We start from the raw sequence: 115343 nt of genomic DNA on the forward strand, positions 1-115343 counted from the left end.
CCTGGGCGCTCGGCTCCGGCTATTACCGCAATCCGGAAGCGACGCTGGCGTCCATGCGCAACGGCTGGTTCCACACCGGCGACGCCTTCCGCATGGAGGCGGACGGCCGCTTCTTCTTCGTCGACCGCCTGAAGGACGTCATCCGCCGCCGTGGCGAGAACATCTCCTCCTTCGAACTGGAGGCGGAGATCTGCGCCCACCCGGCGGTGCGCGAGGCGGTGACGGTCGCCGTGCCCAGCGACGTCGGCGAGGATGAGGTGCTGGCGGTCGTCGCTCCGATCCCCGGCGCTGCGATCGACCCTGCCGAACTGGTCGGTTTCCTGGCCGCCAGGGTGGCGCACTACATGGTGCCGCGCTATGTCCGCATGGTGGAGGAACTGCCCAAGACGGCCAGCGGCAAGCTCCAGAAGCACATGTTGCGCGCCGACGGTCTGACGGAGGATTGCTGGGACCGCGAGGCCGCGGGCATCCGCCTCAAGCGCGAAAGGCTCGGCTGAGAGGCGGCCGAACGCATCGGGTTTCCAACGGTGGCAGAGGCCCCCTCTCCCGCAATGGGAAAGGGGCTTTCGCTCATCCCGGCGCGTTCAGTCCCTGCATGATCGAACCCACGATCTTGTCGGCGAGGATCTCGCGGTCGTCACGGGTCTCGGCCGGACGGGGGCGGTACCAGATCGACAGCCAGTTGATGGCGCCCAGCGCCACCTTGACCGCCACCGACACGTCGCTGGTGCGGATCGAGCCGTCCTCGACCCCCTCATAGGCGACCCGCTTGAACAGGCTTTCGAAGTCGTTGCGCACGGTCATCAGCTCGGCCAGCGTGCGGCGCTGCTCGGGCGTCGTGGCGCCGAAGCGGTGCATCTCGACCCCCTGCACGACCACCGCCTCCAGGGCGAGATTCTCCATCATCGACAGGGCGTGCTGGCGGAACATGGCGCTGAGGCGTTCGGCCGCCGGTTCCGGCCCCTTCATCACCGGGGTGACGGCCTCGAAGTTGCGCCGCATTCCCTCGCGGTGAACGTCGAAGAACAGCTCCGTCTTCGAGCGATAATAATGGTAGATGCGCCCCTTCGTAGCGCCGAGACGCCGCGCCACGTCATCGATGCTCGTCGCGTGATATCCCTGCTCCATGAAGCATTCGGCAGCGGCGGTTAGGATATCGATGTTCCCGGTCTTGTCGATGCGGGGTGACAGCTGGCTCTTTTCACTGCTCATCGTCCAGTTCCAACTCGATAATTTCGTCGGCGGTCAACCCGTTCCGCCCACATCGTCCCCTCGCGGCACCCCGGCAGCGGCCGGTTACGCGAAGCTAGGACCAATCCATCCCACAGGCAACATTTCTGCCTGGACAGAGCGGGCAGGCTCACATACTACTTGGTAGGTTTTTTGTGCGTGACGCAAGCAAACTTTGCGGCGAGCGCACCCAACCGAAGGCCAGACGGATATGGCCCACATGAACACGGCCCAAACGACCACGGGAACGCGCCCAATGAACGAACCCATTTCCGCCGGGGATCTGGAGCTGCGCACCGGCGGCGAGATCGGTGTGTCGCGCTGGTTTGTGATCGACCAGACGCGCATCGACGCCTTCGCCGACGTCATCGACGACCACCAGTTCATCCATGTCGATCCCGAACGAGCAAGCCGCGAAACCCCCTTCGGCGGCACCATCGCCCATGGCTTCCTGTCGCTGTCGCTGCTGACCGCGATGGGCCAGGGCGTGTTGCCGGCGATCGCCGGAGAGGCGATGGTCATCAATTACGGCTTCGACCGCGTCCGCTTCCTCACCCCGGTCAAGTCCGGCGCGAGGGTCCGCGCCCGCTTCGTGTTGGGCGAGGCGACCCGCCGGTCGGATCGGGAACTGGTCGCGCGCTATGCGGTGACGGTGGAGATCGAAGGCGGCGGAAAGCCGGCACTGGCGGCCGACTGGATCATCCTGACCCTCTTGAAAGAACAGGTGAACGCAGCATGAGCATTCAATCCAACGGAATCGGTCCCGACGGCATCCGCTTCGACGGGCGGGTCGCCATTGTCACCGGGGCGGGGAACGGGCTGGGGCGCGGCTACGCGCTAGAACTGGCGGCACGCGGCGCCAGGGTGGTGGTCAACGACCTGGGCGGCGGGCGCGACGGCCGCGGCGACTCCGACGCCGCCGAGACTGTGGTCGCGGAGATCCGCAGCCGGGGCGGCGAGGCCATCGCCGACGGCGCGAACGTCACCGACCCGGCGCAAGTCGCCGCCATGGTCGAGCGCACCCTCGGCCTATGGGGCCGCATCGACGTGCTGATCAACAACGCCGGCATCCTGCGCGACAAGAGCTTCGCCAAGATGGAGCTGGAGGATTTCCGCTCGGTCGTCGACGTGCATCTGATGGGGGCGGCCAACGTCACCCACGCGGTCTGGCCGATCATGCGGGCGCAGGGCTATGGTCGTGTCCTGATGACGACCTCGACCTCGGGCGTCTACGGCAATTTCGGCCAGTCGAACTACGGCGCGGCGAAGGCCGGGCTGGTCGGGCTGATGAACGTCCTGCATCTGGAGGGCATCCGCAACGGTATCCATGTCAATGCGGTCGCCCCGACGGCGGCGACCCGTATGACCTCCGACATCCTCGACGAGACGGCGCTGGCCCGGCTGAATCCGGATTTCGTCACTCCGGCGGCACTGTTCCTGGTGTCGGAGCAGGCGCCGAGCCGCACGGTGATTCTCGCCGGCGCCGGCACCTACGCCCGGCTCGCCATCGTCGAATCGGACGGCGTCTTCCTGCCCGAGGGCGAACGGACGCCGGAGGCCGTGGCTGCCCGCTTCGCCGGGATCGCCTCGCTCGACCGCCAGCACGAGATCGACGCCGGCCTGAGCCATGTCGACCGCATCCTGAAGCGCGCGGCGGACGCCGCCGGCTGAGCCAACCGGCCGAGACAAGGAGAAGACCGGTGAGAGAAGCCGTCATCGTATCCACCGCCCGCACGCCCATCGGCAAGGCCTACCGGGGCGCCTTCAACGACACCCAGGCGCAGGCGCTGGGCGGGCACGCCATCGCCCATGCCGTCGCCCGCGCCGGGATCGATCCCGCCGAGATCGACGACGTGGTGCTAGGCGCCGCGCTGCAGCAGGGCGCCACCCACATGAACATGGCCCGGCAATGCGCGCTGCGCGCCGGACTGCCCACCTCGGTGGCGGCGCAGTCGGTGGACCGGCAATGCGCCTCCGGCCTGATGGCCATCGCCATCGCCGCCAAGCAGATCGTCGTCGACGGCATGACCGTGGCGGTCGGCGGCGGGCTGGAATCGCTGTCGCTGGTGCAGACCGACCGCATGAACGTCGAGCGATGGCGCGATCCCTGGCTGGCCGAGCACCGCCCCGACGTCTACATGGCGATGATCGAGACGGCGGAGATCGTGGCGGCGCGTTACGGCGTGCCGCGCGAGGCTCAGGACGCCTATGCCGCCCGCTCCCAGGCCCGCACCGCCGAGGCGCAGGACGCCGGGCGCTTCGACGCGGAGATCGTGCCGATCACCACCACCATGACCGGTCTCGACAAGGCGACCGGCGAAACCACCCACCATAGGGTCACGCTGGACCGTGACGAGAGCAACCGGCCGGACACCACGCTGGCCGGGCTGTCGGCGCTGAAGCCGGTGTTCCGCGACGGCCAGCAAATCCGGGAAGGGCGCTTCGTCACCGCCGGCAACGCCTCGCAACTGTCGGACGGGGCGTCGGCCAGCGTGCTGATGGAGGCGGCGGAGGCCGAGCGCCGGGGCCTGCACCCGCTCGGACTCTACCGGGGCATCGCGGTCGCCGGCTGCGACCCGGACGAAATGGGGATCGGCCCAGTCTTCGCGGTGCCGAAGCTGTTGAAGCAGCACGGCCTGACCGTCGACGACATCGGGCTGTGGGAGCTGAACGAGGCCTTCGCCGCGCAGGTAATCCACTGCCGCGACCGGCTCGGCATTCCCGACGAGCGGCTGAACGTCAACGGCGGTGCCATTGCCGTCGGTCATCCCTATGGAATGTCGGGCGCCCGTCTGGTCGGCCATGCCTTGATCGAGGGCAGGCGCCGGGGCGTGCGCCATGTCGTCGTCACCATGTGCGTCGGTGGCGGCATGGGCGCCGCCGGCCTGTTCGAAGTCGCCTGAGCCCCCGAAAACGAACCAGAGACAGGGAGGAACCCTCATGGACCGCAAGCACGACACCCGCGCCTCCTACCCCCATTTCCAGATCGTCCCGACCCGGTGGATGGACAACGATGCCTATGGCCATGTCAACAACGTGGTTTACTACAGCTACTTCGACACGGTGGTGAACCAGTACCTGATCGAGAACGGTGCGCTCGACATCGAAACCAGCCCCGTGATCGGCTTGGTGGTGGACACCGGCTGCAGCTACTACGCGCCGGTCAGCTTCCCTGACCGGGTCGAAGCCGGGCTGCGCGTGGCGCGGCTGGGCACCAGCAGCGTCCGCTACGAGGTCGGGCTCTTCCGCAACGACGATCCCACCCCGGCGGCCTGCGGCCATTTCGTGCATGTCTACGTCGATCGCGAGACGCGCCGCCCGGCGGCGCTGCCGGAGAAGCTCCGCACGGTGCTCGGGCGGCTGGTCATGCCGGCCAAAACCGCCTGACCCCTTTCCGGTGAGGACCGAGACATGATGGACTTCGTGTTCGAAACCACGCCGAAGCTGGTGTGCGAGGTGGGGGCGGCGGCCCGGCTGGGTGAGATGGCCAAGGACCTGGGCATCCGCCGCGCGCTGATCGTCACCGACGCCGGTCTGGTGGCGGCCGGGCTGCTGGAGCCGGTCGAGGACGGCTTCAAGACCGCCGGCACGGCATGCGCCCTGTTCTGCGACGTGCTGGCCGACCCGCCGGAAGAGTCGGTGGCGCTGGCGGTCCAGGCGGCGCGCGCCGCTGGAGCCGACGGGGTGATCGGCTTCGGCGGCGGCAGCTCGCTCGACACCGCCAAACTGGTCGCCCTGCTGGCCGGCACGCCGCAGGAACTGCCGGATATCTACGGCATCGGCCTCGCCAAGGGGCCGCGCCTGCCTCTGATCCAGGTGCCGACCACCGCCGGCACGGGATCGGAGGTGACGCCGATCGCCATCGTCACCACGCCGACCAGCGAGAAGAAGGGGGTGGTGTCCAGCCTGCTCTACCCCGATCTGGCGGTGCTCGACGCCCGTCTGACGCTCGGGCTGCCGCCGCGGGTCACCGCGATGACCGGCATCGATGCGATGGTCCACGCCATCGAGGCCTACACCACCCGCTACAAGAAGAACCCGCTGTCCGACAGCCTCGCGCTGCGGGCGCTGGGCCTGCTGGGCGGCAACATCCGCGCCGTCATCGCCGACGGGCGCGACGTCGCCGCCCGCGCGGCGATGCTCCAGGGCTCGCTGCTTGCCGGCATCGCCTTCGCCAATGCGCCGGTCGGGGCGGTCCACGCCCTGGCCTACCCGCTGGGGGGCCATTTCCACGTACCGCACGGACTGAGCAACGCGTTGATGCTCGGACCGGTGCTCGAGTTCAACCGACCGGCGGCCGGGGAACTCTATGCCGAACTCGCTCCGGCGATCATGCCCGGCCGCTCCTTCGCCACGCCGGACGAGGCGGTGGCTGCCTTCATCGACGCCATGCGCGATCTCGTTGCTGCCATGCCGATGGAGCAGCGGCTGGAACAGCTTGGCGTGCGGCAGGATGATCTGCCGATGCTGGCGGCTGACGCCATGAAGGTGCAGAGGCTTTTGATCAACAATCGGCGCGATGTCCGCTACGACGACGCCTTGGATCTCTACAGACAAGCATGGTGAAGAGGCGGTTCCAATGGTTCCGTTGCAAAGTGAGGTGGTCCCCGTTTCCCGGACAGTCGGATAAGCTTGGTTCGCCCAGGAAGAAGGACGGACCCGATGACGGGGAAACGGAAGCGGTATTCGGCGGAGTTCAAGGCGAAGGTGGCGCTGGAGGCGATCCGGGGCGAGCTGACGGTGTCGCAGCTGGTGGCCAAGCACGGCGTACACCAGACGCTGGTCAACGCCTGGAAGAAGCAGGCGATGGAGGGGATGGCAGGTGTGTTCTCCGGCAAGGCGGAAGCCGCCGAAACCAGCCATCAGGGCGAGGTGGAAAAGCTCCACACGATGATCGGCCAGTTGGTGGTGGAGCGCGATTTTTTGCGCAAGGCCTCCGGTCGATGAGCGTCGGCCGGAGGCGGAAGCTGATCGAGCCGGAGCATCCGCAGCTGTCGATCACCCGACAGTGCGAGCTGGTTTCCATCAGCCGGTCCAGCTACTACGTCTGGAAGGAACCATAAAGTGCAATTGCGACCCTTTGATTTCATTGGGAAATTGACGAACTCTGGAACCATAAAACGCAAAGCTGGAACCATAAAAAGGTCTCTGGAGGCTGTTTTGGAACCATAAATTAGTTCAGTAAAAACTTGGAGACAACAACGGTGGACTGTATATTTTGTGAGTGTCTTTATACACTCAAAGCGCGAGCTTTGTCCCGAGCGTTGACGGCTGTAAAGGCAAAAAATCATTGATTAGCATGTCGGAATTTTGCCATTTCATTCCAGAATAAGTCCAGCGCAGGCAATGAGCTTGTCACCACCTCCGACGTAATGACCAATCGTAAGTTGAGTGACGCCAAACCGTCGTAAACTAGTATGGTCAAGTGGAGTATTTCAACTGTAGGCTCCCACATTTCTGATTGGTGCCCCGTGGTGCATGAATACAGTCGGTGGCGTAGGTCAAGGCTCCGTCTCCGTTCTGGTCACCCGCTATGCCGCACAAGGCCAATGCCGCTCGTCGCCATCACATTCCCCGGCCGAAGCACAAAGTGACGAATTGGGCCGAGTACGATGCCGCCCTGCGCCAGCGCGGCAGCCTCACGGTCTGGGTCAGCGAGGAGGCAATCGCGGGCTGGAAGGCGGCGCCCCGCACCTCGCCGGGCGGGCAGCCCAACTACTCGGATCTGGCGATTACGACTGCGCTCATACTGCGTGCGGCGTTTCGGCTGGCGCCGCGCCAGACCGAGGGACTGATCGGCTCCGTCCTCCACCTGCTCGGGCTTGATCTGCCAGTACCGGACCACTCCACTATTGCCCGCCGTGCCAGGACCGTGACACTGCCCTCGGCGCCGCGCGAGCGGCGGGCCCGTTCACCTGCTGATCAACAGCACGGGGCTGAAGCTGGGCGGGCCGGGCGAATGGCTGATCGAGAAACACGGCACCAAGAGGCGACGCTCCTGGCGCGCCCTGCACATCGGCCTGGACGTGGGCTGCGGCCGGGTCGTCGCCGCCACGCTGACCGACCGTGGCGGCGATGACGCTTCCCAGGTTGGCCCGTTGCTCGATCAGGTCACCGAGCCCGTGGCCTCGGTGACCGGGGACGGCGCGTATGACCGGACGGGTGTCTGCGCGTCGGTCCATGAGCGTCATCCCGAGGCCGCGGTCGTGACACCGCCGCGCCGTGACGCTGTGCTCAGCGACACCGCCGAGACCGCGCCTACCCAACGCGACCGCCACATCCAAACCATTGCCGAAACCGGGCGGATGGCTTAGCAGCGGACCAGCGGATACGACAAAAGGGCCGCCGTGGAGAGTTAAATGGCGCGCTGGAAAGGCGTCATCGGACAGGCACTGCGCTTCCACTCCGACGCGGCGCAGGCCACCGAGGTCGCCATCGCCGTCCAGGTCCTGAACCGCATGTTCGACCTCGGACGCCCAAATTCCGTCCGGGTCGCCTGATCAGCAACGGCGATGAGGCGACCACCTGCCCGTTTCGCCTCGCTGCAACACGCCAGCGCATTCTTCACCTCCAAAAGTGGAGGTGTCTCTCTCCGATAGCTCCAATGCGACGATCAAGCTGGCCCAAGCCCTGACGGAACTTCTGCAGGCTCCTTCCTCGCCTCGCTCAAGTTAATGTGACGATACCGGCTTAATGCTCGCAAGCTCTCTGCCGAACGATCATGCAAATCCAGAGGCAGACCATACTCCCTATAGCCCTTGGCTATGAACTGTCCCAAGAAACGATGGGACAGTCTCGGTATATTTCGAATAAGGAAAAAGGGTTGGAATCGAAAAACGAACTTTACAGAAAGGGCACCCTTAATGACGGATCACATTCCACAATACAGCTGGGAAACGATTCCGGAACGCGAACTTCGGTCCGGCGTCGTTCAAAAGGTGTTTCGGGGTGACGATGTGCTGATCGGACAAACCACGCTTCATCCAGGCATGACCACTGCGCCGCACAGCCATCCCTACGAGCAGATTTTTATGATCCTGAAGGGACGGGTCACGCTCCATGTGGGCGACCAGAGCTTTGACTGCCCGGCCGGCACGGTCGTCCGCATTCCGCCGAACGTGATCCACTGGGCAGATGGACCTCGTGAGGAGGATGGCCCGGCTCTGAACATGGATGTCTGGACGCCGCTCCGCCCTGATTACGCGGAACACACCACCTATCAGACCGACAGATTCAGCCGCTGACTCGGCGGCTGAAATGGTGGGCCGCGCAGCCGGCGTCTACACGCCGGCCGCATCCCGAAGAGGCACCAACGCATCATCGTCGTCGACAACATGGAGATGACGCGGCGGCCCCCAATCCGGGCCGGAATGATGCTAAAGGCGAAGGCGGAAGAGTGGGCGACGGGCTACCTGATGAGGGTGCTCATCGCCGAGCAGGCCAAGACATATTCGTGCCAGTAGTCGGGCAGCCAGCCGCAGCATGTCGTCATCGCGCGGTCGCTGTGCATGAGCCCGAAGGTGACGCGTTTGGACGAACCCACTTCGGCCCTCGACGCCCAAATGGCCAAGGAGGTGCTGGACGTCATGGTCGGCTTGGCCGAGGACGGCCCGACCACGCCGTGCGTGACGATTGGTGGGCATCGCCAATCCGGTCGCTGACCGCGTCAGCTTCACGGACCGCAGCGGATCGGGGAGCAGGACACGCCGGACGCGTTCTTCTCGAACCCGAAATCAGATCGCGCGCCTCGTCCTCAGCCAAGTCCTGGATCACCGGGGAAACCGTACCCCGAGCCGGAGCCCATTCGCCCCGGTTGCCCAATTCCCAACCCAATCAGTGTGCTGGCACATGAACAATCCGTCCCCCTTGTCCCACAGCCCCAATGACATTGACCATCTCGAGACCGCCGATTGGCTGAGCGCTCTGGAAAGCTTGGCGCGCGCGAGCGGTCCGGAGCGGACCCGGTTTCTGCTGTCGGCTCTCGACGTTCACGCCAAGCAACTTGGGATCGCTTGGGACAGCCTGCCCTACTCTCCTTACCGGAACACTATTCCGGTGGCTGCCCAGTCGCCCTATCCTGGCGATCTGGAGATCGAGGAACGGATCACCGCCATCATGCGCTGGAACGCTCTGGCGATGGTGGTGCGGGCAAACCGGGCCTATGGCGAGCTGGGCGGGCACATCGCCAGCTACGCCTCCGCCGCCGAGATATTTGAAGTCGGCTTCAATCACTTCTTCCGAGCACCGACCGACGAACAGGACGGCGACATCGTCTACTTCCAGCCTCATTCTGTACCCGGCGTCTATGCTCGCGCCTTTCTTGAGGGCCGTCTCAGCGAAGACCAGCTCAAGCGATACCGGCAGGAGATCGGGGCTCCCGGCCTGTGCTCCTACCCCCACCCTTGGTTGATGCCGGACTTCTGGCAAGTTCCCACCGGGTCGATGGGCATCGGTCCATTGAGCGCCGTCTACCAGGCGCGTTTCATGCGGTATCTACGCGACCGCGGTCTGCTGCCGACCGACGAGCGCCATGTGTGGGGCGTGTTTGGCGACGGCGAAATGGACGAACCGGAGTCCATCGCCGGCCTCACCCTCGCCGCCCGCGAGCAACTTGATAACCTCACCTTTGTGATCAACTGCAATCTTCAGCGGCTGGATGGACCGGTGCGTGGCAACGGGCAGATCATTCAGGAGCTCGAACGGCTCTTTCAGGGAGCCGGATGGAACGTCATCAAAGTGTTGTGGGGATCGGAATGGGACAGCCTGTTCGCCCGCGATACCAACCACTCCCTGTTGCGCCGCTTTGCCGCTACCGTTGACGGCAAATATCAAACCCTCGGAGCCAAGGACGGCGCCTACAACCTCGCACATTTCTTCGGCGAAGACCCGGAGGTTCAGCGGCTGGTCGCCCACATGTCGGATGCGGAGATTAATGTCCTCAAGCGTGGCGGGCATGATCTGCGCAAGCTTTATGCCTCTTTCGCCGCGGCCAAGGCGACCAAGGGGAAGCCGACGGTTATTCTCGCCAAGACCAAGAAGGGGTACGGAATGGGCGGGGCCGGCGAATCCCGCATGACCGCTCACCAAGCCAAGAAGCTGGATGTTGATGCGCTGTATGCATTCCGGGACCGGTTTGCCCTGCCGCTGACGAATGAGCAGGTCGAACGCCTCGATTTTTATCGTCCCGACGAGGCCAGCGCCGAGCTGACCTATCTACGCGCGCGGCGGGCAGCCCTCGGCGGCAGCCTGCCGGCGCGCCGGCGCACCGCCCCGGCCGTTCCGGTTCCCGCCCTGTCGTCCTACGCCGACTTTGCCTTGAACGCCGCCGGCAAGGAGATGTCCACCACCATGGCCGTGGTGCGCATGCTCGGCATGGTGCTGAAGGATCCGGCCCTCGGCCCGCGCATCGTCCCGATCGTTGCCGATGAGGCCCGCACCTTCGGCATGGCGAACCTGTTCCGGCAAATCGGCATTTACGCCCCGCAAGGCCAGCTTTACGAGCCCGAGGATGCGGGATCGATGCTGTTCTACAAGGAAACCAGAGACGGCCAGATGCTGGAGGAAGGCATCACCGAGGCAGGTGCCCTCGCCTCTTGGACCGCGGCAGCGACATCCTACAGCACGCATGGGATCGCCCTGCTGCCGGTCTACATCTACTACTCGATGTTCGGCTTCCAGCGTGTGGGAGATCTCATCTGGGCCGCTGCAGACCAGCGCTCCCGCGGCTTCCTCATCGGCGCGACGGCCGGACGGACGACGCTCGGTGGCGAAGGCCTCCAGCATCAAGACGGCTCCAGCCTGCTCACTGCGGCCACGGTTCCGAATTGCCGGGCCTGGGATCCCGCCTTCGCCTACGAAGTGGCCGTAATCCTGGATTACGGCATGCGGCGCATGCTGGAGGAGCAGCAGGACGAATTCCACTATTTGGCCGCAATGAACGAGAACTACGCCCAGCCTTCGATGCCGGCGGGAGCGGCGGAAGGGATCGTGAAGGGGCTCTATCAGTTCGACAAGCGAGTCGCCAGCGATCCCGTTGGTGAGGTGCGCTTGATCGGCTCAGGCGCGATCTTCCCCGAGGTGGTGGCTGCCGCCGGTATGCTGGCCGAGGACTGGGGGGTGACGAGCGCCTTGTGGTCGGCCACCAGCTTCTCCGAGTTGACACGTGAGGCACGCGACGTGGAGCGGAGGAACCGCCTCAATCCTTTGGAGAAGCCCCTCCGCAGCCATCTGTCCGACTGCCTTGCCGGCGATGTCCCCATCGTCGCCGCTTCGGATTACGTCCGCGCCTGGCCCCAGTTGATCGCGTCCTATCTGACGGCCCCCTTCACCGCCTTGGGGACCGACGGCTTCGGCCGCAGCGACACGCGCACGGCGCTGCGGATGTTCTTCGAGGTCGATCGCCTCAGCATCGTGGTCGCTGCGCTGTCCGCTCTGGCTGACCAGGGTAGGCTTCCGCGCACGGTGGTGGCCGAGGCAATTAGCCGTTACCGCCTCGATCCGCAGTCGCCCGCCCCTTGGACCGTCTGATCGGAGCACAGCATGTCCACGATCATTGACGTTTGCTTGCCCGATATCGGCGATTACAAGGATGTCCCGGTCATTGAGCTCCATGCCAAGGCGGGGGATCGCGTCACCGTCGACTCTCCGCTGATCACAATCGAATCCGATAAAGCCACGATGGAGGTTCCCTCTCCGGCGACCGGCACCGTTGATGAGGTGACGATTGAACTCGGGTCCAGGGTCACCCAAGGTGTACTGTTGATGAGGTTGCGGGTCGATGTTGCCGCTGCCTCCGGCTCCGCCGGGTCACCCCAGCCTCGCGTGGGCCGCCTGCCCGCCGGGTCGGCGGCCGGGGCCCCGAGTTTGGCGATCCGCGCATCGGAGCCGCCCGCCGACACCGCCTCGTCAACCGCCGCCCCGACGTTGACCGCGGGCCACGCGACGCCGTCGGTCCGCGCCATGGCGCGGGAACTGGGGGTCGACCTGTCCGCCGTTGCCCCGACAGGTCCCAAGGGCCGCATTCTGCGCGAGGATGTGGCTGCGCATGTCAAGCGGGCAATGGCGGCTCCGGCACCACAGGCCGGGCAGTCGGCTGGCCTGCCACCCTGGCCGGCCATTGACCATGCCCGGTTCGGCCCGGTTCGCCGTGAGCCTCTGTCACGCATCCAGAAGATGTCCGGAGCCAACCTGGCTCGCAACGCCCTTGTCATTCCCCACGTCACCAATTTCGACCGGGCCGATGTGACCGATGCCGAGGCATTCCGGCTCGACGTCAATGCGGAGGTCCGCGAACCGCCGCTCAAGTTGACCATGGTCGCCTTCCTGATCAAGGCCGCGGCGCTGGCGTTGCGCGCTTTCCCGCGCTTCAACACGGCCCTGGACGGTGATGAGCTGGTGCTGAAGGACTATGTGCATGTCGGCTTCGCCGTCGACACACCGCACGGCCTGATGGTTCCTGTGATCCGCGACTGCGACCGCAAGGGGCTAGTGGAGATCGCCGCCGAGATGCGCCACTTGGCTGACAAGGCTCGTGAGGGCAAGCTGGTCGGGAGCGACATGCAGGGAGGATGCTTCACCATCTCCTCCCTTGGCGGCATCGGCGGAGATGGCTTCACGCCGATCATCAACGCGCCCGAGGTGGCCATCCTGGGAGCCGGGCGTGCCTCGATGCAGGCGGTCTGGACCGGACAGGCCTTCCATCCCCGTCTGATCCTGCCGATCAGCCTGTCCTGGGATCACCGTGTCGTCGACGGCGTCGCCGCGGCGCGCTTCCTACGCCACATCGCGCAGACCCTGAGCGATCTGCGCCGCTTTGCCTTGTGAGGGCCTGCACGATGATCACGGAAATTCGCATCCCCGATATCGGCGACTTCGCCAACGTTCCGGTGATGGAGATCCTCGTCAAGCCCGGCGACGACGTCACGGTCGACCAAACGCTGCTGGTGCTGGAGTCCGACAAGGCGACGCTGGATGTCCCCTCCCCGGTGGCAGGACGCATCGACAGCGTGCTGGTCGGTCCGGGCGCACGCGTCTCCAAAGGCACCGCGATCGCCACCATCGCGCCCAGCCGGGAGCGCACCTCGACGGCGCCGCCGGCCGGCAGCTCTGGCGTGGCGAACGAGCAGGACGCAAGCCCGGCGGACCAATCCCCCAACCAGCCGCTCGTGGTGATCGGTGGCGGACCGGGCGGCTACTCCGCCGCGTTCCGGGCCGCCGATCTGGGGCTGGATGTCATGTTGATCGAGCGCGAGGCCAAGCTCGGCGGCGTCTGCCTGAATGTCGGATGCATCCCGTCCAAGGCGTTGCTCCACGTGGCCGCGGTGAAAACGGAAGCCGAACGGCTGTCGATCGCCGGCTTGAGGTTCGGGCCGGCCGAAATCGACCTCGAGCGTCTGCGCGCCTTCAAGGACGCGACGGTGAACCGGCTGACCGCCGGGCTGCAGCATATGGCACGACAGAGGGGCGTCAGCGTGATCACAGGCGAGGCGCGCTTCGTGGACGCGCATCGGCTGAGCATCACACTGGCGGACGGCCGCGAGCAGAGCGTCGGCTTTTCGCAGTGCATCGTCGCCGCCGGGTCCATGCCCGTCCATCTTCCGGTCCTCCCCACCGATCCGAGAATCGTCGACTCCACCGGAGCTCTGGAGTTGCCGTTTGTACCCGCGCGCCTGCTGGTGATCGGCGGCGGCATCATCGGCTTGGAAATGGCCACCGTCTATGCCGCACTCGGATCCAGGGTGGACATCGTGGAGCGGGCGGACTCCCTCTTGCCCGGCATTGATCGCGATCTGGTCGGGATTTGGCAGAAGGAGAACGTCCCACGGCTCGGCCGGATCTTCCTCGGCTGCTCGGTCGAAAGCGCAGAGGCGGGACCGGCCGGCATCTCCGTTCGCCTCTCCGGCCAGGATGCGCCTCGCACCTACGATCTCGTGCTCCAGGCGGCTGGCCGCCGGCCGAACGGTTTGACCCTGGGGCTCGAGAGAGCCGGCGTCGCGACCGATCCCCGCGGCTTCATCACCGTTGACCGCCGGATGCGCAGTTCCAGCCCCCAGATCTTCGCCATCGGCGATGTCGCCGGTGAGCCCATGCTGGCCCACAAGGCGGTGCATGAGGGCCATATCGCGGCGGAGGTGGCGGCCGGTCACCTGTCCGCGTTCGACGCCACGGTGATTCCAGGGGTTGCGTACACCGATCCCGAGATCGCCTGGGTTGGCGTCAGCGAGACACGGGCCCAGGAAAGCCTGCGGTCGGTGTCAGTGGCGAAATTCCCCTGGTCGGCTTCCGGACGAGCCGTTGCCAACGGCGCCGCCTTCGGAATGACCAAGCTGCTGTTCGACCGCGAAAGCGGGCGGGTGATCGGCGGTGCGATCGTTGGTCCCAATGCGGGAGATATGATCGGCGAGCTGTGTCTCGCCATCGAGATGGGGGCGGACGCCAGAGACATCGGCCATACAATCCACCCCCATCCGACATTGGGAGAAACCATCGGTCTGGCCGCCGAAGCCGCTGAGGGTCGTTGCACCGATCTGCCGCCGACGGCCAGAACTCGCTGAGGGTCACGGTCGGTCACGCTGGTCATTCGGACGGCAAACGGGCCCCAGCCGAAGCCAGCCGAAACGGCTGTCCTTCGGCATGGGTCGTTCGTGCGCAAATCGAGGTGGAGACGCCGTGTGCCGGGCGGCGCCCCGCCCGTCTCCTCAGCCGATCGGCCCGACCACCTCCTCCAGCATGGCCCAGGCCACTGGATCGAACCGGTTCTTCCATTCGCGGTAAAAGCCGGCCTGGATCAATGTGTTCTTGAATGGTTCGATGTCGACGTCGTTGATCTGCATGCCCTTCGCCGTGAGTTGCTCCCGCGCGTTCCCGTCGATCCGCCGGTTGTCGGCGCGCTGGCGCAGTGCCGCGTCGTTGAACTCCTCCGTCACGAGCGCCTGCAGATCCTGCGGCAGCCGATCGAAGGCACGCGGGTTGCCGAGCATCCATTGACCGTCCCAGAGATGCCGAGTGAGGGAGGCGTATTTCAGCACTTCATAGAGCTTGAACAGCTGGAACACCTGCAAAGGATTCTCGGTCCCGTCTACGATTCTGGTCTGCAGCGACGGGTAGACTTCGTTGAAGTTGAGCGTTACCGGCGCGCCGCCCAGACCCTTGAACAGGGAAATGAACAGGGCTCCCGGCGCGACCCGCACCTTCAGGCCGGCCATGTCGGCAACCGAATTCACCGGCCGCACGTTGTTGGCGACATTGCGGAAGCCCAGGTCCCACATCCGGTCCATCGCGCGCAGCCCCGCCTTGGCGACCGCTCCGCGGATGTGAGCACCCAGTCGGCCGTCCATGGCGGCCCAGACGTGATCGTAGTCGGGGAAGGCATAGCCGACCCCCGTGATGCCGGCCACGGGGACGAGGCCGGAGATGACGACCGAGGACTGAAGCGTGAACTCTAGGGCACCGGATCGCGTTTGGCTCAGCAAGTCCGTACCGCCCCCCAACTGGCTGCTGGGGAAGATCTGGACGTCGATACGGCCCGCGCTGCGGGCCGCGATCCGCCTGGCTGCCTCTGTCAACTGGATGTGGACCGGATTGTCCTCCAGAAATTCATGCCCGACCTTGAACCTGAACTCGGCGGCCCTGGCCGGCGTTGCGACGAGGGCTCCTATCGCGGCCGGGGCAGCCAACGTACCGGCCGTCAAGGCCCCGAATTTCCTGCGTGTGATGCGGATCATTGTCGTTCTCCTATCTGTCCGTTTCCTGGTTGATGGTGGCGTGCCGTCCGCCCCACATGCCGATCCCGTTCGGGCCGATCCCTGGGATTTCGGCGCTCCACGACGACGGCAATCAGGGGCAGGCCGGCGCGCCGCTTATGCCGGGCCGCGCAACCGGCTCATGGAAGAAGGCTGGTGGTGATGGCGGGGACGAAGGCGATCAGCATCAGCCCCGCCACCAGCGCGACCATGTAGCCGATGATCGGCCGCAGAGCGGCTCCGGTGTCGACTTTGCCGATCGCACAGGCGGTGTAGTAACCGACGCCGAAGGGCGGGACGAACAGCCCGATCCCCATCGCCAGCACCACGACGATCGAATAGTGGATGTCGTTGATCGCGAAGGACCGGGCAATCGGATAGGTGATCGGCGCCATCAGGACGATCGCCGGCAGGCCTTCCAGGACCGATCCGAGGATGACGAATATCAGGATCGAGACGAGCAGGAACCCGTAAGCGCCGCCCGGCGCATGATGCATCAGCATGGTGAGCTGGCGCGCGAACCCGGATTGGGTCAGCGACCATGCCATCGCGGAGGCCGCGCCCACGATCAGCAGGATGGCGCCGCTGAGACTGACCGTATTGACGATGCCCGTCACGATCGCCCGCCGGTCGACTGGACGGCCGAACGCAACACGGGCCAACAGCAGATAGACGATGGCGTAGAACACGCCCAGCGTCGACACTTCGGTCGCAGTCGCAGCCCCCTCGACCACGGCGGTGCGGATTACGAACGGAAGCAGGAGCGCGGGCACGGCGACCAGCAGGCAGCGCGCACTGTCACTCCAGCTGGCGCGGGCGCCGCTGCTTGCCGTGCCGGCCCGGCGGCTGCGCCACCAGACCACCGCCGCCAGGAACAGCCCCATGACCAGCGACGGCAGGATGCCGCCGGCGAACAGCCCGGCGATCGAGACGCCCGTGACCGAACCGATCGTGATCAGCACGATGCTGGGCGGAATCGTCTCGGTCTGTGCCCCTGTGGCGGCGAGCAACGCGACGAGATCCCCCGAATCAGCCCCGCGCCGCCTCATCTCCGGAAAAAGCGGCGGAGCCACGGCCGCCATGTCGGCCGCCTTCGCCCCGGAAATGCCGGAAACGAGATACATGGCCGCCATCAGGACGTAGTTGAGACCGCCCCGCCAATGCCCGACCAGTGTTGCCAGGAAATTGACCATCGCCTTTGCCATGCCGGTCACCTCGACCAAGCTGCCCAGCCAGATGAACAGCGGTACGGCCAGCAGCACGACATGCGACATGCCCTCGTTCAAACGACTGGTCACTACGGTCAGTGGGACCGTCGTCGTGCAGGCAAGGAACAGGAACGTGCTGATCAGGAAACAGAAGGCGATCGGGAGGCCCACGGCAATGCATGTCCCGGTCAGCGCGACGAAGAAGATCAGCAGCCGGTAATTGCCGAGCGCGATCAGTTCCGGCGAAAGCCAATGAAGCATCAGGGTCACCGCCACGCAGAACAGCGCGGCGAGCGTCAGGACGGCTACGTTCCGGAAACGAACACAGTGCAGCACGCCGAGGATCAGCATCGACCCCAGCCCGACCGGCAGCGCTGCCGCGCGCCACGCACCGGACAGCGCCAGCGTGGAGGTCGTTATGTCCCATTCGTCCAAGGCATACTCGCAGGCCGGGGGCAGCAAGAAAGCCAGCAGGGCCACGGTCGCCGCGAGCGAAAGGGCGTCCACGAATTCCTGCAGCCGGCCGCGCAACGCCATCGCGACTGCCGCCATCCGCATGTGCTCGGCCCGGTGGTAGGCGACGACGGCGCCCAGCATTGCTAGCCAGAGGAACAAGGTGGAGACGAGTTCGTCGACCCAGACGATGGGCGCATTGAACGCGAACCTGCTGACGGCGCCGGCCAACAGCAGGACCGCCACGGTTACAAGCAGAACGCCAGCGCTAACGGCCGAGGCAGCGACCAGGCCCCGTTCGACGAGGCGTATGGACGGGCCGAGCGTCGTCTGCGCCCGGCCCAAAAGGCCCGGATGGGCCGTGGTGGACGTCGCCGTCACGTCAGGACTCCTTGACTGTGTTGGGGTTGATCGGGCTGAGGATGACCGGGCAGAGGGCCGCCGAACCGGATCGGATCGGCGATCGGAGCGGCCGGACGGAGGCCCTGCGATGGATCGAGGTTCCATGGTGCCCGGATGCCCCGCGGGGCCCTTCCGTCACCATCCGCCGCCTCATGGCAGGGCCGCCCTGGCCTGCGAAACGGTGTTCGACACCGCCCCTCTGAGAAGCCCTTGGTCGGTGCCGAGCAGGAACATCCGGACGCCGTTTTCATGCAGCGATGGACAAAGTGCGGGAGAGTCCGCAAGCGCACCGAGCGGCTTCCCGAGCTGCGGGGCCGCGGAAAAAATCCTTTGCACGGCCGCTTCAACTTCCGGATGCCCGATGTCGCGATGTCCCAGGGCGATGGTGAGATCAAGCCGTCCGATGAACAGGGCGTCGACGCCATCGACTGCGGCTATCTCCCGAATGTTGTCGATGCCGGCCGCATCCTCGATCATCGCAATGACCGCAACTGAAGCGTCGGACTCCTCGGCATGCCGTGCGATCGGTCGGCGTCCATAATCGCCGGCCCGTGGTGAATTCGAGAAGCCCCGGCCGCCCACATATTTTGCTGCGGACACCGCGCGGGCCGCCTGCCCCGCGTTCTGCACGTGCGGGACCATCACGCCAGCCGCCCCCAGGTCGAGGGCTGTTAGGATCGAGGCCTCGTTTATTTCCGGGATGCGGACAAGTGCCGACAGGTCCGTGGCCAAGGCTGCCAGGATGCACAGGTCGAGGTCGCTGCGGCTGAACGGCGCATGCTCGGCATCAATCACGATGAAGTCCAGGCCGCTACGGCCCAGCACCTCCACAGTCTGATGCGACGCGGTCTTGGCGAAGATGCCGAAAACATCCTCACCTTGTGCAAGCCGCTTGCGAAATGATGTCGTCATTGGCCCTCCCCTGTTTTCCGTCAGGCGGACCAGAAAGCGAATCTGTCCCCCGCCGTCGTTTCGCGTATCGCAATGAGGTCTTGGTGTGTGATAGCCGTCGCCGACGCGCAGCCATACCGGTGGTCGCGCCAATGCCGACACCTATGTCAATGGCCGTGCGGATGCCTTACGGTGGACTCCCAGACGTAGGCGGACCACGGTCCGGGAAACTCGATTGCGCCAGCTCGGAGATTGCTCTTCATTCCCCGGCCGTCGGCGGCGTGTCCTGGGGGTGCGGTCGGAGGTCAGGACGAGGTTTCGGACAGCGCCGAATTGATGCGCGACATCGGCAGGCCGGCAGGGTCCGTGAAGAGGGCCTCAAAGATGCGGGCCTGCACATACCACCGGCCATCGCTTCCCTTGACATAGGAGTTGGCGCTGCTGGCGATCAGGATCGCTGGCTGGGACTGTTGGGGTGGGTGCCCGTCCGCGCCGATCAGACTCATCACGCAGCGTGCACTGGCTTCACGGTCGGATGCGTGAACCAACTCGAAATTCGTGATGCTGTGGATCGTGGTGCGCCTGCCGAGCGATCGCCTGCCGTCGTAAAACCCCTTGATCCGAGCTCGGCCTTCATACCGGCTGCCGGGTGTCCCGATATCGAAGACGCCGTCCTCGGTGTAGAATTCGTGGGCGGTTTCACCCCCGTTGGTATCGACGTCGAACCAATATCGGCATTCCATTGTCCAAAACCGATGCCACGACAAGACGGAAGAAATTTCGGGCTCCATCCCATTCACTCCAGGATAATTTGGTAGATCGGCTCCGAACCCAGCGCGCACACGGTAGGGCGCTGGATCGGGACAGCGAGGGTTACTACGATGATCGCCTCGGCGCCGCGCTGGGCTGACCAACGGACCCCGCGGTGCTTGCGGCCATTACTGTCGGCGGCAGATCAGGGCGAATCCATCGGCCGACGACCTTTGCACGTTCATTTGATGGCCAGCCAACATTCAGTCCACCCGTCCTTTTTTGTAATCAAAATGCCGGGGGGCGTCTTATCGTATTTTTTGAGCGGGCATAGCCTATGGCTATACCTTGGACCGGGTATTGGACGATCTGTGAACCGAGTCTCTTGCCGGGATGTGCAGGTTGATGCCACTTCGGTCCAAAAGGCTGGCAGATGGTCGTGGCGGCGGCGCGGGGTATAGAAGCAGCCCTGTCATATGATCCGGAAGGCGCGGTGCCGTCTCGCGAATTGGGCGCCGGCAATGCGATGCTGCGACGGCGAACTTGACGGCGTGGATAACGTCCGAGCCCACCTCTAAGTGCCTTCTGCAATCGAGCCAGCTTGGCATCGACCTGCCGCCGGTCCGGATGCTTCAACAGAACTCTACAGGCCCCGCGATCCGATCTCCGCGATGTAGGATCGCAGGCAATGTATGAATGCCTGGGCGCTTGGCCCGAGAGTGCGGCCGGCTATGGTGGTTATCCCGGCTGGACGAGATGGGCTGGTGAACTGCAGCGGTACAGCCCGCAGCGTGCCACGGAGCAGGTCGCCAACCATCAGCAGGCGTGGCACGACCGAAAGCCTGTCGGATTCATGAAGCATCTCCCGGATGAATTCGAAGGATCCTGAGCGGAGGGCCACCGCGGCGTCCAGGCCCAACAAGGAAAGCCACTGTTCCGTTTCCCGCCCGAGCCGCTGGGTGACGGAAGGGATGAGCAGGTCGCAAGCGTGCAGCTGTTCGAGATCGATCCTGCCACCGCGCAGCAACGGATGGTTGGGGCGGGCAAGGAAGGAGAATGGCTCGCTCCAGAGTGCCTCCCGCACGAACCGATCCTCAGCATCCGGTTCGTACAGCCGCCCGACGACCAATTCGATTTCCCCCGTGGCAAGCAGAGGCAGCAGGTCGTCGGTCAACCCCTGTTCAAGCCGCACCTTGACCCAGGGATGCTGGCGCGCAAGCCGGGATATTACTCCGGGCAGCACACCGGCGGCGGCGACTGGCAGCACACCCAACGAAAGCACGCAGCGTTCCGATGTCATCAGCCGGGTGAGCTCGACGTCAAGCTGTCGCAGTTCTGCAAGTATCCGCCGAGCTGTGCTGGCCACCGCGGTGCCGGCCTCGGAGGGGGTGACACCCCGGCTGTGACGTTCGAAGAGTTGGACCTGCAGGATCTCCTCGGCGACATGCAGGCTCTTGGTCAGCGACGGCTGACTGATGCCGACGGCCGCCGCCGCTCCCATCAGGCTCCTGTTGGTATCGATGGCTTCAACGGCCCGCAGAAGGTTCAACCGGAGGCGCTGGTCAAGATGTCGCGTTGCCATTTCCAGATCCTCCCATCGGCGCCTGTAAGTTGGCGAAGGCAGCAACAGGCTGTGTCCGCTCTTTCACGACTGGTCCGCTGGTCTCATGGTTGGTCGCCATCACCGGAACGATGCGCGTCTTGCCGATGCCGGTCGCGCGCGGTGACGGACGACTTCGAACCTCGAACCCACTACTTGGCCGCTCCCAGAAGTCCGGACGGACGGACGAACAGGAAGAGCATCAGGATCGACAGGGCGATGACGGTCTTCAAGCCGGCTCCGAAATAGAGGATGGCGATCGCCTGGATGACACCGAGCATCAACCCGCCGAGGAAGGCACCGAAAGGCCGGCCGAAGCCACCGATGATGGCGGCGATAAAGCCGGAAATCGCGAAGGGCACGCCGACGTCGTAGGCGGTGTATTGCGTCGGCGTCAGCATGATGCCGGCGACGGCGCCCAGCCCGGCGCTGAGCGCGAATGCCAGCGCCAGCATCGAATGGACCGGGATGCCCTGGAGCGCCGCCGCCTCGCGGTTAATGGCGCAGGCCCGCATCGCCTTGCCGATGCGCGTGGTCTTGAAGAACAGCGCCAGCAGCGCCACGATGGCGAGCGATCCGGCGACGATCCACAGCGACTGTATGTTGACTGCGATGCCGCGCAACATGACGGGCGGTAGATCGGTGAAGACCGGCAGCGTCTTGGGCCGGTCGTCGACCGCCAGATAGGTCAGGCGCTCGATGACGATCTGGGCGGCGAGCGTCGCAAGGATCATCACAAACATCGGGGCGTTGCGGTTCCATAAGGGGCGCACCACCACCCGCTCGACCGCCACGCCGAGCAGAGCCACGATCAGCACCGCCAGCAGGATAGCGAGGCCGTAGGGCAGCTCGCCGCGCACCAGCAGCACATGGGTGATCATGCCGCCCAGCATGACGAAGGCGCCCTGGGCGAAATTCACGATGCCGCTGGCGTTGTAGATCACGCAGAAGCCGATCCCGATCAGGCCGTAGACACAGCCGATGCCGAGACCGCTGACCAGGCTCTGGCCGATGAGCGTTGCGTCCATGGGTCTCCTCCCTTCGTCAGCCGAGATAGGCGGCGATGACGGCCGGATCCTGGCGGATGCGGTCGGGCGCGCCCTGGGCGATCTTCCTGCCGAAATCGACGACCACGACCTCGTCCGCCGTGTTCATCACCAGATGCATGTCGTGCTCGATCAGCAGCACGGCGGTGCCGTCGCCGGCGATCCGCCGGATCAGCGTGGCCAGCCGCGCGCTCTCGTCGGAGTTCAACCCCGCCGCCGGTTCGTCAAGCATCAGCAGCTTGGGCTCGGCGGCCAGCGCGCGGGCGGCCTCCAGCAGACGCGCCTGACCGTAGCTGAGCACTGCCGCCGGCTGGTCCGCCGTGGCCGCCAGCCCGACGAGATCGAGCAGCGCGCGGGCCCGTTCCTCGATCTCCGCCTCCATGCGACGGACCCAGCGCGGGCGCAGCAGCGCCGCCAACAGGCCGCCACGGGTGCGCAGGTGGCAGCCGACCTTCACATTCTCCACGGCGCTCAGCTCGGGAAACAACTTCACGAGCTGGAAGGTTCGGATCAGGCCGCGTGCCGCTTTGGCCTCGGGCGCCTCGTCGGTGACGTCGACGCCCTCGAACAGCACGCGGCCGGAACTCGGCGGCATGGCGCCGGATATTAGATTGAACAACGTGGTCTTGCCGGCGCCATTCGGCCCGATCACAGCCGTTACGCTACGGGGCATCACCTGAAAGCTGACGGCGTTAACCGCCACCAGACCGCCAAAGTTGCGGGTGACGTCCCGAACCTCCAAGCAGGGGGTCATGGCTTCCTCCGGGTGTCAATGCCAGCGAACAGGCTGGCCAGCCCGCGCGGCGCGAAGATCAGCAGCAGGATCAGCGCCGCGCCGTAGGCGAGATCCTGGTAATCGCGCAAAGCCCGGAAGGTTTCCGGCAGCACGCTGACCAGCAGGGCGCCGATGATCGGGCCGACAACCGTGCCGATACCGCCGACATACAGCATGGTGAAGGACAGGATGACCATGTGCAGGCTGAACACCTCGGGGCTGACATAGCCGACGACATGGACAAACAGCGAACCGGAGAAGGAGGCGAAGCCGGCCGCCAGCAGGAAGGACAGCAGCTTGTAGCGCGCGACCTCAATGCCCAACGCGCGCGCCGCGTCCTCGCTGCCGGCCAGCCCGGCGAATGCCCGGCCGAGGCGGGAGCGGCGGAGGCGCGCGACGGCAAAAGCGGTCACTAGCACGCAGACAGTCAGCATGGTCAACGTCGCGCGGTCGTTCGACAGTTCGTAGCCGGCGATGGCAATGGGCGGCACGCCGGAAATCCCGAGATAACCCAGCGTGACGCTTTCCCATTGCACCGCGATCTCGTGCGCGATCAGGCCGATCGCCAGCGTCGCCATTGACAGGTAATGCCCCTTCAGGCGCAGCGTCGGGAAGCCGACCACGAAGGCCGTCGCCACCGCCACCGCCAGCCCGGTAATCATCGCCGGCAGCCACGTCCACTCGTACTGGGTTGTCAGGATGGCCGAGCCGTAGCCGCCGATCGCCGCGAAGGCGCTCTGGCCGAAGGAGACCTGTGCGGTCAGCCCCATGAAGATGTTCAAGCCCGACACGAAGACGGCGTAGATCAGGGCAAAGCTGACGACGGTTGCCGGATAGCCGCCGACCGCCAGCGCGTAGCTGACGACGGCGGCGGCGGCGATCCAGGGCGCGGCCCGGGCGAGGCAGCGCCAGGGCGAAACCCGCGCTGGCACCGGCTCCGCCTTAGGCAAAGTAGTACTGGGCGAGCTGTTCATGCGATTGGACCTCGCGGGGGTCGATGACGGCGGCAAGCCGACCGAGCGTCAGCAGATAGGCGCGATGGGCCAGCTTCAGCGCCGAGGGGGCGCGCTGTTCCACCAGCACCACGGGGAGGCCGGAGCGGTTGAGGACGTGCAGCGTTTCCAAGATCTCCTCCGTCACACGTGGAGCGAGGCCGAGCGACGGTTCGTCGAGCAGCAGGATCTTGGGATCCGCCATCAGCGCCCGGCCAATGGCCAGCATCTGCTGCTCACCGCCGGACATCGATCCGGCAACCTGCCCCAGCCGCTCCTTCAGACGGGGAAACAGCTCGTAGACGCGGGCGAAGCGGCGCTCGCGCTCCTGGGCGTCGCCGCCGAGGCGGTAAGCGCCGAGCTCCAGATTTTCCAGCACCGTCATGGGGCCAAAGATGCCACGGCCCTCCGGCACCAGCACCACCCCGTGCGACGCTACCGCCACCGGGTTGCGGCGCGGCAGGGCGCGTCCCATGAACCGGAGCTCGCCACCGGTGACGACCAGCCCCAGGATCGCGCGGAGCAGGGTCGATTTCCCGGCGCCGTTGGGGCCGAGCACCGCGACCAATTCGCCAGCTCCTACCTCGAAATCAAAGGGCGCCAACGCCTGGACTTGCCCGTAGCGGGCGCTCAAACCTCGCGCCGCCAGGATGGGCTCGGCACCGGTGGATGCCGCAGCCAAATGCGCAGCCTGCGTCATTGAACGATTCTCACCTGATTCCCGATGAAGGTCGCCAAGAAAAAGGGATTCTCGGTGATGCCCTGGTGATTGTCGGTGCTGAAGGTGTAGAGGCCGTTGACGCCGCGAAACTCGACGGTCTTCTCGATCTGGTCGCGAATCGACGGACCCTCGGCCGACTTCCCGGCCTCGATGGCGGCAACGGCCAGCATGACGCCGTCCCACCCACGCGAGGCCCAGTTGGGATCGCGGTCGCCGTATTTGGCGCGCCACGGATCGATGAACTTGCCGATTTGCGTCTTCATCGGGCTGTCGGGCAGTGCCTCGTACACCTGGGAGGGCGAGGCGACGAAGAAGAAGCGGTCCCCCAACACCTCGGCCACCGGCTTGAAGACGGCAAGGTCCTCCAGGCTGGTCATCAACAGCATGTTGGACCCAAGCTGCTTTAGGTTCTTGGCCGCGGTCAGGGTGGTGCCACCCACCCCGATCTTGATCACCGCTTCGGCCCCGACAGCCTGCATCTTATTGAGCTGGACGCTGAGGTCGGCGTCGTCCTGCCGGTAGGTCTCGATGTCGACCACCGCTAGTCCGTATTTGGCGGAGACCTTGTCGGCGACCGATTTTTGCAACAGAGCGTAGGGAGTCGGGTCGTGCAGCACGCCGACCTTGCGGATCTTGGTCTTGTCGCGCAGATATTCGAAGCGCTTCTCCACCTCGAAGCCGGGCGGCGGCAGGGTACTGAAGGCCCATTTCACCTGGCTCGCCTGCGGCGGCAGGATGGAGCAGAGGATCATCGGCTTCTCGGCCTTCGCCACCATGTTGGCGGCGGCGAAGGTGCCGGCGGACACGCAGCCGCTGATGAAGAGATCGACGTTATCGGACGAGATCATCTTGCGGTAGGTGGTGACGGCCTCCTGAGGTTCGGAGCGATTGTCCTCGACAGTCACCTCGATGGTCCGACCCGCCACCCCGCCATTCGCATTCAGCGCGTCGACAGCCAGTTGCACGCCATCGCGCCACGCCCGGTCGATCGTTGCGATATAGCCGGTCAGGCCCGCCGAGATGCCGATCTTCAGAACCTCCGCGGCATGGACTGGCCGCGCGCCGGGCAGCATGGCGGCAGCAACCGCCATCAGGACGACGTTCCGCTTCAAGGACATGACTATCCCTCCCCTTTTTAATTTGTCTGGATTCGTTCGCGTTCTGCTTCGTCTGCCGGTGGTCCCGCAGTGCCGGCCGGCACTGCGGGGGTCCGCCGTCACACCGGGGTGCCGTACCCGCCGCCGCCGGGGGTCTCCAGCACGACCTTGTCACCCGGCTTCATGCTGAGCTTGCGGGCAGGGCTGACGTATTCGCCGTTGACGAGGAAGCGTCCAGACTGCCCGGATTCACCGCCTCCCAAGCCTTCCGGCCCCATGTCGACGCGGCTTGGCACGGCGTTGAGCAGCCAGGGATCGCTGGTGTTCATGTGAAAGGCGATGATCTGGCCGTCGCCGCCCGGCATGCGCCCCGCCCCGCCCGAACCACGCCGCAGCTCCTTGCGATCGAAGACGATGGGCATGGCGGCTTCCAGAATCTCCACCGGCACGGCGGCAACCCCGGTAGGGTAGCAGGTGGCGCTGGGGCCGGGCTTTTCTGCGCGGGCGCCCATGCCGCCGGAATAGTTGAACATCGACGAGGTGAAGGGTTTGCCGTCGGCCTTGCGTCCCTCGATCTGGACAGTCCACACCGCCCCTGATCCCTCAGCAAGCACCTTTTCGGGAAACACCTGATAGAGCGCCTTCAGGATCGGCATGGCCACATACATGCCGACGACGTGGCGGGCGTTGACCGGAGCCGGGTAGGCGCAATTGACGATGGAGCCGACCGGCGCCCGCACCTCGATGGGAGCGAGGCTGCCGGTGTTGTTGGGCAGGTCGTGGTTGAGGCAGCTCCGAACGGCGAAGGTCGCATAGGCGTGGGTGTAGTTCAGCACCACGTTGATGCCGCTCGAGGTCTGCATGGAGCTGCCGTCGAAGTCCGCGACCATGGTGCCGGTCTCGGCGTCGATGGTCAGCGCGACCTTCAGCGTGATTGTCTCGCCGCCCGGGGCATCGAAAACCGTCTTCCCGTGATAGGTCCCAGGGCGCAGCTTGCGGATCGCGTTGCGGGTGGACTCCTCCGAACGGTTGATGATCTCGTCGGACAGCCCCTCGAGATCCTCCAGCCCGTGGCGCTCGCACAGCGCGATCAGATGCTCGGCCGCCGCTTGTCCGCTCGAAACCTGGGCGGCGAGGTCGCCGAATACTGCGTCCGGCGTGCGGACGTTCCGACCGATGATGGCGTGCAGGACCGGGTTCGGTACGCCGCGTTCATAGAGCTTCAGCGGCGGGATCCACAGTCCTTCCTCGTGGACGTCGCGGGCACCGGCACCGACGCCGTAGCCGCCGATGTCGGTGTGGTGGATGGTGGACCCGAGGTAGGCAATCAGGATGTCGCCCTTGAAGATCGGCGTCAGGGTGGTGATGTCGAAGAAGTGGCCGGCGGACAGCCAGGGGTCGTTGGTGATCAGCACGTCGCCCGGCTCGCAGCGCCCGGCGAACTCCTTGACCAGATGGGCCCCGGCGAAGGCCAGCGAGTTGATGTGGCCGGGCGTTCCGGTGTTGGCCTGAGCAACCATGCGGCCGCGCTGGTCGAACAGTGCGTAGGCGAGGTCGCCTGCCTCGCGGACGATCGGGCTGAAGGCGATGCGCTGGAGCGCCTTGGCGCGCTCCGTCACCACGCCGATCAGGTTGGACCAAAGGATTTCGAGTTCGATGCCGTCCATGTTCCGGTTCCTGTCGATGATGGATGTCAGGCGTGCGCGGCGGGCGCGCTGGTGGCGACGATGCAGCCCATGGGGTCGATGGTCGCGACCCAGCCGGGGGGAATAGCGGTCGTCGTCTCGCGCTCCTCGATGATGGCGGGGCCGGCGACGATCTGCCCCACCGCCAGAACGTTCCGGTCATAGACCGGGACGTTCTGGCCGTCCTGCCAGGCATGTACCGGGCGCGTCCCCTTGGCCTTGCCCTGCTCCGTCGACGGCTTGCCGGCAGCTTGGAAGCCGATCGAAGGCCCCTGTACGGTGATGCGCCAGGTGACGATCTCGGCCGGGACATGCGACGGGTTCATGCCGTAGAGCACGCGGTAGGTCTCGGCGAACTGCGCCACGAGAGCGTCGATGTCGTGGGCCACGCGCGGGTCCTGGTCGAACATGACCGTGACCTCGTTCTGCTGGCCGGTGTAGCGCATGTCGGCGCCGACCACGACGCGGACGTCGGATGGCGCGCAGCCGGCCTCGGTGAGCGCGTTGCGCCCTTCTGTTTCCAGATCGGCGAGGATGCGCTCGACCCGATCCCAATCGACCTGGTCAAGGCGCATCAGGGCGCTGCGCACGAGGTCGAGGCGGACCGGCGTCACCAGCGTGCCGAAGGCCGATAGGACGCTCGACTGCGGCGGCACGATGACCGACGAGCTTTGCAGCAGCTCCGCGACGCCGCAGGCGTGCAGCGGGCCGGCGCCGCCGAAGGCGAACAGCGGCAGGCCGCGATAATCGACGCCGCGGTCGGTGGCATGCGAGCGGGCAGCCGACGCCATCGCCTCGGTCACCACCCGGTAAATGCCGCGCGCCGCCTGGACCGGCGTGCCGCCGAGATCGCCCGCCAGATCGGCGAAGGCGGCTTCGGTGGCGGCGCGGTCCAGCTTCATCTCGCCGCCGAGGAAATTGTCGGCATCGATCAGCCCCAGCATAAGATCGGCGTCTGTAACAGTCGCCTTGCGGCCGCCCCGGCCGTAGCAAGCCGGGCCGGGGTTGGAGCCGGCGCTTTCCGGCCCGACCTTCAACAGGCCCAGCCCGTCGACATGGGCAATGCTGCCGCCACCCGCCCCGATCTCGATCAGGTCGATCGAGGGCACCGTCACCGGCAGGCCGCTGCCTTCCTTGAAGCGGTAGCGGCGGTCGACCTCGAACAGGCCGGTGACCAGCGGCGTGCGGTTCTCGATCAGGCAGGCCTTGGCCGTGGTGCCACCCATGTCGAAGGACATCAGCCGGTCGATCCCCAGGATCTCGGCATAGTGGCAGGCGGCGAGCGCGCCTGCGGCAGGACCGCTCTCGATCATCCGCACCGGGTTGCGCCCGGCGGTCTCGGCACCGACCACGCCGCCGGAGCTGAGCATGATCAGCGGCGTGTTGCCGAAGCCCTCGCGGCGCAGACGATCGCTGAGCCCCCGCAGATAGGGCTGCGAGATCGGCATGGTGTAGGCGTTCACCGTCGCAGTCGAAGCGCGCGGGTATTCGCGTATCTGCGGCGCCACGTCCGAGGAGGTGCAGATGAACACCCCCTCCAACCGCCGCGCCAGTTCCGCCGCGACGGCGGCCTCGTTGGCGGGGTTGGCGAAGCTGTTGATGAAGCAGACCGCGACCGCCTTAGCCCCGCTGCCGCGGATGCGGTCGGCCAGGGCAGCGATGTCGTCTGCCGCCGGCTCCTCGAGCACTGTGCCGTCGGCCAGCGTCCGTTCGCGCAGGCCGAAGGTCAGATTGTCGGGCACCAGTGGTTCGGGAAACTCGATCTGCGGGTCGAACATGTCGTAGCGGTGCTCGTTGCGGATGGCGAGCACGTCCCGGAAGCCTTCGGTGACCACAAGGGCGGTCGGCGGTCCCTTACGCTCGATCAGCGCGTTGGTAACTACGGTGGTCGCATGAACGACGACCCCGTCGACGTCGCTCGCGGCGATGCCGGCCTTCCTCAGGACCGCGTGCACGCCGCCGAAGAAGCCGGATAGCAGGTCCTCATGGGTGGTCAAGGTCTTGTCGACGGTCAGGCGGCCGTCGGAATGGCACAGCACGATGTCGGTGAAGGTACCACCGATATCGACGGCGAGGGAGTAGCTCATCGGTTCGATCTCCGGCCGAGACCACGGGAGATGGCCCGCCCAGCGGCAAGCACCTTCTCCAGTTGCACGGCGTCAGGGGGTGATGGAATGAATTGGGTGGCGCCGACGATCGCGATGGATCCGGCGATTTGGTTGCGGTGGTCGAAGACAGGGACAGCCAGAGCGTTGATGGCGGTGATCATCTCGTTGGCGGCGACGGCCCAGCCACGCCGGCGGACCAGCGCCACCTCCTCATTCAGGCTGTCGACGTCGGCGATGGTGTTCAGTGCCCACTGGCGCCGCGGCTGCGCCAGGGTCTTTTGCAGCAGAGCCTGCGGCCCGAAGGCCAGCCAGACCTTACCGTGGGCGCTGGCGTGGAGGTCGAGGCGCGTTCCGGTCCGCGTTCCGAACTCGATCACCGTGCGCCCCTGAATCAGGTCGAGGACGATCAGCTCGCCATCGACCATCCGGCAGATGGTCACGGCTTGGCCGGTGGCGTCCCGCAGCCGCATTAGCTCCTCGCGGGCGACGGACACGACTTCGAACCGTGCCCGTACCGACTCGCCCAGGACCAGCAGCTTGACCCCGACGTCGTAGCGCCCGGTGTCGGGATCCTGGCTGACGAGCCCGTGCCGCTGTAGCGTCACGAGATGGCGGTAGATCGTGGCCTTGGATGCCGACAGCGCGTTGGCGATGTGGGCCAGCGGCATGGGTTGGCTTTCGTTGGCCAGGAAGTCGAGTACACAAAGCGCGAGGTCCAGCGTGCTGGTTCCTGTAGATTTTCGATTGTGAGGCACCCCACATCTCTCCAGCAGGGTTTCAAATGATGAAATCTGTCATCATAATTGATGGATGGCAGGCGGAGCAGTCGCCATGACCGCAAACGCAGATTTCATCGCCGGATGTAGCGGCGACTCCATTTCACATAATGAAGTGCCGTTTCATTGTGTTAGTATGATCACAGCATTGCTTTATCATGTCAATTATTTATTTAGGATCGGCCATTATTTTTAAATGAGTTCTTACAGTGACGTGTACAAGAGACAGAAGGATGCAGTTCTTTTTTTTCGGATACAACCGAGGATCATCTCCAAACGTCGGCAACGCGGGACGATCATCCCACGCCGTGATGTAATGAGGCACCCATCCGGGGAGCCGGACATCAAGGGGACAGCGACTAGGCAGATCGGGTCGCGGATGATGCAGGGACGAAGCATCCCGCCGACGGATAGCCGGCCGACGGATAGCCGGTTGTCACCGGCTCGTGGGGTGCGTTTTAATCGGTGTCATTGCCAAATCGTCGAAAGAGTCGCCTCTTCCTGACGCGGAGATCCGCGATACGGTCAGCGCCGTCTCAATATCCCCTCTCGATTACGTACCTATTCGACATGGCTTCGCCGCTGGCCCAACGACGGACATTGCTGAACAGGATATCCAATGTTCTCGGCATCAAGGTGTTCGGATCGTGAGCAGAGATGTGCGGAGTGACCAGGACGCCCGGCGCATCCCAGAGACGATGCGCCGCCGGCAGAGGTTCTGTTGTGAAGACATCCAACACCGCCCCCCCCAGACGACCGCATTCGAGCGCGTCGCACAACGCATCCTCATCCAAAACCGAACCCCGCCCGATGTTGATCACGCCGGCGTGGGATGGAAGCAATGCCAATCGTTCGCGGCTGATTAGGTTGGCCGTGGAAGGCGTCAGCGGGCACGCGATCAGCAGAAAATCGGTTTGCGGCAGAACGCGGTCGATCGATGCAAAAGACACGACCTGCTCGCAATCCACATGCGGTCGGTCGCTCGTACGGACCCCTGTCACCTTCATGCCGAAGGTGGTTGCCCAGCGTGCCGCCGCCCCACCCAGGCTGCCAAGGCCCACGATCGTCAGCCGCCCGCCTCGCAGCGGGGTCCCCAACTCCCGTTTCCAGATACGATCACGCTGCGATCTGACCGTACCGGCCATATGATTGGCCAGCATGAGTAGCGCCATAACGACATACTCTCCCACTTTTTCGGTTTGAGCTCCGCTGTTGTTCAGCAGTGCGACACCGGTGGGCAGCCACTCGTAAGGAGCAAGGGCTTCGAGGCCTGCGCTAGGGCACATGATGGCCTTGAGATGTGGGGCCGGGTGAGGAAGAAGCTCGCGAACGATCGGAACGGGGATCAGCAGGAACCCAGCTGTTTCCATCGCGGTGCGGAACCCCGCCTTATCATGCGCAAGAGTCACCACGGTGTCGCTTGCGAGACCCGATCTGGCCCGGGCATCGGCGATCATAGAGTCAGAGACCTCGAAATTCCCGCCGGTTTCCTGCTCATTCTGTATGTGAACATGCATGCGATTATTCCCACATCAATTCTGCCGAAAGGAGATCGCCGAACCCGATGTTTGGCTGCCACTGCTCACGCAATGCCCGAGAGCGCGGAATAAGGTTGAAAACGCTTCGGGTGGAGCGGCCGACGCAAGGCTCTGCGATCACGCATTCACTTTGCTGGGTGGAAAGCTCAGCACCACGGCGCTGCCCCCGACAAGGATCGCGGCAATGACATAGAGCGCCAAGTCCGAGCTGGAAATCGCTTCGAGCTTCATCCCCCGCAGCAAGCCGACCACATAGGGCATCACGAAGCCGGCCAACGCCAGCGCAGAGGTGATGAAGGCTGTGCCTCCGGCCAGAGCCTTGGCGCTCAACAACGAGAAGGAGAGTGGCCAGATCATGGGAGCTGCGGCCGTCACGCCCGCCATGGATATCGTCAAGCCGATGACCACCAGGATGGGGTTACCACCGGCCTTGGCCGCAAGGATAAGTCCAAGGGCGGCAATGCAAAGCGGCACCGCGAGATGGTACCGACGTTCCCCCATCCTGTCAGCTGACCATCCTACCGCAAGCATCAACACAAAGGCGAAAAGGTACGGTATCGCGGAGACGAAGCCGATCATGGTGTTCGATTGAAAGCCCGCTTCCCTCAAGAGTGTCGGCATCCAGAACGCAACTCCCAGGAATCCGGCGCCGATTGCAAAATTGACATAACTCAGCAACCAGATGGTAGGTCTACGCAGAGAGTCGATAAAGCTGACTTCCTCTTTCGGTCTCGGGTCGGCATTGATCTGTTCCTTCAAGGCCGACTTCTCGTCAGCCGACAGCCATGATGCCTCGTCCGGTCCATTTTGAAGGATGGAGAGGCATAGAATGCCGAGCACCACCGCGGGCGATCCCTCGATCAAAAACATCCATTGCCAACCGGACAGGTTTGCCCAACCGTGGAAGTAATCTAGAATCAGGCCTGACAGCGGCCCTCCGATGAGCCCCACCACAGGAAACGCGGTGAAGAAGACCGCGAACACGCGACCGCGTCGACTGTTTGGGTACCATTTTGTAAACAGGAAGAATACGCCAGGAGCAAATCCCGCTTCGGCGACTCCCAAGAGAAACCTCAAGATGTAAAAGCTAGCCGGAGTCGTTACCGCTGCCATAAGGCAATTTATGATTCCCCATGTTATCATTATTCTGGCAATCCAGATTCGGGCGCCAATCTTTTCCAGTATCATATTGCTGGGGACTTCAAAAAGAAGATACCCCGCGAAAAAGATTCCTGCTCCCAAGCCGTATACGGCGTCGCTCAATGCAAGTTCTTGGCTCATTTGAAGCTTGGCGAAGGCTACATTGATACGATCCAGATAAGCCACGCAATAACAGACGAAGAGAAACGGAAGTATCTTCCAGGTTATTTTGCGGAACAGCGCAGAGCCATCATCCAATTGACGGGATGTTGGCAAGGTATCTGTTATTTGTGTCATTGTCTCATCCTCCCATTGTGATGGCTTCTTATTTAAACGCCATACATTTCACCCCGTCGATCCAGTTGCCTCCGGAGCGCTTGCCAATCCCTGTCGCCAATGAAACCCTGGATCTTCTCGTACTGCCTCGCCGTCCTCTCGCAAACGTCAGCGGGTGGATGGATTATCTCCGCACCGCCGGACAGTGCAGAAATTTGGATTTGGCAAGACATTTCCAGGTAATACATCAGCTCGAACGCATCGCGGACCGTGTTGCCGCACGTGAGCAGTCCGTGATTTTGCAGTATCAGGGCGTTCCTGGTTCCGAGGTCGGCAACCAACGTCTGGCGCTCGGCGTCATCGATCGCCAGTCCTTCAAAAGCGTGGTAGGCGATTCGGTTGTAGAACCTGACCGCATGTTGTGAGATTGGAAGTAAGCCATGCTTTTGTGCGGACACGGCAACACCAGCGCGCGTGTGGGTGTGAAATATGCACGCCGCGTCCGGACGAGCCTTATGGATGGCTGAATGAATGACAAAGCCGGCCGGGCTTATGTCCGACGCTTCTTCGTCCAATGCATTGCCGTCGATATCGATCTTGACAAGGTTGGATGCCGTAATTTCCTCGTAATGCAGCCCGAAGGCATTGATGAGAAACTGGTTTTCAGTGCCGGGTATGCACAGCGAGATATGATTGTAAATTAAGTCGGTTATACCGTAATGAGCGCACAGCCGGTAGCATGCGGCAAGATCAACGCGGGCCTCCCATTCGGCGGCACTGACGTTTTCACGCAGAGATGACTTGCGCTTCGCAAGAATGTTTCCCGTATGACTTACCATAGCCGGGCCTTCCTTCCATGGATGTCTTGGCATCTGATATAGTAAGCTAACAATCAGCTTGGCCGATAATGCCGATTGGTGCCCATCCATTACGAGAGGTTATGACCTTGGATTCGAAGCAGTTGATGAAATTCCTGGCGGTGGTCGATCACGGCTCGTTGGGACGCGCCGCTCATGCGCTCAACATCACGCAACCTGCACTCACGAGATCGATCAAGGAGATGGAAGCGTATCTTGGCGTCCAGCTGTTCCTGCGGCAGTCAACCGGCATGAGCCTGACTAAATATGGCGAAATGCTGGAGCGCCAAGCCAGGATTGTGCAGACCCAATTGGACCATGCGCTTGATAATATTCGGGCACTGAAAAGCCTTGAACAGACCATAGTCAGGGTTGGAGTCGTATCCAGCGCATCGGTCGAATTGCTTCCTGTTGCTCTCTCACGAATGACTTCGAACTACAAAAACATTTCATTCTCGGTGATCGAGTCTCTGGAAGATGATTTGACTGCGCGGCTCGTGAATGGTGATGTCGATATGGCCGTCGCGTTTCGGCTGCCCGAGGGTGAGGACATCGAGCGCGTCGCCACCGGCTTCAAGCATCTTGGTGGAACGATCGTTGCCTCAAGCGATCACCCGTCCAGGGCTTTTCCATCGGTCAGCTTGAGGGAGGTTCGGGAGGAAGCATGGGTCCTACCACCCTGCGGCACACGCGTGAGACAGGAGGTCGCTGATTTCTTCCTGTCAAACGGTTTAGAGCCACCGGTGCCCAGGGTCGAGACACGCTCCAACCTCCTTATGCAGACCCTGGTGCTGCACAGCAAGTTCATAATGTGGTTCCCGCAGATACTTCTGGTCTCCAAGGACATCTCAATCTCCCCGCTGGTTATCAGGGAAGATTGCAGCCCACAATATCGGACCTTTTCAATCTATCGGCGAAAGGGAAGGATGCTTTCCAGCGCGGCCACAGGTCTTCTTTACGAACTGAAGGCCGAGCTCAACAAGCGATAGGCCTTGGGTCAACACTTAATCGGAGATTTGGTTTTACTTAAGAGAATGGATTTCACGGTATAAGGATGCCTTGGAGTGCGGTGTGCGATGAATCGTCCGGCTTAACGAAGACGCTTGGGTGGTTATTGAGTTGCACGATCCACTGAACCAACTTGGCCCGGCGGGTGGACGACTGCCGGATCAACAATGGCATCATCCAGGCGCTGAAATGCGGCGGCTGTTGGAAGGTTGTCCACCTACGACGGACCACAACCGCCAAACCGGCCGGCGTCCCGGGATCATTAGCGTAAAAGTCCTGTAGGCTCGGGTGGAAGGGCAATGGATTGCGACAGGCGAGGCCATGGATGGCAGCTATGTGAAGGCGCACTGGTGCGCCCACGGTGGAAAACTGAGATTAAATCAGGCGATCGGGCTTTTCCAAAGCGGCCAAACCTGTTCTTCAGCGCGCCGCAAGACGTCCCGGCCGGCAATGGCGCACGAACACACCGCTCCACGCCGGTCATGAGATCCCGACATAACCGAAAGTCGCGCGCTTGACCCGAGTCATGAGCGCTTCGCAGTCCTCCTCCCCGCGCATCCCTGCCCCATCGATCATCGCCTTTATGATCGCGATGAGATCTTGGGCAGCCAGCGTGGGATCAGGCTGGGGCGGCATATCGCGGCGACCAAGTATCTGCCGAGCGACGCTGGTAACCTGATGACCCACCATCTGTGTTGCCGAATCGAGGGGAAGGCGGGATTCCTCGAAATCCAGCAGACGTGCGAGCCGCGGACGCCGGAACTGATGGCCAATGCATGCGGTGATCAAAGCCACCAAGGCATCCTTTCCGGTCGGATGAGCCAGGGCAGCCTCCGCCTCCTGCAGGAGAAGCGAGGTCTCGCGAACGAGCAGCGCACCGATGATTGCGTCCTTGCCTGGAAAGTACTGATAAAGGGATCCCACGCTGACGCCCGCGCGCTTGGCGACCGCGTTCGTGGAGAAGCCGCCATGCCCTTCCTGTTCCAGAATGCGAGCGGCTGCCTCAATGATAGCACTCACCATCTCATACGAGCGCGCCTGTTTCGGGCTTTTCCTGGGGCTTGGCCGATCATAGTTCGAGTTTGACATCGCTTTGGAACGCGAGTTGCAAAAAGTGAGTGATGACTCGTATTATATCCAAGTCACAACATGATGCAAGGATCCAGGCAATGACACAGCAGTCATCATTCGAACCGATGTTCACGGCTTTTTTTCTCGTCAAAACGTCTCCCGAGTGGCTGAGCTTTTCCTTTGATGAGCGACTGAAGCATGCCCGGAACACGTTCCAACCCATTCTTGAGCAATTTACAGGCCGTGTTCGGCTGAACTGGTATGACACAGAATTCTACACCGCCACGATTACGGATATCTGGATGCTAGAGGCCCAGGATCATCATAGCTATCAGCTCTTTTGCGAAAAGCTCCGCGAAACTCCCTTCTGGGATCGCTATTTCCTAATCAAGGAGATTTTCGTCGGCGAGCGTAATGCCTGGGCGAAAAATTATGCCGTGGAAGCTTTGGCTTCTTGAGCGGTTTTGTCAGCCGTCGCGCCAACTTGTTCGAAGGCGCGGGGCTGACCTAGCAGGGTGCGGAAAAAGGCTATGCCCGTCCTGCCGTTCGTGATTCTCTCCGGTCGAAGAGAATGCGGCCGGCGAGGGGACGATGCGGGGATCGGACGACCACAGCGAGGGTCTGTTCAGCTATGTGAGCTGTGAGGCCCGTGTTCCGGCGAGCCATCCTCTAGGGTCCGGACTCATAACCAGTAGGCCACGATTGCCACGATGTGGACGGCGGCCATGAAGTTGGTGGCGGAGCGGTCATAGCGGGTTGCGATGCGCCGGAAATCCTTGAGGCGTCCGAACATGCGCTCGATGACGTTACGGTTCCGGTAGAGGTAGGGAGAGAAGCAGTTTTTCCAGCGCTTGTTGGCGCGTGGCGGGATGTTGGGCGCGGCCCCGGCCACCTCGATCTTCCGGCGGATGGCGGCACTGTCGTAGCCCTTGTCGCCGTGCAGGAGATCGGTGGTGGGCATCTGGTCGAGCAAGCAGTCGGCGGCGGTGCAATCGGCAACCTGACCACCGGTCAGCAGGAAGGCGAGCGGCCGACCGCGCGGATCGCTCAGGGCGTGGATTTTGGTGGTTCGTCCGCCGCGGGACCGTCCGATGGCCTGGGCGCGCTCCCCCCTTTGCCGCCACTCGCCGAACGATGGGCGCGCACCGCCGTGGAGTCGATCATCACCTGGGCCGGTGGCCCACCCGCTGCGGCCAAGGCGTGGAAGATGCCTTCCCATACGCCCTTGGCCGCCCAGCGGACAAAGCGATTGTAGAGAGTCTTGCGGGGGCCATAAACCGGCGGAGCATCCGCCCAGCGTCCGCCCGACTTCAGAACATGGACGATGCCGCTGATCACACGTCGGTCATCCACGCGCGGCTTGCCTCGGGTGTCGCACGGAAGGTGCGGCTCAAGCCGTCCAAACTGCTCCACCGTCAACCAGAACTGACCGTCGCTCATCACAAAGCCCCTTTCCAGGGCTTTGAATCACAACGATCCCCTTCGGGAAAGGCTCTTTATAGGTCCAGACCCTACGACCGATCCGGGCCATCGTTGATGAAGCGCTGGAGGTGATGTCGCCGGCCTTCGAGGGGCTGTACTCCAAGATCGGGCGCCCCTCGATCCCGCCGGAGAAGCTGCTGCGGGCGCTGCTGCTCCAGGCCTTCTACTCGGTGCGCTCGGAACGCCAGTTGATGGAACAGCTCGACTACAACCTGCTGTTCCGCTGGTTCGTCGGCTTGTCGATGGACGCCCCGATGTGGGACGTTACCGTGTTCACCAAGAACCGCGAGCGCCTGCTGGCCGGCGATGTGGCGGCCACGTTCCTGGCCACCGTGCTGGGCCAGCCGAAGGTCAAGGCGCTGTTGTCGGATGAGCACTTCTCGGTGGACGGCACGCTGATCGAAGCCTGGGCCTCGGTGCAAGGGGGACCCTCCGCAATCCGTCCGTCGGCAAGCAAACCGATCAGCCTCGCGCCAAGCCGTCCAACAGCAGCCGGTAAAGCTCGGAGAAGGCGTCGCTGAAGCCCAGGCCCGCATCGGCCAGGAAGTGTGGATCGTTGATCCGCTCGATTGCCGCCAGACAGATCCCGGCGACTAGCTTCGCATGGACATCGGCGAATTCTCCATTACCGATTCCATACTCGATAATTTCCTGCAGTCTCGCCATGCGAACGCGTTGATGGTTTTCCAGCACCTCGCGCGCTTGATCATCCTCTCTGATATCTTCAAGAAACCTGTCCGTCATGCCACGAGATTCGGTGATCCCCGGTTCCAGGTACGCGGTGAGCTTCTTTCTCGGGTGATCGAATTGCGATGCCGCGCTGTCGCCAAGTGCCTGGACCCGTGATGCCCAGCGCGCGACGACCTTGAGAAACAGCATCTTCCGGTTCGGCGCGATTTCGTAGAGGGCACGTTTGGAGCAACGGAGCTCCTGCGCGATCAGGTCCATCGTCAGCGCCCGATAGCCCCGCGAGAAGAACAGCCGTTCAAGCTGATCGAGCAGTTCCAGCTGGCGCGGCCGGTAAGCGTCGCGCTCCTCCTCCTCCTCTTTGTCGTGACGGTCTGGGTTCCGATTGAGCATGCCGGCATCGTGGCATTCGAAAAGTGTGCTTTCAAGGGATGAAACGATTGACAGCACAAACAGCACGGTACATTTTTTATTAGAAACGTACCGATGGGGCGGTTCGGCATATCGCCGCCGCATCTCCCCGCATCCCGCCATCATCGAATGGGAGAGTACAGATGCAGGCGTGCATGGTGGGCTTTGGGCACACCCGCTTTGGAAAACTGGACGCGGTTTCCCTTGAGGACCTGATCAGGGAGGCCGCGCAGCAGGCGATGGCCGATGCCGGCATCACGGGCCGCGACATTGACGGCGTCTGGCTTGGGCATTTCAATTCCGGGCTGGTGCCGGACGGCTTTTGCTCCTCAATGATCCTTCACGCCGATCCCGACCTGCGCTTCAAGCCGGCAATTCGCTGCGAGAACGCTTGCGCCTCGGGAAGCGCGGCGCTCTATGCGGCGCTGGATGCGGTCAATAGCGGACGGTGCCGCATCGCGCTGGTTGTCGGTGCGGAGAAGATGACTGGCCTGGACACCGCGGGCGTAACCAGGGCGCTGGGCGGCGCCAGCTACCAGGCCGAAGAAAGCGGAATGTCGTTCCCGCAGATTTTTGGCCGCTTCGCCCAAGCCTATTCGGACGTCTATGGGGATCCGACCGAGGCGCTCGCGCGGATTTCCGTGAAGAATCACGGCAATGCGCTGCGCAATCCCCTCGCGCATATGCGCCGGCCGGCCGATCTCGATTTTTGCCTGACGGTCTCGGAGCGCAATCCGATGATCGCCGCCCCGCTCAAGCTGAGCGACTGCTCGCTGATCAGCGATGGCGCTGCCGCCGTAGTGATCGCGCACCCATCCTTGCTCGGGCAGTTTCGGCGAGCCGTGGGTTTCCGGGCTGCCGAAATGGTGAGCGACCTGCTGCCCTTGTCGGCCAAACGGCTCGAGCGGTTCGAGGGCCCCAGCCTTGCGGTCCGCCGTGCCTATGCCAAAGCCGGGGTGGAGGTATCCGACATCGGCTTGGCGGAGGTCCATGACTGCTTCACGATCGCGGAACTGCTCTGCGTCGAGGCGTTGGGTCTGGCTCAGCCGGGCTGTGGCGCAGCCGTCGTCCGCGAAGGCCAGACGGAGCGGGACGGCCGTCTGCCGATCAATCTCTCGGGTGGGCTCAAGGCCAAAGGCCATCCTGTGGGCGCCACCGGCGTCTCCATGCATGTGATGGTTGCCCGGCAACTGCTTGGCGAGGCAGAAGACATGCAACTCGCAAGCCGTCCGGAGCTTGGGCTCTGCCTGAACATGGGGGGTGGCGCGGTGAATACCGCCGTCTCGATCCTCGAACCTGTGAAGGCCTGATCCGCCATGAGAAAAATCCATGAGAGCGCGCCCGACGCATTGGATGGACTGCTGCATGACGGGATGACGATCATGGCCGGCGGCTTCGGCTTGTGCGGCATTCCGGAGCGGCTGATCGACGCCATTCTCGCCTCGGGGGTCAAGGGGCTTACGATCATCTCGAACAATTGCGGCATCGACGGTGTCGGCCTGGGCAAGCTGCTCCGCTCGCGCCGGATCGCCAAGATGATCTCCTCCTATGTCGGCGAGAACAAGGAGTTCGAACGGCAATATCTGTCGAGCGAACTGGAGCTCGAGTTCAATCCGCAGGGGACCTTGGCGGAACGCATCCGTGCCGGCGGCGCCGGCATTCCCGCCTTCTTCACCAGGACGGGTGTCGGTACGGTCGTCGCCGAGAACAAAGTCCATCAGGAGTTCGATGGCCAGACTTACATCATGGAGCGCGCGCTGCGCGCCGATCTCGCCATCATCAAAGGCTGGAAGGCGGACGAGGTGGGAAATCTCGTCTTCCGCAAGACGGCCCGCAACTTCAACCGCGTGATGGCGACGGCCGCTCGGGTCTGCGTGGCCGAGGTCGAGGAGATCGTGCCGACCGGCGCGATTGACCCGGATGCGGTCCATTTGCCCGGCATCTACGTCAAGCGCCTCATCTGCGGCGCTCCCTACGACAAGAAAATTGAGTTCCGGACTGTTCGGAAGACGGAGGTCTGATCATGGCGTGGATACGGAACGAGATGGCGGCCCGCGCCGCTGCCGAACTCGAGGACGGCTATTACGTGAATCTCGGGATCGGAATCCCGACGCTCGTCGCGAACAACATTCCCCAAGGCATTACAGTCACGCTCCAGTCCGAGAACGGAATGCTCGGCATCGGACCGTTTCCCCTGGAGGGCCGGGAGGATGCCGATCTTATCAATGCAGGCAAGCAGACGATCTCCGAACTGCCATCGAGCGTCTATTTCGGGTCCGAGGACAGCTTCGCCATGATCCGCGGCGGTCATGTCGACCTGACCATCCTCGGGGCCATGGAGGTCGCAGAAAATGGCGACATCGCCAACTGGATCATTCCGGGCAAGATGATCAAAGGAATGGGCGGGGCCATGGACTTGGTAGCGGGCGCCCGGAAGATCATCGTGCTCATGGAGCATGTGAGCAAGGACGGCAGTCCCAAATTCCTGCGGACCTGCACGTTGCCTCTGACGGGGGCGGGCGTGGTCGACATGTTGATCACCGACCTCGGCGCGTTTGCGCGCCCCTCGCGCGGAGAGCGGTTCCGCCTGTTGGAGAAGGCGCCTGCTGTATCACTGGATGAGATCCGGTCGAAAACGCTTGCGGAATTCGACCTGTAAGGCGGTGCGTACCAAGGGCAGCCATTGGGCAGCGTCCCTGTCCCGGCAATCGGTTCTTGCGCAGTTTGGAAGCGGGGATCGGACCGGCTGCCGGGAAATCAGAGTGGACTGCAAACACCCACTTCCGTGCCTTCCAGGAACAGGGGGAACCGCGAGCGGCTGCCGAATTCTTTCCCCGGTGCCGCCTATGGCGCCTCCGTCTTTTCTGGGGCGGGATTTCCGGGTTGGGCCTGCTCCGGCTCACCGGCGTTGCCGCCGCCTACCACTTCCCGCCAGTCGCGCTGTTCCGACAGGGAATAGGCCGCCCGCTGGACCAAGGCTTCCATGATGCGGCGAAGTTGGGTGACCTCTTCGGGATGAAGCGCGGCGACCAGTTCCTTCTCTATGGCCCGGGCAAGCGGAACGACGCGCGCATAGGCCTCTGCGCCCTTCTTGCTCAACCTCAGGATCACGCGTCGCCGGTCCTTGGAGTCGCCACGCCGGACGACGAGCCCCAAACCGACCAGCAATGCCACTGCCCGCGTGACCCCCACCTGATCCATCGCAGTCCACTCCGCCAATTCCTTGGCCGACAAGGGTGCGTGACTGCCAAGCACGGCGACGATCCGCCAGCCCGTGACCGATAGCCCGAACTCCTCACCATACATGCGCGCCAACATGCCGCTGACCCGGTTCGTGATGAACGAGGTCTGGTAAGGCAGCCAATCGTCGAGCCTGAAGATGCCGTCCTCCAGGACGGTGTCGAGAACCGGCATATCGGCATCCGCGTCGGGGCCCGTCTGCTGCGTTGCTGTATTGGACAAGACGTTCTCCCGGTTCCAGGTGACGCAGCACCCGTTGCATACTCCATATAAACTGAAAATTTTTCCAGATGAAACTGCTCTCCGATGACCCGGGCACTCTGGCCGAGCCATCAGAACGGCGTCCGAAACGATCGGTTCGGCAAGCCTTTTCTAGTTGACATAATTTCAAAATGAAATGATCTTCGAATGGCGACAAAATGCCGCTGATACCGTCCAGGAGGCGCCCGACGCCGGCGCACCTCACTCAATCGGCGCGCACCAAAGCCAATGGGAGGAAAAATGACCGAAAGAGAATCCTCGGTACATGGAGATCAATCCCAAAGACCGCATATGGGATTGGCCGAATGGCGCGTTGTGGGGCTTTCGACCTTCGGCGGAGCGCTGGAGTTCTACGATTTCATTGTCTATGGGGTTTTCGCCCAATACATCTCGGCACAGCTTTTTCCGGCTTCGACTCCGCTGGTGTCATTGATCAACACCTTTGCGGTTTTCGCCGTCGGCTACCTGATCCGCCCGGTGGGCGGCATCGTGCTGGGCCATTTCGGCGATCGCTACGGACGACGCAAGGTGTTCGTCCTGTCGCTGCTCGCGGTGTCGTTGGCAACCATCGGCATGGGGCTTACACCCTCCTATGCGACCGGCGGGATTGCGGCGACGATCGCCTTCGTCGCGTTCCGGCTGATCCAGGGCTTCTGCTTCGGAGGCGAGATTGCCGGCGCCGTCACCTACATCGTCGAAGCGGCTCCCCGCCGAGCCGGCGCCGCCTGCGGTCTTCTTTTCGCATTGTGCGGCATGGGCGTGGTCCTGGCGGGAGGAGTGAACACGCTGATCCATACGTTTCTCACACCCGACGCGGCGGCGGATTACGGCTGGCGCATTGCTTTTGTCGGCGGCGGCGTGCTGGGCCTCGTCGGTTATTGGGTACGGGGTTCGCTCGAAGAATCCCCGCAGTTTCTCCGTATCAAGGCGCATGCCCCGCGGACACCGTTGCGCGAACTCGTCCGTGACTGCCCCGCGCAGGTGCTGGTCGGGATCGGCATAACGGCTCCGCTAGCGGTGATGAACGGCCTGATGTTCGCCCACATGCCGGCCTACCTGACCCGCCTCGCCGGCTATCCGGCCCCAAGCGTCGCGACGGCGATCAGCCTCGGCATCACCGCGCTCTCGACGTTCGTCGTGGTCTTCGGATGGCTGTCGGACTCCGTTCCCCGCCGCTGGCTGCACCGGACCGGCGCTTTGCTCCTACTGTTGGGCAGTTGGCCCGCCTATCAGGCGATCGCCGGCCGCGACGCTGATTTGGCCACACTGTTCATGGTGACCGGTCTGTTCGGGGCACTGATCAACGGAACCGTCGGGGTCATGCTCGCCGACATCTTCCCGACCGAAGTCCGCTTCAGCGGCATCGCGGTAACCTACAATCTGAGCAACGGGATCTTCCAGGGGCTGACCCCGCTGCTCGCCACCCTGCTGATCGAGCGGACGGGATCGCTGGCGGCCCCCAGCCTGTGGATGATGACAGGCGCCGGTGTGGGTATCGCCGCGGGTCTGTGGCTGTTCCGGTACGACGGGCGGATCCTTCGCCCCGCCAACGCGAAGAACGACGGGCTATCGCCGGTGACGGCCATGGAGACTGCGGGATGAGCGCCGAATCCCATTCGCAACTGCCGGCCGTCGGCGGGATGCCCTGGCTGGAGGAACTGCGCACCCTTCTGGGCAACCGCGTTTCGGTCGCGGCGGCGGTGAGAGACCATCACCGGACCGGCGTATCGCACCACGCCGGTGCACCGCCCGATGCGGTCGTCTTCCCGGAAAGCACCGAGGAGGTATCTGCAGTGGTCCGCATCTGTGCGCGGCATCGGGTGCCGGCCATCCCGTTTGGGACCGGCACTTCGGCCGAGGATCATGTGGCTGCCGTCCGTGGCGGCATCTGCATCGACCTTTCCGGCATGAATTGCATATTGGCCGTCAACACCGAGGATTTCGACGTCGTGATCCAGCCTGGTGTCACCCGCAAGCAGCTGAACGAACATCTGCGGGATACCGGACTGTTCTTTCCCATCGATCCAGGGGCCGACGCTTCGCTCGGTGGAATGACGGCGACGAGGGCCTCCGGAACCAATGCGGTGCGCTACGGCACGATGCGCGACAACGTCGTGTCCCTCCAGGTCGTCCTTCCGGACGGGCGGATCATCCGGACCGCCCGGCGAGCCAGGAAGTCCTCGGCCGGCTATGATCTGACCCGGCTGTATGTCGGATCTGAAGGCACTCTGGGCGTCGTCACCGAAATCACTCTGCGCGTCCATCCGATCCCGGAAGCCATCTCGGCCGCGGTCTGCTCCTTCACGACGGTGGCGGACGCAATCGATGCGGTGATCCAGACGATCCAGGCGGGAATTCCGGTGGCCCGGATCGAGTTCATGGATGCGGTGCAGATGCAGGCCTGCCGCGCCTATTCGAAACTGGATCATCCGGCTGCACCGACGCTGTTCTACGAATTCCACGGGACCCCCGCCGGGGTGGAGGAGCAGGCCGTCCTGGCATCCTCCATTGCCGCCGAGAATGGTGGAGGGATTTTCCGGTGGGCGTCCTCGTCCGAGGATCGCTCCCGCCTGTGGAAGGCGCGGCATGATTCCTATTTCGCCGCTCTGGCCCTTCGGCCCGGCGCATCGGGCTGGCCGACCGACGTGTGCGTACCGCTGTCGCGGCTGGCCGAATGCGTGGCGCTGACGGTCGCGGATCTGAAGGAGTCGGGGTTGGTGGCGCCGATCTGCGCGCACGCCGGCGACGGCAATTTCCACCTGATCCTGCTGATCCGCATGGACGATCCGGACGAGCGCGCTGCGGCCGAGGCGCTGTGCGACCGCTTGGTGCGGCGCGCTCACGCCATGGACGGCACCTGCACCGGCGAACATGGCATCGGCTTGGGCAAGCTGAAGCACATGATCGAGGAACATGGCGACGCGGTTTCGGTCATGGCTGCGATCAAGCACGCGCTCGATCCGCTGGAAATCATGAACCCCGGAAAACTGGTCCCCGATCTCGGTTGAGGCTCCGACCGGCTGAGCCGGCAGGCATTCGTACCCTGATGCGCACACATTACCCCGACCCGCAGCCGATCCCTCGTAGGACCCATCCCACGGTTCCACCAGGGGACGGTCAGAAAGGCTTTTCATGTTCCATGTCATCTGCCGCTATCGGCCCGACGGCGATATCGCCCGTTTCGCCTATCGTGCGGAACATCTCGAATACGTCATCGCCGCCGAAGCGGTGCTGGTCTTCGGCGGTCCGCTGATGACCGATGAAGGAGAGCGGTCGACTGGAGCGGTATTCGTTCTTGACCTGCCGGACCGCCCATCGGTGGAACGGTTTCTGGCCAACGAGCCCTACCATCGCAACGGGCTGTTCGCCAGCGTCGAAATCCACCGATGGCTGCAGATGAACCCGCAATCGGTACCTGGCTATCTGCAGCGCGAGCTTGAGATGGAGCGCAGCAAGACCGCATCCCCCCCTTGATCGCCATTGCCGACCGCGCCCGCAACATGGGGCGGGACTCGGATTCCTAACTGAAAACAACAACTGGCATGAAATCGACGCGCCAGTTTCCCGCGTCCGGTGGCACCGCGATCATGGAAGTCGCGGCACGAAAGACCGGAACCGACCACAGACATTCGCCCAGCGATGCCGCGCTCATTCCCGCGCGTCGAACGCTTGAGGGCGCTTGGGCAAACAGTTGAGGATGCTTCCATATAGAATCTCTGGATAGCGGACCCGGTCAGGTTCCGACAGCGTCGGTGCCGTCAGCCGGTGCGGAACCGCAGGATCAAACGCAATCGATCGGAGGGGACGGGCCGAGCAGAGCCTCGCTGGACTGGATCGGCCGTCTGATCGCCTTCGACACCACCAGCCGCAATTCGAACCTCGGATTGGTCGAGGAGGTGCGGGACCGGCTATCCGGTTTGGGCTTCGTCTGCCGCACGACCCATGACCGGTCGGGCGTCAAAGCGAACCTGCTCGCCAGCCTTCCCGCCGGGGATGGCCGGCTGGAGGGTGGCCTTTGCCTGTCCGGCCATCTCGACACGGTGCCAGTCGATGGCCAGGATTGGTCCAGTGATCCATTTTCCGCCGAAATCCGCGACGACCGACTCTATGGCCGGGGCGCGTGCGACATGAAGGGATTCGTTGGAACGGCGATCGCCACCACCATCGCCTGTGCCAATCAGCCCCGCACTGCCCCGATCCACCTCGCCCTGTCCTATGACGAGGAGGTGGGCTGTCTCGGCGCCCCTGCTCTTGTCGACGACATCGTGGCCCAGGGCATCGCACCCGTCGCCTGCATCGTGGGCGAGCCGACGATGATGCAAGTCGTCAGCGCCCACAAGGGCGCCAACCTCGCGCGCTGCCATGTCGGCGGGCTGGCCCGCCACTCCTCGCTGGCGCCGGAGGGAATCAACGCGATCGAATATGCGGCGCGGCTGATCGTCCACATCCAGTCGATAGCCGGCCGCTTCGCCACCGATGGACCCTTCTCCGAAGGTTTCAACGTCCCTTTCACTACCTTGCAGACAGGCCTCATCAAGGGTGGGATCGCGGTCAACACCGTTCCGGCCGAATGCGAATTCACCTTCGAATTCCGAAATCTTCCGGGGAGCCCGCCCGGCGCCATTTTCCGCGAGATCGAAGAGCACGCGCTGACCTGGCTGCTTCCCGAAATGCGGACGCGCAACGCTTGCGGCTGCATCAGCCTGGAACGGCTGGCCACGGTTCCGGCCTTCGAAGCGGACGATACGTCAGCCTTCGCCCGGCTGGTGCGCGAGATCACCGGCGATCAGTCCCTGCGCAAGGTCGCCTACGGTACGGAAGCCGGCATTTTCCATCAGGCCGGTATTCCCACCCTCGTCTGCGGTCCCGGCGACATAGCCCAGGCGCATGCCGCGGACGAGTTCGTCAGCTTGGCGCAGATCCGGCGCTGTGAACGGATGCTGGCCCAACTGGCCGCCAGACTATGCGGTGCCGATGCGGGCGCCCTCCTCGCCGCCGCCCTTCACGACAACACCGCACCGGTCGGGGCCGTAGCGGATCGCGGCGGAAGGAAAAACCACGGGGGGATCATCCCATGACATCGACCGGGAAGAACAGCGTTGTCCTGCCCGCGCGCGCCGCCCGAATGCAATCCGGGGTGAGCGCAGCGCAATGGAAGGTCATCATCGGCACATCGATCGGCAATGCGCTGGAATGGTTCGACTTCGCTGTCTACGGCTTCTTCGCCGGAGTGATCGGGCGGCTGTTCTTTCCCGCAGACAATGAAACGGCGTCCCTGCTGCTCTCCTTCGCGACCTTCGGCGTCGCCTTCCTGATGCGGCCGCTGGGCGCGGTCCTCATCGGCAGCTATGCCGACCGCAAGGGGCGCAAGGCGGCGCTGAACCTGTCCATCATGATGATGATGGCCGGAACTGCGATCATCGTCGTCCTGCCGACCTACCAGACGATCGGGATCGCCGCTCCCATCCTGATGACGGTCGCGAGGATGATCCAGGGACTTTCGGCAGGCGGTGAATTCGGCAGCGCCACAGCGTTGCTCGCCGAACAGGACCCGGCGCGGCGTGGCTTCTTCGCCAGCTGGCAGGTCGCCAGCCAGGGGTTGATGATCATGCTGGCCGCGTCCTTCGGCATCGCTCTGTCAGCCAGCTTGTCGGCAGAGGCGATGGGCGATCTGGGCTGGCGGCTTCCCTTCCTGTTCGGCCTGTCGATCGGGCCGGTGGCCGTCTACATCCGCCGCAAGATCGAGGAATCGCCCGAATTCAATCCGGACGAGGTCGTGGATTCGCCGCTGCGCAGCGTGCTGGTCGACCAGACGCCGCGTCTGATGCTGGGGGTCGCCGCGGTCATCCTGGCCACTGTGTCGGCCTATTTGACCCTCTTCATGCCGACTTATGCGATCCGCCAGTTGGGCGTTCCGGCCTCCGCTGCCTTCGGCGCGGTCGCTCTGATCGGCATCATCCAACTCTGCCTCGCACCGGTGTTCGGCGCCTGGTCAGACCGCGTTGGGCGGTTCGCCATCATGGTTCCTGCCGCGGCACTCTTCCTCGTGACCATCTATCCGCTGTTTGCATGGCTCGCTGCGGTGCCAACCGTCGAACGGCTGGTTGTCGTCCAGATCCTCCTCGGCCTGCTCGCCACCGCCTATTTCGCGCCGCTGCCGGCATTGCTGGCTGAGCTGTTTCCGGCCGGCACGCGCACCAGCGGCCTTTCGCTCGCCTATAACTTCGCGGTGACGGTCTTCGGCGGCTTCGCCCCGTTCATCATCACATGGCTGATCGCGACAAGCGGCAGCAAGCTCGCACCCTGCCTGTACGCCGGAGCCGCCGCGGCGGTCAGCCTGGTCGCTCTCATCGTTCTGCGGGTGCGCTATTCGGCAATCGCCCTACCGGTGACGAGCCCTTCCGCCCTCATGAGAGAGCAGCAGAAATGACCTATTCAGCAGACCCGCAATCGATCGCGGATTACCGCGAGGCCGCTCGCCGCCGCCTGCCCAAAATGATCTTCGACTTCTATGACGGCGGCGCCGAGAGCGAGAATACGCTGGCCTACAACCGTGCGGCCCTCGATGCCCGACGGCTGCTCGGCTCCGCTCCGGTCGCTGTCGGCCAGCGCAGCCAGAAGACAACGCTGTTCGGGCGGACGTTCGAAATGCCGCTGATCATCGGACCGACGGGGCTGGCCGCCGCGGCTTGGCCGAAGGGGGACGCGGCGCTGGCGCGTGCCGCCGGGCGGGCGGGCATTCCCTTCGTCATGAGCACCGCCGGCACCTGCACCCAGGAGGAGGTCGCCGCGGCGGGCGACGGCGCCAAATGGATGCAGCTCTACCTCCTCAGGAACCGGGAGTTCTCAGCCCGTATCGTCGACAAGGCCGACGAACTCGGCTTCGAGGCGATCGAGGTGACGGTTGACAATGCGGTCGCCGGAAAGCGGCTGCGCGATGCGCGCAACGGCTTCACCCTGCCCTTCCGTTGGACCCCGGCGAAGCTGGCCGGCCTGATGCTGCATCCCGGCTGGAGCCTCCAGATGGCGCGGGCCGGAGCGCCGCGGCTGGAGGTGATGGCCGCCGGCCTCGGGCTGGAGCGGACCGACACCATCTCCGAACTGATGCAGAGCCAGCTCGATCCTTCGGTGTGCTGGGACGACATCGCGCGGCTGCGCGACCGCTGGAAGAAACCGCTGATCGTCAAGGGTGTGCTCGATCCCGCTCATGTCGCCCGCGCGCTGGCGATCGGCGTCGACGGGCTGGTGATCTCCAACCATGGCGGACGACAGCTCGATGGCGCCGTGGCGCCCATCGACGTGCTGCCGGACTTCGTGGCGGAAGCGCGCGGACGCCTGACGCTGCTGATCGACAGCGGCTTCCGGTCCGGTTCCGACATCGCCCGGGCGCTGGCGCTCGGCGCCGATGCGGTGCAGGTCGGGCGGGCGACCCTCTATGCCCTGGCGGCTGGCGGCGAGGAAGCGGTCTTCCATGCGCTGGGCCTGCTGATGGCCGAGCTCGACGTCGTCCAGGCGCTGACGGGGGCAGCCCGCATCGCCGACCTCCACCCCGGCATGATCCGTCCTCCGGCCCCCCACGCCGCCTCAAGCTCGCCCCTCGCGCGACCAGCCGCTGGCGGTCCGGTGCAGCCGTCCGAGTCCGTCGCCCTCCAAGACTGAAAGGAATATTCGGGATGCGCCTACGCAAACCTGTCCTTGCCGCAGTCCTTGCCGCCATCGCGAGCCTTGCGGCCCCCGCCCTCGCGCAGGATAAGCCGCGTGTGGGGATGACCTATATCGTTGAGCATCCGGCGATCGACGCGGTGCGCGACGGCATTCTCGCAGAGCTCAAGGCCGCCGGCTACGAGGACGGCAAGACCATCGAGCTGGTCACCCGCAGCGCCCAGGGCAACATGGGCACGCAGGCCCAGATCGCCAGCGACTTCGCCGGTCTCAACCTCGATCTGGCAATAGCGATCTCCACGCCGTCCGCCCAGGCGGTCAAGAATGCGCTGAAGAACAAGCCGGTCCTCTTTGCCGCCGTCACCGATCCGGTCGGAGCAGGACTGATCGACAGCATGGCGCGGCCCGGCGGCTTGGTGACCGGCACCTCCGACCAGCAGCCCTTTCCGCCGGTTCTCGAACTCATGAAGACCCTGGTGCCGGGCCTCCAACGGCTGGGCGTCATCTTCAACCCGGGCGAGGCCAACGCGGTTTCTCAGGTGGAAGCACTGAAGACCGCCGCCAAGCAGTACGGGCTGGAGATCGTCGAGGCTCCGGCGACACAATCCTCGATGGTCAGCGATTCGGCGCGCAGTCTGGTCGGAAATGTGCAAGCGATCCTGCTTCCCACCGACAGCACGGTCATCTCCGTTATCGAAAGCGTCGTCGTGGTGGGACTAAGGGCGAAGCTGCCGGTCTTCGCCTCCGATACCGACGCGGTGGAGCGAGGGGCCGTCGCGGCGCTCGGCTTCAACTACCGCGACATGGGGCTGGCAACCGCAAGGATGGCCATCCGGATCCTCAACCATACGCCTCCCAGCGATATCCCGGCGCTGGTGCCGGAAAAACAGGACCTCTACCTCAACACCCGCTCGGCCAAGGCGATGGGTGTGGAGTTGCCCATCAGCCTCGTCGCCACTGCCAGGAAGGTGGTCGGAAAATGACCCTTTTCGCTCTTGCCGGTGCCATCGAAAGCGGCCTCCTCTTCTCGCTCGTGGCCCTTGGGCTCTATCTTTCCTTCCGGGTGCTCGATTTTCCCGACCTGACCGTGGACGGCAGCTTTCCGTTGGGAGCAGCCGTCTGCGCGGCGTCGGTCGCCGCGGGGGTGGACCCTTTTGCGGCAACCGCATTCGCTGCCCTCGGCGGGGCCGCAGCCGGTCTGGTGACCGCACTGCTGAACGTGCGCTTCCGGATCATGAACCTGCTGGCGGGCATCCTGACCATGGTGGCCCTGTTCTCTATCAATATCCGGATCATGGGTCGGCCCAATCTGCCGGTCTACGGACACGATACCGTGTTCGACATTGCGGGACGGGTGGTCGGCCTCGGCATGTGGAACAATGCCGTGGTGCTGGCGCTCTTCGCGGTTGGTGCGAAACTCGCTGTCGACTGGTTCCTAAGGACCGAGACCGGTCTGGCGCTGCGGGCGACCGGCGAGAACCCGGCCATGGCGGAGGCGCAGGGCATTTCCAGCGGCGCCATGATCCTGCTTGGCATTGCCCTCGCCAATGCCCTTGTGGCGCTCGCCGGTGCCTTGTTCGCTCAACTCCAGGGCGTGGCGGACATCTCGATGGGGATCGGAACCATCGTGACCGGACTTGCCGCGATCATCATCGGCGAGGCCGTGGTCGGCCGGCGCAGCGTTTTCCTGGCGACGCTCGGCTGCATTGCCGGTGCACTGATCTACCGGCTCTTCATCGCGCTCGCGCTCAGCGCCGGCTTCATCGGGATCAAGGCGCAGGATCTCAATCTGGTGACGGCGATCGTCGTCGCGGTCGCGGTGGTCGCCTCCCAGGGACGACGGCTCACCTTGTCCGGCGCCTTCGTCCGCAAACGCTCGGCTTTGGGAGGCAAGTGACATGCTTCGGCTGACCGACGTTCATATTACCTTCAATCCCGGCACGCCGACGGAGGTCCGGGCGTTGCGCGGAGTCTCGCTGGACATCACGCCGGGCGAATTCGTCACTGTGATCGGTTCCAACGGCGCCGGAAAATCGACGCTTCTGTCGACCATCGTCGGCACCGTCCGGCCAGATCGCGGCTCCATCCTGCTTGGAACGGAAGATGTCACCGACTGGCCGGCGGCCCGCCGGGCGCGCGACATCGCCCGTGTCTTCCAGGAGCCCCGGCTCGGCACCTGCGGATCGCTGAGCATCGAGGAAAATCTGGCGCTGGCGGCACGCCGCGGCCAGTCTCGCGGCCTGCGGTTTGCCCTGGCAGGCGGCCACCAGCGCCGGCGCTTCGCCGACCTCCTGGCCCGGCTCGGACTGGGGCTGGAGGATCGCATGGCAGCTCCGATCGGAACACTGTCGGGGGGGCAGCGGCAGGCGGTCAGCCTGTTGATGGCCACGCTTGCCGCGATGAAGATCCTGGTGCTCGATGAACACACGGCGGCACTCGATCCCGGCGCTGCCGCGAAGGTCCTGGAACTCTCTGCAGAGATCGCCCGGTCGGAGCGTCTGACGACGCTGATGGTGACTCACTCGATGCGGGATGCCATCACCTATGGCCAGCGCACCATCATGATGGACCGCGGTCGCATCGTGCTCGATATCAAGGGCGCCGAACGGGAGAAGCTGGACATCCCCGACCTGCTGGAACTGTTCGGGCGGGCGACGGGCCGGGCGGCGGACGACGACCAACTCATGCTTGCCTGAGCAAAACGGACGCCGGCATCTCCACGCGCGGCGTTCGGGTAGACGCTCCCGGTCGCATCGGACGAAACGACTCGATAGCCGATCCATGCACCGGTCACTCCCGCCGCGCCAGCGGCGGTCGACCCGCCACGACAATTGCCAAGGATGGAAGACCATGCTCGACCGCAAATCCGCACCGCTCTCCCCAGCCAGACGCGCAGGAACTCTTCTGTTCCTGTCGGGCCAGATCGCTTTCGACGAGGAAGGACGGATGGCGCCGCCCGACATCGAAGCGCAAACCCGTCAAGTTTTAAAGAACATCGAAGCCGTGCTCGCAGCCAATGAGGCGTCACTCGGCGATATCGTCTCCGCCAGCGTTTTCCTGACAAATGAAGATGATTTCGGAGCCTTCAACGCCGTCTATGCAACCTATTTTCCCGCCGATCCGCCGGCTCGGACGACGGTGATTGCCCGTTTGCTGGGCGGCGCGATCGTCGAAATCGCCGTCGTAGCAGAACCACGCGCCTGACGAGAGGGCTTGATGACGTCAAAGCCCACGCAAAAATATCTTGCTATGAGAAATAGTTTCTGTTTGCAATTATCTGCGGCTCTGACGGGCCAAATGACTGACCGCACTGTGGTGGTGCCTTCAGCCACCAGTGCGTCTGCCGCAGCGGGTCAGCCCGCCGACCGCACCCATGTCGACGAAAAGCAGACCGATGCGCCACGCAAGAATGATGCTCGCAGTTGAGCGACTTTCATCCTGAAGCGATCAGCCGATCAACACAGAGGAGCTTTCCCCAATGGGCGTTCCCTTCGAGAGGGCGTCGGACCACACCTCAGCCGGTCAGGTCTTCGACAATCCCGTGGGCACCAACGGCATTTCGTTCATCGAATTCAGCGCCGCCGATGTCCGACCGATCACCGATTTGCTGGCGCGCTTGGGCTTCCGCCCGATTGCCCGCCATCGTGCCCGGTCGGTGACGCTGTGGCGCCAGGGCGCCATCGACATGCTGGTGAACGAGGATCCGGCAACTCATGGCGTCGCCTTTGCCGGGATCCATGGCCCCTGCATCTCCGCCTTGTCCTTCCGCGTCGCCGACGTGACGCTGGCCAAGGCGCGGGCCGTAGCCAGCGGGGCTGAACCCTATCAGGGCGAGCGCGGATCCACCGCAGTGCAGGGCATCGCCCTGACCGGCATCGGCGGCAGCCTGCTCTATCTGATCGACGAGGAGACCGAACGGCGGATCAGGACGGAAGAGTTCATTCCGCTGGAAGGTGACGAACTGCCCGAAGTCCCCGGCGTCGGCTTTCTGGAAATCGACCATCTGACGCACAACGTCACTGCCGGCAACATGGACCGATGGACGGAGTTCTATCGCGAAGCCTTCAACTTCCGGGATGTCTTCTATCTGGACACCAGGGGGCAGAAAACCGGCTTCCGGACCCGAGCGATGCGCAGCCCCTGCGGACGGATTTGCATCCCGGTGAACGAGCCGACCGAATCCAAGTCACAGATCCAGGAATACATCGACGTATACAAGGGCGAAGGGGTGCAGCACCTCGCCTTCCTCAGCGGCGATCTCAACCGCAGCATCGAAAGCATCGCAGGAAACGGCATCCCGGTAATGGAAATCCCCGACAGCTACTACGACGGGGTCGAGGGCCGCATGCCGGGTCACAGCCAGGATCTTTCCCGGCTAAAGGCCAACGGCATCCTGATCGATGGCGAGCGCGAGGAAGCGGGCTGGAACATCCTGCTGCAAATATTCTCCAAGAACCTGATCGGGCCGATCTTCTTCGAGTTCATCGAACGGCGCGGCAACGACGGCTTTGGCAACAACAACGCCAAGGCACTGTTCGAGGCGATCGAGCGCGACCAGATGAAACGCGGCGTCGTGGCTTCGTGACGGCGAGCAGGCAATGAAACTTGCAACCATGAAGGACGGCAGCCGCGACGGGCGGCTGATCGTCGTAGCCCGGGACCTCAAGACTGCGGTGACGGCCGGCGGAGGGCTGCGCCGGCTGCAGGACGCGCTGGACGACTGGGAGCGGGCCCGGCCGACCCTGCAGGCACTGTCCGATGCGCTGGCGGCGGGAACGGCCGAAGGGACTTTCCCAGTCGATCCGACCCGGCTGATGGCGCCGCTGCCACGGGCTTACCAGTGGCTCGACGCCAGCGGCTACATCAACCATGTCGAGTTGGTGCGGCGTGCCCGTGGTGCCGACATGCCACCGGACATGTACCGCGACCCGATCATGTACCAGGGGGCGAGTGACAGCCTCCTCGCCCCAACCGACCCAATCATGATCGGCGATCCAGAGAGCTGGGGCGCGGATTTCGAGGCGGAGGTCGTGGTCGTCACCGGCGATTGTCCGCCGGGCGCCGGGCGCGACCGCGCGGCAGCGGCGATCCTGCTGCTCGGGTTGGTCAACGATGTGTCGCTGCGCGGCCTGATCCCGGCGGAGCTGAAGAAGGGCTTTGGGTTCATTCACGGCAAACCGTCCAGCGCCTTCGCCCCGGTCTTCGTGACGCCGGATGAACTCGGCCCGGCCTGGGATGGCGCCAAGCTGTCGTTGCCACTCCTCGTCAGGCTGAACGGGATGGAGATCGGACGTCCGAACGCAGGAACCGACGTGACCTTCGACTTTCCAACCTTGATCGCTCACGCGGCCAAGACCCGTCGACTGTCCGCAGGAACCATTCTGGGTTCCGGAACGGTGTCCAACCGTGACCGTGCCGCCGGGGCCTGCTGCCTGGCCGAGCGGCGGACCATCGAACAGCTGGAGACCGGCACCATCAGCACGCCCTACCTGAAGCCTGGCGATCGGGTGGAAATCGAAATGCTCGACCAAGCCGGCCGGTCCGTCTTCGGTGCGATCGACCAGACGGCGATCCCACTGCCGGTCGGAGCCGAATTTCCCCTTGCCGTCTCCGATCTCTGAACTGCTTTGCCTGTAAGGACGATACCGATGTCCAGATCCCACGACATCAGCTTCCCGCGTATTGAGGGCCAAGCCTCGCGCCAAGCCCACGCCGACCTTCCGGCCGGTACCTTCGAACGGGAGCTCGGCCGCGACGGCTTCTTCGGTCCGGCGACCATGATGTATCATCGCCACGCCCCCACCGCGTGGACCAGTTGGACCGGACCGTTGCGGCCGCGCGCCTTTGACCTGACGCGGATCGCGGAATTCGGCCCAAGCCTGTGGGACGCCCCGACCGTACTGGGAAACGAGCATGTCCAAATGCGTTTCTGGCGCTTAGCCGGGGCGATGGATCATCTGGTGCGTAACGCCGACGGTGACGAGTTGCTTTTCGTCCATTCAGGCGCCGGTCACCTCTATTGTGATTACGGCCACCTGGAGATCCGCGCCGGCGACTATGTACTGCTTCCTCGTTCCACAATGTGGCGCATCGACACCACTGAAGCGACGGAACTGCTGCTGATCGAGGCGACCAACGGCGCCATCAGGACCCCGGACCGCGGTCTGGTCGGCCGCCACGCTCTCTACGACGAGGCGATCCTTGATACTCCGGCCATCGACGACGCGTTCAAGGCCCAGCAAAACGAGCGGGAGTGGCGGGTCCTGATCCGCCGCCGCAGGGCGCTGTCCAGTGTGCTTTATCCTTTCAATCCATTGGACGCGGTAGGCTGGCACGGTGATTTGGCACCGGTGCGGCTGAACGTGCGCGACATCCGCCCGCTGAACTCGCACCGCTATCACTTGCCGCCCTCGGCCCATACGACCTGGGTCGGCAACCGCTTCGTCATCTGCACCTTCGTTCCCCGGCCGTTCGAGACAGACCCGGCAGCGATCAAGGTGCCCTTCTTTCACAATAACGACGATTTCGACGAGGCCGTATTCTACCACTCCGGCGACTTCTTCTCGCGTGACAATATCCATCCGGGAATGGTGACTTGGCACCCCTGCGGCTTCACTCACGGTCCACATCCGCAGGCACTGCAAGCGATGTACGAACCGAAGAGTCTGGCCACCAATGAATTTGCGGTGATGTTAGATACCCGCGATGCGCTGGACCCCGGTCCCGGAATGGCAGCAGTCGAGTTCACGGGTTACGCCGAGAGCTGGAAGACTGCTGAGCCACTGGTTCCGCCGACGCCGGCAGCCTCACCCAGGAAGAGCTGAAACATGTAGGGAGCATCTCTTTTTTCTCGGGGTATCTAGCGCCTGGACTTGTCCGGAGAATGTGGAGAGCCAGTGTGTCAGAGCTTGTTCGCAGCAGGCGCATCTCTGGCGGGGCTGGTCGGGATGCTACTTTAAGCTGAACGGCAGCGTGGTGCATGGATGGGGAGTTGGCCGGGGAGGCACTGTCACGGGAACTTAGCCGGTGTGCAGAACACCCCCAGTTCAACATTTTGCTCACGCAGATGCGGTCGCGAATTGCCAAGCGGCCAGGGCCTGCGCCCGGAAGGTGCGCAGGGTGCGGCGAGAGACCAAGTGGCGCTGAAGGTTGAAAGTGTTGTAGACGGCGGCATGCAGAGAGACGAAGCGCTGGGCGGAACCCAATGATTTGAACCGCTGCATCTTACGCTCTCGTCGCCGCACCGGCTGGTGTGAGACCTCAGCGCGGTTGTTCGTTCGCCGCCCTTGTTCATGGTGGGCGGTCAGACCGAGTTGGCGGAAGGCGGCCCCGTAGGACCGGAGCTTGTCGGTGGTGACCTGGGTGGGCACGAAACCATGCTTCTTCAGCAGTTTACGCATCAGCTTGCGGGCTGCGGCCTTATCGCGCCGGGGCTGAACGAGCACCTCCAACACCTCGCCTTCGTCGTCGACAGCCCGCCACAAGTACATCAGCTTTCCGCTGACCCTGATCACCATCTCGTCCAGATGCCAGCGCGGGCTGGGCTTGGGCCGGAGGCGCCGCAGGTTCCCTGCGATGGCCGGCCCAAACTTCAGGACCCAGCGACGGACGGTCTCGTAGGACACCTCCACGCCGCGTTCGGCCAGGAGCTCCTCGACCTCCCGGTAGCTCAGCGTGAACCGAAGATAAAGCCAGATTGCATGTGACCTGCCCCCCTGAACCCGCTCCAGCCCCTATTTGAGGGATGGGCAAATCAGGAGGAAGGAATGGCCCGTCGAAAGCGGCATACCCCCGAGCAGATCATCAGCATGCTGCGCGCCATCGAGGTGGCGGTAGCGCAAGGGCACACAGTCGCGGAGACCTGCCGCGAGCACGCCATCTCGGAGCAGACTTACTACCGCTGGCGCGCCGAGTTCGGCGGCCTGAAGCTGGATCAGGCCAAGCGGCTCAAGGAATTGGAACGCGAGAACCAGCGTCTGCGCAAGGCGTTGGGCGACCTCACGCTGGACAAGCTGATCCTGCAGGAGGCGGCACGGGGAAACTTCTGAGCCCCGAGCGGCGCCGCGCCTGCGTCGCGCAGGTCCAGCAGACCCTTGGCGTCTCCGAACGCCGGGCCTGCCGGGTGCTTGGCCAGGCACGCTCGACCCAGCGTCATGTATCCGTTGTTCCGGCCGACGAGGCTGCGCTCACGGCGGCCATCTTGCGGCTGGCCGGTCAGTATGGCCGCTACGGCTACCGGCGCATCACCGCCTTGCTGCGTCAGGCGGGCTGGCGGGTGAACCACATGCGGGTCGAGCGGATCTGGCGCCGTGAGGGGCTGAAGATCCCCAAGAAGCAGCCCAAGCGTGGCCGGCTGTGGCTGAACGACGGCTCGTGCGTGCGTCTGCGCCCGAGTTGGCCGAACCACGTCTGGGCCTATGATTTCGTCACCGACCGCACCCACGACGGCCGGAGCTTTCGCATGCTCACCATCATCGACGAGTTCACCCGCGAGTGCTTGGCCATCGACGTCGCCCGTCAGCTCACCTCGGACGACGTCCTGCATCGGCTGGCCGAGCTGTTCGTCGACCGGGGGCCACCCGACTTCATCCGCTCCGGCAATGGGCCGGAATTCGCCGCCACGGCGGTGCCGGCTCCTGTCCAGCCCGGCTCCGCTACGCTCCGCCGGACTGGACAGGAGCCACCGGGCGGTGTTTGGCTAACATAGTCTCTGGTGTCCCACGTGGGGGCAGGTCAACACAGCACCTCGAATATCAACCTTTTCCACACGATTTTCACGCAGAACCTTTCATATTCACAAGCCACCAGCAGCTTTCGCGCCTTTCCTTAATGTCGGTTGTAGCGAACTATTTTATGGTTCCCGCGAGTGCATTTTATGGTTCCCGCGAGTGCAGTATATGGGTGCTCTCGTAACACTTTATGGTTCCATTCAGACCCGCCATGCGCTTCGACCTGACCGACCTGCGGCTGTTCCTGCATATCGTGGAGACCGGCAGTATCACCGCCGGGGCGGAGCGCAGCGCCATGGCGTTGGCGTCGGCCAGCGCGCGAGTGCGCGGGATGGAGGAGGCGCTCGGCATCCCGTTGCTGGAGCGCTTCCGCCGCGGCGTCCGCCCCACCCCGGCCGGCCGCGCGGTGGTCCACCATGCCCGCCTCGTCCTGCACCAGCTGGAGCGGATGCGCGGCGAGCTGGCAGAATACGCCAAGGGGCTGAAGGGCCATGTCCGGCTGCTGTCCAACACCGCGGCGATCAACGAATTCCTGCCCGACGCGCTCGCCGGCTTCCTCGCCGACAATCCCAGCATCGACATCGATCTGGAGGAGCGGCCGAGCCACGCCATCGTCGAGGCGGTGGCCGCCGGGCTGGCCGACCTCGGCGTGGTCGCCGACATGGTCGATCTCGGCGGGCTGGAAACCCGCCCCTTCCGCAGCGACCGGCTGGTCGCCGTGCTGCCGCTGTCGCACCGGCTGGCCAGGCACGACCGGATTTCCTTCGCCGACCTGCTGGACGAACCCTTCGTCGGCCTCAGCGCCGGCAGCGCCCTGCAGGACTATCTGAACGGCCACGCCACCCGCGCCGGCCGCAGCCTGTCCTACCGCGTGCGGGTGCGCGGGCCGGTGGCGCTGTGCCGGCTGGTCGAACGCGGGGTCGGGGTCGGTATCGTGCCGGAGACCGCGGCGCTGCGGGCGCTCGACAGTGGCGGCCTGCGGGTCATGCCGCTGACCGACCCGTGGGCGCCCCGCCTGCTTGTGCTGTGCGCCCGGAATTTTGCCGATCTTTCCGCCCACGCCCGCCGGCTTGTCGATAGCTTGTCCGAAAACGCCCCGGCGCCGATCTGAAACGCCGTTAGGACAGCATGGCTTACCTTCTTTTCCTGTGCTTTTCCTGAATTTCCGCCGGTTTGCCGGTTCCGCCCCCCTCCCGCCGAATCGAGTCGGCCTCCCCCCTGCCAGCGCACCGATCCGCCCACCGCCGGATGCGGCGGATGGGCGCTGTGCGCCTATGCCGCGGCATTGGCCATGGAGGAACCATGGCGGGGATGTGAACGGGCTATGGATAAATTCGGCGAACATGTGACTGGGTTGTCCGAATCTTTGGAGAAATACCCCAAAAGGGGTGCGAATCGCCGCTTGGTCAGAAATCCTGCCGTTTATTTGCCGTCGAAAAGTCTTCGGGGGGGTGGTACTACCAATCAAAAGAAAAACGTGCCCAAAGCAAACACGCCCGAAAAACCCGAGAGGAGACAACCACCATCATGCGTACGGCGACGAAGGATCTGGCAGGCGACTTGCGGCAGCAACTGGCCGAACTGGTGCGCAGCCGGGTTCCGAACGCGCGGGCGGAGCGCTTCGTGAAGCGCTTCTACGCCAACGTGCCCCCCGACGACCTGCTGCGCGGCACCCCGGAACAGCTTTACGGTGCCGCCCTTGCCATGTGGCAGTGGGGGCAGCAGCGCAACGCAGGCACCGCCAAGGTGCGCGTCTACGCGCCACGCCTGGACGAGCACGGGTGGCAGGCCGAACGCTCGGTGGTGGAGATCGTCAACGACGACATGCCCTTCCTGGTCGATTCCGTCACGGCGGAGCTGAACCGGCAGGGCGTCACCGTCCACCTCATCATCCATCCCGTCACCCGCGTCGTCCGCGATGCCGACGGCCGCATCGTCGAGCTGCTGGAGCCCGGCGAGGAGACGGACGGCGCGCATGACGAATCCTTCATGCACTGCTCCATCGACCCGCTGTCGGACCCGGCCGCCCAGGCCCGCCTGCGCGAAGGGATCGAGCGGGTGCTGGCCGACGTCCGCGCCGCAGTCGAGGACTGGATGCCGATGCGCGAGCGCGTGCGTGCCGCCCGCGACGACATCGCCCACGCCCCCGACGCCGAGGAATCGAAGGAGGCCGCCGACTTCCTGACCTGGGTCGACGACGGCAACATGACCCTGCTGGGCAGCCGCCTCTACACCGCCACCATCGGCGGCGCCGGCCAGGAGCCCTGGCTGGAGCTGGTCGAGGGCAGCGGGCTGGGCGTCCTGCGCGCGCCGGAGATCACCGTGTTCGACGAGCACGGCCACGCCGCCGTCCTGCCGGAGGAAATCCGCGCCTTCCTGCACCAGCCGCGCGCGCTTCTGGTGACCAAGGGCACCCGGCAGGCCACCGTGCACCGCTCGGTCCCGCTCGACGCCATTCTGGTCAAGCGCTTCGACGACGAGGGCAAGGTGGTCGGCGTCACGCTGGCGGTCGGCCTGTTCACCTCGGTCGCCTACAACCGCAGCCCGCGCGAGATCCCGTTCCTGCGCCGCAAGGTCGCCCGCGTCATGGCCCGCGCCGGCTTCGACCCGTCGGGCCATGACGGCAAGGCGCTGCTGAACATCCTTGAGACCTACCCGCGCGACGAGCTGTTCCAAACCCCGTCGGACGAGCTGTTCGAGACGGCGGTCGGCATCCTCTATCTGCAGGAACGCCAGCGCCTCGCCCTGTTCGTCCGCCGCGACCCGTTCGAGCGCTTCGTCTCCGCCCTGGTCTTCGTGCCGCGCGACCGCTACGACACCGCGCTGCGCCGCAAGATCCAGTCGGTCCTGGAATCCGCCTTCCACGGCACCTGCACCTCCTACTTCACCCAGCTGTCGGACAGCGCGCTCGCCCGCCTGCACCTGATGGTGAAGACGGAGCCGGGCAAGCTTCCCCCCGTCGACATCGGCGAGATCGAGGCCCGACTGGTCCAGGTCTCCCGCAGCTGGGCCGACCGCCTGCGCGACGCGCTGGTCGAGGCGCATGGCGAGGAGACCGGCAACGCCCGGCTGCGCCGCTACGCCGACGCCTTCCCGGCCGGCTACCGCGAGACCTTCTCGGCGGAAACCGCGGTCCACGACATCGACCGCATCGAACGGGCGCTGACCGAACAGCGGCTCGGCATCGTGCTGTTCCACCCGCTGGAGGCCGACGGCGACGAGCTGCACGTCAAGATCTACCACCAGGGCCGGCCGGTGCCGCTGTCCGACGTGCTGCCGATGCTGGAGCACATGGACCTGAAGGTCATCACCGAGCAGCCCTACGAGGTCCGCCCCGCCGGCGGCGTCGCCCCGGCCCAATCGGTCTGGATCCACGACTTCTCCGCCCGCACCCAGAACGGGATGCCGGTCGACTGCGTCAAGGTCAAGCAGACCTTCCAGGACGCCTTCGCCGACATCTGGGACGGCCGGATGGAGGATGACGGCTTCAACCGTCTGGTGCTGCGCGCCGGTCTGGCCGGCCGCGAGGTCACGATCCTGCGCGCCTACGCCAAGTACCTGAAGCAGGCCCGCTTCACCTACGCCCAGGACACCATCGAGACGACGCTGGCCGCCCATCCGCAGACCGCCCGCCTGCTGTCCCGCCTGTTCGCCGCCCGCTTCGACCCGAAGAACTTGCTCGATGAAGCGCCGATCCTGGAGCAGATCGAGACCGCGCTGGACGCCGTCACCAATCTGGACGACGACCGCATCCTGCGCCGCTTCGTCAACCTGATCCGCGCCACGCTCCGCACCAACGCCTACCAGACCGGGCCGGACGGGGCGCCCAAGCCGCATCTGTCCTTCAAGCTCGACAGCGGCTCCATCGAGGAGCTGCCGCTGCCCCGCCCGTGGGTGGAGGTCTTCGTCTACAGCCCGCGGATGGAAGGCGTCCATCTGCGCGGCGGCAAGGTGGCGCGCGGCGGCATCCGCTGGTCCGACCGCCGCGAGGATTTCCGCACCGAGATCCTGGGGCTGATGAAGGCGCAGATGGTGAAGAACACCGTCATCGTGCCGGTCGGCTCCAAGGGCGGTTTCGTCGTCAAGCGTCCCCCGCCCGTGAGCGCCGGCCGCGAGGCGGCACTGGCCGAAGGCATCGAGTGCTACAAGACGCTGATGCGCGGCCTGCTCGATATCACCGACAATCTGTCGGCCGACGGCGCGGTGGTGCCGGCGACGGATGTCGTGCGCCATGACGCCGACGATCCCTATCTGGTGGTCGCCGCCGACAAGGGCACGGCCACCTTCTCCGACATCGCCAACGGCGTCTCGATCGACCATGGCTTCTGGCTGGGCGACGCCTTCGCCTCGGGCGGCTCGGCCGGCTACGACCACAAGGTGATGGGCATCACCGCCCGCGGCGCCTGGGAATCGGTGAAGCGCCATTTCCGCGAGATGGGCACCGACATCCAGACCACCGACTTCACCGTGGTCGGCGTCGGCGACATGTCGGGCGACGTGTTCGGCAACGGCATGCTGCTGTCCCGCCACATCCGCCTGCTGGCCGCCTTCGATCACCGCCACATCTTCCTCGACCCCGATCCCGACGCGGCGACCAGCTGGGAAGAGCGCAACCGGCTGTTCGCCCTGCCCCGTTCCTCCTGGGCCGATTACGACCGCTCCCGGCTGTCGACCGGCGCCATGATCGTCGAACGCAGCGCCAAGACGGTGGAGCTGACGGCGGAGGTCCGCGCCTGCTTCGGCATCGACCAGACCCATTTGTCGCCGGTCGAGCTGATGCGCCGCCTGCTGACGGCGGAGGTCGACCTGCTGTGGTTCGGCGGCATCGGCACCTACATCAAGGCCTCGACCGAGACCAACGCCGAGGCCGGCGACAAGGCCAACGACGCGCTGCGCATCGATGGCGGCCAGATCCGCGCCAAGGTGATCGGCGAAGGCGCCAACCTGGGCGTCACCCAGCGCGGCCGCATCGAGGCGGCGCAGAAGGGCCGCGACGGCAAGGGCGTCCGCCTGAACACCGACGCCATCGACAATTCGGCCGGCGTCGACACCTCCGACCATGAGGTGAACATCAAGATCCTGCTGGGCGACGTCATGGCGCGGGGCGACATGACGCTGAAGCAACGCGACACCCTGCTGTCCGCCATGACCGACGAGGTGGCGGGGCTGGTGCTGGCCGACAACTACCGCCAGAGCCAGGCCCTGACCATCGCCGAGGCTCAAGGGGCCGGTCTGCTGGAAGCCCAGCTGCGCTTCATCCGCAACCTGGAGCGCAACGGCCGGCTGAACCGCGCCATCGAGTATCTGCCGACCGACGAGGAGCTGGCCCAGCGGATGGCCGAACGCCGCGGCCTGACCCGGCCGGAGCTGGCGGTGCTGCTGGCCTACGCCAAGATCACGCTGTACGACGATCTGCTGGCGTCCGAGCTGCCGGACGATCCGGCGACGGTCGAGGATCTGCTGCGCTACTTCCCGCAGCCGCTGCGGGACGGCCAGGGCGAGGCGATCTCGCGCCACCGCCTGCGCCGCGAGATCATCGCCACCGCCGTCACCAACAGCCTGGTCAACCGCGTCGGCCCCACCTTCGTCCGCGACATGGTGGAGAAGACCGGCCTCGGCCCGGCGGACGTCGCCCGCGCCTATGCCATCGCTCGGGACGTGTTCCAGCTTCGCCCGTTGTGGGACGCCATCGACGCGCTCGACACCGTCGTGCCGGCGGCCTTGCAGACGGCGCTGATGCTGGAGACCATCCAGTTGCTGGACCGCGCGGTGGCCTGGTTCCTGGCCCACAGCCCGCATCCGCTGGATCTGGGCCGCGAGTCCGCCGCCTTCCGTCCGGGGGTGGAGGCTCTGGCCGCCGGGCTGGACCGCTTCCTCGATGCCGAGGAGTCGTCGCGCCTCGCCACCCGCATCGCCGATGCGATGGCCCAGGGCGTGCCGGAGGATCTGGCCCGCCGCATCGCCGCCTTGCCGGTTCTCGCTGCCGCCCCCGATCTGGTGCGCATCGCCGAGCGCACCGGCCGCGCGGTGGAGGGCGTCGCCTCGGTCTATTTCGGGCTGGGCCGCCGCTTCGGCCTGGAATGGCTGCGCGACCGCGCCGCCGGCGCCAAGGTCGACAACCACTGGCAGCGTCAGGCGGTCGCCGCCATCGTCGACGACCTGTTCGCCCACCAGAGCGCGCTGACCGTGCGCGTGCTGGAAAGCGAGGGCGACGAGGCCGCGGCGGTCGATGGCTGGATCGCCAGCCGCACTCTGGTGGTGGAGCGGGTCGAACAGCTTCTGGCCGAACTGCGCGCCCAGCCGGCGGTCGATCTCGCCATGCTGGCTGTCGCAAATCGGCAGCTGCGCGGCCTGATCGCCGGGTAACCCTTGTCACAGAGATAGGAGACGCTCGGTTCGGATGGCTTGGCTGCACTGTCCTGCGCAGCCGGGCCTCCGGAGTGCCGGTGCCTTTACAGGCACGTTCGGGCACCGGCTTTCAGTCTCCTCGCCTCGGGCGGATCCACCTCACCCGTGGATCCGCCCACTTTCTTTTCCCGCCGGCTTTCGAATTAGAAAGCAACTTCTGCGATCTATCGGGTCACAAATGACTCAACCGGCGATCCGGCCCGGATGGTCGCTGTCCAGCAGCGCCTCCACATGCCGGCAGAGCGGGCCGAGAAGAGCCGGCCAATCGTTGTCGGTGCGCTCCAGAAACGCGGTGCGCACGCGGTCGCGTTCGGCGGCCAGACCGGCCGGTCCCAGCTCATGGAAAATGTGCCGCAGGTTCTCCCGGTTCGCCTGCTGCGCCGCCGGGTCGTAGGACCAGCCGAAGCGCGGGTTTCCCGCCCCGTCCCACCAGTCGTCATGGCCGTAGACGGCGAAGCCCGACAGCAGATACTCGATCATGTTGATCGGCCCGGTCTCCGAATAGGAGGTGTTGCCGACGATCAGGAAATTCTGGCGCAGGAAGGCCATCAGGTCGGCCCGGCCCTTCGGCACATGGGCGGCGACGCTGAAGTCGCCGTTCTCCTGCAAGCCGATATCGCGCAGGGTCTGGATCAGCTCCGCCGAGTTCTTGCGCGGGCCGCCATGATAGACCAGCATCCGCACCTTCGGCGGCAGCGGAAAGCCGTCGGCGAGGCGGGAGAACTCCACCTTGTCGATGGGGTGCGGATGGACCGACAGGTGCCGCACCAGCGAGACCATGTGGTCATGGCAGTCGGCCACCTGCGGGTCGCGGGTCGCCACACGGCGGATGGCGACGTCGTTGCTCAGCACCAGCGCGGCGAACTGGTGCCGCATCCACTCCTCCGTCTCGCGCACGGAATCCACCGGCGCGTTCAGGCCGAAGCGGCGGAAGGCAGAGAAGCGCCATTTGTCGGTGTCGAAGTTGGAATTCTCGATCAGGACCGAGCGTTTCCAGTCCTTCAGCGCCGGATGGGGCAGGAAGGACACCAGAACGTCGCTCCCGGCCGGCTCCAGCGGCGCGCTCCAGGGCGAGAAGCGCACACGGGTGCCGAACTGCTGCTGCAGCGCCTCGAACACATGGCGGCTGAGCTGGGCATGCCAGTGCAGCGTCTTCGGATAGGCGTCCGGCGGCTGCGGGAAACTGACGTGAATGATGGGATCGCTCATCCCCGCTCTCCGATGGTGGCGGCCGCCAGGGCCAAAATGCGCCGGGCGGCGTCGGCCGGATCGATGGCGGCGATGCAATGCGCCTCGGCCGCCAGGCAGGACGAGGAGCAGGGCGGCACCGCTGCCTCAGGCCGCAGCACCAGCGCCCGCTCCTCCCGTCCGCCGGTCCAGGGCCGGAAGCGCTCCGGCGCATGGTAGTGGTTGGGATCGCCGCCGATGGGATGGCAGGAGAACACCGCCACCGGCACCCCGGCCGCTGCGGCCAGATGGGCCGGCGCGGAATCCATGGTGATCGCCAGCGCCGCCTCCGCCATCACCGCGGCGGCAACCCGCAGCGGCGTGGCCCCGGTCAGGTCGATGGTCCGTCCGGGCAGAGCCGCCGCGAGCACCGCCGCTGCCGGACGCTCCGCCGCCGTGCCCAGCACGGCGACCCGCGCACCGAGCGCACCGGCGACGGCGGAGACCACCGCGGCCAGCCGGTCGGCCGGATAGTCACGGCGCGGACTGGCCGCCCCCGGCGCCACCGCGATCAGCGGGCGGCCATCGCCAAGGCCATCTCCGGCACCATCTCCGGCCTCCAGAAGCCGCCGCGCCTCCGCCCTGTCCTCCGCCGTCAGCGCCAGTTCCAGCGGCCCCGGATCCGCCTCCGCGCCGAGTGCCTCCAGCAGGACGGCGTTCTGCTCCACCTCGTGCCGCCCCGGCGGCGGGGCCAGCGCCAGCCCATAGGCACGGTCGAAGCCCTGGTTGCCGTCGGCCTTCCACGGCGTGACCCGCTCGGAGAAACCGGCGACCAGCTTTGCCCGGCTGTTGGCGGCCAGCGTCGTCGCGCCATGGCGGTCGAAGTCGTAGCGCGGCACCAACGCCAGATCGAAGCCGGCGCGGTAGCACTCGGCGAACAGCGTCAGCCCGCCGGGGGTGATGCCGCGGAAATCGATGCCGCCGCCCTCCTTCGGCCGCGGCGCCACCACCCCGTCGACCCAGCGGCAGGTCAGGGCCAGATCCGCCACCGCCTCGCGCACCGCCAGCAGGATGCGCGCCTGCGGCGCGGCGGCGCGCAGGGCCCGCAGGAAGGGGGTCGCCATCACGAAGTCGCCGGCCTCGTCCAGCTTGACGACCAGGATGCTGCGGACGGCCGCCAGATCGCAGACGCTCATCACCGCCCCTCCCCTTCCACAACGTCGAAGGCCGCCACATCGAAGGCAACGGCCGGCAGCCCGCCGCACCAGCGGCGCCACGCGGTGCGGTAGCCGGCCTCCACCGCGCGGGCATAGCCGGGCTCGTCCATCAGGGCCGACCGCCGCATCCGCTCGCGCAAACTCTCCCGCTGCGCGTCGAGGAAGGCGCGGTCGGTCGCCAGCCGGACACCCTGCGCCAGATAGGCCTCGTCGTCGCGCGTTACCAGCTCCGCCATCCCGACGGCGTCGAGCATGGTCGCGCCCCAATGGCCGATCTTGGTCGGCCCGGTCCGGTTCAGCACCGGCACGCCCATCCACAGCGCGTCGCAGATCGTCGTTCCGCCATTGGCGAAGACGGGGTCCAGCGCAATGTCGATGGTGACGTAGTCCTGATAGGGGTCAGGGGTGATGCCGCGCAGTTCCAGCCGTTCCGCCCCGATGCCATGCCCGGCGAAGGCGGCCAGCAGGCGCCGGTCGGCACCGCCGCCGCTGCCCAAGCCCCGCCATTTCAGCACCAGCCGCGCCGTCGGCACCAGCGCCAGCAGCCGCGCCCACAGCGCGATGGTGGCGGCGTTCACCTTGGTGATGTTGTTGAAGGATCCGAAGGTGATGTGGCCGCGGCCCTCCACCGGCGGCAGGATCGGCGGCGCGAAGGCGGAGGCCGCCGGGCGGTAGCACAGCACGCAGCCCGGCAGCCGGATCAGCTTCTCCGCATGCAGCGCATCCGCCCCCGGCGGTGCCAGACGGGGGTCGGCGATCTGGTAATCGACGGCGCCGAGCCCGGTCGTGTTGGGATAGAGCGGCAGGCTGACCTGCACCGGCGCCGGACGGCGCGCCATCAGGGCCATGCGGTTGCGCGACATGTGGCCGCCGGCATCGACCAGGATGTCGATGCGGTCCTCCCGGATCCGCCGGTCGAGTTCCTCGTCGGTCAGCACCGCCACGTCGCGCCAGCGGTCGGCCGCCGCCTGGAACCGGTCGGTGGTGGCATCGCGGCTGCGGTCGCAGTGGTAGCAGGTGACCTCAACCCTCCCGCGGTCGTGTCCCTCGATCAGGGGCAGCAGGAAGTGGTAGCCCGGCCCCGGATAGCGCTGGAAATCCGGCGACAGGTAGCCGACGCGCAAACGCCGCTCCGGATCTCGGCTCTCCACCGCATGGGGGACGGCCGGGACCGCCGGCAGATGGCGTTCGAAGGCGCGATGCTCGCGGAAGACCTCGACCGGATCGGCCCGGTCGTCGAAGCACAGGCAGAACAGCATGTTGGAGCGGATCGACGCGTCGTCCGGCGTCCGGTCGAGCGCCGCGCGGAAGGCCGCCACCGCCTCCCCATGCAGCCCCAGCGCCATCCGGGCGACCCCGAGATTGGAGTTGGCGAGCGCCAGCTGATCCATGTCCCGCGTGATTTCGCCGAGCCGTCTGGCGCGGTCGAGCGGCGGGATCGCCTCCTCCGCCGCGTTGGCCTCCAGCAGCAGGGTGCCGATGTTGACCCAGGCCGCCACAGCGTCGGGCATCAGCACCAGCGCCCGCCGGTGCCAGGACAGCGCCGCCTCCGGCTGCAAGGCCAGCTGGAAGGCGGATCCGGCATTGGCGGCGAGCACCGCGTCGTCGGGCGCCACCCGCACCGCACGCAGCACCGCCGGCACGGCACCCGCCATCCCCAGCGTCGCCCGCGCCAGTCCCAGCCCCGACAGCGCAAGGCCGGAGTCCGGCCTCAACGCCAGCGCGTGGCGGTATGCCCGCTCCGCCGCCGCAATCCGCCGCCGGCCATAGAGGCGGCCGGCCAACGCCAGCACCACATCGTCGGCCAGCGGCTCCAGCCGTGCCAGCCGTGCCAGCCAGACCGGCTCCTGCGCCGGCCCGGTCTCGGCACTGCCCAGGCTGCGGACCGCCGCCGCCTGCGCCGGCACCAGCGCCAGCAGCCGGCGCGCCGCCGTCCCGGCGCCGTCGCCCAGATGCTGGGAAAGCTGCATATAATGCTCCAGCGGCTCCGCCATCTCCGGCGCCCGTCCCGCCAGCCCCCGGAAGGCCGCCGCCGCCTCGGCGATCCGGCCGCCGTCGCGCAGGGCCGCTCCCCGGTTGAAGGCCGCCAGGACCCGGTGCGGCTCCAGCGCCGCCGCCCGCCCGTACCAGTCCGCAGCCGGCAGGAAGCGCCCGCAATCGTAGAGAGCGTCGCCCAGATCCGCCGCGGTTCCGGCATCCGCCGGCTCCAGCGCCAGCGCCCGCAGCAACGGCTGCGCCGCCGCGTCCTGCAGGCCCAGCTTTGTCCAGGCCGCAGCCTCCATCCGCGGCAGCGACGGGTCGAGCGGCGCCAGACGGCCCGCCGAACGAAAGGCCGTCGCCGCATCCTCCCACTGCTCCGCCGCCTCCAGCAGCCGGCCCAGATTGGCATGGAAGAGCGGCTGGCGCGGGTCGGCCTTCACCGCCTGCCGGATCCGCTCGATGCCCTCCGTCACCGCGCCGGTCTGCGCCTTGATCAGCCCCGACAGATGCAGCGCGTCCGCCTGCTTCGGCAGCCGCTTCAGCACCTGTTCGTAGAGTGTCGCCGCCTCGGCCAGCTGCCCGTTCTGATGATGGGTGACGGCACGGGTCAGCAGCGCCTGTGCGTCGGCGGCCCCGGTCGGACGATGCAACGGGCGTTGCGGCGGGCGTTGGTTCGGTTTCATCCGCTGGCTGCACTCTCTGGTGGTCCGGCGGATAATGCTGGCCGGCCGGCCCCCGGACAAGCGGGAGTTCGGCTGCGCGCTGAAGCGCCAGTTCGCGCTGCCGGTCCGCCAGGGCGGCTTCACGGGCACGGGTGCGGCGGCGCTGCTCCTCGGTGCGGGCGCGCAGCTGCTGTTCCTGGCGCAGCCGGGCCGCCAGCCGCCGCAGATCGTCGGCGGCGCGGCTTTCCACCGCCGGCGGCAGGGCGCCCAGCGCCTCGCGGAAGTCGCCCAGCGTCGGAAAGCGGCTCCAGCCGCTGCGGAAAGCCGCCCACACCGCATCGAAGGCCGCCATCCAGCGGTCGGCCGGCCAGTCCGCCATCGCCCGCACGTCGGCCTCCAGCAAATCGGCGTCGGGCAGTTCCAGCGCGAAGCGGTCGGCCAGCTTCTCCAGCCCGATCAGCACATTCTCGATGCCGATCGGCGGGGTCAGCGTGCCGATGGCCTGCTCGACCCGGTCGGCGAGCGCCCCGATCTCGTCGGGGGCCAGATCCTGGGTTTCGAACCGCAGATCCGCGGCATCAAGCCTGGCCAGCGAGACGAAGCCGCAAGGCTGCGAGGGTTTCGCGGTTGCGCCCGACGGCATCGGACGCAGGGCCGGCACGCAGGGCACTGCCTCGAAGTTCGGTGCGGCGGTCATTGCGGGGCTCCCGGCGGAGTTGAGGGGCGGCGGACTGGACAAGGGACTGGACGAAAGGCTGGGTGGATGGCGGAACCGGGCTGGCCAACTGTTCTGCCGGCGCCACCAGTTCCCGGGCGATCCAGCGGCGCCATGCGGCCCCCGGATCCGGCGGGCGGTAGCCGTTGCGGCGGTGGGCCTTGCGGCACCAGGACACGAACTTCGCCGTCACCCGGCCGGCATCGACCTCCGGACGCTCCAGCGCCGCCCAGGCCAGATCGGTGGCATCGGGCTGCCAGTCGGCCGGCAAAGCCTCGTCCTGTCGACCCATCTCCCCGCTCTGAAGGGAGGAGGAGGATTCAGGATTCTGGGATTCAAAGGAAATGCCGGCCGGCGAACCGCTGCTGTCAGCCGGCTGACAGGACATGCCGGCGGTGACGCCGTCCATCCCCGCCAGCTGATAGGCGAAGCCGCGCAAGCCTCGCCGCGGCTTGGCACAGACCAGCGCCGCTGCCGATTCCTGCGCGGCTTTCCCCTGCAGGCCCTTCAGCACGGCGTTGAACCAGGCGCGGCTTTGCCCAAGCTCCTCGGCCAGCTCCCCTTGTGTGGCGGTGCAGACACCGTCGCGGTCGGCATGGGCGTAGAGCGCGGACAACACCGCGATGTCGGCGGCCTGGATGCCGGGCACGGCAATCCAGCGCCTGTACATGTCGATGTATGGCTTCATTGCATTACCCGTCTGTCGGTCGATCCTTGGGACGGGTGAAGACAAAGGAAGAGCGTCAACGGATTCGCATTGAATCCGCTTGGCTTTGCGGGCCTGCCCTGCCATCATGGAGTCGCCAAACCGCCAGATGTGGGGTGCCCGGGGTTTCCCTCGGTCTCCTCCGTCCGACACGAAGGGCCCGGAGCAATCCGGGCCTTTTGTGTTTTCGGAGGTCGGTCCTCCGTTACGTCATGATGCTCTCCGTCAAGATGCCCTCGTCGCGTTGCCTGGAGCCACGTTGCCCCAAATCGTATTGCCTGGATTCATACCGCCCGTCACACCGGCGCGTGGCGCCGGCCAGAACCTGGCATGGGCGCACGACGACGGCATGAGGGCGGTTTTCGCCCGTTTTTTGAAATGTGTACGTGGCGTTGCGCGTCTGTCCACGGTCTTGGAAGAATCGCCCGTGGACGGCATTTCGCGGACACCGGGCTGGATTCTTGCGGAGGAATCAAGCACTTGCCGCGCCGGTTCTCCGGCCGTCCGGGTAGAAGTGTCGCCGTTGTGCCGAAAGATTCGGCTCCAAACGTCGCCGTTGTGCCGAAAGATTCTTGGCCGTCGGCGGCTTGGGCGGATGGGATGGTCCCGTCGAACGTCGCCGTTCTGCCGAATGATGGAGCGGATTCCACCCCACCCCTTCCCTCCCCGGTATGGAATCGGCGGAGAATCGGGCGGGAATCGGCCCTGCGGCGGATCGTCCGAACGTCGCCGTTCTGCCAGTCGATGCCCTCCCCAGGGGCCTCCCCGCCCGATCCTGGGGGGGCAAGCCATACAATAATCTAGGAAAATCAACATGTTGGCTTGAGCGTCCCTTGCCCCGTCGCCCACCGGCACGGCAGAACGCAGACGTTGCCGCCACCGCTGGCCGGCCGGAACGGCTCCCTCCCCCGCCGAATCCGCATCCGGCGCCTGTCCGACTGTCCTCGGCCGCAAAAACTGGCAGAACGGCGACATTCGACCGGGCATTCGGCGCCGGCCGCGGGAATCTTTCGGCAGAACGGCGACGTTTGGTCCGGCAGTGTGGAACAGGGCGGCAGGCTTGTGGATTATGGGTTCAACCCACTTGAGGCCGCCGAGGACCAGCGGAGAGATCGCATGACCCAGACCATCAACGCCGAGCTGCTCGACCGGCCGCTGCAATTGGCTCTGCGGCTCGATTCACCGCTGACCGGCGATGTGCAGAACGACCGCCATATGATGGTCTACAGCCTGTTCGGCCTGTCGAAGGACAAGGCGGAATCGCTGCCGACCTACGATGACGGCAAGGTGCGGATCGAGGTGCGGGCGCCGAAGAACGTCGGCGTTGCGACGATCTGGGACAAGGCGGTGCTGCTCTACGCCATCTCGCTGCTGCGCGAGAAGATGGACTCCGGCAAGGGCTCCAAGCTGGGGGAGCTGCACTTCACCACCAGCGACCTCCAGCGCATCGTCGGCAAGACCGCCGGCGGCAGCGCCTACGACAAGATCGAAGGCGCGCTGGAACGGCTCCAGGGCACACAGATCAAGACCAACCTGGAAACCGGCGGCGAGGGCGAAAGCGGCGCCTTCTCGTGGATTTCCGACTACAAGCTGCTCTACCAGCGCAAGAAGGACGGCGAGCGGGCGGTGCGCGGGCTGAAGCTGACGCTGTCGGGCTGGGTCACCCGCGCGGCGCTGGGCCACAATCTGCTGAGCTACGACGACCAGTATTTCGCGCTGAAGCCGGTGGAGAAGCGCCTTTACGAGATCGCGCGCGCCCACCTCGCCCGCGGCCACGCCTTCTGGATGGCGCTGGAGCCGCTGCGCAAGCGCGTCGGTTCCGACAACGACCTGCGCAAGTTCAAGAACGCGCTGAATCCCGTCCTGGCCGCCGACCGCATCCCCGGCTATGGTGTCCGCATCGTCGAGGCGGCGGAATACAAGGAGACGATGAAGGCGCGCGGCGCCGTGCTGGGCCGCGTGCTGAACGCCGATCTGCCGGTGCTGTTCTGGAAGAAGAGCCAGGGCCAGCCGGAAAACTGGATCGACGCTCCCAAGGTGGAATACGACGAGACGGTTTGACCCCTCCTGTCCGTTCAGCCATAGCTGTTCGGTCGCTGAAATCCCCTATGAGTTCAGTTATAGAAAAGCCCCTCTCCCTTCGGTAGACACCCGTTGCCGGAGTCGCGACGACTTGATAGGGTCGCTGCCGACCGGTGCCGGGGCAGGAGGACGGGGCGTGACAGGGGAACAGTTGAAGGCGTTGCGGGAACGGCGCGGCCTGACCCAGACGCAGATGGCGGCGTTCGTCAATGAACTGACGGGCCGCAAATACGACAAGCAGCGGCTCAGCAAATGGGAAACCGGCAAGGAGGCCCTGCCCCGCGACGTGTTGGGCCGGTTGCTTCTACTGGATCTCGAACGGCCGGAAAGCCCCCTGCCCCGCCGCGGCACCACCGTCGCCGTCGGTTTGCAGAAGGGCGGCACCGCCAAGACGGCGACCTCGATCAATCTGGCCTTCATCCTGGCCCGTGCCGGCAACCGCGTGCTGCTGGTCGATGCCGACCCGCAGGGCAACGCCACCGTCCATGTCGGCGTACCGCAGGCTGACATCGTCGCGCTTACGGAGGCGGGCAGGGTCCTCTACCATGCGCTGATGGGCAAGACGCCGCTCGACGCGGTGATCCGCCCGACCGGCGTCGAGGGGCTGGACGTCGTGCCCTCCAGCATCGCGCTGGCGAGCGCCGACACCGAGCTGCCGGGCAACCTGACCAACGCCCAGACGGCGCTGGCCGAGATGCTGGACGGGGTGCGGGAGCGCTACGACGTAATCGTCATCGACTGCGCCCCCAACCTGGGTGCCGTGACGATCAACGCGCTGACCGCCGCCGACTATGTCCTGGTGCCCTGCCAGGCGGAGCCGCACGCCATCCTCGGCGTCAGCGCCTTCCTCGACACCGTCGCCAAGATCCAGCGCCGGCTGAACCCGCGGCTGGAGGTGCTGGGCATCCTGCCGACCATGGTGAACCCGCGCCAGACCCAGGACCGCTCGTCGCTCGACGACATCCAGCGCCTGTGGGGCGAAAGCCGCCGGGTGTTCCCGCCGGTGCCGCGCGCCACCATCTACGCCCAGGCCGCGGGCGCCAACGTCATCACGCTGGATGCCGACATCGGCGCGCCGGGGGTGGAGAGCTATGCCGCCATCGCCTCTGCGCTGCTGACCGCCATGGGCCGCCTGCAGGAGACCGTCGATGCCGCCTAAGAAGCTGACCCGACAGACCGCCGCCACCGTGCTCCAGGCCAAGGAGGCCGGCTTCGCCGCCGAGACCGACCGCATGTTCGGGCTGAGCGGCGTGCTGCCCCGGCTGGTCGAGGTCGATCTGGACGCCGTCGAGACCAATCCCGGCCAGCCCCGCACGGTGTTCGACGACGAGTCCCTGCGCTCGCTGGCCGACTCCATCGCCCGCCACGGGTTGCAGCAACCTGTCCTCGTCCAGGAGGGGGAGCAGAAGGGCCGCTACCGGCTGGTGGCCGGCGAACGGCGGCTGCGCGCCCATCGGCTGCTCGGCCGCGGCACCATCGCCGCCATCATCACCAAGGGCCGGCCCGAAGAGATCGCGCTGATCGAGAATGTCCAGCGCGTCGATCTCGACGCCATCGACCTCGCCCGCGGCCTGTCCCAGCTGATCGAGGCGCACGGCTACACCCAGTCGGAGGTGGCGGCGGCGGTCGGCTGTTCGGAGGCCGAGGTGTCGAAGCGCCTGAAGGTGCTGCGCCTGCCCGACGACATCCTGGCCGATTACCGCGCCAACCCCGATGCGGTGTCGCGCTCCGCCCTGGTCGAGCTGGCCTTCGTCGAGGACGAGGCGGAGATGCGCCGGCTGTGGCAGACGGCGCGCACCGGCGGTCTGACGGTGGGTGCGGTGCGGGCCGCCCGCCCGGCGGCCTCCAGCACGGCGGAGCCGATGCGGGTGCTCGGCAAGGCGATCAACCGGATGGACAAGGATCTGGCCGCCATCGACACCGTCGCCCAGGCCTTGCAGCGCGAGCATCGGGAACGGCTGCAGGCGCTGCGCGACCGCATCGACGCCCTGCTGAACGGCTGAGCTTTACTCCCTCTCCCTCCGGGGAGAGGGCATCCAATTTCGATTGCGAAAGCCCGTCACGGTTGTTCATCTTTCGAAAAGCGCGTTAAGGTTGCTTTCGATTGCGAAAGCATCTGGCGCTCGACCAGGGTGACCGCCTGCCCTGCCCCGTGTTAAGGATCATCTGTCAGGTGATCGAGGGTACGGGGCAGAGATGCAGGCGGTGCGGAGACGACATTTCTTGAGCCTGCTCGGCGGCCTGCTCGGGGGCGCCGGTCTGGCCGCGGCCCTGCCCCGGCCGGCGATGGCCGCCGGTACCCTGCGGATCGGCTTCAAGTCCCTGCCCGGCGGACTCAACCCGCTGACCGTCAGCGATCTGGTCGCGCGTCAGGTTCTCGGCTCGATGTATGAGAGCCTGACCACGGTCGATACCAAAGGCCGCATCCTGCCCGGCCTCGCCACCGCCTGGGAGGCGTCCGAGGATGCCCGCCGCTGGCGGCTGACCATCCGCGACGGCGTCACCTTCCACACCGGCCGGCCGCTGACCGCGCTCGACGTCAAGCGCAGCTTCGAAGCGGCGCTGGGCGGCGACGGCACCAACTTCGCCGTGCTGGCGCTGTCGAAGGTGCGGGGCTTCCGCGAGCTGCGGGCGAAGACCGCCGGCGGGCTGTCCGGCATCACCGTGATCGACGACCGGACGCTGGAGGTGGTCTGCGACGAGCCCTGCGCCGTCTTCCCCTTCGCCCGCCTGAACATCGTCGATGTCGAGGCGGCCGGGCAGGCCGGTCCCGACTGGTTCCGCACCCTGTCGGCGGGAACCGGACCCTACCGGCTGGTGCGGTCGAGCGACGGCATCCGCATGGATGTGGAGGCCAATCCCGGCTGGCGCGGCGGCTCGGTGCCGTTCGAGCGGGTGTCCTTCCTCGCCACCGGCATCGGCAACGACGGCATCACGCTGTTCAACGACAGCCAGATCGATTTCACCTTCGTCGACACCGATGCGCTGCGCGGGGTGATGGATGATCCCGGCTTCAAGCGCTCGCTGTCGAACGTGCCGCGCATGCAGATGCGGGTGGTGGCGCTCGACCCCAGGCGGGTCAAGGCGTTCGGCGATCTGCGGGTGCGCCGGGCGATGTCGCTGCTGATCGACCGCGGCGCCATGGTGGAGCGCTTCTTCCGCGGGGTGGCGAGCGTCCACAACGGCATCGTCCCGCCGGCGCTGCTGTCCAACGAGAGGCTGGAGCCGCTGGCCTACGACCCGCTGCTGGCCAAGCGCCTGCTGGAGGAGGCCGGCTATCCGGAGGGGCGTGGCATCGAGCCCTTCCAGGTCACCGTCGTGCCGGAATACCGGCGGGAGTTCGTCTATTACGTCTCGCAATGGAACAATGCCGGCATTCCGGCAAAGCTGGTGATGGCGCCGCGGCAGGAGTTCATCGCCCGCTCGCGCCGGCGCGATTACGACGCTTTCCTGTTCGGCTGGACTGCCACCTATCCCGACCCGATGAACTTCCTCGACGAGCTGTTCAGCAGCAGCAGCCGCTTCAATCCCGTCGGCTGGACCAGCGCCCAGTTCGACGGCCTGATCGAGCGCGCGATGGCAATCCCCGATCCCACCCTTCGGGCGGAGGTCTACAAGGACGCCGAATGTCTGGTGATGCAGGATTTGCCGGTGATCCCGCTGGTGGTGCCGGACTATGTGGCGCTGCGCGGCAATGTGCTGAGCGACAATTTCATCACGCCGTTCGGCGGCCTGAACTTCGGCTGACGCTGGCGAAGGGCAGGGGACGGATAGCCGGGACGGAGGGCAGGGCGCCCGCATGAAAAAAGCCCCTGTCCGCAGCCGGACAGGGGCTTTTCCGTCGTTACAGGGACAGGAAAGTCAGGCGGCGCCCTGCGGCCGTGCTTCGCGCAGGCAATCCGCGGGCTTCGCCTCGCGCAGGCAGTCGGCCGGCTTGGCTTCACGCAGACAATCGGCCTGCGCGGCTTCTCGCAGGCAATCTGCGCTCTTGGCTTCCCGCAGACAGTCGGCCTGCGCGGCCTCGCGCAGGCAATCCGCGGCCTTCGCTTCACGCAGACAGTCGGCCTGCGCGGCCTCGCGCAGGCAATCCGCGGCCTTCGCTTCGCGCAGACAGTCGGCCTGTGCAGACTCCCGCAGGCAGTCGGCACCGGCGAGCAGGCGGGCGCTGTCGCTGCGGGCGGCGTCCATGCGTTCGGCCGGGACGGTCACGCCGTTGTGGTGGAGATACTCGCCATAGACCGCTTCGCAGAAGCGGAAATAGGCGCGGGTGTCGGCGACGATGAACTCGTGCCACAGGTCGTCGCAGGCGGCCGATTGCGGAACGATGTCGCGGTCCGGATGTTCGGCGCAGGCCAGCAGGAATGCCTTCAGCTGGGTCAGCGCGATCTCGGACGTGGGGCGGGACATCCCCGCGGCGACCGCGCGGTCGACGACATAGCCGAAGTCGAAGCCGGCGATAATGTCATGGGCACGGATGGTGTCGGTCTTGCTGGCGCCGCGCATGGGATCCTCCGAAACTGCTTTCGGTTCGCCCTCGGATGGGGGGCAGAAATATCCGAGAGCACCGCTCGGATGTTGTGACACAGCATAGTCCGATATGTGAGATTATTTTTGGTCCTAAGCCCCAGGGTGGGGGCGGGACTTCAAATCGTCGGAGTCTTATGCGGAGCGGCGATGTCGAGCGCCACAACCGCCGCTGCCCCCGCCGGCCGGGCCGCCGTCATCTGTTCCACCAGTGCCGACAGGCGGTCCGGCATGATCGGCTTGGCGGCGACGATGACGCCCATCTCCGCCGCGCGGGCGGTCACGGCGCCGTCGAGCCGGCCGGAGATCAGCACCGCCGGGATCCTGAGGCCGAGCCGGTGCCAGACGGTGTCGATGAAATCCAGGCCGTTCTCGGTGGCGGACAGGTGATAGTCGGCGATCACCGCATCGGGCCGGATATCGCCACCCTCCACCGCGCGCAGCCCCTGGGCCACGCTGGAGGCGCCGACGACGCGATGGCCGGCGGTGTTGAGGAACATCGAGATGGCGGACAGCACGAACTGGTCGTCGTCGATCACCAGGATGGCGATCTCGCCGCTCTTCGCCGGTGCGTCCGCCAGCGTCGCCAGCCCGGTGACAGCCGCCGGGGCGGCAGCGGGGGCAGGGGCTTGGGGGGCAGGAACAGGGGCGGGAACAGGGGCCTCAGTGGGAGCAAGGGCAAAGGCGGGCGGAGCTTCGGCCCGCCGCGGCGGCTCCAGGGCCGGCTCCACCGGCGCCAGCGGCAGGGTGACCGAGAAGACGGAGCCCTTGCCCGGGGTGGAGCGCACCTTGACCGGGTGATCCAGCACGCCGGCCAGCCGGCGGACGATCGACAGGCCGAGACCGATGCCGTTGTCGCGGTTGCGCTCCGGGTTGCCGATCTGGTGGAACTCCTCCCAGATGGCGTCCAGCCGGTCTTCGGGAATGCCGATGCCGGTGTCGCGCACCTCGACGATCAGGCTGCCGCCGGACTCCAGGCAGGCGACCTGCACCTGACCCGCGGGGGTATAGCGGATCGCGTTGTCGATCAGGTTGCCCAGCAGGCGCAGCAGCAGCACCCGGTCGGTCAGCACCGGGGCGCGGTACTGCGGCACGGAGAAGGCCAGCCCCTTGTCGCGGGCGACCGGGCCATACTGCGAGTCCAGCGCGTCGAACAGGTCGGCGACCTCATGCACCGCCATGTTGGCGGTGACGCCGCCGGCATCGAGCCGCGACACCTCCAGCAGCTCGTCCAGCAGCTGCTTCAGCGTCATCACCACCTGTTCGATCTTGCGCGCCGATTCCGCCACCTTGGGATTGGGGGCGGTGGCGCGCAGCATGGCGGTCAGCATCAGCAGCGACTGGGCCGGCTGGCGCAGGTCGTGGCTGGCGGCGGCCATGAATTTCGCCTTCGACGCCACCGCCTGCTCCGCCCGCTCCTTGGCGACGCGCAGGTCGATGGCGTTCTGGCGGAAGGTGTCGAGCGCCTTGGCCATGCGGCCGATCTCGTCGTCGCGGTGGCGCACCGGCACGGTCACCGTCACGTCGCCGGCCGCCAGATCGGCCATGGCGCGGGTCATGCCGGCAATCGGCAGCGTCACCCCGCGCGTCGCCCAGATCACGCCCAGCACCACCAGCAGCAGCGTGACGGCGCCGATGCCGCCCAGCACCAGCACATGGTGGCGGATGGCGGCGTCGGTCGGCCCGGTGTCGAGCCTGACCAGCAGCGTGCCGATGGTGCGCGAGCCGCCGGTGCGGTCCTGGCGGGTCAGCGGCACAGCCGCGGCGGTGGCCGCCGGATTGGCCCCGGAATTGAGCGGCGCATCCGCCACGACGACGGGCGAGCCCGGCTTGCGGTAGATGGCGAAGCGCTCGCCATGGGTGCCCAGGATCACCGCCTCGGCGAAGCTGTCGATCGAGCGCAGCGGGCTCAGCGCCGTCAGCGCCTCTTCCGGGTCGAGGTCCCACAGCGCATTCGTCACGTCGTCGAGCACGATGCGGGTCGCCATCTCGGCGCGGATGGCCAGCTCGGCCCTGGTGTTGCGCACGTCGGACTGGATCAGCACGACCATCGGCACGGCGACCAGCACCGACACCAGCACCACCGCCGATGCGGTGGACCGGGCAACCAGGCTCCGTGAGAAGATCTTCAAGAACATGCCGAAGCCTACGAAAACACGACGACCACGAACGATGCGCGGCGGCATTCTAGCCGAATCGGACGCCAAACACGACAGCGACGTAAATGCCAGCGGTTCATGCGGCTGCCAACCGTAGTAGTAGGAAAAAAGGCAGTATGACTGTTTCGAATCGTTTCTTCTTCTTGTTAAGTTGCGCGTGTAAAAATTCCCGCCGGGTTTCGACGAATTCGTTTGGGAGCGGGGTAGCCGTTGGCGTAGCCGCCGGGGAGCGGAGCAATGGGAACGGGCATCATCATCGCCCTTGCGCACGGCGTCGGCCTGCTGGCGCTGGTTCTGCTTGCCTATCGCCATGTCCTGCGGCGGTTCGGCGCCCGGCGCGGCGCCTTCGCGGTGCTCTCCGGCCTGCTGTTCGGCGTGGCCGCCGTCCTCTCCATGCTGGATGCCTACCCGGTCGCCGACGGGGTGCTGGTCGATTTGCGCAATGCGATGATCGGGCTGGCCGGCCTGTTCGGCGGCCTGCCGGCGGCGCTGCTGTCGGCCGCCATCGCCGGGGCGGTGCGGCTGTGGCTGGGCGGGGTGGGGGCGACGACCGGGCTTGCCGGTATGCTGCTGACCGCCCTGGTCGCCCCGCTGCTGGCCCGCCCGATGGAGCGGCGCGCGACCTGCAAAACCGGAAAAGGCGACGGCAAGGGCGCCTTCGGCTTCGGCCTCCTGGCGCTGTTCGGTCTGGCGATTGCACCGCTGACCCTGCTGGCCTTCCTGCTGCTGCCCGATTTCGACCTCGCCATGCGGGTGATGGAGGAGGCGGCGCTGCCGCTGATCGCCTTCACCGCGCTGGGCATCGGCCTGCTCGGCACCATGCTGGCGCGCGAGCACCGGCGCTTCGCCGACGAGGGAACGCTGGCCGAGAACGCCGCCCTGTTCCGCGCCGTCTTCGACAGCTCCGCCGACATCCTCGTCATCCTCCGCGTCAACCCCGACGGCGGCTTCACCCTGCATTGCGCCAACGAGGCCGCCGCCTGCGCGATGGACGACCGGGTGACCACGGCGCGCGGCAAGCCGCTAGACGCGCTGCTGCCGCCCGATCTCGCCGCCAAGGTGATGGCCGACCTGCAATCCTGCATCGACGCCGCCGCCCCCACCCGCTTCGAGGAGCAGCACACCCATGACGGCGTCACCCGCTGGTGGGAGGTGTCGCAGGTGCCGATCCGCGACGAGAGCGGCGCCATCGTCCTGCTGTCGGTCGGCGCCCGCGACATCACCCGCCGGCACGAGGCGGAGCGGGCGATCCGCGCCAGCGAGGCGCGCTACCGGCTGCTGGCGCGCAGCGTCACCGACATCATCGGCCGCATCGGTCTGGACGGCGTGCGCCGCTTCTGTTCGGAGGCGACGCGCGACAGCCTGGGCTGCCCCCCCGCCGATCTGGTCGGCCGCCCGCTGGTGGAGCGGGTGCACCCCGACGACCGCGCCGATCTTTCCGCCGGCCTTGCCCGCCTGACGCCGGACCGCCCGACCCTGAAGACCACCTACCGGCTGCACCATGCCGACGGCCGCTGGGTGTGGATCGAGGCGGCGGTGCGGCTGGTCACCGACGATTGGGGCGCCCCGCAGGATTACGTCAGCGTCGAGCGCGACGTGACTTCGCGCAAGATCATGGAGGCGGAGCTTCAGGACGCCCGTCACGCGGCGGAGGCGGCCAGCCGCAGCAAGTCCGAATTCCTGGCGAGCCTGAGCCACGAGCTGCGCACGCCGATGAACGCCGTCATCGGCTTCGCCGACCTGATCGCGCGGGAGTCGGAGGGGCCGGTCGGCACCGCCCATTACCGCGACTTCGCCGTCAACATCCGCGACAGCGGCCAGCATCTGCTGGAGCTGATCAACGAGATCCTCGACCATGTCCGCGCCGAATCCGGCCAGCTGATCCTCGACGACGAGCCGGTCGATCTCGAAGCCGCCGCCATTTTCGCCGTCCGCCTGCTGACCCCGCGCGCCGCCCGCGCCGGCATCGCCCTCTCGGCCCAGGTGGAACCCGCCGCCCGGTTCCTGCGCGGCGACGAGCGGCGCATCCGCCAGATCCTGCTGAACCTGCTGTCCAACGCGGTGAAATACACGCCGTCCGGCGGTTCGGTGACGCTGACCGCCGGCCCGGCGCCCGACGGCGGCCTGCTGCTGGAGGTGCGCGACAACGGCGTCGGCATCCCCGAGCAGGATCTGGACCGCGTCCTGCTGGCCTATGCCCGCGTCGCCACCCCGGAGAACCGCCAGACCGAGGGCGCCGGCCTGGGCCTGCCGCTGACCCGCCGTCTGGTGGAGCTGCATGGCGGCGTGCTGACCCTGGCGAGCCGGGTGGGGCAGGGCACCACCGTCACCATCCATTTCCCGGCCGAGCGCGTCGCCGGCGACAGGAGCGGCGAGGGGGCCGGCGAGGCGGGCGGCGCGCCGGGGGAGGGAAGGCCCGGCCTGTCGATCCTGATGGTGGACGACGACCACAACATCCGCGAGAACGGCTGCGCCCTGCTGCGCAGCTGGGGCCACCGGGTGACCGCGGCGTCCGGCGCCGGCGAGGCCCTGGTGGTGCTGCGCGGGCCGGAGCCGCTGGACCTGCTGTTCAGCGACATCGTGATGCCGCCGGGCATGAACGGGGCGGAGCTGGCGCGCGAGGCGCGGCGTCTGCGCCCCGACCTGCCGGTTCTGCTGGCGTCGGGCTTCGCCGCCCATGCGGTGGTTGCCGACGACGTGGCGATGGGCGGCTACGACCTGATCGCCAAGCCCTATGACGCGGCGGAACTGCGCGGCCATCTCGACCGCCTGCGCCCGCTGGCCTCCCCCCCGCCGCCCGGCCCCGGCCAACCCCCAACCCCCGTCCCGGGTTCCACCCCCGATCCCACCCCGAGCCCGAAGCCGAAGCCCACCCCGGCCCCCACCGCCGGAACGCCGTCCCCGCCTCCGCTGCCGCCGGCCGGGGCCGAGCCGTCCGCCCCCCGTCCTGCTGCCGCCCCGCCGGCCCCCGCGGGCGGGGGCTTGCGCGTCCTTGTGGTGGAGGATGTGGAGATGAACCGCCTGCTGGCCGTCACGCTGCTGAAGCAGGCCGGCCACCGGGTGGCGGCGGTGGAGGACGGCGCCCAGGCGGTGGAGGCGGTGGCGCAGGCGGCCATGGGGGTGGATGGGGGCGAGCCCTTCGACGCCATCCTGATGGACGTGAACATGCCGGTGATGGACGGTCTGGAGGCGACGCGCCTGATCCGCGCCATGCCGGGTCCGGAGTCCCGCGTCGCCATCGTCGCCCTGACCGCCAACACCTTCCCCGACGACATCGCCCGCTGCTACGAGGCCGGCATGGACTGCCATGTGCCGAAGCCCATCGACCGCGCCCAACTGCTGAGCGAGGTTGCGCGGTGCGTCGCTTCGCGGCGGGCGGTGGAGACGATGGGGTAGGGGGCGTAGGCCGTGCGGTGGGGACTGCTTGGCGCCAAGAGCGGACCCTGCCACCAATTGAAAGCTGCTACCGAGGAACTCGACGCCTTCGGCTCATAACGGTCGTCCAGACGAACTGAGGCGGACGCCCGCTTTCCTTAGCCAGATCGACCGGGTGGCAGCAAAGATGCGCGCAAGCGAGCTTGCTAAACTCAGTTTTCCAGTAGCAGCAGATACTGTCGTATGCGCTCCACCACCGCAGGATACTCATCTGTGTTTGAGATGTCTGGCTCATAACCAATGATGGCGGCGTAGGCTTGGTGCGTCTGGACGCGGCTTAGAAAGCCGCGCTTGATGTCACTGAAGGCAAGCTTGCTTGGGGTATCGAAGCCGCGTCTAACCCCTGCTGCCAGGCAGTTAATGACAGAAACCGGCGTTCCCGGATTATCGGCGGCAGCAGGACTCTCGCTCGCCGCGCGCGCCACCAAACCGGCGGCAAAGGAAAGGCTGAGCGGTATGAGTTGAGAGACCAGCTCACGGCCGCGCGGGCAAATTGCTTGTCTGGCAGGGTCACCACCGAGTTGCCTTTCGATCTCGCGCAAAGGTTCGCCGCGCAGCCAAGCCAGAATGCCGGGTTCGAGGCTTTTTACGGCTTCGGCCGTCAGCGGTCCGTCCTTCTTGTTTCCGGTAGCGCCGAGAATCGCGCGTCCATCGCGGATCAGGATGGCATCGCGCGCAGCCTTATCCTCTGCGAGCCAGTTGATGATCCAGGACATCCAATCCGGTATTGTCTGAGGCAGCCCGTCAATATGATCCTCGATCCGTTGACGCAGCGATTTGAGGATACCAAGCGGTGCGCCGCTTTGAGTGGCAAGCTCTGCAAGTAACGGATCATCGGCTTCCTTCGCTCTTTCGCCGATAAGTTCGTTCAATCGCGCAATTTTTATTTCGAATTCCGCCTTTTTGTTATTCCTGATAGCTGTGAACGCGGCCAGTGAACGCCTGATCGAGAACCGCGTCGTTGCTTCGGCTTCTGCTCCTTCTGGCGCGACTGCCGTGATTAGGCGGTTTAAGGCATACTCGACATCGGGATCGGCAGTAGACGACACGTTGACGCGATCAAGGATCGTCTGAAGGGGGTCACTCAGGGACAGGCAGCGGTCGTCTTCCGGCAATACCGATTTCAGTTTGTTAAGCACGCCCTCGGGAAGTGGCTGACCGTGTCTGAACTCAAGCACGGCTTCAGGAATTAGGAGCACGATTCCGTTGGCGAGGTGACCGGCGCGGCCGGCACGGGCGGCCGCATTCAGTATTTCATGCGCCTTCAGATCTTCCCGCCCTCCTTCCTCCGGATCGCTTCGCTTGTCCCCAGCAAGAATGGCTATGTGAGCCGGAAGGTTCAAACCCTGCGCCAGCGTCGGTGTTGCGACGATGACTTTGGCTCCGTCGGCACGACGGAACAACCGTTCTGCGAGATCGCGCTCCAGTCTCAGCATCAGCGCATTGTGAGGCACAGCAGCAGCAGGACCGGGCAAGATCGCGTGTTCGAGTCCACCAAGCTCGGTTTCCAGCACCTTCCATCTCTCTTCTTCTTCCTGCGTTTGTGCTGGAGGATTTCCCAGGAGCGCCGAGATCTCGCGGGCAGTCGAAGCGGCCGTATCCTTCCGATTTACGAAAACGATGCCTTTCAGCCCGTTGCGCGCCGCCGCCGCCGCCACTTGTGCAGCAACCTTGTTGACGTTGGGCTTCAGATAAATTGATCTATCCTGATTGAGGTCACCGGTAAGGGTGACCGGCGCATCGGAGATAGCAGTCAGCGAGCAACTCGCCGAAGCACCGGATAGCCAGTTGTGCTGCAGCCCAAAAAGAGCGTGAGGCTGGCACTGCAGCGCTTCGGTGGCCGGCTTGCGCAGGTTCTTGGCGCGCTTCCTTTTCCTCGCATCTTCCTTGCGCTGAATGGTAATGACGTTGCGCCTCATGCGCTCGATTGCAGCGTTATCATACAACAGAATGCCGCGCGCCTGTCGGCTCGGCTTCCAGAGGGGATCAGCAAAGATACAAGTACGTCTGGTGAGCTCTTCGATCCACTCTGCGAATGTAGCGCCATTATCGAGCATTGCGGAAAGGAACAGGAAGTCGGCTTCCGGTGCGATGCTGTTGAAGGCAAGGACGCAGAACATGCCGTCCAACGCCCGGCGAAGGTTCGAGATTGGGCTAAGGAGATGGCATTCATCGAAGACGAGCAGGCCAACGTTCTCGAAGGCTTCGGGCGAATATGACAAAAGTGCAAGGCAACGCTCCGGCGTCATGACTTCGATGCTTTCGAAGTTGGTGCCCGATGCGAACAAACGGTCAAAGTCACTCGAAACGATCGAGCCTTCCAGCGACTGCGGAAATACCTCCTGAAGATCGACAGTGAGTTGATCTACCAGAGCGTGTGTCGGCGCGATGAACACTACGGATTTGCCGCTTGCCAGTACAGCGGCAATCTTCAAGCACGATACAGTTGTCTTCCCCGCACCGGTCGGCAGCACCAGAACTGCAGATTTTCCGTTCTGATGGAACCCTTTAGCGATGGCTTCACGGTGGTTAGGCCATAAGAAGGGCGCGGCATTCGCACGATGCCGCAGCCAGTTTCGCCAGTAGTTTCCATCTGCTCCCTCAGGGGGCGGCAGGCGCGTAACCGCCGCGCCCACTATGCTGTCATAAGCTGAAAGCAGTAGTGATGCAAGATGACGCGGCCCGGGATAAGTGGTCAAGAAATCAGGAGAAAGTTCGCCAAGAACACCACGTTCAGACGAAGCGAGGTCTAGCACGCGGGCAAACGCCGCTCTCGCGCTGCCGAACAGTCGTGCCGTCTGGTCCGGCTGGTCTTCCCCCAAAACCTCTGCTGCAAACAACTCAACCCCAACCACTAGGCCCTCAAAGAGCGCCGTGGTCCCGCGTTGTTCAAGCGATCCACTGGAGACAAAAGCAGCTGGACGCCGCTGCGCGCGGTGAAGAATGCTATGGAACTTGCCGCGCGCCAGATCACGGATGTTCTCGGCCAGGATGGTGCAGACATAGTCCTGCTCGCCCTCCTCCGGCCGTATAAACCGCGCGGCTTCGTGCGCGTCCGCATACTGCTCGGAGATTAGGAAAAGCACTGCTGCCGCGATCGCCGGATGGATGCGGTCGCGATCCATGATGGTAACTGCTCCGGCAGCATCGGTCTGGGAAAGGTCCTGCGCCAGAATTTGATGTGCCGTGCCAGCAACAAATGCCGCTGCCCTGCGATAGTCAGTACCGCGCACCACAGAAACAACAATCTCATAGGCGTCAGCAATACGAGCAAGAGGCCATTCGCCTTCCACCGCTGCATCATCCCCTGCATCTTCGGTGCCTTCAGCGCGCCTCAATCTGCGGGCGACCAGTTCTGCATACCTAGCCGTGAGCAACTGCGGCAACTCGGCAGGATTGAGGCCCGGCAAAGCAGGGGCACCGCGCATGATTTCTGCTGTGACCGGATCGAACATCAGTGTTCGTCCTTCCAGATTTCGTCAATGAAAGAGATCGCCCGATTGGCAAGTTCGTCAAACCAAGCGCGCAGTTCCATGGGGGGCAGGAAGGTCGCCCCGATGCGCTGTGCAGCAGTGATCTTGTCAAGGTCATCGTATCCCTTGAACAACGCCGCGCGTCCAGCCTCCGAGTCGTGCTCAGGGCTGATCGTCAGTCCGGCACGATAGGCCCTGAATGCAATATCTAGTACGCGCCCGGCAGCCTCCATAACGGCTTCGTCGGGGATTCTGCCATCAATCAACGAAGATGTCGCAGCAACCAGTTCGGAAGCCCGTTTTCCCACATGATATTTCCGAAAGGCGGGCAGAACCTCATTTCTGAATTTTCGGCGGGGGTCATTCGAACATTTGTCTTCTAAAATTGTAACTTTTGTGATTTTTTCGCCATTTTTGTCCAACTCGACCATGAGGCCATCAAGCCCCTGAGTTGTCGCGCTGATGTGAGGGTCGCGCATGAGCACCTTGGGAGCAGCGCCTTGACGGGCGGCAATCCAGGAAATTGCCTCGAAGATAAGACCGTCGCGATGCCAACGATGGGCATCCTGCTTTTCCTCCGTGTCTCCGGTCACGCTCAGACGCTCTTTCGCGTCGGCGCGAAGCACATCGAGCGTCAATGCTGGAACTGCAGGCCGCAGCTCTGCGATGATCCGCGCCGCGTGCTTCGCCTGACCCATCGCGATAATTGCAATGAGTCTTGCCAGCAAATCGAAATCACCGACTGTCCAGTGATCACCAACACAGTGATCGTTGATCTTGCACTCTTTAGTCGACACCGCCATAAGAGTCGTGGCTCCGGACTCGGGTTTGGCGGATATGGTGATCTTGTCGAAGCTATCTGTCTTAAGGGCCTTATTCATCTGATCTGAAATCTCTTAGTATAGCCTCTGAATACGCGTGTTATTCAACGACGTTAATGCGGAGAGCAAACGAGTGATTCTGTTAGCAATTACCCGCGCGAAACCTACCTGAGGGCGAGCTTTCTGTCCAACAGAATGAGTATGGACGTAGCGCGCTCTCTGAAGGTCGAAAAAATTGTGGATGTTGGTGCTCTCGACAGCGAATGTCAGTTCGTCACCTTTCGTGTAAGCCTCATATCTCATGCTGCGCACAGCAAAAGCGGTAGCTTTGGGCTGGAACCAGAACTTCCGCTTTTGGCGCATCGCGGTCGTGGGTGAAGGTCCGCTTTGGGTCAGAAGTGGTCACTCCCGTATCCGTCTGTCCCTCCATTTTCCCAAAACTTCCCCACAACAGGACCAAATTCCCATACCCTCTCCGCAATGCCCACTCATTCGCGGAGCCACGCCATGCCCCTCGACAGCCGCAGCTTCACCACCGACAACTTTCCCCGCTGGGCCGAGGAGCCGCCGACGCCGGCCGAAGGCTCGCTGGTTCCCGGTTCGCAGTTCCATGAGGAACAGTGGATCATGGCCGCCGGCATGCTGGCGCGCGGCAACAGCTTCCTCCAGGTCTCGCGCGCCATGGGGTGCAGCCGCACCACGCTGTGGCGGGCCTATTACGGCTCCAAGGATTTCCGTCACAGGGTGTGGTGGGAGCGGCAGGCGCTGAACCGCGAGGCCGAACTGCGCCTGTCCTCACTGCGGGTGCTGGTGGCCGAGCAGATCGAGCGTCTCGTCACCTCTGGCGATCCCACCACCGTCCGCTGGCTGGCCGAGCGGCTCGGCCTGTTCGCCGGCCTCGACCTGCCCGCGGCCAAGCGGCAGGCCCCGCAAGCCGACCGGCACTCCGCCCAGCACTCCGCCGAGTCGCCCGCCCCCAGGCCGGCCCCGAAACCCGAGGACCCGCCCGCCGTCATCGTCCCCGAACTGGACGACGACGACATCCCCGGCGCCATCCGCGAGCGCCATCCGCCCAGCCCGGCCATGATCGCCGCCGTCGTCGCCCAGCCGGAGGCCGCCGGGCCGAAGGGCGTCTTCCCCTACACCCTCAACCAGTACGAGGAGTACCCCAACCTCAACCCCGGCCCGGTCGGCCGCCGCGGCGTCGGCGCCTTCTCCTGGCGGCGGTAAGGGGCGGCGGCAGGGGGCGGCCGGACGATGGAACATCCGCCGGATCCTGTTCCACGCCGTTCCATCCTCCGCCGGACGCGGCAGCGGTCCCGCCAGGGCGCTCGCCAGGGCTCTTGATCGGGCGGCCGAACTGTCCGACCCTGCGGGTCCGTTCGACTCCCGAGGATCATGCGATGACCGCCGGCCCCGCCGTCACTCCCGCCTTCACCTGCGTGCTCGATGCCCGTGCCAGGCTGGGGGAGGGGCCGGTCTGGTCGGTGGACGAGCAGGCGCTCTATTGGGTGGACATCAAGGGCAAGGCGCTGAACCGCTTCGATCCGGCGACCGGGGCAGCCCGTGCGATGGCCCTGCCGGAGGAGATCGGCTGCGTCGCCCCGCGCAAGGGCGGCGGCTTCATCGCCGGCCTGCGCTCCGGCCTGTGGCAGCTGGACGGGGAGGGGCGGCCGGTGACCTGCCTCGCCGCCAATCCGGAGGACCAGGGCGCCAGCCGCTTCAACGACGGCAAGACCGATCCCGCCGGCCGCTATCTGGCCGGCACGCTGGACGAGCCGAAGGCCGGCGGCAAGGCGCATCTCTACCGCTACGACCGCCGCGGGCTGGCGGTGCTGGCCGGCGGGCTGCTGACCTCCAACGGGCTGGCCTTCAGCCCGGACGGGCGGACGCTCTACCATGCCGACACGCCCACCTTCACCGTGCGCCGCTACCGCTACGATCCGGCGACCGGCGGCATTTCGGACGGCGAGGTCTTTGTCCGGCTGGAGCCGAAGGACGGCGACCGCGGCCGGCCGGACGGGGCGGCGGTGGATGCCGACGGCTGCTATTGGTCGGCGCTGTACGAGGGCGGGCGGGTCGCGCGCTTCTCGCCGGACGGGGAACTGCTGTCGGAACATCCGTTGCCGGCGCGCTGCCCGACCATGGTGGCCTTCGGCGGTCCCGACCTGCGCACGCTCTACGTCACCACCGCCAGCGCCGGCCGCCCCGCCGACGAGCTGGAGCGGCTGCCGCAGTCGGGCGGCCTGTTCGCCATGACGGTCGATGTGCCGGGCCTGCCGGTCCCGCCTTTCGACCCGGACGCCTGAGCCAGGGGAGGGGCGATGTTCCGCAAGTTCGTCTATCTGCTGGCACTGGCGCGCGAGAAGCATTTCGGCCGCGCGGCGGAGAGCTGCCACGTCTCGCAGCCGACCCTCTCCAACGCCATCCGCCAGCTGGAGGAGGAGCTTCAGGTCCCCATCGTCGAGCGCGGCCAGAAGTTCGAAGGCTTCACGCCGGAGGGGCTGAAGGTGCTGGAATACGCCCGCCGCATCGTCGGCGAGCGCGACAGCCTGCGCCACGAGCTGCTGGCGCTGGCCCAGGGCGTCACCGGCCATCTGCGGATCGGCGCCATCCCCACCGCCTTGCCGGTGGTGCCGCATGTGCTGACGCCCTTCACCACCCGCTTTCCGCACATCCGCTCCAGCGTCGTGTCGCTCAGTTCGCGCGAGATCCAGCGCGGGCTCGATGAGTTCGAACTGGACGCCGCCATCACCTATCTCGACAACGAGCCGCTGAACAACGTCCGCACCCTGCCGCTCTACACCGAGCGCTACCATCTGCTGGCCCGCCGCGACGATCTGGCGGAGGAGTTGATCGCCCAAGGGGCGGTGCCGTGGGAGAAGGCGGCCGAGCTGCGGCTCTGCCTGCTCACCCCCGACATGCAGAACCGCCGCATCGCCGACACCGCCTTCCGCATGACCGGGCGGACGGTGGAGCCGGCGATGGAGACCAACTCCATCGTCACCCTCTACACCATCGTCCGCGCCGGCACCTGCGCCAGCATCGTGCCCGGCCAGCTGCTGACCTTCGTGCCGCCGCATCCCGACATCGTCGCCCTGCCGCTGGTCGATCCGGAGCTGAGCCACGTCGTCGGCCTTGCCTATGCCGACCGCGACCCGCCGCCGCCACTCGCCAAGGCGCTGGCGGTGGCGGCATCCGACGCCGACATCGCCCAGCGCGTCGCCATCGGCGTCGCCGACGCCATGATCCCCTGGCGGCTGGCGATCCGCTGAGCGGTCGCCGCGGCGCTTGATAGCCAAAAGCTATCACGCCATCAGAAAATACAATTTGCTGGTATACCGTATCCTCCGCCACTCTGACGGTGCCGGGCGACGAGAGACGTCCGGAAAAAGCCAACAGAGCCAAGCCAGAACGACGCCGACCTCAAGAGCGGCGCGGACGATCGCAAGGAGGGACACCCGTGAACGCTTGCCATCCGTGGAGCGCTGAGCGCGCCATGACGATTGTCGAAGACAATCGGCATCTGCGCGGCGCCCTGCTGCCGATCCTCCACGCCCTGCAGGAAGAGTTCGGCTATATCGACGAGGAAGCCATCCCCCTGCTGGCGACGGAGCTGAACCTCTCGCGCGCCGACGTGCATGGCGTGGTGTCCTTCTATCACGAATTCCGCCGCGAGAAGCCCGGCCGCCACACCATCAAGGTCTGCCGGGCCGAGGCCTGCCAGTCGATGGGCGCCAACGCGCTGGTCGACCACATCAAGAAGCGCCTTCAGGTCGATTTCCACGGCACCACCGCCGACGGCGCCTTCACGCTGGAACCGGTCTTCTGCCTGGGCAACTGCGCCCTGTCGCCCGCCGTCATGATCGACGAGAACCTGCACGGCCGGGTCTCGCCCGACCGCTTCGACGAGCTGGCGGCCGAGACGCGGGCCAACCCGACGGCTCACCAGCAAATCCCCCGCGCCCTCAGCCACTCCCACAAGGGTCACGCGCAATGAGCGGCCATCTGATCACCGTCTTCGTCCCGCGCGACTCCGCCGCCCTGTCGGTCGGCGCCGATGCCGTCGCCGCCGCCATCCGGGCGGAAGCCACCAGGCGCGACCTGCCGCTGCGCATCGTCCGCAACGGCTCGCGCGGCATGCTCTATCTGGAGCCGCTGGTCGAGGTCGAAACCGCTGACGGACGCGTCGCCTATGGCCCGGTCACCCCGGCCGATGTCCCCGGCCTGTTCGATGCCGGCTTCCTGACCGGCGGGGAGCATGCGCTGGGCCACGGCCTGACCGAGGAAATCCCCTATTTCAAGAAGCAGGAGCGGCTGACCTTCGCCCGCTGCGGCATCATCGATCCGCTGTCGGTCGAGGACTACCGTGCCCATGGCGGCTTCCGTGGGCTGGAAAACGCGCTGGCGATGTCCCAGGCGGAGATCGTCAAGGCGGTGACCGACAGCGGCCTGCGCGGCCGCGGCGGCGCCGGCTTCCCCACCGGCATCAAGTGGAACACGGTGATGCAGGCCAAGGCGGACGAGAAGTTCGTCTGCTGCAACGCCGACGAGGGCGACAGCGGCACCTTCGCCGACCGCATGATCATCGAAGGCGACCCCTTCTGCCTGATCGAGGGCATGACCATCGCCGCCATCGCGGTGGGGGCGACCTCCGGCTACGTCTACATGCGCTCGGAATACCCGCACGCCACGGCCACCCTGCGCCATGCCATCAAGCTCGCCTATGACGAGGGCTGGCTCGGCGACAACATCCATGGCACCAACCGCACCTTCCACCTCGACGTCCGCGTCGGTGCCGGCGCCTACATCTGCGGCGAAGAGACCGCGATGCTGGAAAGCCTGGAAGGCAAGCGCGGCATGGTGCGCGCCAAGCCGCCGCTGCCGGCGCTGGAAGGCCTGTTCGGCAAGCCGACCGTGGTCAACAACGTGCTGTCGCTCTGCTCGGTGCCGATCATCCTCGACAAGGGAGGCGAGTATTACCGCGACTTCGGCGTCGGCCGGTCGCGCGGCACGCTGCCCTTCCAACTCGCCGGCAACATCAAGAATGGCGGCATCGTCGAGAAGGCCTTCGGCATCACCCTGCACGAACTGCTGTACGAGTATGGCGGCGGCACCATCACCGGCCGGCCGATCCGCGCGGTGCAGGTCGGCGGTCCGCTGGGCGCCTACCTGCCGCCCTCGCAGTTCGACCTGCCCAAGGACTACGAGGCCTTCGCGGCGCAGGAGGCGATGGTCGGCCACGGCGGCATCGTCGTCTTCGACGACAGCGTCGACATGGCCCAGCAGGCCCGCTTCGCCATGGAGTTCTGCGTCGCCGAGTCCTGCGGCAAGTGCACCCCCTGCCGCATCGGCTCGACCCGCGGGATGGAGACGCTGGACAAGATCATCGCCGGCAAGAACGTCGATGCGAACTTGGACCTGCTCGCCGACCTCTGCGACGTGATGGTGGATGGCTCGCTCTGCGCCATGGGCGGCATGACGCCCTATCCGGTGCGCAGCGCGGTGAAGCACTTCCCGGAAGACTTCCGCAAGAAGCAGCACGCCGTCCGCGTCACCCACATCGCCGCCGAATAACGAGCGACCCCAGGAGCACCCGAGATGACCCTCATCCACGAGACCGACTACGGCACCCCGGCCCGCGTCTCCGAGACCCTGGTGACGCTGGAGATCGACGGCCGCGCGATCACCGTTCCCGAAGGCACCTCCGTAATGCGCGCCGCGATGGACGCCGGCATCACCGTGCCGAAGCTGTGCGCGACCGACAGCCTGGAGCCCTTCGGCTCCTGCCGCCTCTGCGCGGTGGAGATCGAGGGGCGCCGCGGCACCCCGGCGTCCTGCACCACCCCCGTCGCCCCCGGCATGAAGGTCCACACCCAGACCGACAAGCTGGCCAAGCTGCGCCGCGGCGTGATGGAGCTGTACATCTCCGACCATCCGCTCGACTGCCTGACCTGCGCCGCCAACGGTGACTGCGAGTTGCAGGACATGGCGGGTGCCGTCGGCCTGCGCAACGTCCGGTACGGTTTCGAAGGCGAAAACCACCGCGCCGCCGCGAAGGACGAGAGCAACCCGTACTTCACCTTCGACGCTTCCAAGTGCATCGTCTGCTCGCGCTGCGTCCGCGCCTGCCAGGAAACCCAGGGCACCTTCGCGCTGACCATCGACGGGCGCGGCTTCGCCTCCTCGGTGTCGCCGGGCGCCAAGGAAAGCTTCATGGACAGCGAGTGCGTGTCCTGCGGCGCCTGCGTTCAGGCCTGCCCGACCGCGACCCTGACCGAGAAGTCGATCATCGAGCACGGCCAGCCCGAGCACAGCGTCATCACCACCTGCGCCTATTGCGGCGTCGGCTGCTCCTTCAAGGCCGAGTTGCAGGGCACCACGGTGGTCCGCATGACGCCGTGGAAGGACGGCGGCGCCAACGAGGGCCATTCCTGCGTCAAGGGCCGCTTCGCCTGGGGCTACGCCACCCACAAGGACCGCATCATGAAGCCCATGGTGCGCGAGAAGATCACCGATCCGTGGCGTGAAGTGTCGTGGGAGGAGGCGGTCGCCTACGCCGCCGAGCGGCTGAAGGCGGTGCAGGCCAAGTACGGTCGCGGCTCCATCGGCGGCATCACCTCGTCGCGCTGCACCAACGAGGAGGTCTATGTCGTCCAGAAGATGATCCGGGCCGCCTTCGGCACCAACAACATCGACACCTGCGCCCGCGTCTGCCATTCGCCGACCGGCTACGGCCTGTCGCAGACCTTCGGCACCTCGGCCGGCACCCAGGATTTCCGCAGCGTCGACAAGTCCGACGTCATCCTGGTCATCGGCGCCAACCCGACCGACGGCCACCCGGTGTTCGGCTCGCGCATGAAGAAGCGCCTGCGCGCCGGGGCCAAGCTGATCGTCGTCGATCCGCGCCGCATCGATCTGGTGCGCAGCCCGCACGTCCAGGCCGAGCACCATCTCCAGCTCCAGCCCGGCACCAACGTCGCCGTGGTGAACGCCATCGCCCACGTCATCGTCACCGAAGGGCTGGTCAACCGCAGCTTCGTCGAGGGGCGTTGCGATCCCAAGGAGTTCGCGAAGTGGGAGGCGTTCATCGCCGAGCACCGCAACTCGCCGGAATATCTGGAATCGCGCACCGGCGTTCCGGCCGATCAGGTCCGCGCCGCCGCCCGTCTCTATGCCACCGGCGGCAACGCCGCGATCTACTACGGCCTGGGCGTGACCGAGCACAGCCAGGGCTCCAGCACGGTGATGGCGATCGCCAACCTCGCGATGGCGACCGGCAACATCGGCCGCGAGGGCGTCGGCGTGAACCCGCTGCGCGGCCAGAACAACGTGCAGGGCTCCTGCGACATGGGCTCCTTCCCGCACGAGCTGCCGGGCTACCGCCATGTGTCGGACGACGTCGTCCGCCAGGAGTTCGAGACCGCCTGGGGCGTCACGCTGGATCCGGAACCCGGCCTGCGCATTCCCAACATGTTCGACAGTGCGCATGACGGCAGCTTCCGCGGCCTGTTCGTCCAGGGCGAGGACATCGTCCAGTCCGACCCCAACACCAACCACGTCACCTCGGCCCTGGAATCGCTGGACATCGTCATCGTCCAGGACCTGTTCCTGAACGAGACGGCGGCCTTCGCCCACGTCTTCTTCCCCGGCACCTCCTTCCTGGAGAAGGACGGCACCTTCACCAACGCCGAGCGCCGCATCAACCGCGTCCGCAAGGCGATGCCGTCGAAGGTGGGCCGGGACGAGCATTGGGTCGCCTGTGCGCTGGCGACGGCGATGGGCTATCCGATGCACTACGAGACCACGTCCGAGATCATGGACGAGATCGCCCGTCTGACCCCGACCTTCCGCGGCGTCAGCTTCGAGAAGCTCGACCGCGTCGGCAGCGTCCAGTGGCCCTGCACCGGCTTCGAGGACGATGACACCGGCATGGCGATCATGCACGAGGAGAGCTTTGCCCGCGGTCTCGGCCGCTTCGTGATCACCGAATATGTGCCGACCGACGAGCGGACCACGCGGATGTATCCGCTGGTGCTGACCACCGGCCGCATCCTCGCCCACTACAATGTCGGTGCCCAGACCCGCCGCACCGCCAACGTGGCCTGGCATCCGGAGGATGTGCTGGAGATCAACCCGGTGGACGCCGAGATCCGGGGCGTGAAGGACGGCGACATGGTGTCGCTCGCCAGCCGTATGGGGGCAACGACGCTGCGTGCCGTCATCTCCGACCGCATGCCGGCCGGCGTCGTCTACACCACCTTCCACCATCCGGTGACCGGGGCCAACGTCATCACCACCGAGAATTCGGACTGGGCGACCAACTGCCCCGAATACAAAGTGACGGCGGTGCAGGTCGCCCGCAGCAACCAACCGTCGGACTGGCAGGTTGACTACGCGAAGAACGACGTCGAGCGCAAGCGCATCGCCGCCGCCAACGTGATTGCCGCCGAGTGACGGCCTGAGGAGTGGGAAGCATGACCGCGATGCCTTCTGGGTCCATCCGTCCTGACGATACCGCCATGTGCTCCATCGCCGTCACCGGCACCGGCTTCTCCGCCGGTGTCGGGATGGAGGAGGGCGCGGACGTCGAATGGCAGGTGCCGGAGGAAACCGCGGTCGCTTTCGAATACAACGGCCGGTCCCATGCCGTGATGATGGCGACCCCCGCCGATCTGGAAGACTTAGCGCTGGGTTTCAGCCTGGCCGAGGAGATCGTCGGGTCCGCCGCCGACATCGAGAACATCGCCGTGCGGGAAACGCCGCTGGGCTTCGTCGTCAACCTGACGGTCGATCCCCTGCGGCTCCTGCGCGGAAGTCTGCGCAGCCGCTCCATGGAGGGGCGGAGCGGCTGTGGCCTGTGCGGCGTGGACAGTCTTGTCCACGCCGTTCGGGAGCCCCGCAAGATCGAGACCTCGCTGGAGGTGGACCCGGCCGCCGTGGCCGCCGCCTTCCGCGCCCTGCCGGACCATCAGCCGATGAACCGGGCAAACCGCTCGGTCCATGCCGCCGCCTGGTGCGCGCCCGACGGCGCCATCCGTCTGGCCCGCGAGGATGTCGGTCGCCACAACGCGCTGGACAAGCTGATCGGCGGCGTCGTGCGCTCGGGTGCCGACCCGGCCACCGGTTTCGTGGTGATGACCAGCCGTTGCAGCTTCGAACTGGTGCAGAAGACCGCCGCGGTGGGCATCCCGCTGCTGGCGACCATCTCGGCGCCGACTGCGCTGGCGCTGGAGCTGGCGCGCAATGCCAACCTGACCCTGGGTGCGCTGTCGCGCCGCGACACCGTCATCCTGTTCCGCTGACACCAACCCCTTCCGGAGACACCGATGAGCCACACGAACCACGCCAAGGATCTGGTCCGGATGGCGAACCAGATCGCCGTTCATTTCGCCACCTACCCCCATGAGGAAGCGGTGACGGAGACGGCGACCCACATCCGCAAGTTCTGGGATCCGCGCATGCGCGCCGGCCTGTTCGCCCATGTCCAGTCCGGCGGCGAAGCCGACCTGCACGAGGTGGCGCGCGGTGCGGTGGGCGTGCTTCAGACGCGTTGAGATCGGTCGGGCGTCGCCGGGAGCCGTCAGACCTTGCGGAAGGCGAACATCGCCGTTTCGTAGGGAAAGGCGATCTCGGTGGCGCCCGCCAGTTCCGGTGTGTTCGCGATCAGCGCGCGGACATCCCGTTCGACCTCCGCCTGCAGGTCGGAGGGAAGCGCTGCGATGAAGCTGACCGAAAGCGTGCGCTTGACGATGACGTCGTCCGAGCTTCCGACATGGGCATGGCGGATACGGCGCTCGTCGATGGCCTCGAAGCCCGGTGCCGGGAACACCCGGCGCCAGTCGCCGGTCCGGTAGCGCGGGGTGCCGGCCTCCCAGGGATCGGTGATGGCGGACAGCGCCGCCACCCAGGGCCTGCTTTCGTCCCGGACGTTCCAGATCAGTCCCAATCTGCCGCCCGGCGCCAGGACCCTGCGCATCTCTTGCAGGGCGGCGGCCGTGGCGAACCAGTGAAACGCCTGCGCGCAAACCACCGCATCGACGGAGCCATCGGGCAGGGGAATGGTCTCGGCGGTCCCGGCCAGGACGGTCAGGTCGGGGAAGCTGTGGACCAGCTGCTCGCGCATGCCGGCGATCGGCTCGACCGCAACGATCTCGCCGCCGCACTCTTTCAGCACCGCGACGAATTTGCCGGTGCCGGCTCCGACCTCCAGCGTTCTGTGACCGGGTCCGACGCCGAGAACGTCACGAAGCCACACCGCGGCTTCGGCCGGATAGCTGGGGCGGCCTTTCACATAGGCCGTGGCCCCGGTTTCGTAGCCTTTGGAAGAGTGATGAACCGACATGGCGCCCTCGATCCTTCCAGCGTGCTTGAAAGTGGGCCCTCAGAGGTAACTGGCGATCTCGACCAGATTGTCGTCGGGATCGCGGATGTAGACGGAGCGGATCGGTCCGGTGGCGCCCGTGCGGTTCACCGGGCCTTCTTCGATGGCGATGCCGCGGGCCTGGAGTTCGGCGATCACCTGCTCCAGCGGCGTGTCGGCGATCAGGCAGAAGTCGTCGCTGCCGGCGGTGGGGTGGGCGGCCTTCGGCTCGAATTCCCGTCCGACTTCGTGCAGGTTGATCTTCTGTGCGCCGAAGGACAGGGCGCGACGGCCGCCGGCGAAGGTGACGACCTCCATCCCCAGCACGTCGCTATAGAAGGCGCAGGTCGCCTCGATGGAGGCGACCGTCAGGACGAAATGATCGATCCGGCCGATCCGCACGCCGGCCTCACATGCCGGTCGAGGTCGGCAGCGGCTTGGTCAGGGCCGGGGTGGAGGCCGAGGACAGCGGCGTCGGCGCATGGGCGGTCGGGACCGGCAGCGGCGCCGGCTTGGACAGCGGGCGCGGCGTCGACACCGGCGTCACCGGGCTGGCCGACGGCGGGTTGCCCGACATTGCCGGTGCCGCAGATCCCGACTGGCCCGACGGCGTCGCCAGCGTGGGCGGATCCTCGTAGATGTCGGGATGGACGCGTACCACGCCGGCGGTGTCGACCGAAGCGTTCCAGTAGACGAAGCGCACGGGGATGGCGTTCGGCAGCCGGATCGTCTTGGTCTCCCCGGTGTCGAGTTGCTGGCCGATGCCGGCCGGCGTCACCTTCGCGGCACCCAGCAGCGTCTCCGCCATCATCCGGGCGTCCTCCAGCCGCACGCAGCCGGAGCTGGCGGCGCGCAGGTCGCGGCTGAACAGGCGGGGGTCGTTGGTGCCGTGCAGGAAGATGCCGTCGCCGTTGGTCAGATTGAAGCGGAAGCGGCCCAGCGCGTTGTCGTCGCCCGGCCTCTGGACGATGCGCACGCGGCCGGGATCGACCGACCACCAGTTGACCGACTGGGTGTTGGCGACCTCCGACCCGTCCAGATAGACAGCGGCGTTCTTGATGCCGGTGGTGCCCTTCTTGCGCAGGGCCGGCAGCTTGTCCTCGCTCAGCACCGTCGGCGGCACGGTCCAGGTCGGGTTGATGGTGACGCTGGTCACCTTGTCCTGGAGCAGCGGCGTCTTGCGCGACGGCCGGCCGACCACCGCCCGCATGGTGAAGGCCGGGCGGCCATGCTCGATCAGGGTGACGGACTGGCCGGGCAGGTTGACGAGGATGGTGGTGTCGGGGATGGAGGCCTGCTGCGCCCGCATCGCCGCGGCGGCGCGGCGCAGGAGCGCCACGGTCTGGGCGGGCGTGCGATCCATCGCCTGGCGCGTCACCTCGCCGACCTTGCCGTCGGGCTGCAGCCCCTCGGCGAGCTGGAAGGCGCGCACGGCGGTCTCGACATCGTCGTTGAAGCTGTCGGTCCACTTGTCGGCGGACAGGAAGCCCATCTCGATCAGGCGGCGCGACACCTTGCCGACGCGGTCGGCCAGCGGCGAGCGCACGGAGATGACCACCGGCGGCGCCGGCTCCACCGGTTCCAGGCCGGGCAGGGTGGGGGCCTGCGCCTGCTGCACGTCGGCAGGGGGCACGTCCATCGCCGGGGCGACGCTCTCGACCATGCCACCGTCGCCCTTCTTGACGACGGCGCCGTAGCCGATGCGGGTGGCCGTCGCCTTGGGCGCGTTCTGCACCTCCAGCGCACGCTGTTCCAGCGCCGCGGCCCAGCCGGCGACCAGCGGCGGCTTGGCGGCGTGCACGGCCTCCTTCGCCGCTGCGGCAAGCGCCGGACCGCTCAGGACGATGCCGACCAGTCCGCCGACCATGCAAAGGGCGGCGGAGCGGCGGGAGATCGGGCGGCGGATATCATGCATGGCGACGGGACCGGAACGTGAACGGAAAGGATCGTGCGCTGTATCCTTCGACGAGGCATTCCAGATCCGCAAGCGACATTTGGTGTCGGCAGCTCTGCTGTTCACACTGTTGCTCCCTTGCATCGCCATCTCACCCGTAGAGGGCTGTTGCCGTTACACGCGCTCATCCACTGGTTGGACGCCGTGGCGGCGGATTTATTCCGAACCTTCGCAGGAGGTAACGCCGCGAAGTCAGCCGTGGAGCCGGGGCCGTGGCCGTATGTGTCATTTGACGTAGATACCGCCTTTCGCATGCGCGGTAGCTTTTCCTTCGACGATGTGGCGAAGCCCCGGAGCAACCGGGGCGCCAAAGGAAGGGGGCAACTTCATGCGGACCAAGCAACTGACGTCGAGCTTCGGGATCAGCGCGCTGGCCGGTCTGGCCATGGGTGCGATGGCATCCTTCGCGATGCCCGCCCAGGCGGCGGACGACACCATCAAGGTGGGCATCCTGCACTCCCTGTCCGGCACGATGGCGATCAGCGAGACGACGCTCAAGGACGTCATGCTGATGCTGATCGACGAGCAGAACAAGAAGGGCGGCCTGCTGGGCAAGAAGCTGGAGCCGGTGGTGGTCGATCCCGCCTCCAACTGGCCGCTGTTCGCCGAAAAGGCGCGCGAGCTGATCAGCAAGGACAAGGTGTCGGCCGTGTTCGGCTGCTGGACCTCGGTCAGCCGCAAGTCGGTTCTGCCGGTGTTCGAGGAGCTGAACAACATCCTCTTCTACCCGGTCCAGTATGAGGGCGAGGAGTCCTCGCGCAACGTCTTCTACACCGGCGCCGCGCCGAACCAGCAGGCGATCCCGGCCGTCGACTATCTGATGTCGAAGGAAAAGGTCCAGCGCTGGGTGCTGGCCGGCACCGACTACGTCTATCCGCGCACGACCAACAAGATCCTCGAAGCCTATCTGAAGGGCAAGGGCGTCAAGCCCGAGGACATCATGATCAACTACACGCCGTTCGGTCATTCCGACTGGCAGTCGATCGTGGCGGACATCAAGAAGTTCGGCTCGGCCGGAAAGAAGACCGCGGTGGTCTCCACCATCAACGGCGATGCCAACGTTCCCTTCTACAAGGAACTGGGCAACCAGGGCGTCAAGGCACAGGATATCCCGGTCGTCGCCTTCTCGGTCGGCGAGGAAGAGCTGGCCGGCATCGACACCAAGCCGCTGCTCGGTCATCTGGCCGCGTGGAACTACTTCCAGTCGGTCGAGATCCCGGCCAACACCGACTTCATCAAGTCGTGGAAGGCCTACACCAAGAACGACAAGCGCGTCACCAACGACCCGATGGAAGCCCACTACATCGGCTTCAACATGTGGGTGAAGGCGGTCGAGGCGGCCGGCACCACCGAGCCGGACAAGGTCATCGACGCCATGGTCGGCGTGGCCGTGCCCAACCTGACCGGCGGCTATTCGGCGATGCTGCCGAACCACCACATCACCAAGCCGGTGCTGATCGGCGAAGTGCAGGAGAACGGCCAGTTCGACGTCGTCTCCAAGACCTCGGGCCTCGTCCCCGGCGACGAGTGGTCGGACTTCCTGCCGGACAGCAAGGACCTGATCGCCGATTGGCGCAAGCCGATGTCCTGCGGCAACTTCAACGTGAAGACCGGCAAGTGCGGCGGCAAGGGGTCGTGAGGGCCGCGTTCCCTCTCTGACCTGTCCTTTCTGACCTGAGTGGTTGCGACGCTTGCCCTTTCCCCTTTCCCGCCGGGCGGGGGAGGGGAGAGGGCAAGCGTTTCGCGTTTCCAGCCCCCCGCACCGCTCCTCCCGCACCGCCCCTGGATCGCCCCTGCACCGAAGGACTCCCGATGCGACGCGCTCTCCGCTGGCTGATGGCCGTCTGTGTGGTGGTTGCCACATCGACCGCCGCCCTTGCCGCCGATCCCCGAGCAATTGATTTGCGCCCGCTCGTCCAGGCCCTGGGCAGCGGCGGCTATTCCGGGACCGAAAAGGCCCTGACACAACTGTCGGAAGCCGGCGACCCGGCCGCCGTGCCGGTGATCGAGGCACTCCAGGCCGGCGACCTCTATGTGCGCAAGGCCGACGGCACCGTCGTCGTCGCCCGCAAGGCCGGCGACGCCTTCACCCTGACCGACCCGCTGACGCGCGCCGCGCTCGGCGATGCGCCGGCCGCCGCGGTCGAGAAGATCCGCATCAACAATTCGCTCCGCCGCGCCATCAGCGCTTCGCTGGGGGCTCTCACCCTGATGAGCCCCGATGCCGGCGTCCGCCGCTCCGCCGCCGATGCGGTGTTCAAGAGCCGCGACGTCTCCGCGCTGGAGACGCTGAGCGCCGCCATCGCCAAGGAACAGGACAAGAGCGTGCGCGCCGCCATGGAACAGGCGCGCGCCGCCATCCTGCTGACCGGCGAGGCCGCGTCGAAGATGACCGACGCCGAAATCCAGTCGGCGACCGACACGCTGACCGCCCGCGGCGACCGCGACGCGCTGGTTCTGCTGAACATGGTCGCCGGCTCCGGCGCGTCCGACATCACCAAGCGGTCTGCCGCCGCCGCCGTCTCCACCCTGGAGCAGAAGCTGGCCTTCTGGGCCGCCCTGCAAAATCTCTGGTACGGGCTGTCGTTGGGCTCGGTGCTGCTGCTGGCCGCCATCGGCCTTGCCGTCACCTTCGGCGTGATGGGCGTCATCAACATGGCCCATGGCGAGATGGTGATGATCGGCGCCTACACCACCTTCCTGGTGCAGGAGTTCTTCCGCGCCCACGCCCCCGGCCTGTTCGACCTGTCGATCCTGGTGGCGCTGCCCGCCGCCTTCATCGTGTCCGGCGGCGTCGGCATCGTCATCGAGCGCAGCGTGATCCGCTGGCTCTACGGCCGGCCGCTGGAAACGCTGCTCGCCACCTGGGGCCTGTCGCTGGCGCTCCAGCAGGCGGTCCGCTCCATCTTCGGCCCGACCAACCGCGAGGTCGGCGCGCCCAGCTGGATGTCCGGCGCCTTCGAACTGGGCGGCCTGACCATCACCTACGGCCGGCTGTGGATCGTCATCTTCGCCTTTGCCGTCTTCGCGGCCCTGCTGGTGGCGCTGAAGCGCACCTGGTTCGGCCTGTCGATCCGGGCGGTGACGCAGAACCGGCCGATGGCCAACGCCATGGGCATCCGCACCGCGCGGGTCGATGCGCTGACCTTCGGCCTCGGCTCCGGCATCGCCGGGCTGGCCGGGGTGGCGCTGAGCCAGATCGACAATGTCAGCCCGAACCTCGGCCAGGGCTACATCCTCGACAGCTTCATGGTCGTGGTGTTCGGCGGGGTGGGCAACCTGTGGGGCACGCTGGTCGGCGCGCTGACGCTGGGGACCATGAACAAGTTCCTCGAACCCTATGCCGGGGCGGTGCTGGGCAAGATCCTGGTGCTGATCTTCATCATCCTGTTCATCCAACGGCGTCCGCGCGGCCTGTTCGCGCTGAAGGGCCGCGCGGTGGAGGCCTGACCGATGCTGCTGCGCTTTTTCCTGATGGGTCTGGACCGCAAGGCCGGGATCGTGCTGACGATCCTAGCATTCCTGGCGGTGGCCGTGCCGGCGATGACGCTGTGGGTTCCGGCGGACTCGCCCTTCCACCTGTCGATCTTCACCGTCTCGTTGCTGGGCAAATACCTGTGCTTCGCGCTGCTGGCGCTGGCGCTCGATCTGGTGTGGGGCTATTGCGGCATCCTGTCGCTCGGCCACGCCGCCTTCTTCGCGCTCGGCGGCTACGCCATGGGCATGTACCTGATGCGGCAGATCGGCCCGCGCGGTGTCTACGGCAACCCGGTCCTGCCCGACTTCATGGTCTTCCTGAACTGGAAGGAGCTGCCCTGGTACTGGCTGGGCTTCGACCATTTCTGGTTCGCCGCGCTGATGGTGCTGGTGGTGCCGGGCGCGCTGGCCTTCGCCTTCGGCTGGTTCGCCTTCCGCAGCCGAGTCACCGGCGTCTACCTGTCGATCATCACCCAGGCGCTGACCTTCGCCCTGCTGCTGGCCTTCTTCCGCAACGATATGGGCTTCGGCGGCAACAACGGCCTGACCGACTTCAAGGACATCCTCGGCTACGACATCCAGGCCGACACCACCCGCGTCGCCCTGTTCGTGGCGACGGTGGCGGCGCTGGCGCTCTCCTACATGATCGCGTCCGGCGTCATCGGCTCGAAGCTGGGCAAGGTGCTGGTGGCGCTGCGCGACGCCGAGAGCCGCGTCCGCTTCATGGGCTACGACACCGAGAGCTACAAGCTGTTCGCCTGGACGCTGTCGGCCTGCATGGCCGGCGTGGCCGGTGCCCTCTACGTCCCGCAGGTCGGCATCATCAACCCGTCGGAGTTCGCCCCGGCCAGCTCGATCGAGGCGGTGATCTGGGTCGCCGTCGGCGGGCGCGGCACGCTGGCCGGCGCCATCCTCGGCGCGGTGCTGGTCAACATGGGCAAGAGCTATTTCACCGGCGCCCTGCCGGAGCTGTGGCTGTTCGCGCTGGGCGGCCTGTTCGTGGCGGTGACCCTGTTCCTGCCGAAAGGGCTGCTGGGTCTGGGCGCGCAGCTGAAGGCCAAGCTGCCCGGCCGCAAGACCGCTTCCCTTCCCAACACCCAAACCGCAAACCAGACCGCTGGCCAGAAGGGAGCCTGATCCATGAGCGCGGAATCGACCCTCCTCTATCTCGACGGCGTGTCGGTCAGCTTCGACGGCTTCAAGGCGCTGAACGGCCTGTCGCTGGTGATGATGCCCGGCGAGATGCGGGCAATCATCGGCCCCAATGGCGCCGGCAAGACGACAATGATGGACGTCATCACCGGCAAGACCCGCCCCGACACCGGCACCATCCTGTTCGAGGGCGACACCGACCTGACCCGCCTGCGCGAGGCGGCCATCGCCAACCTCGGCATCGGCCGCAAGTTCCAGCGCCCGACCGTCTTCGAGCCGCACACGGTATGGGACAATCTGGAACTGGCGCTGAAGGCGCCGCGCCGGCCGCTGAAGACGCTGACCTACGCCATCAGCCGCGACGACCGGGCCCGCATCGAGGAGATCCTCGACATCACCCGCCTGTCCGCCCTGCGCAGCCGGCAGGCCGGCAGCCTGTCGCACGGCCAGAAGCAGTGGCTGGAGATCGGCATGCTGCTGGCCCAGGACCCCAAGCTTCTGCTGGTCGACGAGCCGGTCGCCGGCATGACCGACGCCGAAACCGAACAGACCGCCGAACTGCTGTGCAGCATCGCCGGCAAGCATTCGGTGATCGTGGTGGAGCATGACATGAGCTTCGTCCGTGCGCTGGGCGTCAAGGTGACGGTGCTGGCCGAAGGTTCGGTGCTGGCTGAAGGCTCGCTGGACGCGGTCAGCGCCAACCAACAGGTCATCGACACCTATCTCGGCCGCTGACGGGAGACCCCAGCATGTTGGACGTTCGTTCCCTCGATCTGCATTACGGCGCCGCCCAGGCCCTGCGCAGCGTTTCCATGAAGGCCGAAATCGGCAAGGTCACCTGTCTGGTCGGCCGCAACGGCGTCGGCAAATCCAGTCTGCTGCGCGCCATCGTCGGGTTGAAGCCGGTGTCCGGCGGATCCATCGGCTGGGACGGCGCCGACGTGACGAAGATGGCGCCGGCCGACCGGGCGCGGCGCGGCATCGCCTATGTGCCGCAGGGGCGCGAGATCTTCCCGCTGCTGACGGTGCGGGAAAATTTGCTGACCGGCTACGCCCCGCTGCCGCGCGCCCAGCGCTCGATCCCCGACGAAGTGTTCGAGTTGTTTCCGGTGCTGAAATCCATGCTGGAGCGCCGCGGTGGCGACCTGTCGGGCGGCCAGCAGCAGCAACTCGCCATCGGCCGCGCCTTGGTGACGCGCCCGCGCCTGCTGGTGCTGGACGAACCGACCGAGGGCATCCAGCCGTCGATCATCAAGGACATCGGCCGCGCCATCTCATACCTGCGCGACAAGGGCACCATGGCGATTCTGCTGGTCGAGCAGTATTTCGACTTCGCCCGCGACCTTGCCGACGACTGGGTGGTGATGGAGCGCGGCGAGGTGATGCTGTCCGGTCCGCGCAGCGGCCTGGACGAGCAGGAGGTCCGCAAATACCTGACGGTATAACACCGATGGCATGGCGTTCCGGCCGGTGACGGGCGGAATATCCGCGGTCCCATTGCGTCCTTGATCCATCGGGCCTGCCGTCCCGCGGGCCTGTTTCGGGAGGAACCGCGCAATGAAGTCCGCACTCCGTATCGCCGCTGCCGCCATCGGCCTGGGGGCCGTCCTGTCCGGCGCCCCGGCTTTCGCTCAGGATAAGGAACCGGCCATGACGGGCAAGACCGCGATGGGTCCCGTCCTGACCGACGCGAAGGGCATGACGCTCTATGTCTTCGACAAGGACGGTGCCGGCAAGTCGGCCTGCAACGGGCCTTGCGCGACCAACTGGCCGCCGCTGATGGCTCCCGCCTCCGCCAAGCCGATGGGCAAATACAGCGTCGTCACCCGCGACGACGGAAGCCGGCAATGGGCTTACAACGGCAAGCCGCTCTACAGCTGGGCCAAGGATGCGAAGCCCGGCGACACCACCGGCGACGGCGTGAACAACGTCTGGCACGTGGCGAAGCCATAACGTTCGGGGTATCGCGGGGCCGTGGTTACTGTCGTCCGGCGCCACGGCCCTGCCTTCGCCGGGAGTATACTTATCCGGTCGAGGTAATGCGCAAACGCCGACTTCGTGGGCTGCGCTCTTTAAAGGTCGTTAAGGATCCGAACCGCATGATGACCTCAACGCCATCTTGCTCACGGAGCCGCAGGTCATGTCGATCTACAACGCCGCCTCGTTCGAAGCCGCCCCCTCCGCCGAACCGAAGGTCCGCAAGATGGGCGGTCTGCCGCGTCTGGCGGTCTGGACCGTCATGATCGGTACGCCGTGGGTGCTGATCGTGGAAGCGGTGCGCCTGATCTTCTGAAGGTCAACACTCCAGGCCCGGCGCACCGTCCTTTCAGGCCGATATTGGGCAGGCCGTTATTGGGCCGGTGCCACCCAGGGCTCCAGCGCGCCGATCTTTTTGGCCCGCTTCTCGTCCGCCGACAGTTTGAAATTATGCCCGAAGGGCGCGCTCTCGAACGAGCCGTAACCGGGATTGGCCAGCATCAGCCAGTCGCGCCCGAAATGCTCCTTCGCCGCTTCGAAGGCCTTCAGACGGTCGGCCTCGCTGCCGTTGTAGGCATCGCTGAAGTCGCCGAAATTGTCGCCGAACAGCAGAACGATCCGGTACTCCTTGGCGATGTAGGCGCGCCGCGTCCCCTTCGCCGACCCCCAGTCCGGCTTTTCCTTCGACATCAGGAAAGTATCGACGTTGCCGCCCATCGGGAAGCCCAGCGCCTGCGCATTGCGGCGGGTCGGCTCTTCCTGGTCGGCGTTGCGGTTGGTGACGTAGAACACCTTCACGCCCTTCGATTCGGCGTATTGGGTGAACTTGACCGCGCCCGGCACCGCCGTCGCCTTCTCCGCCTTCACCCAGGCATCCCAGCTCTTGGGCGAGAATTCGCCGTTGGTGGTGACCAGCCCGGCCTGATAGGCGGAGTTGTCCATCGCCGTCTCGTCCAGATCCAGCACCACCGCCGGCGGCAGATCCTGGTAGTTGCCGGTCTGCTCGGTCGCCGCGGTCCAGTTCTTTTCGGCCAGCGCCTTGTCCAGCTGGATCCTGCCCAGCGCATAGACCGCCAGCGAGTTCGCCTTGTATTCGACCGACCGCTGCATCCACAGCTCGGCGTTCAGCAGATCGCTTTGAGGCACCGGGCCTTGGGGAGCCGGATCCGCCGCCAGGGCGGGGCCGGCGAGAAGGGAAAGGGCAACCGCACCGGACAGCAGCGACCAGCGCCCGGAACAGGCGGAATTGCGCATCGACTTACCCATCCATCAAGTGTCATGGAACTGTCATCGAAGCACAGATTCGGGTGCTTGGCGACGGTCCAGTGACGCTTGCGTCACCACATCCCAATACGCTTGCGTCATGGTAATCGGCACACTCGCGTCATGCGGCCCAGCCCAACGGTCTCAGGCCGGCTGGGGGATGGCGCTTTCCGGCATCGGGGTCAGCGCCGGGATCGCCTCCACCCGCTCCAGCCAGCGCCGCACCGCCGGATAGGGGGCGAGCGGGATGTGGCCTTCCGGGGCACGGGCGACATAGGCGTAGCAGGCGATGTCGGCGATGGTCGGCCGCTCCGCCGCCAGCCAGTCGCGGTGCGCCAGATAGCTGTCCATGAAGCGCAGCAGGCGTTCCGCGACCCTCTGCGCGTTGGCCAGCGTCCCGGCCCCGCCCCACAGCGTCAGGATGCGCGCCAGTGCCGGCCCGAAGCGCAGGTCTCCGGCGGCGACCGACAGCCAGCGCTGTACCTGTGCTGCCTCGTCCGGCGCCTTCGGGTTCCACAGGCCGGAAGCGTCGTAGCGGTCGGCGAGATAGACGAGAATGGCGACCGAATCCGGCAGGACGAGATCGCCGTCGACCAGCACCGGGATCTGTCCGAAGGGGTTCAGGGCGAGGAAGGCATCCGACCGGCGAAGCTCGGCATTCGCATCGACATAGCGATAGGGCAGGCCGAGGATGTTCAGGAAGGCTTCGACCCGGTGGGCATGCCCCGACAGCGGCGTGCCGTAGAGCGTGATGGCGGGATCGGTGCTGGTGCCCATGGCAAGTCCCCTTCTCTGTGGATCGCGGATGCCCACAGCCAACCACTTGCGCTGCTTCGCAGGAATGGGTTTTGATGACAAGGGACTCTTTCAGGAATTGGAAGAATTGTGGACCGGCTGGACGAACTGACGATCTTCGTGGCGATCCTGGAGACTGGCAGCCTTGCCGGTGCGGCCAAGCGGCTGCGGCGGTCGGCGCCCGCCGTCACCCGCGCGCTGTCGGGGCTGGAGGAGCGGCTGGGTGTGCGGCTGATCGAGCGCACCACCCGCAACCTCGCTCCCACCGATGCCGGCCGGCGGCTGGCCGAGCAGGCGCGCCGCCTGCTGGCCGATTATGACGAGGCGCTGGCCGCCACCGGAACCGACCGGCCGATGCGCGGGCGGCTGCGGGTCACCGCGCCGGTGATGTTCGGGCGCAAGCATGTGACGCCTCTGGTCCTCGACTTCATGCGGGAGTTTCCGGACATCCGCGTCGAGCTGGTGCTGTCCGACGGCAATCTCGACCTGATCGAGGAGGAGCTGGACGTGGCGATCCGCATCGGCCCGCTGCCCGATTCCGGCCTCGTCGCCCGGCGGGTGGGGCAGGTCGGGCGCTTTCTGGTCGCCAGCCCCGGCTATCTGGCACGGCGCGGCACGCCGTCGATGCCGGAGGATCTGTCCGGCCACGACATCATCCTGACGACGGCCCGGCCCGGTCCGCCGGACTGGCGCTTTCTGATCGATGGGCGGGAGCGGGTGCTGCGGGTGATGCCGAAGCTGGCGGTCAGCCACATCGAGCCGGCGCTGCTCGCCGCCCGCGACGGGCACGGCATCGCCCGCCCTCTGTCCTATCAAGCCGCCGATGACCTCGCCGCCGGCACGCTGGTGCGCCTGATGCCGCACACCGAGCCGGAGCCGCTGCCGGTCCATGTCGTGGTGCCGACCGCAAGACTGATGCCCGGCCGGGTGCGCGCCTTCCTCGACCATGTGGTGCAGGGCCTGTCGGCACTGGAGGTTCTGCACAGCTGATCGCCAGCCGGCATCAGGGGTCGCGGGCGACGCGGATGCCGTAGGCGGCATAGCCGCTCTCCGCCGCGTCCACCCGGCGCACGGCGGAGCGGACATAGCGCGGGTTGCTGTGCCACGACCCGCCGCGCATCGTCCGCTGCGAACAGGCCCCTCCCGAATGGCCGTCCGCGGCGCAGTCCTCCACCCACTGCCAGACATTGCCCAGCATGTCGTAGAGGCCGAAGCCGTTGGCGCGGTAGCTGCCGACCGGCGACGTGAACAGGGCGCCGTCGCGGCAGTTCGCCACCTCCCAGTCGGTGAAGCGGTCCTTGGCCGACAGGTCGGCGACGTTCGCCGCATCGCATCCCCGGGCCGGATCGTCACCCCACCAGCGCGCGGTCCGGGTGCCGACGCGGGCCGCATATTCCCACTCCGTCTCCGTCAGCAGGCGATAGCGCTTGCCGGTCCGGCGGCTGAGCCAGTCCACATAGGCCTTGGCATCGTACCAGCTCACGCAGACCGCCGGGTCGTTGTTCGTCTGCGCGAACCCCGGCCGGCGCCAGGAGAAATGCCAGCGCGGCAGCAGCTCCGTCTCGCCGGCATAGCCGCGGCAGACCGTCCGTGGCCGATAGCCGCTGTCCTGGATGAAGCTGGCATATTCGCCGCGGGTGACCGGGTATTTGCCGACGGCGATGGGATGTTGGACCGACGCCGGGGTTGGCAAGGGCTCGTCGGGAAACCGTTCCGTCTCTGTCGCCGGGGAGCCCCGGAGATAACTGCCGGCGGGGATGGTGACCAGGATGGGGGCGTCGGGATGGTCCCAGACCTCGCGCGCCGGGCTGCCCGCCTGCCAGACGTGGAAGCTCGCCAGCCTTTCGGCCCGCCAGCCGGTCAGATCGTCCGGCTCCCCCCGGCGCCAGGCGGCCAGGGCTGTCAGCATCAGGATGAGGGCGACGACCGCACCGACGGAGCCGGGCAGGGTGACGGTCATGGCGGGAATGTCTCTTGGTGGTGTGCCGGTGCGGATCATGCCGCCATTTCCCCGCAGCGCACCGCGTCCGGCAACCGCGCGTCCGTGTCCCGGTCGGGGCACTTCCAGCCGGTACCGGAGCACCACGGTGGCGGCCTTTCCCCATTGCGCTATGGCGGAAGCGGTAAGCGTCGAAGACTGATTCCTGCTGTTGGTGCGGGCAGACGTTCAACGGAGCGTTGATGCCACAGGAGAAACACATGGCTGCCCATCCCGCGGACCTCACGCGCGCGCTGTTCGTTACCGGCCTGCGCAATGCCCATGCGGTGGAACAGCAGGCTCTGGCCCTGATGGACCGCCAGCTTGACCGTCTGGTGAATTATCCCGAAGTCTCCGACCACCTGCGCATGCACCGTGGCGAGACCGAAAGCCAGATCACCCGCATCGATCAGATCCTGGACCAGCTTCAGGAAAGCCATTCCGGTCTGAAGGACACCGCCCTGTCGATCATGGGCAATCTGGCCGCACTCGGCCACAGCTTCGCCGAGGACGAGATCCTCAAGAACTCCTTCGCCAACTACGCCTTCGAGAATTTCGAAGTGGCGAGCTACCGGTCGCTGCTGACGGTGGCGGAGGCCGGCAACTTCGCCTTCGCCACGCCGCTGCTGCAGACCTCGCTGCGCGAGGAGGAGGCGATGGCCTCCTGGGTGATCGAGAACGTGCCGACGCTGACGCTGAAGTACCTGTCGCTGAAGGCCAGCGATCAGACCGCCGGCCGCTGACGCCGGTCGCTGAGCCGTCTTCTGCATTCATGGTGGCCGGGAAGGACAAGTTCTTTCCCGGCCATCGCTCTGTTGCAATGCAGCATTCCCGTCGCGTCCGGATTTTGCCCGGTGACGAGTCGGGGGACTTTGCCGTAAGAAACTTGGCGGGGTTTCAAAACGGATGGTTCGCCCGTGCTTCGATCGGTCTCTCTCTGCCTGTTCATCGCCGCGGCCGGCGGTCTTGCGGGCTGCACCTCCGACTATTCTCCCAACACCTACGCCTCCAGCGCGGTCCAGCAGGCCAACAAGGTCGAGCCGGGCATCGTCGTCGGCTTCCGCCAGGTGGCGATCAGCGCCAACGGCACCGTCGGCGCCGTCAGCGGCGGTGCGGCCGGCGGCATCCTGGGCGCGCAGGTCGGGACAGGCGGCATGAACGCCGCGCTCGGCACCGTTGGCGGCACGGCGATCGGCGGGCTGCTGGGCACGGCGATGGAGCACATCGCCGGCGACACCAACGGCTGGGAATACATCGTCCGCAAATCGAACGGCGAACTGCTGTCGCTGACCCAGAAGGAGCCGCAGCCGCTGCCCATCGGCCAGAAGGTGCTGGTCATCACCGGCAGCCAGGCCCGCATCGTCCCCGACTATTCCACCCCCGCCGATCCCGAATCCGCGAAGACCGATTCGGCGAAGGCCGAACCAGCCAAAACGGAGACGGTCCACCCGGAGCCCCCGAAGTCGGACATCAAGGCGGTGCCGCTCGCCCCGCCCGCCGAGCCGGCCCCCGCCGCTGTCCCCGCTCCGGCCGAGCAGTCCGCCACCGGTCCGGCGCAGCCCGCCAGCGGCGGTGGACCGATCCGCCTGACCGCTCCCACCGACAATCCCCCCGCCAGCCCCACCCCCGCCGCTGCCACTGCGGCGGAACCCGCGCCGGCAGCCCCCGCTTCGTCCTCGACACCGGCAGAGACCAAGCCGGCCGAGTAGCACCATACTTGTCCGAATGGACGGGATGGCGCACAGTCCGGTGACCCAGCCAAGTTCACCGACCGAGGCCCCATGTCCGCCGCCGACCGTTCCGCCGCCGCTCCCGTTCCCGCCATGACGAAGGAGGAACTGGAGGATCTGATCCGCGAGGGGGTTCCCCTGGTCGGGAACTTCGGCGTCGTCGTCGAAAGCCTGGGCGCCGGCACGATCCGCCTGCGCCTGCCCTACAAGGACGATTTCGTCCGCCCCGGCGGCACCGTCACCGGCCCGGCGATGTTCGGGCTGGCCGACGTGGCGCTCTATGGCGCGGTGCTGAGTCTGATCGGCCGGGTCGAGCTGGCGGTGACCACCAGCATGACCATCAACTTCCTGCGCCGCCCGCCACCCGTCGCCATCATTGCGGAAGCGCGTGTGCTGAAACTCGGCAAGCGGCTGGCCTATGGCGAGATCCTGTTGTTCTCCGAGGGCGATCCGGAACCGGTCGCCCACGTGACGGGAACCTACTCGATCCCGCCGCACGACCCCGTCTCCGTTGCGGTATCCAATTACCGCATGAATGAAGCGCCATAAAAAGTCCTTTTGAATCAATGGGTTTGAGAAAGAGGTATCTAATTACCGCTCTCATAAGTCATTGAAATTAAATGATAATTTTTCCGTTGACAGAGGTGTGCTTCGGCCCGTAGAAAACCGTCCGCTTCGGCGCCCCGGTATCGGCGGCCAGCCGATCCGTATTCGAAGAAACGAGTGTGGCGATGAAGACCTTCAATCTGAAGCCGACCGAGATCGAGAAGAAGTGGTACGTCGTCGACGCCGACGGCCTCGTTCTCGGCCGGCTTGCCAGCATCCTGGCGAACATCCTGCGTGGCAAGAACAAGCCGACCTACACCCCCCACATGGATTGCGGCGACCACATCGTCGTGATCAATGCTGAGAAGGTGAAGCTGACCGGCAACAAGCGCGACGCCGACATCTTCTACTGGCACACCGGCTATCCGGGCGGGATCAAGGGCCGTTCCAAGGGCCAGATCCTGGACGGCAAGTATCCGGAGCGTGTGATCGAGAAGGCCGTGGAGCGCATGGTTCCGCGCGGTCCGCTCGGCCGCCAGCAGATGACCCACCTCAAGGTCTACAAGGGTGCCACGCATCCGCACGATGCGCAGCAGCCGGTCGCCATCGACATCGGCGCCCTGAACCCGAAGAATAAGCGGAGCGCGTAAGCATGGCCCAGGTCACCACCACCCTCTCCGGCCTTAAGGAACTGACGGGCGCCGCCGCCACCGCGACCGTCTCCGAGGAGCTCGCCGCTCCGAAGCTGGACGCCCAGGGCCGCGCCTATGCCACCGGCAAGCGCAAGGACGCCGTCGCCCGCGTGTGGATCAAGCCGGGCTCCGGCAAGGTCACCGTGAACGGCCGCGACCAGTCGGTCTACTTCGCCCGTCCGGTGCTGCGCATGATGATCGCCCAGCCGTTCGGCGTGACCGAGCGTTCGGAGCAGTTCGACGTCGTCGCCACCGTCGCCGGCGGCGGTCTGTCGGGCCAGGCCGGTGCCGTCCGTCACGGCATCTCCAAGGCGCTGACCTACTTCGAGCCGGCCCTGCGCCCGCCGTTGAAGGCCGCCGGCTTCCTGACCCGCGACGCCCGTACGGTCGAGCGTAAGAAGTACGGCCGCGCCAAGGCTCGCCGCAGCTTCCAGTTCTCGAAGCGCTAATCCCTACACGGGCCCGCGCCTTTACGGTACAAGCGAGGGGCGTCCCGAAAGGGGCGCCCCTTTCTTTTTGCGCTGTCATCGCGCTTTCGCTTATTCCGGATACAGGTTTCACCCGTCTTCAGATCGTCTTCAGCGAAGGACATTGCCTCCATGGCCTCGATAAGCACCCCCGGCGGTTCGAAAATCCGCGTCGGCATCCTGGGCGCTTCCGGTTACACCGGCGCCGAACTGGTGCGCATGCTGCTGCGCCACCCGAATGTGGAGATCGCCGCGCTGACCGCCGAACGACAGGCCGGAAAGCCGATGGCGGAGGTGTTCCCGCATCTGGGCGGCTATGGCCTGCCCGATCTGGTGAAGATCGAAGAGCTGAAGTGGGACAACCTCGACTTCATCTTCTGCGCCCTGCCGCACGGCACGACGCAGGAGGTGGTCGCAGGCCTGCCGAGCGGGCTGAAGGTGGTTGATCTGTCCGCCGATTTCCGCCTGACCGACCCGGTCGAATACGCCACTTGGTACGGGCATGAGCACCGCGCCGTCGACCTTCAGAAGGAGGTCGCCTACGGTCTGACCGAGTTCAACCGTCAGGGCGTGCGCAAGGCGCGGGTGGTGGCGAACCCGGGCTGCTACCCGACCTGCTCGCTGTTGCCGCTGCTGCCGCTTCTGCTGGAGAACCAGATCGAGCCGGGCGGGATCGTCATCGACGCCAAGTCCGGCGTGTCGGGCGCCGGCCGCGACGCCAAGCAGGCCAACCTGTTCACCGAGGTGTCGGAAGGCTTCAACG

95 protein-coding genes and 4 pseudogenes (2 of these 99 running past the window's edge) are annotated in these 115343 nt (G+C 65.9%); 63 read left to right on the forward strand and 36 right to left on the reverse strand.

The window, feature by feature from the left end; genetic code table 11:
- Window positions 1-497, forward strand: the end of a protein-coding gene (locus tag ABNQ40_RS14555) for an AMP-binding protein (protein WP_109047162.1). It extends 1138 nt beyond the left edge of the window; the window shows 497 of its 1635 coding nt (coding positions 1139-1635); the start codon falls outside the window, past its left edge; it ends in the stop codon at window positions 495-497.
- 73 nt (window positions 498-570) lie between these two features.
- Here the strand turns inward: ABNQ40_RS14555 and ABNQ40_RS14560 are convergent, their stop codons facing one another.
- Window positions 571-1212, reverse strand: coding sequence for a TetR/AcrR family transcriptional regulator (locus ABNQ40_RS14560; RefSeq protein ID WP_109047163.1), 642 nt, complete (start codon window positions 1210-1212; stop codon window positions 571-573).
- Between the two features lie 274 nt (window positions 1213-1486).
- Here ABNQ40_RS14560 and ABNQ40_RS14565 point away from each other — a divergent pair, with 274 nt between their 5' ends.
- From ABNQ40_RS14565 to lpdA, 12 genes and pseudogenes are all read left to right on the forward strand, one after another.
- Window positions 1487-1969, forward strand: coding sequence for a MaoC family dehydratase (locus ABNQ40_RS14565; protein ID WP_109047164.1), 483 nt, complete (start codon window positions 1487-1489; stop codon window positions 1967-1969).
- Complete coding sequence (locus ABNQ40_RS14570) at window positions 1966-2901, forward strand: SDR family NAD(P)-dependent oxidoreductase (protein WP_109047165.1); 936 nt, start codon at window positions 1966-1968, stop codon at window positions 2899-2901. The genes ABNQ40_RS14565 and ABNQ40_RS14570 overlap by 4 nt, the downstream gene beginning before the upstream one ends.
- A 29-nt stretch (window positions 2902-2930) precedes the next feature.
- Window positions 2931-4133, forward strand: a complete 1203-nt coding sequence (locus ABNQ40_RS14575; protein WP_109047166.1) for an acetyl-CoA C-acyltransferase — start codon at window positions 2931-2933, stop codon at window positions 4131-4133.
- A 37-nt stretch (window positions 4134-4170) separates the two neighbouring features.
- Complete coding sequence (locus ABNQ40_RS14580; RefSeq protein ID WP_109047167.1) at window positions 4171-4617, forward strand: thioesterase family protein; 447 nt, start codon at window positions 4171-4173, stop codon at window positions 4615-4617.
- A gap of 24 nt (window positions 4618-4641) precedes the next feature.
- A complete protein-coding gene (locus ABNQ40_RS14585) occupies window positions 4642-5796 on the forward strand; it encodes an iron-containing alcohol dehydrogenase (protein ID WP_109047168.1) in 1155 nt (384 codons plus the stop codon).
- Window positions 5797-5892: 96 nt separating this feature from the next.
- Window positions 5893-6275: pseudogene (locus ABNQ40_RS14590) on the forward strand (transposase); the annotation flags it as partial.
- Window positions 6276-6763: 488 nt separating this feature from the next.
- A pseudogene (locus ABNQ40_RS14595) lies at window positions 6764-7730 on the forward strand (IS5 family transposase).
- A gap of 363 nt (window positions 7731-8093) precedes the next feature.
- The gene (locus ABNQ40_RS14600; RefSeq protein WP_158285510.1) at window positions 8094-8474 is read left to right on the forward strand and encodes a cupin domain-containing protein; all 381 of its coding nucleotides are present in this window, start codon (window positions 8094-8096) and stop codon (window positions 8472-8474) included.
- 264 nt (window positions 8475-8738) lie between these two features.
- Window positions 8739-8891 (forward strand): hypothetical protein, encoded by a 153-nt coding sequence (locus ABNQ40_RS14605; RefSeq protein WP_158285511.1) that lies wholly within the window; start codon window positions 8739-8741, stop codon window positions 8889-8891.
- A 187-nt stretch (window positions 8892-9078) separates the two neighbouring features.
- The gene (gene mdeB / locus ABNQ40_RS14610) at window positions 9079-11757 is read left to right on the forward strand and encodes an alpha-ketoglutarate dehydrogenase (RefSeq protein WP_109047170.1); all 2679 of its coding nucleotides are present in this window, start codon (window positions 9079-9081) and stop codon (window positions 11755-11757) included.
- A gap of 12 nt (window positions 11758-11769) precedes the next feature.
- On the forward strand, window positions 11770-13053 hold the full coding sequence (locus ABNQ40_RS14615) for a 2-oxo acid dehydrogenase subunit E2 (protein WP_109047171.1): 1284 nt from the start codon (window positions 11770-11772) through the stop codon (window positions 13051-13053).
- 11 nt (window positions 13054-13064) lie between these two features.
- Window positions 13065-14783 carry a dihydrolipoyl dehydrogenase gene (lpdA, locus tag ABNQ40_RS14620; protein ID WP_109047172.1) on the forward strand — a complete coding sequence of 573 codons (1719 nt, stop codon included), beginning with the start codon at window positions 13065-13067 and terminating at the stop codon, window positions 14781-14783.
- A gap of 144 nt (window positions 14784-14927) precedes the next feature.
- Here lpdA and ABNQ40_RS14625 read toward each other — a convergent pair whose 3' ends face one another.
- The 16 genes from ABNQ40_RS14625 to ABNQ40_RS14700 all read right to left on the reverse strand — a co-directional run bounded on the left by ABNQ40_RS14625 (window position 14928) and on the right by ABNQ40_RS14700 (window position 34268).
- Complete coding sequence (locus tag ABNQ40_RS14625; protein ID WP_109047173.1) at window positions 14928-15953, reverse strand: TRAP transporter substrate-binding protein; 1026 nt, start codon at window positions 15951-15953, stop codon at window positions 14928-14930.
- Between the two features lie 158 nt (window positions 15954-16111).
- Complete coding sequence (locus ABNQ40_RS14630) at window positions 16112-18013, reverse strand: TRAP transporter large permease subunit (protein WP_109047174.1); 1902 nt, start codon at window positions 18011-18013, stop codon at window positions 16112-16114.
- A 171-nt stretch (window positions 18014-18184) separates the two neighbouring features.
- Complete coding sequence (locus ABNQ40_RS14635) at window positions 18185-18946, reverse strand: HpcH/HpaI aldolase/citrate lyase family protein (RefSeq protein WP_109047175.1); 762 nt, start codon at window positions 18944-18946, stop codon at window positions 18185-18187.
- Window positions 18947-19230: 284 nt separating this feature from the next.
- The gene (locus ABNQ40_RS14640) at window positions 19231-19716 is read right to left on the reverse strand and encodes a nuclear transport factor 2 family protein (protein WP_109047176.1); all 486 of its coding nucleotides are present in this window, start codon (window positions 19714-19716) and stop codon (window positions 19231-19233) included.
- 602 nt (window positions 19717-20318) lie between these two features.
- Window positions 20319-21257 carry a LysR substrate-binding domain-containing protein gene (locus ABNQ40_RS14645; RefSeq protein WP_109047177.1) on the reverse strand — a complete coding sequence of 313 codons (939 nt, stop codon included), beginning with the start codon at window positions 21255-21257 and terminating at the stop codon, window positions 20319-20321.
- Between the two features lie 170 nt (window positions 21258-21427).
- Window positions 21428-22303, reverse strand: a complete 876-nt coding sequence (locus ABNQ40_RS14650; RefSeq protein ID WP_109047178.1) for a branched-chain amino acid ABC transporter permease — start codon at window positions 22301-22303, stop codon at window positions 21428-21430.
- Between the two features lie 16 nt (window positions 22304-22319).
- Window positions 22320-23075, reverse strand: coding sequence for an ABC transporter ATP-binding protein (locus ABNQ40_RS14655; protein WP_109047179.1), 756 nt, complete (start codon window positions 23073-23075; stop codon window positions 22320-22322).
- Window positions 23072-24028: a branched-chain amino acid ABC transporter permease gene (locus tag ABNQ40_RS14660; RefSeq protein ID WP_158285512.1), complete on the reverse strand. Its 957-nt coding sequence runs from the start codon at window positions 24026-24028 to the stop codon at window positions 23072-23074. The genes ABNQ40_RS14655 and ABNQ40_RS14660 overlap by 4 nt, the downstream gene beginning before the upstream one ends.
- A 10-nt stretch (window positions 24029-24038) precedes the next feature.
- The gene (locus ABNQ40_RS14665) at window positions 24039-24788 is read right to left on the reverse strand and encodes an ABC transporter ATP-binding protein (RefSeq protein WP_109047181.1); all 750 of its coding nucleotides are present in this window, start codon (window positions 24786-24788) and stop codon (window positions 24039-24041) included.
- Window positions 24785-25927, reverse strand: a complete 1143-nt coding sequence (locus ABNQ40_RS14670; RefSeq protein WP_109047182.1) for an ABC transporter substrate-binding protein — start codon at window positions 25925-25927, stop codon at window positions 24785-24787. The genes ABNQ40_RS14665 and ABNQ40_RS14670 overlap by 4 nt, the downstream gene beginning before the upstream one ends.
- A 98-nt stretch (window positions 25928-26025) precedes the next feature.
- The gene (locus ABNQ40_RS14675) at window positions 26026-27573 is read right to left on the reverse strand and encodes a hydantoinase B/oxoprolinase family protein (RefSeq protein ID WP_109047183.1); all 1548 of its coding nucleotides are present in this window, start codon (window positions 27571-27573) and stop codon (window positions 26026-26028) included.
- Between the two features lie 26 nt (window positions 27574-27599).
- Window positions 27600-29678, reverse strand: coding sequence for a hydantoinase/oxoprolinase family protein (locus ABNQ40_RS14680; RefSeq protein ID WP_109047184.1), 2079 nt, complete (start codon window positions 29676-29678; stop codon window positions 27600-27602).
- Window positions 29675-30454, reverse strand: a complete 780-nt coding sequence (locus ABNQ40_RS14685; RefSeq protein ID WP_146255376.1) for an IclR family transcriptional regulator — start codon at window positions 30452-30454, stop codon at window positions 29675-29677. Before ABNQ40_RS14685 ends, ABNQ40_RS14680 begins: the two co-directional genes overlap by 4 nt.
- Before the next feature lie 557 nt (window positions 30455-31011).
- Complete coding sequence (locus ABNQ40_RS14690) at window positions 31012-31992, reverse strand: D-2-hydroxyacid dehydrogenase (protein WP_109047186.1); 981 nt, start codon at window positions 31990-31992, stop codon at window positions 31012-31014.
- Between the two features lie 138 nt (window positions 31993-32130).
- A complete protein-coding gene (locus tag ABNQ40_RS14695; protein ID WP_109047187.1) occupies window positions 32131-33450 on the reverse strand; it encodes an MFS transporter in 1320 nt (439 codons plus the stop codon).
- Between the two features lie 32 nt (window positions 33451-33482).
- Complete coding sequence (locus ABNQ40_RS14700; RefSeq protein WP_109047188.1) at window positions 33483-34268, reverse strand: class II aldolase/adducin family protein; 786 nt, start codon at window positions 34266-34268, stop codon at window positions 33483-33485.
- A gap of 101 nt (window positions 34269-34369) precedes the next feature.
- On the opposite strand from ABNQ40_RS14700, the gene ABNQ40_RS14705 reads away from it, so the two are divergent.
- Window positions 34370-35275 carry a LysR family transcriptional regulator gene (locus tag ABNQ40_RS14705; RefSeq protein ID WP_158285513.1) on the forward strand — a complete coding sequence of 302 codons (906 nt, stop codon included), beginning with the start codon at window positions 34370-34372 and terminating at the stop codon, window positions 35273-35275.
- A gap of 499 nt (window positions 35276-35774) precedes the next feature.
- Here the strand turns inward: ABNQ40_RS14705 and ABNQ40_RS14710 are convergent, their stop codons facing one another.
- Window positions 35775-36317, reverse strand: a complete 543-nt coding sequence (locus ABNQ40_RS14710; protein WP_247879456.1) for a TetR/AcrR family transcriptional regulator — start codon at window positions 36315-36317, stop codon at window positions 35775-35777.
- Window positions 36318-36463: 146 nt separating this feature from the next.
- Here ABNQ40_RS14710 and ABNQ40_RS14715 point away from each other — a divergent pair, with 146 nt between their 5' ends.
- Entirely contained in the window at window positions 36464-36823 is a 360-nt protein-coding gene (locus ABNQ40_RS14715) for a darcynin family protein (protein ID WP_109047191.1), read from the forward strand.
- 224 nt (window positions 36824-37047) lie between these two features.
- Here ABNQ40_RS14715 and ABNQ40_RS14720 read toward each other — a convergent pair.
- Window positions 37048-37805, reverse strand: a protein-coding gene (locus ABNQ40_RS14720) for an IS5 family transposase (RefSeq protein WP_109047192.1) whose coding sequence is annotated in 2 segments (ribosomal slippage) — window positions 37048-37472 and window positions 37472-37805 — 759 coding nt in all. Because the reading frame shifts where the segments join, the coding sequence is not laid out codon by codon here.
- Window positions 37806-37885: 80 nt separating this feature from the next.
- Between ABNQ40_RS14720 and ABNQ40_RS14725 the strand changes: the two are divergent.
- Window positions 37886-38269, forward strand: a pseudogene (locus ABNQ40_RS14725) (transposase); the annotation flags it as partial.
- Window positions 38270-38309: 40 nt separating this feature from the next.
- Here ABNQ40_RS14725 and ABNQ40_RS14730 read toward each other — a convergent pair.
- Entirely contained in the window at window positions 38310-38993 is a 684-nt protein-coding gene (locus tag ABNQ40_RS14730) for a TetR/AcrR family transcriptional regulator (protein ID WP_158285516.1), read from the reverse strand.
- 95 nt (window positions 38994-39088) lie between these two features.
- On the opposite strand from ABNQ40_RS14730, the gene ABNQ40_RS14735 reads away from it, so the two are divergent.
- Genes ABNQ40_RS14735 through ABNQ40_RS14745 form a run of 3 tightly spaced genes read left to right on the forward strand, consistent with a single transcriptional unit; the run spans window position 39089 to window position 41604 of the window.
- Window positions 39089-40255, forward strand: a complete 1167-nt coding sequence (locus ABNQ40_RS14735; protein ID WP_109047197.1) for a thiolase domain-containing protein — start codon at window positions 39089-39091, stop codon at window positions 40253-40255.
- Between the two features lie 6 nt (window positions 40256-40261).
- The gene (locus tag ABNQ40_RS14740) at window positions 40262-40966 is read left to right on the forward strand and encodes a CoA transferase subunit A (RefSeq protein WP_109047198.1); all 705 of its coding nucleotides are present in this window, start codon (window positions 40262-40264) and stop codon (window positions 40964-40966) included.
- Between the two features lie 2 nt (window positions 40967-40968).
- On the forward strand, window positions 40969-41604 hold the full coding sequence (locus ABNQ40_RS14745; protein ID WP_109047199.1) for a 3-oxoacid CoA-transferase subunit B: 636 nt from the start codon (window positions 40969-40971) through the stop codon (window positions 41602-41604).
- 185 nt (window positions 41605-41789) lie between these two features.
- Here the strand turns inward: ABNQ40_RS14745 and ABNQ40_RS14750 are convergent, their stop codons facing one another.
- Window positions 41790-42407, reverse strand: a complete 618-nt coding sequence (locus ABNQ40_RS14750) for a MarR family winged helix-turn-helix transcriptional regulator (protein WP_158285517.1) — start codon at window positions 42405-42407, stop codon at window positions 41790-41792.
- Between the two features lie 330 nt (window positions 42408-42737).
- Between ABNQ40_RS14750 and ABNQ40_RS14755 the strand changes: the two genes are divergently transcribed.
- The 14 genes from ABNQ40_RS14755 (at window position 42738) to ABNQ40_RS14820 (ending at window position 56932) form a co-directional block, all read left to right on the forward strand.
- Complete coding sequence (locus ABNQ40_RS14755) at window positions 42738-44048, forward strand: MFS transporter (protein WP_158285518.1); 1311 nt, start codon at window positions 42738-42740, stop codon at window positions 44046-44048.
- Complete coding sequence (locus ABNQ40_RS14760) at window positions 44045-45454, forward strand: FAD-linked oxidase C-terminal domain-containing protein (protein WP_109047202.1); 1410 nt, start codon at window positions 44045-44047, stop codon at window positions 45452-45454. The genes ABNQ40_RS14755 and ABNQ40_RS14760 overlap by 4 nt, the downstream gene beginning before the upstream one ends.
- Window positions 45455-45578: 124 nt before the next feature.
- Window positions 45579-45920 carry a YciI family protein gene (locus tag ABNQ40_RS14765; protein WP_109047203.1) on the forward strand — a complete coding sequence of 114 codons (342 nt, stop codon included), beginning with the start codon at window positions 45579-45581 and terminating at the stop codon, window positions 45918-45920.
- A gap of 278 nt (window positions 45921-46198) precedes the next feature.
- On the forward strand, window positions 46199-47524 hold the full coding sequence (argE, locus tag ABNQ40_RS14770) for an acetylornithine deacetylase (protein ID WP_199235197.1): 1326 nt from the start codon (window positions 46199-46201) through the stop codon (window positions 47522-47524).
- 47 nt (window positions 47525-47571) lie between these two features.
- Window positions 47572-48876: an MFS transporter gene (locus tag ABNQ40_RS14775; RefSeq protein WP_109047215.1), complete on the forward strand. Its 1305-nt coding sequence runs from the start codon at window positions 47572-47574 to the stop codon at window positions 48874-48876.
- On the forward strand, window positions 48873-50105 hold the full coding sequence (locus tag ABNQ40_RS14780) for an alpha-hydroxy acid oxidase (RefSeq protein WP_109047204.1): 1233 nt from the start codon (window positions 48873-48875) through the stop codon (window positions 50103-50105). Before ABNQ40_RS14775 ends, ABNQ40_RS14780 begins: the two co-directional genes overlap by 4 nt.
- Window positions 50106-50119: 14 nt before the next feature.
- The gene (locus ABNQ40_RS14785; protein ID WP_109047205.1) at window positions 50120-51091 is read left to right on the forward strand and encodes an ABC transporter substrate-binding protein; all 972 of its coding nucleotides are present in this window, start codon (window positions 50120-50122) and stop codon (window positions 51089-51091) included.
- Window positions 51088-52005 (forward strand): ABC transporter permease, encoded by a 918-nt coding sequence (locus ABNQ40_RS14790; RefSeq protein WP_109047206.1) that lies wholly within the window; start codon window positions 51088-51090, stop codon window positions 52003-52005. The genes ABNQ40_RS14785 and ABNQ40_RS14790 overlap by 4 nt, the downstream gene beginning before the upstream one ends.
- A 1-nt stretch (window position 52006) precedes the next feature.
- Window positions 52007-52804 (forward strand): ABC transporter ATP-binding protein, encoded by a 798-nt coding sequence (locus ABNQ40_RS14795; RefSeq protein ID WP_109047207.1) that lies wholly within the window; start codon window positions 52007-52009, stop codon window positions 52802-52804.
- A 154-nt stretch (window positions 52805-52958) separates the two neighbouring features.
- Window positions 52959-53312, forward strand: coding sequence for a RidA family protein (locus ABNQ40_RS14800; protein WP_109047208.1), 354 nt, complete (start codon window positions 52959-52961; stop codon window positions 53310-53312).
- 12 nt (window positions 53313-53324) lie between these two features.
- On the forward strand, window positions 53325-53534 hold the full coding sequence (locus ABNQ40_RS14805) for a hypothetical protein (RefSeq protein WP_391347036.1): 210 nt from the start codon (window positions 53325-53327) through the stop codon (window positions 53532-53534).
- A 52-nt stretch (window positions 53535-53586) separates the two neighbouring features.
- Entirely contained in the window at window positions 53587-54693 is a 1107-nt protein-coding gene (gene hppD, locus ABNQ40_RS14810) for a 4-hydroxyphenylpyruvate dioxygenase (protein WP_109047209.1), read from the forward strand.
- A gap of 13 nt (window positions 54694-54706) precedes the next feature.
- Window positions 54707-55729 carry a fumarylacetoacetate hydrolase family protein gene (locus tag ABNQ40_RS14815; protein ID WP_109047210.1) on the forward strand — a complete coding sequence of 341 codons (1023 nt, stop codon included), beginning with the start codon at window positions 54707-54709 and terminating at the stop codon, window positions 55727-55729.
- Between the two features lie 27 nt (window positions 55730-55756).
- Entirely contained in the window at window positions 55757-56932 is a 1176-nt protein-coding gene (locus tag ABNQ40_RS14820; protein ID WP_109047211.1) for a homogentisate 1,2-dioxygenase, read from the forward strand.
- Between the two features lie 234 nt (window positions 56933-57166).
- On the opposite strand, the gene ABNQ40_RS14825 is transcribed toward ABNQ40_RS14820, so the two are convergent.
- Complete coding sequence (locus ABNQ40_RS14825) at window positions 57167-57838, reverse strand: IS6 family transposase (RefSeq protein WP_109047212.1); 672 nt, start codon at window positions 57836-57838, stop codon at window positions 57167-57169.
- 36 nt (window positions 57839-57874) lie between these two features.
- On the opposite strand from ABNQ40_RS14825, the pseudogene ABNQ40_RS14830 reads away from it, so the two are divergent.
- The 3 genes and pseudogenes from ABNQ40_RS14830 to ABNQ40_RS14840 form a co-directional block, all read left to right on the forward strand.
- Window positions 57875-58737 (forward strand): annotated as a pseudogene (locus ABNQ40_RS14830) (IS3 family transposase); the annotation flags it as partial.
- Window positions 58738-59048: 311 nt separating this feature from the next.
- Entirely contained in the window at window positions 59049-59948 is a 900-nt protein-coding gene (locus ABNQ40_RS14835; protein WP_109050238.1) for a LysR family transcriptional regulator, read from the forward strand.
- 416 nt (window positions 59949-60364) lie between these two features.
- Window positions 60365-65203, forward strand: a complete 4839-nt coding sequence (locus tag ABNQ40_RS14840) for an NAD-glutamate dehydrogenase (RefSeq protein WP_109050239.1) — start codon at window positions 60365-60367, stop codon at window positions 65201-65203.
- Between the two features lie 225 nt (window positions 65204-65428).
- Here ABNQ40_RS14840 and ABNQ40_RS14845 read toward each other — a convergent pair whose 3' ends face one another.
- The 4 genes from ABNQ40_RS14845 to ABNQ40_RS14860 form a co-directional block, all read right to left on the reverse strand.
- Entirely contained in the window at window positions 65429-66454 is a 1026-nt protein-coding gene (locus ABNQ40_RS14845; RefSeq protein WP_109050240.1) for a hypothetical protein, read from the reverse strand.
- Entirely contained in the window at window positions 66451-67608 is a 1158-nt protein-coding gene (locus tag ABNQ40_RS14850) for a glycosyltransferase family 9 protein (protein WP_391347042.1), read from the reverse strand. The genes ABNQ40_RS14845 and ABNQ40_RS14850 overlap by 4 nt, the downstream gene beginning before the upstream one ends.
- Window positions 67608-70292, reverse strand: a complete 2685-nt coding sequence (locus tag ABNQ40_RS14855) for a tetratricopeptide repeat protein (protein ID WP_391347044.1) — start codon at window positions 70290-70292, stop codon at window positions 67608-67610. Before ABNQ40_RS14855 ends, ABNQ40_RS14850 begins: the two co-directional genes overlap by 1 nt.
- A 557-nt stretch (window positions 70293-70849) precedes the next feature.
- Window positions 70850-71674 carry a MarR family transcriptional regulator gene (locus tag ABNQ40_RS14860; protein ID WP_109050243.1) on the reverse strand — a complete coding sequence of 275 codons (825 nt, stop codon included), beginning with the start codon at window positions 71672-71674 and terminating at the stop codon, window positions 70850-70852.
- A 1134-nt stretch (window positions 71675-72808) separates the two neighbouring features.
- Here ABNQ40_RS14860 and ABNQ40_RS14865 point away from each other — a divergent pair.
- The 4 genes from ABNQ40_RS14865 (at window position 72809) to ABNQ40_RS14880 (ending at window position 77521) form a co-directional block, all read left to right on the forward strand.
- Window positions 72809-73753 carry a replication initiator protein A gene (locus tag ABNQ40_RS14865; RefSeq protein WP_109050244.1) on the forward strand — a complete coding sequence of 315 codons (945 nt, stop codon included), beginning with the start codon at window positions 72809-72811 and terminating at the stop codon, window positions 73751-73753.
- A gap of 157 nt (window positions 73754-73910) precedes the next feature.
- Window positions 73911-74933 carry an AAA family ATPase gene (locus ABNQ40_RS14870; protein ID WP_109050245.1) on the forward strand — a complete coding sequence of 341 codons (1023 nt, stop codon included), beginning with the start codon at window positions 73911-73913 and terminating at the stop codon, window positions 74931-74933.
- Window positions 74923-75777 (forward strand): ParB/RepB/Spo0J family partition protein, encoded by an 855-nt coding sequence (locus ABNQ40_RS14875; RefSeq protein ID WP_391347048.1) that lies wholly within the window; start codon window positions 74923-74925, stop codon window positions 75775-75777. Before ABNQ40_RS14870 ends, ABNQ40_RS14875 begins: the two co-directional genes overlap by 11 nt.
- Before the next feature lie 220 nt (window positions 75778-75997).
- Complete coding sequence (locus ABNQ40_RS14880) at window positions 75998-77521, forward strand: ABC transporter substrate-binding protein (protein ID WP_247879833.1); 1524 nt, start codon at window positions 75998-76000, stop codon at window positions 77519-77521.
- A gap of 114 nt (window positions 77522-77635) precedes the next feature.
- Here ABNQ40_RS14880 and ABNQ40_RS14885 read toward each other — a convergent pair whose 3' ends face one another.
- Together ABNQ40_RS14885 and ABNQ40_RS14890 are read right to left on the reverse strand one after the other, a co-directional pair.
- Window positions 77636-78277 (reverse strand): hypothetical protein, encoded by a 642-nt coding sequence (locus ABNQ40_RS14885; RefSeq protein ID WP_109050248.1) that lies wholly within the window; start codon window positions 78275-78277, stop codon window positions 77636-77638.
- Window positions 78278-78417: 140 nt separating this feature from the next.
- Entirely contained in the window at window positions 78418-80436 is a 2019-nt protein-coding gene (locus ABNQ40_RS14890; RefSeq protein WP_109050249.1) for a hybrid sensor histidine kinase/response regulator, read from the reverse strand.
- Window positions 80437-80694: 258 nt separating this feature from the next.
- Between ABNQ40_RS14890 and ABNQ40_RS14895 the strand changes: the two genes are divergently transcribed.
- Window positions 80695-83853, forward strand: a complete 3159-nt coding sequence (locus ABNQ40_RS14895; protein ID WP_109050250.1) for a response regulator — start codon at window positions 80695-80697, stop codon at window positions 83851-83853.
- Between the two features lie 191 nt (window positions 83854-84044).
- Here ABNQ40_RS14895 and ABNQ40_RS14900 read toward each other — a convergent pair whose 3' ends face one another.
- Both ABNQ40_RS14900 and ABNQ40_RS14905 read right to left on the reverse strand, forming a co-directional pair.
- The gene (locus tag ABNQ40_RS14900; protein WP_109050251.1) at window positions 84045-87347 is read right to left on the reverse strand and encodes a DEAD/DEAH box helicase; all 3303 of its coding nucleotides are present in this window, start codon (window positions 87345-87347) and stop codon (window positions 84045-84047) included.
- Window positions 87347-88246: a hypothetical protein gene (locus tag ABNQ40_RS14905; protein WP_146255499.1), complete on the reverse strand. Its 900-nt coding sequence runs from the start codon at window positions 88244-88246 to the stop codon at window positions 87347-87349. Before ABNQ40_RS14905 ends, ABNQ40_RS14900 begins: the two co-directional genes overlap by 1 nt.
- 447 nt (window positions 88247-88693) lie before the next feature.
- Between ABNQ40_RS14905 and ABNQ40_RS14910 the strand changes: the two genes are divergently transcribed.
- From ABNQ40_RS14910 to ABNQ40_RS14945, 8 genes are all read left to right on the forward strand, one after another.
- Window positions 88694-89416: a hypothetical protein gene (locus tag ABNQ40_RS14910; RefSeq protein ID WP_391347052.1), complete on the forward strand. Its 723-nt coding sequence runs from the start codon at window positions 88694-88696 to the stop codon at window positions 89414-89416.
- Window positions 89417-89589: 173 nt separating this feature from the next.
- Entirely contained in the window at window positions 89590-90495 is a 906-nt protein-coding gene (locus ABNQ40_RS14915; RefSeq protein ID WP_109048880.1) for an SMP-30/gluconolactonase/LRE family protein, read from the forward strand.
- Between the two features lie 15 nt (window positions 90496-90510).
- On the forward strand, window positions 90511-91461 hold the full coding sequence (locus tag ABNQ40_RS14920; RefSeq protein ID WP_109048881.1) for a LysR family transcriptional regulator: 951 nt from the start codon (window positions 90511-90513) through the stop codon (window positions 91459-91461).
- A 188-nt stretch (window positions 91462-91649) separates the two neighbouring features.
- Window positions 91650-92186, forward strand: coding sequence for a formate dehydrogenase subunit gamma (locus tag ABNQ40_RS14925; protein WP_109048882.1), 537 nt, complete (start codon window positions 91650-91652; stop codon window positions 92184-92186).
- Window positions 92183-93763, forward strand: a complete 1581-nt coding sequence (locus ABNQ40_RS14930) for an NADH-quinone oxidoreductase subunit NuoF (RefSeq protein WP_109048883.1) — start codon at window positions 92183-92185, stop codon at window positions 93761-93763. Before ABNQ40_RS14925 ends, ABNQ40_RS14930 begins: the two co-directional genes overlap by 4 nt.
- A gap of 24 nt (window positions 93764-93787) precedes the next feature.
- The gene (gene fdhF / locus ABNQ40_RS14935; RefSeq protein WP_109048884.1) at window positions 93788-96643 is read left to right on the forward strand and encodes a formate dehydrogenase subunit alpha; all 2856 of its coding nucleotides are present in this window, start codon (window positions 93788-93790) and stop codon (window positions 96641-96643) included.
- A gap of 20 nt (window positions 96644-96663) precedes the next feature.
- Window positions 96664-97491 carry a formate dehydrogenase accessory sulfurtransferase FdhD gene (fdhD, locus tag ABNQ40_RS14940; RefSeq protein ID WP_109048885.1) on the forward strand — a complete coding sequence of 276 codons (828 nt, stop codon included), beginning with the start codon at window positions 96664-96666 and terminating at the stop codon, window positions 97489-97491.
- A gap of 24 nt (window positions 97492-97515) precedes the next feature.
- On the forward strand, window positions 97516-97743 hold the full coding sequence (locus tag ABNQ40_RS14945) for a formate dehydrogenase subunit delta (protein ID WP_098737153.1): 228 nt from the start codon (window positions 97516-97518) through the stop codon (window positions 97741-97743).
- A 26-nt stretch (window positions 97744-97769) separates the two neighbouring features.
- Here the strand turns inward: ABNQ40_RS14945 and ABNQ40_RS14950 are convergent, their stop codons facing one another.
- Genes ABNQ40_RS14950 through ABNQ40_RS14960 form a run of 3 tightly spaced genes read right to left on the reverse strand, consistent with a single transcriptional unit; the run spans window position 97770 to window position 100464 of the window.
- The gene (locus ABNQ40_RS14950) at window positions 97770-98531 is read right to left on the reverse strand and encodes a class I SAM-dependent methyltransferase (protein WP_109048886.1); all 762 of its coding nucleotides are present in this window, start codon (window positions 98529-98531) and stop codon (window positions 97770-97772) included.
- Window positions 98532-98570: 39 nt separating this feature from the next.
- Complete coding sequence (locus ABNQ40_RS14955; RefSeq protein WP_109048887.1) at window positions 98571-98951, reverse strand: VOC family protein; 381 nt, start codon at window positions 98949-98951, stop codon at window positions 98571-98573.
- A 7-nt stretch (window positions 98952-98958) separates the two neighbouring features.
- Window positions 98959-100464 carry a L,D-transpeptidase family protein gene (locus tag ABNQ40_RS14960; protein WP_109048888.1) on the reverse strand — a complete coding sequence of 502 codons (1506 nt, stop codon included), beginning with the start codon at window positions 100462-100464 and terminating at the stop codon, window positions 98959-98961.
- Between the two features lie 424 nt (window positions 100465-100888).
- Here ABNQ40_RS14960 and urtA point away from each other — a divergent pair, with 424 nt between their 5' ends.
- From urtA to ABNQ40_RS14995, 7 genes are all read left to right on the forward strand, one after another.
- Window positions 100889-102142, forward strand: a complete 1254-nt coding sequence (gene urtA / locus ABNQ40_RS14965) for an urea ABC transporter substrate-binding protein (protein WP_247880171.1) — start codon at window positions 100889-100891, stop codon at window positions 102140-102142.
- A 173-nt stretch (window positions 102143-102315) separates the two neighbouring features.
- Entirely contained in the window at window positions 102316-103953 is a 1638-nt protein-coding gene (gene urtB / locus ABNQ40_RS14970) for an urea ABC transporter permease subunit UrtB (protein WP_109048890.1), read from the forward strand.
- Window positions 103954-103956: 3 nt separating this feature from the next.
- A complete protein-coding gene (gene urtC / locus ABNQ40_RS14975) occupies window positions 103957-105117 on the forward strand; it encodes an urea ABC transporter permease subunit UrtC (protein WP_109048891.1) in 1161 nt (386 codons plus the stop codon).
- 3 nt (window positions 105118-105120) lie between these two features.
- Entirely contained in the window at window positions 105121-105867 is a 747-nt protein-coding gene (urtD, locus tag ABNQ40_RS14980) for an urea ABC transporter ATP-binding protein UrtD (protein WP_098737146.1), read from the forward strand.
- Between the two features lie 14 nt (window positions 105868-105881).
- The gene (gene urtE / locus ABNQ40_RS14985) at window positions 105882-106577 is read left to right on the forward strand and encodes an urea ABC transporter ATP-binding subunit UrtE (protein WP_109048892.1); all 696 of its coding nucleotides are present in this window, start codon (window positions 105882-105884) and stop codon (window positions 106575-106577) included.
- A 112-nt stretch (window positions 106578-106689) separates the two neighbouring features.
- Window positions 106690-107085 (forward strand): hypothetical protein, encoded by a 396-nt coding sequence (locus ABNQ40_RS14990; protein WP_109048893.1) that lies wholly within the window; start codon window positions 106690-106692, stop codon window positions 107083-107085.
- A 187-nt stretch (window positions 107086-107272) separates the two neighbouring features.
- On the forward strand, window positions 107273-107425 hold the full coding sequence (locus tag ABNQ40_RS14995; RefSeq protein ID WP_199235274.1) for a hypothetical protein: 153 nt from the start codon (window positions 107273-107275) through the stop codon (window positions 107423-107425).
- A 56-nt stretch (window positions 107426-107481) separates the two neighbouring features.
- Here the strand turns inward: ABNQ40_RS14995 and ABNQ40_RS15000 are convergent, their stop codons facing one another.
- Both ABNQ40_RS15000 and ABNQ40_RS15005 read right to left on the reverse strand, forming a co-directional pair.
- Window positions 107482-108375 (reverse strand): 5'-nucleotidase, lipoprotein e(P4) family, encoded by an 894-nt coding sequence (locus ABNQ40_RS15000; RefSeq protein WP_391347062.1) that lies wholly within the window; start codon window positions 108373-108375, stop codon window positions 107482-107484.
- Between the two features lie 141 nt (window positions 108376-108516).
- Window positions 108517-109149 (reverse strand): glutathione S-transferase family protein, encoded by a 633-nt coding sequence (locus ABNQ40_RS15005; RefSeq protein ID WP_109048895.1) that lies wholly within the window; start codon window positions 109147-109149, stop codon window positions 108517-108519.
- A gap of 108 nt (window positions 109150-109257) precedes the next feature.
- On the opposite strand from ABNQ40_RS15005, the gene ABNQ40_RS15010 reads away from it, so the two are divergent.
- On the forward strand, window positions 109258-110157 hold the full coding sequence (locus ABNQ40_RS15010; protein WP_109048896.1) for a LysR family transcriptional regulator: 900 nt from the start codon (window positions 109258-109260) through the stop codon (window positions 110155-110157).
- Window positions 110158-110170: 13 nt separating this feature from the next.
- Here ABNQ40_RS15010 and ABNQ40_RS15015 read toward each other — a convergent pair whose 3' ends face one another.
- The gene (locus tag ABNQ40_RS15015) at window positions 110171-111166 is read right to left on the reverse strand and encodes a formylglycine-generating enzyme family protein (RefSeq protein ID WP_247879679.1); all 996 of its coding nucleotides are present in this window, start codon (window positions 111164-111166) and stop codon (window positions 110171-110173) included.
- A gap of 200 nt (window positions 111167-111366) precedes the next feature.
- Between ABNQ40_RS15015 and ABNQ40_RS15020 the strand changes: the two genes are divergently transcribed.
- The 6 genes from ABNQ40_RS15020 to argC form a co-directional block, all read left to right on the forward strand.
- Window positions 111367-111888 (forward strand): ferritin-like domain-containing protein, encoded by a 522-nt coding sequence (locus ABNQ40_RS15020; RefSeq protein WP_109048898.1) that lies wholly within the window; start codon window positions 111367-111369, stop codon window positions 111886-111888.
- A gap of 174 nt (window positions 111889-112062) precedes the next feature.
- Window positions 112063-112854, forward strand: a complete 792-nt coding sequence (locus ABNQ40_RS15025) for a hypothetical protein (RefSeq protein WP_109048899.1) — start codon at window positions 112063-112065, stop codon at window positions 112852-112854.
- Between the two features lie 72 nt (window positions 112855-112926).
- Window positions 112927-113424 (forward strand): PaaI family thioesterase, encoded by a 498-nt coding sequence (locus ABNQ40_RS15030; protein WP_247879680.1) that lies wholly within the window; start codon window positions 112927-112929, stop codon window positions 113422-113424.
- A gap of 182 nt (window positions 113425-113606) precedes the next feature.
- Window positions 113607-114071, forward strand: coding sequence for a 50S ribosomal protein L13 (gene rplM / locus ABNQ40_RS15035; protein WP_098737140.1), 465 nt, complete (start codon window positions 113607-113609; stop codon window positions 114069-114071).
- 2 nt (window positions 114072-114073) lie between these two features.
- Window positions 114074-114562: a 30S ribosomal protein S9 gene (gene rpsI / locus ABNQ40_RS15040; RefSeq protein ID WP_098737139.1), complete on the forward strand. Its 489-nt coding sequence runs from the start codon at window positions 114074-114076 to the stop codon at window positions 114560-114562.
- A gap of 150 nt (window positions 114563-114712) precedes the next feature.
- Window positions 114713-115343, forward strand: the 5' portion of a protein-coding gene (gene argC / locus ABNQ40_RS15045) for an N-acetyl-gamma-glutamyl-phosphate reductase (protein ID WP_109048900.1). 434 nt of this gene lie beyond the right edge of the window; 631 of the gene's 1065 nt are visible here — the first part of the coding sequence; the start codon lies at window positions 114713-114715; its stop codon lies beyond the right edge, outside the window.

Source organism: Azospirillum sp. A23 (assembly GCF_042938965.1).
Classification (GTDB): domain Bacteria; phylum Pseudomonadota; class Alphaproteobacteria; order Azospirillales; family Azospirillaceae; genus Azospirillum; species Azospirillum melinis.

Excerpts from the sequence above, each read along its gene's own strand:
- ABNQ40_RS14560 (WP_109047163.1), bottom strand. The coding sequence starts at position 1,212 with ATGAGCAGTGAAAAGAGCCAGCTGTCACCCCGCATCGACAAGACCGGG.
- ABNQ40_RS14565 (WP_109047164.1), top strand. The coding sequence starts at position 1,487 with ATGAACGAACCCATTTCCGCCGGGGATCTGGAGCTGCGCACCGGCGGC.
- ABNQ40_RS14570 (WP_109047165.1), top strand. The coding sequence starts at position 1,966 with ATGAGCATTCAATCCAACGGAATCGGTCCCGACGGCATCCGCTTCGAC.
- ABNQ40_RS14580 (WP_109047167.1), top strand. The coding sequence starts at position 4,171 with ATGGACCGCAAGCACGACACCCGCGCCTCCTACCCCCATTTCCAGATC.
- ABNQ40_RS14585 (WP_109047168.1), top strand. The coding sequence starts at position 4,642 with ATGATGGACTTCGTGTTCGAAACCACGCCGAAGCTGGTGTGCGAGGTG.
- ABNQ40_RS14600 (WP_158285510.1), top strand. The coding sequence starts at position 8,094 with ATGACGGATCACATTCCACAATACAGCTGGGAAACGATTCCGGAACGC.
- ABNQ40_RS14605 (WP_158285511.1), top strand. The coding sequence starts at position 8,739 with ATGAGCCCGAAGGTGACGCGTTTGGACGAACCCACTTCGGCCCTCGAC.
- mdeB (WP_109047170.1), top strand. The coding sequence starts at position 9,079 with ATGAACAATCCGTCCCCCTTGTCCCACAGCCCCAATGACATTGACCAT.
- ABNQ40_RS14615 (WP_109047171.1), top strand. The coding sequence starts at position 11,770 with ATGTCCACGATCATTGACGTTTGCTTGCCCGATATCGGCGATTACAAG.
- lpdA (WP_109047172.1), top strand. The coding sequence starts at position 13,065 with ATGATCACGGAAATTCGCATCCCCGATATCGGCGACTTCGCCAACGTT.
- ABNQ40_RS14625 (WP_109047173.1), bottom strand. The coding sequence starts at position 15,953 with ATGATCCGCATCACACGCAGGAAATTCGGGGCCTTGACGGCCGGTACG.
- ABNQ40_RS14635 (WP_109047175.1), bottom strand. The coding sequence starts at position 18,946 with ATGACGACATCATTTCGCAAGCGGCTTGCACAAGGTGAGGATGTTTTC.
- ABNQ40_RS14640 (WP_109047176.1), bottom strand. The coding sequence starts at position 19,716 with ATGGAGCCCGAAATTTCTTCCGTCTTGTCGTGGCATCGGTTTTGGACA.
- ABNQ40_RS14645 (WP_109047177.1), bottom strand. The coding sequence starts at position 21,257 with ATGGCAACGCGACATCTTGACCAGCGCCTCCGGTTGAACCTTCTGCGG.
- ABNQ40_RS14650 (WP_109047178.1), bottom strand. The coding sequence starts at position 22,303 with ATGGACGCAACGCTCATCGGCCAGAGCCTGGTCAGCGGTCTCGGCATC.
- ABNQ40_RS14655 (WP_109047179.1), bottom strand. The coding sequence starts at position 23,075 with ATGACCCCCTGCTTGGAGGTTCGGGACGTCACCCGCAACTTTGGCGGT.
- ABNQ40_RS14665 (WP_109047181.1), bottom strand. The coding sequence starts at position 24,788 with ATGACGCAGGCTGCGCATTTGGCTGCGGCATCCACCGGTGCCGAGCCC.
- ABNQ40_RS14670 (WP_109047182.1), bottom strand. The coding sequence starts at position 25,927 with ATGTCCTTGAAGCGGAACGTCGTCCTGATGGCGGTTGCTGCCGCCATG.
- ABNQ40_RS14675 (WP_109047183.1), bottom strand. The coding sequence starts at position 27,573 with ATGGACGGCATCGAACTCGAAATCCTTTGGTCCAACCTGATCGGCGTG.
- ABNQ40_RS14680 (WP_109047184.1), bottom strand. The coding sequence starts at position 29,678 with ATGAGCTACTCCCTCGCCGTCGATATCGGTGGTACCTTCACCGACATC.
- ABNQ40_RS14690 (WP_109047186.1), bottom strand. The coding sequence starts at position 31,992 with ATGCATGTTCACATACAGAATGAGCAGGAAACCGGCGGGAATTTCGAG.
- ABNQ40_RS14695 (WP_109047187.1), bottom strand. The coding sequence starts at position 33,450 with ATGACACAAATAACAGATACCTTGCCAACATCCCGTCAATTGGATGAT.
- ABNQ40_RS14700 (WP_109047188.1), bottom strand. The coding sequence starts at position 34,268 with ATGGTAAGTCATACGGGAAACATTCTTGCGAAGCGCAAGTCATCTCTG.
- ABNQ40_RS14705 (WP_158285513.1), top strand. The coding sequence starts at position 34,370 with ATGACCTTGGATTCGAAGCAGTTGATGAAATTCCTGGCGGTGGTCGAT.
- ABNQ40_RS14710 (WP_247879456.1), bottom strand. The coding sequence starts at position 36,317 with ATGGTGAGTGCTATCATTGAGGCAGCCGCTCGCATTCTGGAACAGGAA.
- ABNQ40_RS14715 (WP_109047191.1), top strand. The coding sequence starts at position 36,464 with ATGACACAGCAGTCATCATTCGAACCGATGTTCACGGCTTTTTTTCTC.
- ABNQ40_RS14735 (WP_109047197.1), top strand. The coding sequence starts at position 39,089 with ATGCAGGCGTGCATGGTGGGCTTTGGGCACACCCGCTTTGGAAAACTG.
- ABNQ40_RS14740 (WP_109047198.1), top strand. The coding sequence starts at position 40,262 with ATGAGAAAAATCCATGAGAGCGCGCCCGACGCATTGGATGGACTGCTG.
- ABNQ40_RS14745 (WP_109047199.1), top strand. The coding sequence starts at position 40,969 with ATGGCGTGGATACGGAACGAGATGGCGGCCCGCGCCGCTGCCGAACTC.
- ABNQ40_RS14755 (WP_158285518.1), top strand. The coding sequence starts at position 42,738 with ATGGGATTGGCCGAATGGCGCGTTGTGGGGCTTTCGACCTTCGGCGGA.
- ABNQ40_RS14760 (WP_109047202.1), top strand. The coding sequence starts at position 44,045 with ATGAGCGCCGAATCCCATTCGCAACTGCCGGCCGTCGGCGGGATGCCC.
- ABNQ40_RS14765 (WP_109047203.1), top strand. The coding sequence starts at position 45,579 with ATGTTCCATGTCATCTGCCGCTATCGGCCCGACGGCGATATCGCCCGT.
- ABNQ40_RS14775 (WP_109047215.1), top strand. The coding sequence starts at position 47,572 with ATGCAATCCGGGGTGAGCGCAGCGCAATGGAAGGTCATCATCGGCACA.
- ABNQ40_RS14780 (WP_109047204.1), top strand. The coding sequence starts at position 48,873 with ATGACCTATTCAGCAGACCCGCAATCGATCGCGGATTACCGCGAGGCC.
- ABNQ40_RS14785 (WP_109047205.1), top strand. The coding sequence starts at position 50,120 with ATGCGCCTACGCAAACCTGTCCTTGCCGCAGTCCTTGCCGCCATCGCG.
- ABNQ40_RS14790 (WP_109047206.1), top strand. The coding sequence starts at position 51,088 with ATGACCCTTTTCGCTCTTGCCGGTGCCATCGAAAGCGGCCTCCTCTTC.
- ABNQ40_RS14795 (WP_109047207.1), top strand. The coding sequence starts at position 52,007 with ATGCTTCGGCTGACCGACGTTCATATTACCTTCAATCCCGGCACGCCG.
- ABNQ40_RS14800 (WP_109047208.1), top strand. The coding sequence starts at position 52,959 with ATGCTCGACCGCAAATCCGCACCGCTCTCCCCAGCCAGACGCGCAGGA.
- ABNQ40_RS14805 (WP_391347036.1), top strand. The coding sequence starts at position 53,325 with ATGACGTCAAAGCCCACGCAAAAATATCTTGCTATGAGAAATAGTTTC.
- hppD (WP_109047209.1), top strand. The coding sequence starts at position 53,587 with ATGGGCGTTCCCTTCGAGAGGGCGTCGGACCACACCTCAGCCGGTCAG.
- ABNQ40_RS14815 (WP_109047210.1), top strand. The coding sequence starts at position 54,707 with ATGAAACTTGCAACCATGAAGGACGGCAGCCGCGACGGGCGGCTGATC.
- ABNQ40_RS14820 (WP_109047211.1), top strand. The coding sequence starts at position 55,757 with ATGTCCAGATCCCACGACATCAGCTTCCCGCGTATTGAGGGCCAAGCC.
- ABNQ40_RS14835 (WP_109050238.1), top strand. The coding sequence starts at position 59,049 with ATGCGCTTCGACCTGACCGACCTGCGGCTGTTCCTGCATATCGTGGAG.
- ABNQ40_RS14840 (WP_109050239.1), top strand. The coding sequence starts at position 60,365 with ATGCGTACGGCGACGAAGGATCTGGCAGGCGACTTGCGGCAGCAACTG.
- ABNQ40_RS14845 (WP_109050240.1), bottom strand. The coding sequence starts at position 66,454 with ATGAGCGATCCCATCATTCACGTCAGTTTCCCGCAGCCGCCGGACGCC.
- ABNQ40_RS14850 (WP_391347042.1), bottom strand. The coding sequence starts at position 67,608 with ATGAGCGTCTGCGATCTGGCGGCCGTCCGCAGCATCCTGGTCGTCAAG.
- ABNQ40_RS14855 (WP_391347044.1), bottom strand. The coding sequence starts at position 70,292 with ATGAAACCGAACCAACGCCCGCCGCAACGCCCGTTGCATCGTCCGACC.
- ABNQ40_RS14860 (WP_109050243.1), bottom strand. The coding sequence starts at position 71,674 with ATGAAGCCATACATCGACATGTACAGGCGCTGGATTGCCGTGCCCGGC.
- ABNQ40_RS14865 (WP_109050244.1), top strand. The coding sequence starts at position 72,809 with ATGACCCAGACCATCAACGCCGAGCTGCTCGACCGGCCGCTGCAATTG.
- ABNQ40_RS14875 (WP_391347048.1), top strand. The coding sequence starts at position 74,923 with ATGCCGCCTAAGAAGCTGACCCGACAGACCGCCGCCACCGTGCTCCAG.
- ABNQ40_RS14885 (WP_109050248.1), bottom strand. The coding sequence starts at position 78,277 with ATGCGCGGCGCCAGCAAGACCGACACCATCCGTGCCCATGACATTATC.
- ABNQ40_RS14890 (WP_109050249.1), bottom strand. The coding sequence starts at position 80,436 with ATGTTCTTGAAGATCTTCTCACGGAGCCTGGTTGCCCGGTCCACCGCA.
- ABNQ40_RS14895 (WP_109050250.1), top strand. The coding sequence starts at position 80,695 with ATGGGAACGGGCATCATCATCGCCCTTGCGCACGGCGTCGGCCTGCTG.
- ABNQ40_RS14900 (WP_109050251.1), bottom strand. The coding sequence starts at position 87,347 with ATGTTCGATCCGGTCACAGCAGAAATCATGCGCGGTGCCCCTGCTTTG.
- ABNQ40_RS14905 (WP_146255499.1), bottom strand. The coding sequence starts at position 88,246 with ATGAATAAGGCCCTTAAGACAGATAGCTTCGACAAGATCACCATATCC.
- ABNQ40_RS14910 (WP_391347052.1), top strand. The coding sequence starts at position 88,694 with ATGCCCCTCGACAGCCGCAGCTTCACCACCGACAACTTTCCCCGCTGG.
- ABNQ40_RS14915 (WP_109048880.1), top strand. The coding sequence starts at position 89,590 with ATGACCGCCGGCCCCGCCGTCACTCCCGCCTTCACCTGCGTGCTCGAT.
- ABNQ40_RS14920 (WP_109048881.1), top strand. The coding sequence starts at position 90,511 with ATGTTCCGCAAGTTCGTCTATCTGCTGGCACTGGCGCGCGAGAAGCAT.
- ABNQ40_RS14930 (WP_109048883.1), top strand. The coding sequence starts at position 92,183 with ATGAGCGGCCATCTGATCACCGTCTTCGTCCCGCGCGACTCCGCCGCC.
- fdhF (WP_109048884.1), top strand. The coding sequence starts at position 93,788 with ATGACCCTCATCCACGAGACCGACTACGGCACCCCGGCCCGCGTCTCC.
- fdhD (WP_109048885.1), top strand. The coding sequence starts at position 96,664 with ATGACCGCGATGCCTTCTGGGTCCATCCGTCCTGACGATACCGCCATG.
- ABNQ40_RS14945 (WP_098737153.1), top strand. The coding sequence starts at position 97,516 with ATGAGCCACACGAACCACGCCAAGGATCTGGTCCGGATGGCGAACCAG.
- ABNQ40_RS14950 (WP_109048886.1), bottom strand. The coding sequence starts at position 98,531 with ATGTCGGTTCATCACTCTTCCAAAGGCTACGAAACCGGGGCCACGGCC.
- ABNQ40_RS14960 (WP_109048888.1), bottom strand. The coding sequence starts at position 100,464 with ATGCATGATATCCGCCGCCCGATCTCCCGCCGCTCCGCCGCCCTTTGC.
- urtA (WP_247880171.1), top strand. The coding sequence starts at position 100,889 with ATGGGTGCGATGGCATCCTTCGCGATGCCCGCCCAGGCGGCGGACGAC.
- urtB (WP_109048890.1), top strand. The coding sequence starts at position 102,316 with ATGCGACGCGCTCTCCGCTGGCTGATGGCCGTCTGTGTGGTGGTTGCC.
- urtC (WP_109048891.1), top strand. The coding sequence starts at position 103,957 with ATGCTGCTGCGCTTTTTCCTGATGGGTCTGGACCGCAAGGCCGGGATC.
- urtD (WP_098737146.1), top strand. The coding sequence starts at position 105,121 with ATGAGCGCGGAATCGACCCTCCTCTATCTCGACGGCGTGTCGGTCAGC.
- urtE (WP_109048892.1), top strand. The coding sequence starts at position 105,882 with ATGTTGGACGTTCGTTCCCTCGATCTGCATTACGGCGCCGCCCAGGCC.
- ABNQ40_RS14990 (WP_109048893.1), top strand. The coding sequence starts at position 106,690 with ATGAAGTCCGCACTCCGTATCGCCGCTGCCGCCATCGGCCTGGGGGCC.
- ABNQ40_RS14995 (WP_199235274.1), top strand. The coding sequence starts at position 107,273 with ATGTCGATCTACAACGCCGCCTCGTTCGAAGCCGCCCCCTCCGCCGAA.
- ABNQ40_RS15000 (WP_391347062.1), bottom strand. The coding sequence starts at position 108,375 with ATGGGTAAGTCGATGCGCAATTCCGCCTGTTCCGGGCGCTGGTCGCTG.
- ABNQ40_RS15005 (WP_109048895.1), bottom strand. The coding sequence starts at position 109,149 with ATGGGCACCAGCACCGATCCCGCCATCACGCTCTACGGCACGCCGCTG.
- ABNQ40_RS15015 (WP_247879679.1), bottom strand. The coding sequence starts at position 111,166 with ATGATCCGCACCGGCACACCACCAAGAGACATTCCCGCCATGACCGTC.
- ABNQ40_RS15020 (WP_109048898.1), top strand. The coding sequence starts at position 111,367 with ATGGCTGCCCATCCCGCGGACCTCACGCGCGCGCTGTTCGTTACCGGC.
- ABNQ40_RS15030 (WP_247879680.1), top strand. The coding sequence starts at position 112,927 with ATGTCCGCCGCCGACCGTTCCGCCGCCGCTCCCGTTCCCGCCATGACG.
- rplM (WP_098737140.1), top strand. The coding sequence starts at position 113,607 with ATGAAGACCTTCAATCTGAAGCCGACCGAGATCGAGAAGAAGTGGTAC.
- rpsI (WP_098737139.1), top strand. The coding sequence starts at position 114,074 with ATGGCCCAGGTCACCACCACCCTCTCCGGCCTTAAGGAACTGACGGGC.